The organism is Rhodoplanes sp. P11, assembly GCF_964266735.1.
GTDB lineage: Bacteria > Pseudomonadota > Alphaproteobacteria > Rhizobiales > Xanthobacteraceae > Rhodoplanes > Rhodoplanes serenus.
The window spans coordinates 1-114835 of sequence record NZ_CAXWGY010000012.1; the positions used below are offsets into that span (position 1 = coordinate 1).

Annotated in this window: 95 protein-coding genes, 2 tRNA genes and 1 pseudogene (1 of these 98 cut by a window edge); 51 read left to right on the plus strand and 47 right to left on the minus strand. The window is 70.5% G+C overall.

The window, feature by feature from the left end; all coding sequences use genetic code 11:
* Nucleotides 1-357 precede the first annotated feature (357 nt).
* The 10 genes and pseudogenes from ACFQUV_RS09280 to fdnG all read right to left on the minus strand — a co-directional run bounded on the left by ACFQUV_RS09280 (nt 358) and on the right by fdnG (nt 11294).
* On the minus strand, nt 358-798 hold the full coding sequence (locus ACFQUV_RS09280; protein ID WP_165364183.1) for a glycine cleavage system protein H: 441 nt from the start codon (nt 796-798) through the stop codon (nt 358-360).
* A gap of 110 nt (nt 799-908) precedes the next feature.
* Nucleotides 909-1286 (minus strand): DsrE/DsrF/DrsH-like family protein, encoded by a 378-nt coding sequence (locus ACFQUV_RS09285; RefSeq protein ID WP_111388290.1) that lies wholly within the window; start codon nt 1284-1286, stop codon nt 909-911.
* 26 nt (nt 1287-1312) lie between these two features.
* Nucleotides 1313-1771 carry a hypothetical protein gene (locus ACFQUV_RS09290; RefSeq protein ID WP_129611604.1) on the minus strand — a complete coding sequence of 153 codons (459 nt, stop codon included), beginning with the start codon at nt 1769-1771 and terminating at the stop codon, nt 1313-1315.
* 23 nt (nt 1772-1794) lie between these two features.
* A tRNA-Sec gene (locus ACFQUV_RS09295) sits at nt 1795-1890 on the minus strand.
* Between the two features lie 156 nt (nt 1891-2046).
* A pseudogene (gene selB, locus ACFQUV_RS09300) lies at nt 2047-3879 on the minus strand (selenocysteine-specific translation elongation factor); the annotation flags it as partial.
* Complete coding sequence (selA, locus tag ACFQUV_RS09305; protein ID WP_129611606.1) at nt 3876-5360, minus strand: L-seryl-tRNA(Sec) selenium transferase; 1485 nt, start codon at nt 5358-5360, stop codon at nt 3876-3878. The pseudogene selB and the gene selA, both read right to left, overlap by 4 nt.
* 7 nt (nt 5361-5367) lie before the next feature.
* Entirely contained in the window at nt 5368-6294 is a 927-nt protein-coding gene (fdhE, locus tag ACFQUV_RS09310; protein WP_129611607.1) for a formate dehydrogenase accessory protein FdhE, read from the minus strand.
* 252 nt (nt 6295-6546) lie between these two features.
* On the minus strand, nt 6547-7245 hold the full coding sequence (locus ACFQUV_RS09315; protein ID WP_111387705.1) for a formate dehydrogenase subunit gamma: 699 nt from the start codon (nt 7243-7245) through the stop codon (nt 6547-6549).
* Nucleotides 7242-8201 (minus strand): formate dehydrogenase subunit beta, encoded by a 960-nt coding sequence (gene fdxH / locus ACFQUV_RS09320; RefSeq protein ID WP_111387703.1) that lies wholly within the window; start codon nt 8199-8201, stop codon nt 7242-7244. The genes ACFQUV_RS09315 and fdxH overlap by 4 nt, the downstream gene beginning before the upstream one ends.
* A gap of 12 nt (nt 8202-8213) precedes the next feature.
* Nucleotides 8214-11294 (minus strand): formate dehydrogenase-N subunit alpha, encoded by a 3081-nt coding sequence (gene fdnG, locus ACFQUV_RS09325; protein ID WP_129611608.1) that lies wholly within the window; start codon nt 11292-11294, stop codon nt 8214-8216.
* Between the two features lie 675 nt (nt 11295-11969).
* Here fdnG and ACFQUV_RS09330 point away from each other — a divergent pair.
* Both ACFQUV_RS09330 and selD read left to right on the plus strand, forming a co-directional pair.
* The gene (locus ACFQUV_RS09330; RefSeq protein WP_129611609.1) at nt 11970-12212 is read left to right on the plus strand and encodes a sulfurtransferase TusA family protein; all 243 of its coding nucleotides are present in this window, start codon (nt 11970-11972) and stop codon (nt 12210-12212) included.
* 106 nt (nt 12213-12318) lie between these two features.
* Nucleotides 12319-13368 carry a selenide, water dikinase SelD gene (gene selD / locus ACFQUV_RS09335; RefSeq protein WP_129611610.1) on the plus strand — a complete coding sequence of 350 codons (1050 nt, stop codon included), beginning with the start codon at nt 12319-12321 and terminating at the stop codon, nt 13366-13368.
* Between the two features lie 409 nt (nt 13369-13777).
* Here selD and ACFQUV_RS09340 read toward each other — a convergent pair whose 3' ends face one another.
* The gene (locus tag ACFQUV_RS09340) at nt 13778-14662 is read right to left on the minus strand and encodes a helix-turn-helix domain-containing protein (protein WP_129611611.1); all 885 of its coding nucleotides are present in this window, start codon (nt 14660-14662) and stop codon (nt 13778-13780) included.
* A 386-nt stretch (nt 14663-15048) separates the two neighbouring features.
* On the opposite strand from ACFQUV_RS09340, the gene ACFQUV_RS09345 reads away from it, so the two are divergent.
* The gene (locus ACFQUV_RS09345; RefSeq protein ID WP_129611612.1) at nt 15049-16275 is read left to right on the plus strand and encodes an MFS transporter; all 1227 of its coding nucleotides are present in this window, start codon (nt 15049-15051) and stop codon (nt 16273-16275) included.
* Between the two features lie 298 nt (nt 16276-16573).
* Here the strand turns inward: ACFQUV_RS09345 and ACFQUV_RS09350 are convergent, their stop codons facing one another.
* Nucleotides 16574-16879: a hypothetical protein gene (locus ACFQUV_RS09350; RefSeq protein ID WP_111383719.1), complete on the minus strand. Its 306-nt coding sequence runs from the start codon at nt 16877-16879 to the stop codon at nt 16574-16576.
* A gap of 382 nt (nt 16880-17261) precedes the next feature.
* On the opposite strand from ACFQUV_RS09350, the gene ACFQUV_RS09355 reads away from it, so the two are divergent.
* The 5 genes from ACFQUV_RS09355 to ACFQUV_RS09375 all read left to right on the plus strand — a co-directional run bounded on the left by ACFQUV_RS09355 (nt 17262) and on the right by ACFQUV_RS09375 (nt 22334).
* Nucleotides 17262-18131: a dihydroorotate dehydrogenase electron transfer subunit gene (locus ACFQUV_RS09355; RefSeq protein WP_111383720.1), complete on the plus strand. Its 870-nt coding sequence runs from the start codon at nt 17262-17264 to the stop codon at nt 18129-18131.
* Entirely contained in the window at nt 18125-19147 is a 1023-nt protein-coding gene (locus ACFQUV_RS09360) for a dihydroorotate dehydrogenase (RefSeq protein ID WP_111383721.1), read from the plus strand. The genes ACFQUV_RS09355 and ACFQUV_RS09360 overlap by 7 nt, the downstream gene beginning before the upstream one ends.
* Entirely contained in the window at nt 19144-20427 is a 1284-nt protein-coding gene (locus tag ACFQUV_RS09365; RefSeq protein WP_378394685.1) for a Zn-dependent hydrolase, read from the plus strand. The genes ACFQUV_RS09360 and ACFQUV_RS09365 overlap by 4 nt, the downstream gene beginning before the upstream one ends.
* 307 nt (nt 20428-20734) lie before the next feature.
* Nucleotides 20735-21493 (plus strand): orotate phosphoribosyltransferase, encoded by a 759-nt coding sequence (locus tag ACFQUV_RS09370; RefSeq protein WP_280176742.1) that lies wholly within the window; start codon nt 20735-20737, stop codon nt 21491-21493.
* A 79-nt stretch (nt 21494-21572) separates the two neighbouring features.
* A complete protein-coding gene (locus ACFQUV_RS09375) occupies nt 21573-22334 on the plus strand; it encodes an HAD hydrolase-like protein (protein WP_165363767.1) in 762 nt (253 codons plus the stop codon).
* On the opposite strand, the gene ACFQUV_RS09380 is transcribed toward ACFQUV_RS09375, so the two are convergent.
* Nucleotides 22260-23126, minus strand: coding sequence for a hypothetical protein (locus ACFQUV_RS09380; protein ID WP_129607718.1), 867 nt, complete (start codon nt 23124-23126; stop codon nt 22260-22262). The two genes, ACFQUV_RS09375 and ACFQUV_RS09380, sit on opposite strands and share 75 nt — an antisense overlap.
* Before the next feature lie 410 nt (nt 23127-23536).
* Here ACFQUV_RS09380 and ACFQUV_RS09385 point away from each other — a divergent pair, with 410 nt between their 5' ends.
* On the plus strand, nt 23537-24076 hold the full coding sequence (locus tag ACFQUV_RS09385) for a Spy/CpxP family protein refolding chaperone (RefSeq protein WP_129607719.1): 540 nt from the start codon (nt 23537-23539) through the stop codon (nt 24074-24076).
* Between the two features lie 30 nt (nt 24077-24106).
* Here the strand turns inward: ACFQUV_RS09385 and ACFQUV_RS09390 are convergent, their stop codons facing one another.
* The 13 genes from ACFQUV_RS09390 to ACFQUV_RS09450 form a co-directional block, all read right to left on the minus strand.
* Nucleotides 24107-24400 (minus strand): HlyU family transcriptional regulator, encoded by a 294-nt coding sequence (locus tag ACFQUV_RS09390; RefSeq protein ID WP_129607720.1) that lies wholly within the window; start codon nt 24398-24400, stop codon nt 24107-24109.
* Between the two features lie 161 nt (nt 24401-24561).
* A complete protein-coding gene (locus ACFQUV_RS09395) occupies nt 24562-24804 on the minus strand; it encodes a hypothetical protein (RefSeq protein ID WP_111383728.1) in 243 nt (80 codons plus the stop codon).
* Between the two features lie 189 nt (nt 24805-24993).
* The gene (locus ACFQUV_RS09400; protein WP_129607721.1) at nt 24994-26031 is read right to left on the minus strand and encodes a response regulator; all 1038 of its coding nucleotides are present in this window, start codon (nt 26029-26031) and stop codon (nt 24994-24996) included.
* Between the two features lie 5 nt (nt 26032-26036).
* Nucleotides 26037-26450 (minus strand): response regulator, encoded by a 414-nt coding sequence (locus ACFQUV_RS09405; protein ID WP_111383730.1) that lies wholly within the window; start codon nt 26448-26450, stop codon nt 26037-26039.
* Nucleotides 26437-27984 (minus strand): CHASE3 domain-containing protein, encoded by a 1548-nt coding sequence (locus ACFQUV_RS09410; RefSeq protein WP_129607722.1) that lies wholly within the window; start codon nt 27982-27984, stop codon nt 26437-26439. The genes ACFQUV_RS09405 and ACFQUV_RS09410 overlap by 14 nt, the downstream gene beginning before the upstream one ends.
* A 200-nt stretch (nt 27985-28184) precedes the next feature.
* On the minus strand, nt 28185-29015 hold the full coding sequence (locus ACFQUV_RS09415; protein WP_129607723.1) for a lytic murein transglycosylase: 831 nt from the start codon (nt 29013-29015) through the stop codon (nt 28185-28187).
* A gap of 231 nt (nt 29016-29246) precedes the next feature.
* Entirely contained in the window at nt 29247-29444 is a 198-nt protein-coding gene (locus tag ACFQUV_RS09420) for a type II toxin-antitoxin system HicA family toxin (protein ID WP_129607601.1), read from the minus strand.
* The gene (locus ACFQUV_RS09425; protein ID WP_111383736.1) at nt 29444-29683 is read right to left on the minus strand and encodes a DUF1902 domain-containing protein; all 240 of its coding nucleotides are present in this window, start codon (nt 29681-29683) and stop codon (nt 29444-29446) included. Before ACFQUV_RS09425 ends, ACFQUV_RS09420 begins: the two co-directional genes overlap by 1 nt.
* Before the next feature lie 117 nt (nt 29684-29800).
* Nucleotides 29801-31894 carry an RNA polymerase sigma factor RpoD gene (gene rpoD / locus ACFQUV_RS09430; RefSeq protein ID WP_371851658.1) on the minus strand — a complete coding sequence of 698 codons (2094 nt, stop codon included), beginning with the start codon at nt 31892-31894 and terminating at the stop codon, nt 29801-29803.
* A gap of 398 nt (nt 31895-32292) precedes the next feature.
* Complete coding sequence (gene dnaG, locus ACFQUV_RS09435; protein ID WP_129607605.1) at nt 32293-34278, minus strand: DNA primase; 1986 nt, start codon at nt 34276-34278, stop codon at nt 32293-32295.
* 233 nt (nt 34279-34511) lie between these two features.
* The gene (locus ACFQUV_RS09440; protein WP_244601437.1) at nt 34512-34823 is read right to left on the minus strand and encodes a hypothetical protein; all 312 of its coding nucleotides are present in this window, start codon (nt 34821-34823) and stop codon (nt 34512-34514) included.
* Between the two features lie 2 nt (nt 34824-34825).
* The gene (gene hemG, locus ACFQUV_RS09445; RefSeq protein WP_129607607.1) at nt 34826-35392 is read right to left on the minus strand and encodes a menaquinone-dependent protoporphyrinogen IX dehydrogenase; all 567 of its coding nucleotides are present in this window, start codon (nt 35390-35392) and stop codon (nt 34826-34828) included.
* 102 nt (nt 35393-35494) lie between these two features.
* On the minus strand, nt 35495-35947 hold the full coding sequence (locus ACFQUV_RS09450) for a GatB/YqeY domain-containing protein (RefSeq protein ID WP_129607609.1): 453 nt from the start codon (nt 35945-35947) through the stop codon (nt 35495-35497).
* A gap of 178 nt (nt 35948-36125) precedes the next feature.
* Between ACFQUV_RS09450 and carA the strand changes: the two genes are divergently transcribed.
* The 19 genes from carA to ACFQUV_RS09545 all read left to right on the plus strand — a co-directional run bounded on the left by carA (nt 36126) and on the right by ACFQUV_RS09545 (nt 58107).
* Nucleotides 36126-37310, plus strand: coding sequence for a glutamine-hydrolyzing carbamoyl-phosphate synthase small subunit (carA, locus tag ACFQUV_RS09455; protein ID WP_129607611.1), 1185 nt, complete (start codon nt 36126-36128; stop codon nt 37308-37310).
* A 237-nt stretch (nt 37311-37547) separates the two neighbouring features.
* The gene (locus ACFQUV_RS09460) at nt 37548-37721 is read left to right on the plus strand and encodes a DUF4160 domain-containing protein (RefSeq protein ID WP_165363757.1); all 174 of its coding nucleotides are present in this window, start codon (nt 37548-37550) and stop codon (nt 37719-37721) included.
* Between the two features lie 51 nt (nt 37722-37772).
* Complete coding sequence (locus ACFQUV_RS09465; RefSeq protein WP_129607615.1) at nt 37773-38273, plus strand: hypothetical protein; 501 nt, start codon at nt 37773-37775, stop codon at nt 38271-38273.
* Nucleotides 38274-38387: 114 nt separating this feature from the next.
* Nucleotides 38388-39125: a cation transporter gene (locus tag ACFQUV_RS09470; protein WP_129607617.1), complete on the plus strand. Its 738-nt coding sequence runs from the start codon at nt 38388-38390 to the stop codon at nt 39123-39125.
* Nucleotides 39126-39195: 70 nt separating this feature from the next.
* Nucleotides 39196-39771, plus strand: a complete 576-nt coding sequence (locus ACFQUV_RS09475) for a cupin domain-containing protein (RefSeq protein WP_129607619.1) — start codon at nt 39196-39198, stop codon at nt 39769-39771.
* A gap of 152 nt (nt 39772-39923) precedes the next feature.
* The gene (locus ACFQUV_RS09480) at nt 39924-40994 is read left to right on the plus strand and encodes a glycosyltransferase family 2 protein (RefSeq protein WP_165364123.1); all 1071 of its coding nucleotides are present in this window, start codon (nt 39924-39926) and stop codon (nt 40992-40994) included.
* Nucleotides 40991-42607, plus strand: a complete 1617-nt coding sequence (locus tag ACFQUV_RS09485) for a glycosyltransferase family 39 protein (RefSeq protein WP_129610866.1) — start codon at nt 40991-40993, stop codon at nt 42605-42607. Before ACFQUV_RS09480 ends, ACFQUV_RS09485 begins: the two co-directional genes overlap by 4 nt.
* Nucleotides 42604-43329 carry a class I SAM-dependent methyltransferase gene (locus tag ACFQUV_RS09490; RefSeq protein WP_129610867.1) on the plus strand — a complete coding sequence of 242 codons (726 nt, stop codon included), beginning with the start codon at nt 42604-42606 and terminating at the stop codon, nt 43327-43329. The genes ACFQUV_RS09485 and ACFQUV_RS09490 overlap by 4 nt, the downstream gene beginning before the upstream one ends.
* Before the next feature lie 72 nt (nt 43330-43401).
* On the plus strand, nt 43402-45609 hold the full coding sequence (locus ACFQUV_RS09495; RefSeq protein ID WP_129610868.1) for a S9 family peptidase: 2208 nt from the start codon (nt 43402-43404) through the stop codon (nt 45607-45609).
* A 151-nt stretch (nt 45610-45760) separates the two neighbouring features.
* The gene (locus tag ACFQUV_RS09500; RefSeq protein WP_129610869.1) at nt 45761-46879 is read left to right on the plus strand and encodes a metallophosphoesterase; all 1119 of its coding nucleotides are present in this window, start codon (nt 45761-45763) and stop codon (nt 46877-46879) included.
* An 8-nt stretch (nt 46880-46887) separates the two neighbouring features.
* Nucleotides 46888-49593, plus strand: a complete 2706-nt coding sequence (locus ACFQUV_RS09505; RefSeq protein WP_165364124.1) for an AAA family ATPase — start codon at nt 46888-46890, stop codon at nt 49591-49593.
* A 346-nt stretch (nt 49594-49939) separates the two neighbouring features.
* Entirely contained in the window at nt 49940-50818 is an 879-nt protein-coding gene (locus ACFQUV_RS09510) for a 1-acyl-sn-glycerol-3-phosphate acyltransferase (RefSeq protein WP_165364125.1), read from the plus strand.
* Nucleotides 50805-51482, plus strand: coding sequence for a GNAT family N-acetyltransferase (locus ACFQUV_RS09515; RefSeq protein WP_129610871.1), 678 nt, complete (start codon nt 50805-50807; stop codon nt 51480-51482). Before ACFQUV_RS09510 ends, ACFQUV_RS09515 begins: the two co-directional genes overlap by 14 nt.
* A gap of 164 nt (nt 51483-51646) precedes the next feature.
* Nucleotides 51647-52507, plus strand: coding sequence for a Ku protein (locus tag ACFQUV_RS09520; RefSeq protein ID WP_129610872.1), 861 nt, complete (start codon nt 51647-51649; stop codon nt 52505-52507).
* Between the two features lie 432 nt (nt 52508-52939).
* On the plus strand, nt 52940-53923 hold the full coding sequence (locus tag ACFQUV_RS09525) for a tripartite tricarboxylate transporter substrate binding protein (protein WP_165364126.1): 984 nt from the start codon (nt 52940-52942) through the stop codon (nt 53921-53923).
* An 11-nt stretch (nt 53924-53934) separates the two neighbouring features.
* Nucleotides 53935-54426, plus strand: a complete 492-nt coding sequence (locus tag ACFQUV_RS09530; protein ID WP_129610874.1) for a tripartite tricarboxylate transporter TctB family protein — start codon at nt 53935-53937, stop codon at nt 54424-54426.
* Between the two features lie 9 nt (nt 54427-54435).
* Nucleotides 54436-55941 (plus strand): tripartite tricarboxylate transporter permease, encoded by a 1506-nt coding sequence (locus ACFQUV_RS09535; protein ID WP_129610875.1) that lies wholly within the window; start codon nt 54436-54438, stop codon nt 55939-55941.
* A gap of 141 nt (nt 55942-56082) precedes the next feature.
* Nucleotides 56083-56922, plus strand: a complete 840-nt coding sequence (locus tag ACFQUV_RS09540) for a sulfurtransferase (protein WP_129610876.1) — start codon at nt 56083-56085, stop codon at nt 56920-56922.
* 57 nt (nt 56923-56979) lie between these two features.
* Nucleotides 56980-58107 carry a zinc-binding dehydrogenase gene (locus tag ACFQUV_RS09545; protein WP_129610877.1) on the plus strand — a complete coding sequence of 376 codons (1128 nt, stop codon included), beginning with the start codon at nt 56980-56982 and terminating at the stop codon, nt 58105-58107.
* Between the two features lie 87 nt (nt 58108-58194).
* Here ACFQUV_RS09545 and ACFQUV_RS09550 read toward each other — a convergent pair whose 3' ends face one another.
* The 5 genes from ACFQUV_RS09550 to ACFQUV_RS09570 form a co-directional block, all read right to left on the minus strand.
* The gene (locus tag ACFQUV_RS09550) at nt 58195-59202 is read right to left on the minus strand and encodes a Gfo/Idh/MocA family protein (protein WP_155479818.1); all 1008 of its coding nucleotides are present in this window, start codon (nt 59200-59202) and stop codon (nt 58195-58197) included.
* Between the two features lie 84 nt (nt 59203-59286).
* The gene (locus tag ACFQUV_RS09555; RefSeq protein ID WP_111384861.1) at nt 59287-59739 is read right to left on the minus strand and encodes a heme-binding protein; all 453 of its coding nucleotides are present in this window, start codon (nt 59737-59739) and stop codon (nt 59287-59289) included.
* A 181-nt stretch (nt 59740-59920) separates the two neighbouring features.
* Nucleotides 59921-62749 (minus strand): sulfide/dihydroorotate dehydrogenase-like FAD/NAD-binding protein, encoded by a 2829-nt coding sequence (locus ACFQUV_RS09560; protein ID WP_129610879.1) that lies wholly within the window; start codon nt 62747-62749, stop codon nt 59921-59923.
* Nucleotides 62746-67725 (minus strand): 2-oxoacid:acceptor oxidoreductase family protein, encoded by a 4980-nt coding sequence (locus tag ACFQUV_RS09565; protein ID WP_129610880.1) that lies wholly within the window; start codon nt 67723-67725, stop codon nt 62746-62748. Before ACFQUV_RS09565 ends, ACFQUV_RS09560 begins: the two co-directional genes overlap by 4 nt.
* A 781-nt stretch (nt 67726-68506) precedes the next feature.
* Nucleotides 68507-69712, minus strand: coding sequence for a PHB depolymerase family esterase (locus ACFQUV_RS09570; protein WP_307719473.1), 1206 nt, complete (start codon nt 69710-69712; stop codon nt 68507-68509).
* Nucleotides 69713-69857: 145 nt separating this feature from the next.
* Here ACFQUV_RS09570 and ACFQUV_RS09575 point away from each other — a divergent pair, with 145 nt between their 5' ends.
* Nucleotides 69858-70640 (plus strand): SDR family NAD(P)-dependent oxidoreductase, encoded by a 783-nt coding sequence (locus ACFQUV_RS09575; protein ID WP_129610881.1) that lies wholly within the window; start codon nt 69858-69860, stop codon nt 70638-70640.
* 24 nt (nt 70641-70664) lie between these two features.
* Here the strand turns inward: ACFQUV_RS09575 and ACFQUV_RS09580 are convergent, their stop codons facing one another.
* Both ACFQUV_RS09580 and ACFQUV_RS09585 read right to left on the minus strand, forming a co-directional pair.
* A complete protein-coding gene (locus ACFQUV_RS09580; RefSeq protein WP_280176767.1) occupies nt 70665-70793 on the minus strand; it encodes a hypothetical protein in 129 nt (42 codons plus the stop codon).
* 135 nt (nt 70794-70928) lie between these two features.
* Nucleotides 70929-71198 (minus strand): hypothetical protein, encoded by a 270-nt coding sequence (locus ACFQUV_RS09585; RefSeq protein ID WP_129610882.1) that lies wholly within the window; start codon nt 71196-71198, stop codon nt 70929-70931.
* A gap of 624 nt (nt 71199-71822) precedes the next feature.
* On the opposite strand from ACFQUV_RS09585, the gene ACFQUV_RS09590 reads away from it, so the two are divergent.
* The 3 genes from ACFQUV_RS09590 to ACFQUV_RS09600 all read left to right on the plus strand — a co-directional run bounded on the left by ACFQUV_RS09590 (nt 71823) and on the right by ACFQUV_RS09600 (nt 76181).
* The gene (locus tag ACFQUV_RS09590) at nt 71823-73862 is read left to right on the plus strand and encodes a c-type cytochrome (RefSeq protein ID WP_378394702.1); all 2040 of its coding nucleotides are present in this window, start codon (nt 71823-71825) and stop codon (nt 73860-73862) included.
* A 99-nt stretch (nt 73863-73961) separates the two neighbouring features.
* Nucleotides 73962-74876 carry an alpha/beta fold hydrolase BchO gene (gene bchO / locus ACFQUV_RS09595; RefSeq protein ID WP_244601709.1) on the plus strand — a complete coding sequence of 305 codons (915 nt, stop codon included), beginning with the start codon at nt 73962-73964 and terminating at the stop codon, nt 74874-74876.
* Between the two features lie 141 nt (nt 74877-75017).
* Nucleotides 75018-76181, plus strand: coding sequence for a DSD1 family PLP-dependent enzyme (locus ACFQUV_RS09600; RefSeq protein WP_129610885.1), 1164 nt, complete (start codon nt 75018-75020; stop codon nt 76179-76181).
* 240 nt (nt 76182-76421) lie between these two features.
* Here the strand turns inward: ACFQUV_RS09600 and ACFQUV_RS09605 are convergent, their stop codons facing one another.
* A complete protein-coding gene (locus tag ACFQUV_RS09605; protein ID WP_129610886.1) occupies nt 76422-78464 on the minus strand; it encodes a methyl-accepting chemotaxis protein in 2043 nt (680 codons plus the stop codon).
* Nucleotides 78465-78944: 480 nt separating this feature from the next.
* Here ACFQUV_RS09605 and ACFQUV_RS09610 point away from each other — a divergent pair, with 480 nt between their 5' ends.
* From ACFQUV_RS09610 to ACFQUV_RS09625, 4 genes are all read left to right on the plus strand, one after another.
* A complete protein-coding gene (locus ACFQUV_RS09610; protein WP_165364127.1) occupies nt 78945-79643 on the plus strand; it encodes a hypothetical protein in 699 nt (232 codons plus the stop codon).
* A 231-nt stretch (nt 79644-79874) separates the two neighbouring features.
* The gene (locus ACFQUV_RS09615) at nt 79875-81041 is read left to right on the plus strand and encodes a mandelate racemase/muconate lactonizing enzyme family protein (protein WP_129610887.1); all 1167 of its coding nucleotides are present in this window, start codon (nt 79875-79877) and stop codon (nt 81039-81041) included.
* Between the two features lie 375 nt (nt 81042-81416).
* The gene (locus ACFQUV_RS09620) at nt 81417-81962 is read left to right on the plus strand and encodes a YaiI/YqxD family protein (RefSeq protein WP_129610888.1); all 546 of its coding nucleotides are present in this window, start codon (nt 81417-81419) and stop codon (nt 81960-81962) included.
* Nucleotide 81963: 1 nt separating this feature from the next.
* The gene (locus ACFQUV_RS09625) at nt 81964-83796 is read left to right on the plus strand and encodes an ABC-F family ATP-binding cassette domain-containing protein (protein WP_129610889.1); all 1833 of its coding nucleotides are present in this window, start codon (nt 81964-81966) and stop codon (nt 83794-83796) included.
* A 370-nt stretch (nt 83797-84166) separates the two neighbouring features.
* Here the strand turns inward: ACFQUV_RS09625 and ACFQUV_RS09630 are convergent, their stop codons facing one another.
* The gene (locus ACFQUV_RS09630; RefSeq protein WP_129610890.1) at nt 84167-87319 is read right to left on the minus strand and encodes an efflux RND transporter permease subunit; all 3153 of its coding nucleotides are present in this window, start codon (nt 87317-87319) and stop codon (nt 84167-84169) included.
* Nucleotides 87320-87322: 3 nt separating this feature from the next.
* Nucleotides 87323-88423 carry an efflux RND transporter periplasmic adaptor subunit gene (locus ACFQUV_RS09635; RefSeq protein WP_129610891.1) on the minus strand — a complete coding sequence of 367 codons (1101 nt, stop codon included), beginning with the start codon at nt 88421-88423 and terminating at the stop codon, nt 87323-87325.
* A gap of 228 nt (nt 88424-88651) precedes the next feature.
* Here ACFQUV_RS09635 and ACFQUV_RS09640 point away from each other — a divergent pair, with 228 nt between their 5' ends.
* From ACFQUV_RS09640 to fabI, 3 genes are all read left to right on the plus strand, one after another.
* Nucleotides 88652-89104 carry a hypothetical protein gene (locus ACFQUV_RS09640; RefSeq protein WP_129610892.1) on the plus strand — a complete coding sequence of 151 codons (453 nt, stop codon included), beginning with the start codon at nt 88652-88654 and terminating at the stop codon, nt 89102-89104.
* A gap of 89 nt (nt 89105-89193) precedes the next feature.
* Nucleotides 89194-91431: a DUF3141 domain-containing protein gene (locus ACFQUV_RS09645; RefSeq protein WP_129610893.1), complete on the plus strand. Its 2238-nt coding sequence runs from the start codon at nt 89194-89196 to the stop codon at nt 91429-91431.
* Between the two features lie 204 nt (nt 91432-91635).
* Nucleotides 91636-92418, plus strand: coding sequence for an enoyl-ACP reductase FabI (gene fabI, locus ACFQUV_RS09650; protein ID WP_129610894.1), 783 nt, complete (start codon nt 91636-91638; stop codon nt 92416-92418).
* Between the two features lie 36 nt (nt 92419-92454).
* Here fabI and ACFQUV_RS09655 read toward each other — a convergent pair whose 3' ends face one another.
* From ACFQUV_RS09655 to prpF, 4 genes are all read right to left on the minus strand, one after another.
* On the minus strand, nt 92455-93279 hold the full coding sequence (locus tag ACFQUV_RS09655) for a polysaccharide deacetylase family protein (RefSeq protein ID WP_165364128.1): 825 nt from the start codon (nt 93277-93279) through the stop codon (nt 92455-92457).
* Between the two features lie 44 nt (nt 93280-93323).
* Complete coding sequence (locus tag ACFQUV_RS09660; RefSeq protein ID WP_165364129.1) at nt 93324-94121, minus strand: alpha/beta fold hydrolase; 798 nt, start codon at nt 94119-94121, stop codon at nt 93324-93326.
* Between the two features lie 89 nt (nt 94122-94210).
* On the minus strand, nt 94211-95203 hold the full coding sequence (locus ACFQUV_RS09665) for a tripartite tricarboxylate transporter substrate binding protein (protein WP_129610897.1): 993 nt from the start codon (nt 95201-95203) through the stop codon (nt 94211-94213).
* Nucleotides 95204-95234: 31 nt separating this feature from the next.
* Nucleotides 95235-96431, minus strand: a complete 1197-nt coding sequence (prpF, locus tag ACFQUV_RS09670; protein WP_129610898.1) for a 2-methylaconitate cis-trans isomerase PrpF — start codon at nt 96429-96431, stop codon at nt 95235-95237.
* A gap of 377 nt (nt 96432-96808) precedes the next feature.
* Here prpF and prpB point away from each other — a divergent pair, with 377 nt between their 5' ends.
* Together prpB and ACFQUV_RS09680 are read left to right on the plus strand one after the other, a co-directional pair.
* On the plus strand, nt 96809-97738 hold the full coding sequence (prpB, locus tag ACFQUV_RS09675) for a methylisocitrate lyase (protein ID WP_129610899.1): 930 nt from the start codon (nt 96809-96811) through the stop codon (nt 97736-97738).
* 154 nt (nt 97739-97892) lie between these two features.
* Nucleotides 97893-98837 (plus strand): IclR family transcriptional regulator, encoded by a 945-nt coding sequence (locus tag ACFQUV_RS09680; protein WP_165364130.1) that lies wholly within the window; start codon nt 97893-97895, stop codon nt 98835-98837.
* A gap of 137 nt (nt 98838-98974) precedes the next feature.
* On the opposite strand, the gene ACFQUV_RS09685 is transcribed toward ACFQUV_RS09680, so the two are convergent.
* Entirely contained in the window at nt 98975-99397 is a 423-nt protein-coding gene (locus tag ACFQUV_RS09685) for a hypothetical protein (protein WP_129610901.1), read from the minus strand.
* 330 nt (nt 99398-99727) lie between these two features.
* Between ACFQUV_RS09685 and ACFQUV_RS09690 the strand changes: the two genes are divergently transcribed.
* The 6 genes from ACFQUV_RS09690 to ACFQUV_RS09715 all read left to right on the plus strand — a co-directional run bounded on the left by ACFQUV_RS09690 (nt 99728) and on the right by ACFQUV_RS09715 (nt 107713).
* Nucleotides 99728-101530 (plus strand): tetratricopeptide repeat protein, encoded by a 1803-nt coding sequence (locus ACFQUV_RS09690; RefSeq protein WP_129610902.1) that lies wholly within the window; start codon nt 99728-99730, stop codon nt 101528-101530.
* A 190-nt stretch (nt 101531-101720) separates the two neighbouring features.
* Nucleotides 101721-102383 carry a DUF1847 domain-containing protein gene (locus ACFQUV_RS09695; protein WP_129610903.1) on the plus strand — a complete coding sequence of 221 codons (663 nt, stop codon included), beginning with the start codon at nt 101721-101723 and terminating at the stop codon, nt 102381-102383.
* A gap of 368 nt (nt 102384-102751) precedes the next feature.
* Nucleotides 102752-104170 carry an amino acid permease gene (locus ACFQUV_RS09700; RefSeq protein ID WP_244601706.1) on the plus strand — a complete coding sequence of 473 codons (1419 nt, stop codon included), beginning with the start codon at nt 102752-102754 and terminating at the stop codon, nt 104168-104170.
* 179 nt (nt 104171-104349) lie between these two features.
* The gene (gene ppa / locus ACFQUV_RS09705) at nt 104350-104895 is read left to right on the plus strand and encodes an inorganic diphosphatase (protein WP_111384585.1); all 546 of its coding nucleotides are present in this window, start codon (nt 104350-104352) and stop codon (nt 104893-104895) included.
* A 316-nt stretch (nt 104896-105211) separates the two neighbouring features.
* Entirely contained in the window at nt 105212-107323 is a 2112-nt protein-coding gene (locus ACFQUV_RS09710) for a DUF4139 domain-containing protein (protein WP_129610904.1), read from the plus strand.
* An 84-nt stretch (nt 107324-107407) separates the two neighbouring features.
* The gene (locus ACFQUV_RS09715) at nt 107408-107713 is read left to right on the plus strand and encodes a monooxygenase (protein ID WP_111383485.1); all 306 of its coding nucleotides are present in this window, start codon (nt 107408-107410) and stop codon (nt 107711-107713) included.
* A gap of 69 nt (nt 107714-107782) precedes the next feature.
* On the opposite strand, the gene ACFQUV_RS09720 is transcribed toward ACFQUV_RS09715, so the two are convergent.
* Nucleotides 107783-107989, minus strand: a complete 207-nt coding sequence (locus ACFQUV_RS09720) for a hypothetical protein (protein WP_111383486.1) — start codon at nt 107987-107989, stop codon at nt 107783-107785.
* 266 nt (nt 107990-108255) lie between these two features.
* On the opposite strand from ACFQUV_RS09720, the gene ACFQUV_RS09725 reads away from it, so the two are divergent.
* Nucleotides 108256-109650, plus strand: coding sequence for a M48 family metalloprotease (locus ACFQUV_RS09725; RefSeq protein WP_129610905.1), 1395 nt, complete (start codon nt 108256-108258; stop codon nt 109648-109650).
* 84 nt (nt 109651-109734) lie between these two features.
* Here the strand turns inward: ACFQUV_RS09725 and ACFQUV_RS09730 are convergent, their stop codons facing one another.
* The gene (locus ACFQUV_RS09730) at nt 109735-109995 is read right to left on the minus strand and encodes a hypothetical protein (protein WP_129610906.1); all 261 of its coding nucleotides are present in this window, start codon (nt 109993-109995) and stop codon (nt 109735-109737) included.
* A gap of 19 nt (nt 109996-110014) precedes the next feature.
* Here ACFQUV_RS09730 and ACFQUV_RS09735 point away from each other — a divergent pair, with 19 nt between their 5' ends.
* Complete coding sequence (locus tag ACFQUV_RS09735; protein ID WP_129610907.1) at nt 110015-110614, plus strand: hypothetical protein; 600 nt, start codon at nt 110015-110017, stop codon at nt 110612-110614.
* Nucleotides 110615-110670: 56 nt separating this feature from the next.
* Here the strand turns inward: ACFQUV_RS09735 and ispG are convergent, their stop codons facing one another.
* The 3 genes from ispG to ACFQUV_RS09750 form a co-directional block, all read right to left on the minus strand.
* Complete coding sequence (gene ispG, locus ACFQUV_RS09740) at nt 110671-111948, minus strand: flavodoxin-dependent (E)-4-hydroxy-3-methylbut-2-enyl-diphosphate synthase (protein ID WP_129610908.1); 1278 nt, start codon at nt 111946-111948, stop codon at nt 110671-110673.
* 125 nt (nt 111949-112073) lie between these two features.
* Nucleotides 112074-112973 carry a DMT family transporter gene (locus ACFQUV_RS09745; protein ID WP_129610909.1) on the minus strand — a complete coding sequence of 300 codons (900 nt, stop codon included), beginning with the start codon at nt 112971-112973 and terminating at the stop codon, nt 112074-112076.
* A 90-nt stretch (nt 112974-113063) separates the two neighbouring features.
* Entirely contained in the window at nt 113064-113543 is a 480-nt protein-coding gene (locus ACFQUV_RS09750; protein ID WP_111383492.1) for a transcriptional repressor, read from the minus strand.
* A 179-nt stretch (nt 113544-113722) separates the two neighbouring features.
* Between ACFQUV_RS09750 and ACFQUV_RS09755 the strand changes: the two genes are divergently transcribed.
* Nucleotides 113723-113798 (plus strand) — tRNA-Thr (locus ACFQUV_RS09755).
* 239 nt (nt 113799-114037) lie between these two features.
* On the plus strand, nt 114038-114532 hold the full coding sequence (locus tag ACFQUV_RS09760) for a hypothetical protein (RefSeq protein ID WP_129610910.1): 495 nt from the start codon (nt 114038-114040) through the stop codon (nt 114530-114532).
* Nucleotides 114533-114542: 10 nt separating this feature from the next.
* On the opposite strand, the gene ACFQUV_RS09765 is transcribed toward ACFQUV_RS09760, so the two are convergent.
* Nucleotides 114543-114835 carry the 3' portion of a recombinase family protein gene (locus ACFQUV_RS09765; RefSeq protein WP_129610950.1) on the minus strand. Its footprint extends 10 nt past the window's final position, so 293 of the gene's 303 nt are visible here — the last part of the coding sequence; the start codon falls outside the window, past its right edge — the gene reads right to left on this strand; its stop codon occupies nt 114543-114545.

A 114835-nucleotide genomic window follows, 5' to 3' on the forward strand; every position in this document is an offset into this window, starting at 1 on the left:
GCCGGCCGCCGTCGAGACGGACTGCGATGTCATGGAACCGGACCTGTATGCGGGCGGCCGGGCGGGCCGGCACCCGTGCGACTGTTCGATCAACGAGCGGAACGGAGACGCCCGAGCCGGAATAGCGGCCACACAGGGCCGGGAATCCAACGAGCGGTCCCCGTCAGCCCGCCACTATGCCAGTGACAGCCGAAAGATACAGGAATCCAGCCGAGCGCTCCGAGTTTGCCGCTGGATTCCGGGCTCGCCGCGGAGCCCGCGCCCGGACGGCGCGGAGCGCCGATCCGGGTGCGGCGCCCCGGAATGATGGCGCACTGATGACCCGAAAACAGTATGAGGAGAGGCCGCCCCGGGCCGTCAGCTCGTCCGCGTCTTGTAGGCGCCGCCGAGGAGCCACGCATCGAAGGCCGCCGTGATGGCGACGCCGGTGACGAGGCCGTCGCGCCAGTCGTCGCGGTCCGGCCGTAGCCGCGCCATCCAGCCCGCACCGAACGCATCGGTGCTCAGCAGCTCCGGATGCTCGACCAGCTCCGCATTGTGGCCCAGCATGATGCCGTCGAACGCGGCGCGCGCCGCGCCGACCCATTTGCCGCCTTCCACCATGGCGAACCAGCGGTCCTTCTCGACCGCCTGCCCGGTCCGCTTCGGCGTGAACACAAGCACGTCGCCCATCAGCGCGGTGGCCCAGGGCGTGAAGCCGGCCCGCACGGCGCCGTCCGCCTCCGGCGCGTACCAGATCTGGTTCTCCATGTCGTAGAACAGATCGTCGGGATAGTCGGCGTCGAGCACCTTCGCCACGGCATCCTCGCGGTTCGATCGAGCCGGTTCCGAAAGATCGGCGCTCGCTCGTGATGTTGCCGGATCGCATTTTCGACGGCGAACCGGCGTCCACTTCGCCGGAAAATGCTCTAGTAGGTCAGCACCCGGCCGTCGCCTTCCATCAGGTCGCGGATCATCGCGGCCGCCCCCATCATGCCGCTGCATTCCGGAATCAGCTCGTCCTCGGTCATGTCGAACAGATCGAGATTGGCCGGGCAGGCCCAGAACCGCGCGCCCTGCTCGTGCGCCTCGCGAATCCAGTCGAGCACCGTCTTCGGATGGCCGGGCTTGATGCGGATCGCCGCGGCGACGCCCTGGCGCATCAGCCGTCCGGCGGTCGCCGTGCAGACGACGTCGACCTCGTAGTCCATCGCGGCCGCCACGGCCGCATGATAGAATGGCGCGCCCAGCTCCTCCGGGTTGCGCGGGTCGGTGTTCATCAGCACGATCAGCAGGCGTCGGGCCACTGTCCGTCTCCGGCCTCCGCGGCGTTTCAGAAATCGACCAGCGGCGTCTCGGGCATGTAGCGGTCGAACAGGCTCCAGAACGGCGTGCCCCGGCTCTCGACATACCAGCCCTCGAAGTCGGCGAGCGCCGCCTGGGGCGAAGGATCGGACTCGTCCTCGCCGGTCAGGCTGCGGAACAGGGCCTGGAGCACCGGCGCGAAGCGCACCGCCACCTCGTCGCGCGCCTCGCTGTCGGTCGCCCAGCCGAGCTTCGCACGCAGCGCCGCAAGGCCGCAGGCCACGGCGACCGGCTCGTCCTCGGCGGCCGCCATCGCGTCGGACAAGGCCCGCACCAGGCCGAGCCGCCGGTACGCGAAGGCACGCTCCTGCTCCAGTGCCGCGATGCGCTGTGCCGCCTCCTGGCGGTACTGCCGTTCCGCCGTCTCGGCGTGGCCGGCGGCGGCTTCGAGGGCGCGCAGCACCGGCAGGGTGTCGACGACGGTCATGGCACGCTCCGGCTCCGGATGGGTGGCGGAAGAGAATGGGAGTCGAACCCACCAGAGACCGGCTCGCGGCCCCTCCCGGATTTGAAGTCCGGACGCCCCACCGGGGACGATTCTCTTCCAGGCTCCGTCTCGCCCGGATCGGACGTGATCCGGCCGGGCGATAGCACATCGGTCATCCTCGCGCCCGACCCGAACAGATCGAGCCGATGCCTGTTCATGCGCCGCAGATCGCCGCGCCGCAAGGTGACGCCGTGACGATCGAAGAACTCCAGGATCTGGATGGCGACCTTGCGGCCGTTGTCGAGACGGTCGCGCAGCTGCGCCGCCGCGAAGGTGCCGTCGGGGCTCGTAGCAGCCACGTCGGCCGCGATGGCGACCATCTCGGCGACGGTCTCCCTCAGGAAGTAGTGGTCGTGGGCGACCTCGTCGACGCGGGCGCTGCGCGCCGACAGCTTGAGGACCCGCCGGACGTCAGGCTCGGGCACCGCCAGCAGGCCGGCGAGATCGCGCACCCGTGGCGGCCGGAACCGCTCGGCGCCGGCGAGCTGCGGCGCAATGCGCTGCCACAGCCGCTCCTCCGCCTCGCTCAGCCGCACCACATGGCCGGGCCGCCGCACCCAGGCGCCATCGAGCGCCACCACGCCGGCCCGCGCGAGGCCCTGGAGCAGCGCCCGGAACGCCGGCGCCGGCAGCCGCGGCTCGACCTGCATGCGCAGCCGCTCCAGCCCGAGGCCCGGCAGGTCGGGATTGTCGGCGTGAAAGCCGTCGAGGATCGCGCCGAGGCTCCGCGTCAGCGCCGCGGCGGTGTCGGGCGCCAGCCCGATCTCGCGGTCGCGGTCGGCGATGCGAACGAGGGCGAGATCGGCGGCGAGGCGGTCGCGCTCGTCCGCCGACAGCGCGTGATCGCGCCCGAACGCCGTCAGGTCGACGAGCCAGGGGGCGCGGCCGACGAGGGCGGCGAGCGCCGCGGCCGGGCTCGGCAGCGCCAGCGCGTCGAGCTGGGCGAGCCGCTCGGGCGTGCGCCGCTTGCGGGCCGGCGCCCGCAGATCGAGGAAGCGACCGCCCCCGAGGGTGCGGCTCGCCGAGACGTCGCGCAGCACGAAGCGGTCACCGGCCGCGGCGGCGATCGGCCGCTCCAGCACGAGCTGGACGCGACCCTCGCGGCCTGGTGAGAGCGGCGCGTCGTCGAGGAGCACGATGCGGGCCCCGACCTCGGTGGCGGCGTGATGGAGCCGCACCGGCAGCCATTGGGACACGGCGCGGGTCTCGCTCGGCAGCAGGCGAAGCCGCGCGTCGATGCGGTCGGCGGGCGCATGGAGCGCCGGGTCGAGCACCACGTCGCCACGATGGATGGCGTCCTTGGCGATCGCCTCGCCGGTCAGCGCCAGAGCGCAGCGGTCGCCGGCCCGCCCCGCCTCGGCCGGCCGGTTCTGGGCATGGATCGAGCGCACCCGGGCGGCCAGCCCGCTCGGGCTCACGGTGAAGCGGTCGCCGACCGCGACGCGGCCGGACAGCACCGTGCCGGTCACCACCGTGCCGGTGCCGGCGAGCGTGAAGGAGCGGTCGACGGCGAGCCGGAAGGCGCCGGCATCGGCGCGGCGGCCGAAGTCGCGGGCCGCGGCGAACAGCCGAGCGCGGAGATCGTCGATTCCCTCGCCGGTCACCGACGACACCGGCACGACCGGCAGCCCGGCGAGCCCGGTGGGAGCGAGCGCCTCGGCGATCTCCGCGGTCGCCTCGGCGCGGCGCTCCGCCGTCACCAGGTCGGCCTTGGTGAGGGCGACGACACCGTGGCGGATGCCGATCAGATCCACGATGGCGAGGTGCTCGCGGGTCTGCGGCATCACCCCGTCGTCGGCGGCGACCACCAGGAGCACGACGTCGATGCCGGTCGCCCCCGCCACCATGGTGTGGACGAAGCGCTCGTGCCCCGGCACGTCGACGAAGCCGAGCACGCCGCCGTCCGGCGCCGGCAGATAGGCGAAGCCGAGCGCGATGGAGATGCCGCGGGCCTTCTCCTCCTTCAGCCGGTCGGTGTCGACGCCAGTCAGCGCCCGCACCAGCGCGGTCTTGCCGTGGTCGATGTGGCCGGCGGTGCCGATGATCACCGGGCGGGCTCCGTGGTGGTGCCGGGGGTCGGCAGTGCCGCGAGCGCGCCGACCAGCGCCGCGTCGTCGTCGAGGCAGCGCAGGTCGAGCACCAGCGCCCCGTCGGCGACGCGGCCGATCACCGGCACCGGCAGGGCGCGGAGCGCCGCCGCGAGGTCGCTCAGCACCCGGCCGCCACCGCGAGCGCCCCGCGGCACGGCCTGCGGGCGGACCGCGAGGCCGGCGCTCGGCACCGTCGCGGTCGGCAGCGCGCCGGAGCCGATCTGGCTCGCGCATTCGACCGCCTCCACCGCGACGGCGGGACCGAACGCGGCGGCGACGGCGGGCGCGAGGCGCCGCGCCTGCGCCAGGATGTCGGACTGCGACCGGGCGAGGTGGCGCACCGTCGGCAGCCGCTCGGCGAGGCGGTCGGGATCGCGGTAGAGCGCCAGCGTCGCCTCCAGCGCCGCGAGGCGGATCTTGTCGATCCGCAGCGCCCGCTTGAGCGGATTGCGGTTGAGACGGGCGATCAGCTCCTTGCGCCCGACGACGAGGCCGGCCTGCGGGCCGCCCAAGAGCTTGTCGCCCGAGAAGGTGACGAGATCGGCCCCGGCCGCGACCGCCTCGGCGACCGTCGGCTCCGGCGCCAAGCCGAAGCGGGCGAGGTCGATCAGGCTGCCGGAGCCGAGATCGTCGACCAGCGGCACGCCTCTCTCGCGCGCCAGCGGGGCCAGCTCACGCGCCGGCACCGCCGCCGTGAAGCCCTCGATGCGGTAGTTCGAGGTGTGGACCTTGAGGATCAGCCCGGTGCGCGGCCCGATCGCCTCGGCATAGTCGCGCAGGTGGGTGCGGTTGGTGGTGCCGACCTCGACCAGCCGGGCGCCGGCCCGCGCCATGATATCGGGCATCCGGAAGGCACCGCCGATCTCGATCAGCTCGCCACGCGACACGATGGCGTCGCGCCCCTTGGCGACGGTGTTGAGCACCAACAGCACGGCGGCGGCGTTGTTGTTGACGACGGTGGCGTCCTCGGCGCCGGTCAGCTCGCGCAGCAGGCCGCGGACGTGGTCGTCGCGCTCGCCGCGCCGGCCGGTCGTAAGATCGAACTCCAGCGCGATCGCGCCCCGCATGGCGGCGGCCGCCGCCGCGACGGCCGCCTCGGCCAGCACGGCGCGGCCCAGATTGGTGTGCAGCACCACGCCGGTGAGGTTGAGCACCGGACGGACGGCAGGGCGCGCCGCCGCGGCGAGCCGCGCCAGCGCCGCCAGCGCGATGCTCTCGGGGCCGGCGCTCTCGGGGCCGGCGGCCGCTTCGGCGCTCCACGCGGGCGCGCCGGCTCCCGGGCCGGCCCGCAGCGCTGTCCGGATCTCGTCGAGCGTCGCTCGTACCACGGCCACCGTCGCCGTGCGGCCATGGGCCGCCACCGCCGCCTCGGCCGCGGCGGTGCGCAAGACCTCGTCGACCGAGGGCAGACGGCGGAGCAGGCCGGTGGCGGCCGTCATGACGCCCTCAATAGCCGAGCATGAACGGATCGGTGCTGCCGCGGGCGAGCCCCGTCTCGCGCACCAGGAGATCGAGCCCGAGGCTGGCCACGTCGTCGGCCACCGGATCGAGCGCCGGGTCCTTGTGCTGGTGGAGGATCTTCACATACCGGCGACACTCGGCGCAGGTCTCCACCTTCACGGTGCCGGGACCGCCCTCGATCTCCTGGAGCGAGATGCCCTTGGTGGAGCCGCACATCACGCATTTGATGCGGACGTGATGCCACTGGGTGCTGCACAGGGAGCAGACGCAGTAGCGGGTGCCGTGGGCGCCCTGCCGGCCGGTGATCAGCGACACCCCCGGACGGCTGCCGCAGGCCGGGCACACGCCGTCGCCGATCGGATGCAGCGCGGCGGGATCGATGAGCGCGGCGCGGCGCGCGAAGTCCACCTGGAGGGCGGCGGCGACCAGCACATGGCCGGCGATCGCCTCCACCGGAATCTGATCGGCCAGCACGGCGCGCATCATCACGGTGCGGCTGTCGGCATCGGCCTCGACGAGGTGGCGCAGCGCCGCCCGGGCCGGGTCCGGCATGTCGCAGTCGGCGAACAGGACGAGCAAGCGATCGAGGGTCGCGGTGCAGGTGACATCCGGCTCGAAGCCGGTGCGATCGATCGGCGGCATGCTGTGCATGCGCGCCCTCGCCAGCATGGCGGGGTCGGGCGCCGCCGCCGGCGGCAGCTCCTGCTGCACCCAATGCTGGGCACTCGACAGGTCGGCCAGGAAGATCAGGTACGGCTTGAGCGGATGCTCGTCCGCCAGCGCCCGGAAGCGGTCGCTGCGGCGCAGGAACAGGGTTTCGGGGTCGGGGCGCACCGCGAAAGCGGGGGCCGAGATCTCGCCGAGCACCCCGAAGGCCCCGCTCGATCCCCCGGACGATCCGACATCACTCATCACTCACCTCACGAACCGCACGGGCCACGTGACACGCGGGCTTCCACGATCGATCGGGCGCCGGCCGGCGACGGCCTCCACTCTACGACCCGGCGGCGCGCCCGTCCAAGCCCGCCCTCGCCGGCGACGACGGGCCACACGGCCGACCGCGACCGGGCGCTCGCGGCCGGTTGTTGCGGCCAGCCCCGCGGCGCGTCGGCGATACCGAAGTGGCGTGGCGCCGGCCGCACGCGGCCGGCGCCGCCGAGACGGTCACTCGGCCGGGGTCGCGGTCCCGCGGTTGGCCTTCGGATCGGCGGCCAGCTCGCGCAGCCACTTGCGATGGTGCCGCCACGCCCAGCCGCCGGTGACCCGGCCCTTGATCATCGCCGTCATGGTGCCGCGCGCCCACAGGGCGCCGTACACGTGCACGATGACGATGCAGATCATCACGATGGCGGCGACGGAATGGATCAGCACCGCCCACCGCTTCTGGTCGACCGTGGTGTAGGCCGCGAAATACTGCTCCCAGATGACCAGGCCGCTGGCGATGGAGATCATGATTAGGATTCCCATCCACCAGAACACCGCCTTCTGGGCGAAGTTGTAGCGGCCGACCTCCGGCATGTCCTCCTCGTGGCCGATCAGGAAGACATGCAGCTTCTTGAGCCAGGTGCCGTCCGTCGGGGTCCACAGGTTGACCTTCCAGAAGCGGAAGAACAGGCCCATGTAGCCGAGGAACAGGAACAGCCCGATCCACGGATGGATGGCCCGCGTGTTGGAGCCACCGCCGAACAATCCGGTGAGGAAGTAGAGCGCCGGATGGAACAGCGCGAGCCCCGACAGGGCGAGCAGCACCAGGCTCGCCGCGGTCATCCAGTGATTGAAGCGGGCGGCCGTCGAGTAGCGGTCGATGACCACCGGATCGCCCGGGTGGAGGGCGTCGCCCTCCACGATCTCGTCGCGTCTCATGGTGACGCCCTTTCCTTGGTTTCCTCCTCGCGGGCGAGCCGCTGGGCGTTGGTCTCGTCCTCGCGGGAGACCTCGCTACGCCCGGCCACCAGGCGGTGCAGCACACTGCCGACCGCCAGCGCGCCGATGGCCGCGAAGCCGGCATACTTGGCGACGCCCTTCCACAGCTCGACCAGCGGGCTGATCTTCGGGTTGTTGGGCAGGCCGGCATAGATCTCCGGCTTGTCGGCGTGATGCAGCACGTACATCACATGGGTGCCGCCGACGCCCGGCGGATCGTAGAGGCCGGCGTTCTTGTAGCCGCGCGACTTGAGATCCGTGATGCGCCCGTCGGCGTGCTTCTTCATCTCCTCCTTGGTGCCGAACACGATCGCCTGGGTGGGGCAGGCTTTCGCGCAGGCCGGCCCCTGCCCGACCGCGACGCGATCGGAGCACAGCGAGCACTTGTACGCCTTCTCGTCGACGCGGGAGATGCGCGGGATGTTGAACGGGCATCCCTTCACGCAGTAGCCGCAGCCGATGCAGTTCTCCTTCACGAAATCGACGATTCCGTTGGAGTACTGGACGATGGCGCCGGGGGCCGGGCACGCCTTCAGGCAGCCCGGGTCCTCGCAGTGCATGCAGCCGTCCTTGCGGATCAGCCATTCGAGGTTCTGGGTCTCCGGGTTCACCCATTCGGTGAACCGCATGAGAGTCCAGCTCGCCGGCGTCAGGTCGTGCGGGTTGTCGTAGACGCCGGTGTTGACGCCGACCTCCTCGTGCTGGTCGTTCCACTCCAGGCAGGCCGACTGGCACGCCTTGCAGCCGATGCACTTGGAGACATCGATCAGCTTCGCCACCTCGGTCTGACGCTGGGCCGGCGGCGTCACGGTGGAGGCCGAGCGGCGGATCAGATCCTTGTCGCCGAAGCGGGCGGGGCCGGGCGCCGTGGACGGGTTCGGAAGCGGGGGAAACATGGCCTGTCCTCCCTACGCGACCGGCCCGGCGACGGGCTCGATGTCGACCAGAAACGCCTTGTACTCCGGCGTCTCGATGTTGGCGTCGCCGACGAAGGGCGTCAGCGAGTTCGGCCCGAAGCCCTTGCGGGCGGCGCCGGTGAATCCCCAATGCAGCGGGATGCCGACGATATGGACGGTCTTGCCGTCGCAGACGAGCGGCCGGATGCGCTTGGTGACCACCGCCTTGGCGGTCACCGAGCCGCGTTTCGACCACACCCGCACGGTGCCGCCCGGCTTGATGCCCTTCTCCTTGGCGAGCTGCTCGCTGATCTCGACGAAGAACTCGGGCTGGAGCACCGCATTGGCGTGGGCGTGCTTGGTCCAGAAGTGGAAGTGCTCGGTGAGCCGGTAGGAGGTCGCCGCGTACGGGAACTCCTTGGCGTCGCCGAACTGCTCCATGTCGTTGCGGAACACCCGGGCGACCGGATTGCCCCGCACCTTGGGCGCGACCACGTTGACCACCGGCGACTCGAACGGCTCGTAATGCACCGGGAACGGGCCGTCCCGCATCATGCCGCGGGTGAACAGCCGCGACACGCCTTCCGGATTCATGATGAACGGCCCGACCTCCTCGGGCTTGGCGGTGGGCGCGATGTCCGGCACGTCGTAGCCGGTCCACTTGGTGCCGTCCCATTCGAGCAGCTTGCGGCTCGGGTCCCACGGCTTGCCGGAGCGATCGGCCGAGGCGCGGTTGTAGAGGATACGGCGATTGGCCGGCCACGACCATGCCCACTTGGAGTAGGCGCCGGTCTCGTCCGGATCGGTGGTGTCGCGCCGCGCCATCTGGTTGCCGGCCTCGGTGAAGCTGCCGGAATAGATCCAGCAACCGCACGCGGTCGATCCGTCGTCGCGCAGAGCCGCGAAGCCCGGCACCTGCTTGCCCTTGGCGATGACCACCTTGGTGGGATCGTTGGGATCGGTCAGGTCGGCGGTGGTGTAGCCGTTCAGCTCCTTGGCCAGTTCCTCCGGGCTCGGCTCGTTCGGGTCCTTGTAGCGCCAGTCCAGATTGAGGATCGGCTCGGGAACCGGGCCGCCCTCCTTGCGGTACAGCTCCTTCAGCCGCAGGTGGATCTGCGCCATGATCCAGGTGTCGTGCTTGGCCTCGCCGGGCGGCGTGCCGCCCGCCCAGTGCCATTGCAGCCAGCGTCCCGAGTTGACGAGAGAGCCCTCGTCCTCGGCGAAGCAGGTGGTCGGCAGCTCGATCACCTCGGTCTGGATCGCGGCCGGGCTCACATCGTTGTTGGCGCCGTGATTCTCCCAGAAGCGCGCCGTCTCGGTCTGCAACGGGTCCATCACCACCAGGAACTTCAGCTTCGACAGCGCGGTGGTGATCTTCTTGCGGTTCGGGAACGACAGCAGGGGGTTGAAGCCCTGGCAGAAGTACCCGTTCATCTTGCCCTGATGCATCAGCTCGAAGGCCCGCAGCACGTCGTAGGCGGGCACGTCGAGCTTGGGCAGCCAGTCGTACGCGAAGGCGTTGTCGGCGGTCGCCGCCTCGCCCCACATCGCCTTCTGGAAGCTGACGAAGAACTTCCGGTAGTTCTGCCAGTAGCTCATCTGGCCGGGCCGCAGGGGCTTGAAGCCGCGCGTCGCCATGTAGGCGTCGAAGCTCGGCTCCCGCTCGGTCGGGATCGTCAGGTATCCGGGGATCAGGTTCGACATCAGGCCGATGTCGGTGAGCCCCTGGATGTTGGAGTGCCCGCGCAGCGCGTTCATGCCGCCGCCGCGCACCCCGATATTGCCGAGGATGAGCTGGAGCATCGCCATCGCCCGGATGTTCTGCGACCCCTTGGAGTGCTGGGTCCAGCCGAGCGCGTACATCGACGTCATCGTGCGGGTCGGCGACGCGCACTCGGCGATCATCCGGGCGATCTGGACGAACTTGTCCTTCGGGGTGCCGCAGATGCGCTCGACCATCTCGGGCGTGTAGGTGGCGACATGCTGCTTCAGCAGGTTCCACACACAGCGCGGGTTCTGGAGCGTCTCGTCGACCACCGCATAGCCGTCCGGGCCGATCTCGTAGTCCCAGGTCGAGCGGTTGTAGTCACGCCGGCTCTCGTCGTAGCCGGTGAACAGCCCGTCCTGATAGGCGAAGCCCTCCTTGACCACATAGGCCGCGTTAGTGAAGGCGCGGACGTAGTCCCACTGCACCTTGTCGGTCTGCATGCAGTGATTGATGACGCCGAGCAGGAACGCGATGTCGGTGCCCTGGCGGATCGGCGCATAGACGTCGGCGACCGACGCCGTGCGGGTGAAGCGCGGGTCGACCACGATCAGCTTGGCGCCACGGTTGGCCTTCGCCTCCGTGACCCACTTGAAGCCGCAGGGATGCGCCTCGGCGGCATTGCCGCCCATGACGACGACGAGGTCGGTGTTCTTGATGTCGGTCCAAGAATTCGTCATCGCACCACGGCCGAACGTCGGGGCCAGACTGGCCACCGTCGGGCCGTGTCAGACACGGGCTTGGTTGTCGAACACCACCATTCCGGTGCTGCGCACCACCTTGTAGGTCGCCCACGCCGTCTCGTTGGTCGTGGCGGAGGCGGCCAGGAAGCCGGTCGTCGTCCACCTGTTCACGGTGACGCCGTCGGCGTTCTTGAGAACGAGGTTGCGGTCGCGGTCGTCCTTCATCAGCCGGGCGATGCGGTCGAGCGCCTGCTCCCAGCTCACACGCTCGAACTTGTCGGAGCCCGCCTTGCGGATCTGCGGATAGAGCGTCCGCGTCTTCGAATGCACCACGTCGAGCAGCGCCGAGCCCTTCGGGCACAGGGTGCCGCGATTGGTCGGATGGTCGGCGTCGCCCTCGATGTGGATGATCTCGGCCTTCTCGCCCTTCTTCAGGTCACCCTTGGAGTACAGGATGATGCCGCAGGCGACCGAGCAGTAGGTGCAGGTGTTGCGGGCTTCCGCCGTGTTGGCGAGCTTGAACGGCCGGATCGACGCCGCATGCGCCGCTTCGACATCGCCGAAGCCGAAGGCGCCGAGCGTCGTGCCGGCCACTCCCGCGCCGGCGCCGGCCAGAAAGCCGCGCCGCGAGAGCTCCATGTTCATGGACATTCCCTCCTGTTTGAGTTGGTCGCCGCGTTGCGCTGGACCTGCGGGGACGTTGGACGACAGCAGCCTCGCGGCGCTCTCGGATCAGCGAGTCAGATGGTCGGCAAAAAGGCTATTTTGGAGACATCCCAAAGTCAAAACGATTCGAGATCGAGGCGAGCCGAGACCCACGATTCGAAGAGGAAGCACAGGTATTTTCGTGCACCCGTCTCTATTGCGACGCACCATGAGATAGACGGACCGTCGTGGCGGCTTGACAGTCACAGAAGCTAATACCGACTTTAGGAGAATAGATCGGATCACGGTTGACCGCAGGGCACGCGGGCCGGCACACTGCCGGGGTGATCTCGACGACGGCTCCCGAGGCTCGGGGCAACTCCTTTCGCTCGCTCGTACGACCCGGATGGTCATGCCGCGGCGTCTTCCGCACGCGGTGCTCGGCTGTGGTCTCGACAGCCGGAGACCCGCCGTGCGAGCACGCGGTGCAGTGCGAGCCGACGCAGTGCGGCGGCCGCCAGAGTGGCCGCAGGACGCGCGGAGCAGGTCGGCCCCGCTTTGCCGCGACGCTCCGTCACACCCGGGCAAAGCGCGCACGGGACCGCGAAACGTGCCGCATCGGCGTGCCGTTCATCGCGCCGTCCGCCGCGCCCTCGACGGGAGAGTGCCGTCCGCATGACATCGGACTCGACCATGGAGACGGTGCTGGATCTGCGCGGGCTGCTGTGCCCGCAGCCGGTGCTGCGTGCCAAGAAGGCGCTGCGCGCCGTGCCGATCGGCGGCTCTCTGGTGCTCGAATGCACCGATCCGCTGACCGTGATCGACGTTCCGCATTTCGTCACGCAGACCGGCCACCGCCTCGTGGCGCAGGAGCGCGTCGCCGATCTCTACGTGTTCCGGATCGTCAAGCAGCGCTGAGAGCCCGTTTGGACCCTCGGACGCGGCCCGATCCCTGTCCCGCCCGCCCCGTTCGCCGCGTGCTCGACGCGGCCGGCGTGGCGGCGCGATCGCCCGGAGCTTCGCCATGACGATTCACGACGTCCGCCTCACCAGCCTCGCGCATGGCGGCGGCTGCGGCTGCAAGCTCGCCCCGGCGGTGCTTCAGAAACTCCTCGCCGGGCAGGCGGCCGGCGGACCGTTCGAGCGCCTGCTGGTCGGCACCGAGACCGGCGACGACGCCGCCGTCTGGCAGCTCGATGCCGACACCTGCGTGATCGCCACCACCGACTTCTTCATGCCGATGGTGGACGATCCGTTCGACTTCGGCCGCATCGCCGCCACCAACGCCATCTCGGACGTCTACGCCATGGGCGGCCGACCGATCATGGCGCTCGCCATTCTGGGCATGCCGATCGACAAGCTGGCGGCCGACGCGATCCGGCAGATCCTGGCGGGCGGCGCCGCCATCTGTGCCGAGGCCGGCATCCCGGTCGCCGGCGGCCACTCGATCGATTCGCCCGAGCCGATCTACGGCCTCGCGGTGATCGGCACCTGCCGGCCCGAGCAGGTGCGGCGCAATGCCGACGTGCGGCCGGGCGACGATCTCATCCTCACCAAGCCGCTCGGCGTCGGCATCTACTCGGCGGCGATCAAGAAGGGGCAGCTTCCGGCCACCGCCTATGCCGAGATGATCGCGTCGACGACGCGGCTCAACCGCATCGGCGCCGAGATCGGTCGCGATCCCGCCGTGCATGCCGTGACCGACGTGACCGGCTTCGGCCTGCTCGGGCACGCGCTGGAGATGGCGCGCGGCTCCGGCGTGACGCTGACGGCATCGCTCCAGGCGGTGCCGCTGTTCGCCGAGGCGGCGCAGCTCGTGCAGGCCGGCTGCGTCACCGGGGCCTCGCACCGCAACTGGGCGAGCTATGGCGACGCCGTGATGTTGCCGGACGAGCTTCCCGACTGGCGGCGCCACCTCCTCACCGACCCGCAGACCTCGGGCGGACTGCTGATCGCCTGCGCGCCGGAGCGCACCGACGATCTGCTGCGCACCGTGATCGCGGCCGGCTATCCGGGAGCGAGCCGCATCGGCCATGCCGAGATGGGACCGGCGGCGATCCGGGTGGTGACCTGAGCGGCCCTGCGGCTCCCTCGCCCCGCGGAGCGAGGAGAGGTGAGCCAGAGCGGGCGCTGGTCCGACCGGATCAGCTTCGGGTCCGGACGTTCTGTGGGATCGTATTGTCTCCGACGAGCCGGACTTTAAGGCGAACCCGGACGTCCGCGCGCCGGCGCTTCCCCTCCCTCGCCCCGCGGAGCGGGGAGAGGGTGGCGAGGACCGAAGGTCCGAGCCAGGTGAGGGGCCGCAGCGGTTGCGGCCACACTCGGTGTCGCGATGGGTGGTGACGCCCCCTCACCCGGATCGCAGGTCTTCGACCTACGATCCGACCTCTCCCCGCAAGCGGGGAGAGGTGAGGCAGTGCGGACGCCGCGCTCCCTCGCCCCGTGGAGCGGGGAGAGGTGAGCCAGTGCAGACAAGCGGCGCGTCACTGCGGCATGCGGGCCAGCAGGGTTTCCAGCATGCGGGCGCCCGCCTCGCCCTTGTGGGCGCGGCTCCACTGCTCCGTGATGGTCGACTTGAACAGGCGCACCGCCTCCGGGGTCGCGGTCACCATGGCGATGCCCGACGTGATGTTGGGATGATCGCCGAGCCGATAGGGGCTGAGGGTGACGGCGACGCTGTCCTTCGCCTCGAACACCTGGAAGGTCTGCGACGGCGCCTGATCCTCGACGATGCCGATCTGCACCCCGATCGGCGGATGCACCAGCAGGGCGGCCAGCCGCTCCACCTCGCGCGCGGCCGCGCGGCGGCGCTCGCGCACCACCTCGGCCGGCAGGTCGAAACGCCCGACCAGGCCCGAATGCAGGAAGCGCTCGACATCCGGGCCGCTGACGATGCTCAGCACCGGCGTGTGCCGCCTCGCCGCCACCCGGCGGCGGGCCTCCAGGATCGCCATCACGCCGTCGATCACCGCCCGCACCGCGGCCGGATCGCGATGAGTGGCGGCGATGCCCTCCATCAGCATGGTGCGCAGGTGGCCGAGATACTCGTCCGACAGCAGCAGGAACGAGAACGGCGAGAAGTTGCCGAGGACGTGAACGGCGTTCTCCTCGAGCTGGCGCATGCGCTCGAAGAACGATATCGCGCTGGCGTAGTACTCGACCCCGACCCCCATCAGCGAGGGCAGCGAGATCTCCAGGAGATCGGAGATCTTCTCCAGGGTCTCGATCTTGACGAGCTCGCCGCGCTCGAGCCGGTACACCGCCGCGCGCGACACGCCGATCTGCTCGGCGATCCGGCTCACCGTCAGATTTTTGCCGAGCCGGTAGGCGCGCAGCCTCCGCCCGATCTCGGCCAGATGGTCCCCCATCGCGTCCTTCCCCCGATCGGCTAGGCGTCCTGCCGGACCTTTCGGCAACGCGCACCGCCGACCTGCGGTTGTTCTTGTCTCATTTTTTGTATGCAGCGCAACAGGAAACCGGACCACGCGGCGATCCGCTCCGAGATTTCCACCACATCGCGTGGTGGGCGCGACAGCTCGAACCCACCGAATCGGACTATGGCGCGAAAATTGTCCACTACCGAGGGGTGAACTGCTGATCCGGGCGGGCTCACCCGCGCCGGGTTCTCCCCTGCCATTCGCAGAAATTCTGCGCGCCTGAATTGTCAGAAGTGTCTCAATAATGATACAGGAACCTGGGGGGCCTCCCGCACGGGGTGGCCGTTCAGTCTCGTCACCGCATTCAGGAGAGGACCATGTCGGCTGTCTCGGACTCCGCCCTGTCGGCGGGAGAACAGGAAAGCTACGCGAGGAAGGCTCTGTGGGGCTCGGCCATCGGCTATGCCATGGACGGCTTCGATCTGCTCATCCTCGGCTTCATGCTGTCGGCGATCGCCGCCGAGCTGCACTTCACGCCGGCGCAGTCCGGTTCGCTGGTCACCTGGACGCTGGTCGGCGCGGTGATCGGCGGCGTCGTGTTCGGCATGCTCAGCGACATCTACGGCCGGGTGCGGGTGCTGACCTGGACCATCCTGCTGTTCGCAATCTTCACCGGCCTGTGCGCCTTCGCCCAGGGCTATTGGGATCTGCTCGCCTACCGCACCATCGCCGGGCTCGGCCTCGGTGGCGAGTTCGGCATCGGCATGGCGCTCGCCGCCGAGGCGTGGCCGGCCGAGAAGCGCGCCCGCGTCTCGTCCTATGTGGGCCTCGGCTGGCAGGCCGGCGTGCTGCTCGCCGCCTTCGTCACGCCGCTGCTGCTGCCGATCATCGGCTGGCGCGGCATGTTCGCGGTCGGCATCCTGCCGGCGGTGGTCGCGTTCATCGTTCGCCGCACCATCGGCGAGCCGCCGATCTTCGTCGAGAAGTCGAAGGAGCGGAAGGTGCTGCCGCTCGGCCTGCTGGTCAAGGACGTTGAGACGACCAAGATCAGCCTCGGCATGTTCATCCTCTGCTCGGTGCAGAACTTCGGCTACTACGGCGTGATGATCTGGCTGCCGAACTATCTCGCCAATCGGTTCGGCTACACGCTGACCAAGTCGGCGGTGTGGACCTCGGTGACGATCATCGGCATGGCGTTCGGCATCTGGCTGTTCGGCCAGCTCGCCGACCGTTTCGGCCGCCGGCCGATCTTCTTCCTCTATCAGGCGGGCGCCGCCATCTCGGTGATCGCCTACTCGCAGCTCACCGACCCGATGCACCTGCTGATTGGCGGCGCCATCATGGGCATGTTCGTCAACGGCATGCTGGGCGGCTACGGCGCGCTGATGTCGGAGCTGTATCCGACCGAGGCGCGGGCGACGGCGCAGAACGTGCTGTTCAATCTCGGGCGCGGCGTCGGCGGCTTCGGCCCGCTGGTGGTCGGGGCGCTCGCGGCGCAGTACTCGTTCGCGGTGGCCATCGGCCTGCTGTCGATCCTCTACGTGGTCGACATCATCGCCACCGCCCTGCTGATCCCGGAGCGCAAGGGCGCCCCGCTGACCTGAGGCGGGCCGCATGAGGTGGCCCCTCCGGCGCGGCACGCCGCGCCGGTCTGGTCCGGACCTCGACGAGCCCGCCCGAGGGGCGCACTCGCCGCCGAAACCCGCCAGGTAGGCCGGGTGCGCCCCTCGGACTGCCCGATCCCGACACGGATCGCGCCACGATCGCCGATCCGCCACGACGGTGCCAGAACGCAAAAGAGTGCCCCACGGGGCACTCTTTTTTTGTGCACGTCGTGTGGTGCCGACGGCGAGCGAGAGCGGGCACGCGGCGCCCCGGACGGAGGCGCGCGGCGGATGCCGCTCAGCCGAGATCGGCGGCCGCGATGGCGTTGAGGGTGGCGAGCTGCTCGGCCGCCGGCGCGCGCAGCGACGCGGTGGCCCGCTCGGTGAACGCGATGAGGTGGTCGAACGCCTGGTCGGCGACGTCGCCGGTCAGCGGATGCTCCTCGTAGGAATCGATGAAGCGGCCGACCAGCAGGCCGAGGATCTGATAGAGCGCCACATGCTCGCGGTCGGTGGTCGCGAGGTGGAGCACCCGCTGCTGGAAGTCCTTGTAGGTCCGAAGGCCGTTGTGCTGCGACTTCAGCCAGGTGAGCAGTTCGTCCAAGAGCGTTCCCTCCCTCATGCGGCATGGACGGCCGGAGCGCGTCGCCCGGGCAACATCCACGGAGAAGAAACTACCGTTAGTACCACAGCAAGCGGAAAAAAAAAGAGAATTGATGAGATGGAAAGACCCTGGAGAAATCCGGGAAACAACTGGCCCGGCTCTGCACACTGTCATGAGAGCGTTGTTCCGGCGGTATAAATTTGAAGGTTCCCGCGCCCCGCCATTGACAAGACGGCGCCCACCTGCGAATGTCTCAAAAAAGAGACGGTCGCGGCCGCCCGCACTCGATGATGTCCATCGGAGCCCGGCGGCCGGATTCGATTCGAGCGCGGGGCCGACCCGGCAGGGTCGGGTCGCCCGCGCCCCGGTCAGAAAGGGCGCCATGGGCCAGACGATCAGCCTGCAAACGGTCAGCCCCGACGATGCGCCGAGCCCGGCCGCAGCCGTCCTCCCCGCTCCGGCCGCCGACGTGCTCGGCGTCGTCGTCTCGCATGTGTGGCTGAACGACGAGTACCGTCACCTCGTGCTCGAGGCACCGGAGCCGGCGCCGCTCGCCCGCGCCGGCCAGTTCTTCAATCTCGAATGCCCGCATACCGCGGAGGACAAGCCGTATCTGCGCCGGCCCATGAGCCTCTATCGGGCCGATCCGGCGAACGGCATCGTCGAGTTCCTCTACAAGGTGACCGGCGTCGGCACCCGCGGGCTCGCCTCCATCAAGGTCGGCCGCACCATGCGGCTGCTCGGCCCGCTCGGCGTCGGTTTCTCGATCGATCCGGCGGCGCGCAGCATTGTGGTGCTCGGGCGCGGCGTCGGTCTGGCGACGCTCGCACCGCTGGCCGAGCTGGCGGCGAGCCGCGGCGTCGCCGTCACGGCGATCCTCAGCGCCCGCACGCCCGCCACCGTCATGTCGGTCGACCGTTTCGCGGCGATCGGCGCCCGCATCGAGATCGTGCTGGACTCCGACGGCAGCAGCGATCCCGCCAATGTCGAGCGCATCCTGCGCGCCTGCGCGGCGGAGGGTCGCGCCGACGCCTTCTATACCTGCGGCTCCAACCGGCTGATGCTGCTGATGCAGCGCCTCGGCCGCGAGCTGTCGATCCCGGGCGAGGTGGCGCTCGAGCAGCAGATGGCCTGCGGTCTCGGCATGTGCTTCTGCTGCGTGCGCAACTTCTCGGTCGGCGGCGACATCGAGGCGCGGCGGGTGTGCAGCGAAGGCCCCGTGTTCCGGCTCGACGAGGCGATGCCATGGTAGACGCCCGCACCGACTCCCATGTCCCGGCGCTCGGCGGCGGTGGCGATGCCGCCGCGGTCGACAGCCGCGTCCGCATCGGCGACCTCGTCCTGAGGAATCCGGTGATGCCGGCCTCCGGCACCTTCGCCGAGGGGCTCGCCCCCGTGGTGCCGTTCGAGCGCCTCGGCGCGCTCGTCACCAAGACGGTCACGCCGGAGCTGCGCGGCGGCAACCCGACCCCGCGCGTCTGCGAGGTCGGCCAGGGCATGCTCAACTCGATCGGCATCCCCAGCAAGGGCCTCGACTACTTCGTCGCCCACACGGTGCCGTTCTATCGACAGTTCTCGACCCCGCTGGTGGCGAGCATCTCGGCCCCGTCGGCCGATGCCTTCGCGGCCGGCGTCGAAAAGCTCGCGGTGCCGGGCGTCGCCGTCATCGAGGCCAACATCTCCTGTCCGAACATCGAGGAGGACGGCAAGGCGTTCGCCATGGACCCGCGGCCGACCGCCCAGGTCGTCGCCCGGATGCGCCGCGCCACCACGCTGCCGCTGTGGGTGAAGCTGTCGCCCAACACCGGCGATATCGCCAGCGTGGCGCGGGCCGCCGCCGATGCCGGCGCCGATGCGCTGGTGGTCGGCAACACCATCCTGGCGATGTCGATCGACATCGAGACGTTCCGGCCGCGCCTCGGCAACGTGATGGGCGGGCTCTCCGGTCCCGGCCTCAAGCCGATCCTGGTGCGGATGACCTATCAGTGCGCCCGCGCCGTCTCGATCCCGATCATCGGTTGCGGCGGCATCGCCACCGCGGCCGACGCCATCGAGTACATGCTGGCCGGCGCCAGCGCCGTGCAGGTCGGCACCGCCACCTTCGTGCGGCCGACCGCCATGCTGTCGGTCATCGACGGCCTCGCCGCCTTCTGCGCCCGCAAGGGCATCGCCCGCGTCGCCGATCTCACCGGCGCGCTGCACGACACCGACATGAAGGTCGAGGCCCACGACCACGATCACGACCATATGAGCGAGGCCGTGTCATGAGCGACGCCGCCGTCGTCCGCCTGCCCGAGCCGCTGCGCCTGCGCGACATCGCCGCCGACCTGTTCGACGCTCTGCGCGAGCGCAGCTTCGACGGCACCGGCATCACCCGCGAATGCTACGACGAGGGCGAGAACGCCGCCATCGCGCTGTTCCGCGAGACCGCCGAGCGGCACGGGCTGGAGGTGCGCTTCGACGCCGCCGCCAACATGATCGTGTCGCTGCCCGGCGACACCGGCAGCAAGCCGGGCCTGCTGCTCGCCTCGCATGCCGACTCGGTGCCCCAGGGCGGCAACTTCGACGGCGCCGCCGGCATCGTGGCGGGGCTGCTGACGCTGATCCGCCTCGCCGCCGACGGCACCCGCCCGCCCTGCCCGGTGCGCGTCATGGTGCTGCGCGGCGAGGAGAGCGCCTTCTACGGGCGGGCCAATATCGGCTCGCGCATCCTGTTCGGCCAGATCGATCCGCGCGACCTCGCCGCCAAGCGCCGCGGCAGCGGCCGCACGCTGCGCGAGGCGCTGACCGCCACCGGCATCGACGCCGACGCCGTGGCGGCGGGGCGCCGCATGATCGATCCGGCGACCGTCAAGGCGTATCTGGAGCTGCACATCGAGCAGGGCCCGGTGATGGTGGCGCGCAAGTTTCCCACCGCGGTCGTCACCGGCATCCGCGGCAACCTGCGCCATCGCGCCATCGTGTGCCGCGGCGAGGCCGGCCACTCCGGCACGGTGCCGCGCTGGCTGCGCCGCGACGCGGTGTTCGCGGTGTCGGATCTCCTAATCCGTCTCGACGAGCATTGGATGCGGCTCCTGGAGCGCGGCCTCGACCTCGTCGTCACCACGGGCGTGATCGGCACCGATCCCGACCAGCAGGCGATCAGCCGCATTCCCGGCGAGGTGACCTTCTCGTTCGAGGTGCGCAGCCAGAGCTACGAGACGCTGGAGGCGTTCTACGAGCTGTTCCGCTCGGAGTGCCGCGCGGTCTCCGACATGCGGCACGTCAAGTTCGAGTTCGACGATCGCGTCTATACCGAGCCGGCCCGCATGGACGAGGCGATCGTCCGCAAGCTGGTGGCGCTGTCGGAGCGCCTCGGCCTGCCGAGCGAGACGCTCGCCTCGGGCGCCGGTCACGATGCGGCGGTGTTCTCCAACGGCGGTATCCCGTCCGGCATGATCTTCGTGCGCAATGCCAACGGCTCGCACAATCCGGCCGAGGCCATGGACCTCGACGACTTCATGCGCGGCGTCGAGCTGATGCACGCCTTCGCGGTGGACGGGCCGTGAGGCCGGGCGCCGCACGCGCCGCGGGTATCCCGCAGCGTGGCGGCGCCGTTTCTCCTTTCCCGTCGCGCCCGACGCACTCCGGGCAGCCGGTTACGACGTCGCGGCTCGCCGCTTTCGGCGGAGCCTGCCGCGCGAAGCTGGGGACACGTATTTTCGCCAACCCTGTGAGTCGGTTGACTGGTTGTTCGCCGGGCGCGATAAGAGCCGAGTCGCGCTCAGGTACGAGAGATGTCTCGGCGTCGGGGAGCTTGGCTCGTCGGCGTGTTTTCGCGCGCGGCTCATGTCGGTGCCAGAGACGGAGGACCCCGTGAGCACGTTTTCCCCCCCGACCGAGAAGCGCGTGATCGCCCATCAGACCGCGCGGATGCTGCTGGAGATCAAGGCGATCCAGTTCAACGCCAGCCAGCCTTTCGTGTTCACCTCGGGTTGGGCGAGCCCCGTCTATGTCGACTGCCGCAAGATCATCTCGTATCCGCGGCTGCGCTCGGCCCTGATGGACTTCGCCGCCTCCACCATCCTGACCGAGGTCGGCTACGAGTCGATCGACAACATCGCGGGCGGTGAGACCGCCGGCATCCCGTTCGCCGCCTGGATCGCCGACAAGCTGATGCTGCCGATGCAGTACATCCGCAAGAAGGCAAAGGGCTTCGGCCGCAACGCCCAGATCGAGGGCGAGGTGGTGGTCGGCTCCCGCACTCTGCTGGTCGAGGATCTGGCCACCGACGGGCGCTCGAAGGTCAACTTCTGCAACGCGCTGCGCAAGGCCGGCGCCCGCGTCGACCACTGCTTCGTGCTGTTCTATTACGACATCTTCCCGATGGTGTCGGGCAACATGCGCGACCTCGGCGTCGAGCTGCATCATCTCACCACCTGGCGCGACGTGCTCGAGGTGGCGGAAGCGAGCGGCCATTTCGATGCCGGCGTGCTGGCCGAGGTGAAGGCATTCCTCAACGCGCCGTCGCAATGGTCGGCCGCGCACGGCGGCATCTCGTCGTTCGACGGCACGCCGGAGAGCGTCGGCACCGGCGCCGGCGGCCCCAAGGGCGACGCGAGCGCGGCGGCCTGAGCGGCATGAACAGCCCGATGGTCGCCGGCCGGGCTGCGGGGCGATGCCCTTGGAAGCGATACCCGTGGAGGCGATGCCCGTGACGGCAGCGCGCGTCACCCTGCGTCGCCGCATCGTGCTGATGGATCTCGACGGAACCATCAGCGATCCGGCCGACGGCGTCTTCGCCGCGTTCCGTCATGCGGTCGCCGCGATGGGCCGGCCGTGGCCCGATGGTCAGCCGCTCGACTGGGTGATCGGTCCGCCGTTGCGCGAGAGCTTCGCCCGCGTGCTCGGCGACGAGACGGCCGCGACAGCGGCGCTGGAGCACTACCGCGTCCATTACGCGGCCGGCTCGATGTTCGACAACCAGCTCTATCCGGGCATCGTCGACGCGATCGGCGGACTGTGCGACGACGGCGCCCGCCTCTATGTCGCGACCTCCAAGCTGAACACTTTCGCAGCCGCCATCATGGCGCGATTCGGCCTCGCCGGTCGCTTCGCCGGCATCTACGGCTCGACTCCCGATTGCCGCGTCGAGACCAAGGCCGACGTCATCGCGAGCTGCCTCGCCGCCGAGGGGCTCGATCCCGCCGATTGCCTGATGGTGGGCGACCGCGAGCACGACGTGCTCGGGGCGCGCGATCACGGCATCGGCTGCATCGGCGTCACCTGGGGCTATGGCAGCGCCGACGAGCTGGCCGGCTCCGGTGCGGTGGCGCTGTGCGATCGTCCCGCTATGCTGCCGGTCCTGGTGGCGGATGTCTTCGCCGCACGGTCGCCCGCCTCAGCCGACGGCCCGGCCGGCTTGCGGGGCGATATGGCGCTGGACGGAGCCTCGCCCGACCGCCGGACGTCCTGACGGCGCCAGCGACGGCGCCCGGGTCGGCAGCAGCAACGACCGCTCCGGCGTCACGGCCGGCTGTGCCGGCAGCGGTTGCACCGGCGCCGACGGTGTCGTCCCGACGTCCGATGTGATCGTGCGCGACGTGACCGGCATCGGCGCGAGCGTCTCCGCCTTCGCGGCCGCCACCATCGCCTCCAGGCGCTCCGGGGGGAAGCCGCCGGCCAGCATCAGGCGGCGGTCCGTCGCCCGCATCGCGAGCACATCGAGCGGCATCGCCGGCCGTCCATCCATCACCGCCGCCCGCGCCAGCAGGCTGGTGGCGGCACGCGCCGCGAAACGCTCCTTCTCCTTGGCGAAGGCCAGCATGTAGGTGCGATAGCTCATGTCGTCGAGCCGGCGGCCGAGGATCTGGATGCCACGCCGGCTGTACTGGGTCAGCGGCGCGTAGACGGTGGGCTCGCACGAGCAGGCGAACCGGCTGAGCAGCACCATCAGCGACGCGGTGGTGATTCGCGCCTGCACGGCCTGGAAGTTGAGCTCGTCGACCAGCGCATAGGCATCGGCCGACGGCGACAGCACGCCACACAGCAGCGGACGCGCGGTGTCTTCCAAGAAGGCGCGGACCTGCTCGCGCTGGCCGCGCCGCAAACGGTCGGTCAGATCCCAGTCGGCGAGCCAGCGGTCGAGCATCGGCAGGGTCAGCACCGTCGTCGACGTCATCCGCGCCGCGAAGGCTGCCTCGCCGGATCGCCATCGCGCCAGCGCCGCATCGATCGACAGGTCGTCGAGATACCGATGATCACGCATGTTCTCATTCCTGTTGGACGCCTTGCGGGAAAGCGCGCAGCATCGCCCGCACCCATCGAGACGGATGCGGAAGCGGCAGCGAAAGCGTCGAGCGTGCGGGCGAAACCCGGCGGGAGAGCGCGGGAGGCAGGCCCGCTGCGACGACAACGCATGAGAGCCCGATCGGTTCACTCGAACCGGCCAGATTTTTAAGTTTTAACAAGGATGTAAATCAGTACCGCAAGGACGCGATCGAGGCTTCGGCGCCGCTCTTGACCCAGGTCAACGTGCGGCGTCAGGGTCCGGCGACACTCGAATCGGACGCGTCACGGTCTATCGGGCGGCAGCGTCGAGGCATCCCACAAGGTATCCCGACGAGGCATGACTTGGCCCGGCATGCCGCGCGCAAGACGATCAGCAGGAGACTTGTCATGTCGAGACCACGATCCCTGAGCATCGCCACGGTGGCGGTCACCGCTCTCGGGCTGTTCGGGTCTGCGACCATCGCGGCCGCCCAGTCGGTGCCGGCTGGGGCGTCGGCGCCGGCCGAGGCCGCACGCAGCACCCGCGCCATGGTGCTGCTGCCGGGCGTGATGACCGGACCCGGCACGCTCGGCACCGGCGGCATGCGCCGGCTGTGCGATCCGCGCTCGGTCGGGCTCACGCAGTGGCGGGTGAGCTGGATCGAGCGGGTGGTGCAGCCCAAGGACGCCCAGATCAAGGCGCTCGACGATCTCAAGGCCGCCTCCGCCAAGGCGGTCGAGCTGTTCGCCACCGCCTGCCCGCGCCGGGCGCCGCGGCTCCAGACCGCGACCGCCCAGCTCGAGATGATGGAGAAGCGTCTCGATACCGCCATTCAGGCGGTGCGCATGGTGCGCCCGGCCTTCGAAGCGTTCTACGCGAGCCTCGATGCCACCCAGAAGGCCAAGGTGGACGAGCTCGGCCCCAAGCGCAGCGGCTGGCTGTGGTGAGCCGCATCGCGTCGGTCGATATCGCGGCGATCAGTCGAAGATGCGGTCGCCCTGGAGGTCGACGATCTGCCGTGCCTTGGCCACCGTGAACGTCGTGGCCTCCTCCAACGAGGCATGGCTGTCGGCGCGGATGAACCGATGCTCCTTGCGGACGCCGTCGACGTCCTTCTCGATGCTGCCGGCGGTCTGGTACTGGCCGCCGTCATTGCGGAACGGCGCCGGGCGGATCACATAGCCGTTGTACTCGACCGGCTCGCCTTGCGGGGCCGCAGCCGCGTGGGATGAGGCGGGTCCCCCGCCGAACAGCGTCTTCCAGAACGACATCACCGATCACCTGGTCTCGCGATTCACCTGATCTCGCGATCGAGAGCGCTCACGCCACGGCACGCATGCGTCACGCCACGCATGCGCCACGCCACCACCAACCGGGCGAGACCCGGCGCGGTGGCGCGGCCATCGCTTTATAGCAGCGGTCTCGCCGACCGTCACACCGGCCGGCGGCGCGGCTCGGCGGCCGATGCCCGATCGCGCTTCGAGGTGTCGCGCAGCGTGCCGTCCATGGCCAGGATGGTCATGATCCAGGAGGTGACGAAGTTGCCGAAGAACAACGTGAGAAAGACGAGGAGCCCCATCCCCTGCGAGACCGACCGCTCCACATAGGAGCCGACCAGCGCCGCCAGCACAGCACCGATCACGACGAACAGGGTGTAGAGAACCAACGCCTTCATGCAGTCACCTCCAATCCGGGACGTCTTCGAACAACGCGGACCCTGGCGTGTTCGCACCGCGACGGCGCCGTGACGCGACGCCGCGCCACCCGTACGCGATACGACGCTCCTGCACACGCACGTCGCTGTTGTGGCTCAGGGTTCGCGACGCGCTCGCGATGCAATGCGCCGGCGATCAGCCGGCCGGCCTTACACCTGGAATTCGAGGCTGACGCAGCAGCCGCGCTGCGCCGGATAGGCGATCTCCGAGCCGAGGCCGCGCGCCATGGCGGCGACGATGCGGCTGCCCATGCCGGTGCCTTTCGCGGGTCCCTCGCCGCGCCAGCCCACGCCGTCATCCTCCACCCGCAGGGTCACCTTGCCGTCGGCGATCTCGTTGAAGCGGACCCGGATCTCGCCGCCGCCGCCGTCCGCCGGATAGGCGTACTTGAAGGCGTTGGTGACCAGCTCGGTGACGACGACGCCGATCGACACCGCCTTGTCGGTGGGCACCCGCACCCGCTCGGCGGCGAGCCGCAGGGTGGCGGCATGGCCCGAAGCCCGCATGGTCGCTTCGAGATCACCCAAGAGGCTCGCCAGGTATTCGGAGATCTCGACCGAGCGCACGTCGTCGGAGTTGTAGAGCCGGCGATGCACGCCGGCGATCGCCATGATGCGCGCCTGCATCTCGCGCAGCGCGTTCTGGGCCGCCGGATCGCTCACCTCCTTGGCCTGCATGTGGACCAGCGCGGCGATCAGCGCGAGGCTGTTGGCGACGCGATGGTTGACCTCGTGCAGCAGCACCTCGGCCCGCTCCTTCGCCTCGCGCACCTCGCGCTCGGCGCGGTCGCGCTCGGCGGCGAGCCGCGCCTTCTCCAGCGCCTGGTCGATGGCGCTTTCGAGCAGGGTCAAAAACTCCTCGCCGACCGTCTTGGAGACGTAGTCGGCGGCCCCGGCCTTGAGGGCGGCCACCGCCACGGACGCCTCCCCCGACGCGGTCACGTAGACGACCGGCGGCGGTGCCGGCCGCTGACGCAGCACTGCCAGCATGTCGAGCCCGGTGCCGGTCGGCAGGAAGTGGTCGAGCACGATCACGTCGATGCCGTCGCGCTCCAGGCGTGCCAATCCCTCCTCGGCGGTGCTCACCCGCTCCACCACATAGCCGCGCCGCCCGAGCGCCCGCTGCACGAGCCGCGCCAGGCCGGGATCGTCGTCGACGTGGAGGATGGTGACGGGTTGGTGGGGCATGGGGATCAATCGGCTTCGGGAACCTGCATGACGGCGAAGAACAGCCCGAGCTGACGGATGGCGTGGGCGAAGCCCTCGTAGTTCACCGGCTTGGTGATGTAGACATTGGCGCCGAGATCGTAGCAGCGCTGGATTTCGCGGGCGTCGTCCGTGGTGGTGAGCACCACGACGGGAGCCCGGCGGGTGTGCGGGTTCGACTTGAGGCGCTCCAGAATGTCGATGCCGGTCATGTCGGGCAGGTTGAGATCGAGCAGGACCAGGAGCTGACGCCCCGAGCTGACCTCGCCGGAACCGTCGGGGCCGAGCAGATAGGCGAGCGCCTCCGTGCCGTTGGCGAACGGCAGGATCTCGTTGTTCACGCCGGCGCGGCGAATGTTCTTCTCGATCAGCCGAGCATGCCCCTCGTCATCCTCGATCATCACGATTTTGACTGGTCTCGCGTGCTGGTTCACGGGCGTTCACTCCGGCTGATCTGAGGGATTTGCGCAGGTCGCGGGGGAGATCGACCTTCATCGTGGTTCCTCGGCCGAGCTGCGACGCGAGGGTGATGTCGCCGCCGAGATTGCGCACCATGGCGCGCACATGGGCGAGGCCGATGCCTTCTCCGGGCTGGTCCTGGGTGCCGGACCGGCGGAACAGGTCGAAGACGCGATCGTGATCGTGTGCCGCGATACCGCGCCCGTTGTCCTCGACCTCAACGACGAGGCGCTGGCCGGGTTCCGACCGAGCCCCTACCCGGATGCGGATCGGCCGCTCGGGAGAGCGGTATTTCACGGCGTTATCGAGAAGATTGCCGAACACCTGCTCGAGCGCCAGCCGGTCGGACACCACCGTCGGCAGCCCCGGCGCGATCTCGATCTCGCCGCCCGCCTCGACCACCTGATGGCGGATGCTGTCGGCCGCCGCTTCGAGGAGAGCCCCGAGGTCGATCCGCTCCGGCCGCAGCGTCCGACGCCCTTCGCGCGACAGCTTGAGGATGGCGTTGATCAGGCCGTCCATCTTGCGGGTGGACGAGCGGATGAAGCCGAGCGCCTCGGGCGCGTCCTCCACGGCGGCGAGCCGGGCATCCTCGGCGATCGGATCATCGGCCGGGACACCGGCCTTGTCGAACCAGGCGCGGATCGACGCGAGGCTCGCCTCCAGCTCGCTGGTGAAGCCCATGATGTTGACCAGGGGCGCCCGCAGATCGTGGGTGACGATGTAGGCGAAGCGCTGGATCTCCTCGTTGGCGCGGCCGAGATCGGCGGTGCGCTCGCGCACCCGCTCCTCCAGGCCGGCCGCGAGCGCCTCGACCTCGCGTTGCGCGGCGACGAGCTGGCGGGTGTAGACCACCGCCATCCAGGTCGCCCCCGCCACCACGGCGACGATGACGAGGGCGCCGAGCAGCGTCACCCAGTAGAGCCATTTGATGGTGGCCTGCTGGCGTGCCACGCTGTCGGCGATGCGCTGCTCGGCATTGGCCACCATGCTCTCGAACAGCCGGCGCGCCTCCTCCATCAGGACACGGCCGCGATCGGTGCGCACGATCGCCAGGGCCTCGTCGCGTCGGCCGGCCTGCATGAGCTCGATGGTCTGCTGCATCTCGGTGAGCTTGCCCGAGATGATCTCGACCACCCGCGCGACCGCGGCGGCGTCCTCCGGCACGCCGGCGAGCCGCGTCCGCACCAGCTCGATCTGCGCCGCCAAGCGCCGGCGCGCCTCGTCGTAGGGCGCCAGATAGGTCTCCTCGCCGGTGAGCAGGAAGCCGCGCTGCCCACTCTCGGTGTCCTGGAGGAGAATGCGCAGATCCACCAGCGCGGCGCGCTGCAAGCGGATCGCCATCGAGAGGCGCGTGTAGGTCCCCGTCTCGGACACCAGCCAGAACGTGGTGGCCACGATGGCACCGAGCGCCGCGAGGCCGATCAGGAAGGCGGCGATGGTGGAGCGGATGACGGCGAGCTTGGAGATGGGCATTGCGACTTTCGGGGGCGGCGACGGACGGCCGCAACATAGGCATTCCGATCCGCTGCGGACAGCCCGGCTCGCCCGGAACAGGGCTTGTACCCCGGAAGATTTGCGCGCCGACTACCTCGTTACCGGCTTCTGTTCAAACGTGAACACAAGGGCTTGGCCGATCGGCCGTCGCAGATCGGCTCGACGGATCGGCGCGACGCTCACTCGGTCAGCCGCTCGGCGAACAACGCCATGGTCTTGCGGTAGATCACCGAGCGATTCCACTCGCGCATCACCTCGAAGTTCGGCGTGCCCTCGCCGAACGGCGCGCCCGGCTGCCAACCGTTCACCTTGAGCAGATTGGCGGTCGAGGCGAGCACGTCGGGGATGGAGTGGCGCAGGTCGACATGGCCGTTGCCGTCGTAGTCGACGCCGTACTTGATGTAGGAGGACGGCAGGAACTGGGTCTGCCCGAGCTCGCCCGCATAGGCGCCGATGAGATCGCGCAGCGGCAGGTCGCCGCGCTGGACGATCTGGAGTGCGGCTATCAGCTCGCGCTGGAACAGCTCGGTGCGGCGGCAGTCGTGAGCGAGCGTCGCGATGGTGCGCACCACCGGCAGCTTGCCCATGTCGCCGGTGCCGTTGTCGCTCTCCAGCGTCCAGATCGCCATCAGCAGCTCCTTCGGCACGCCGAACTGCCGCTCGACGCGGCCGAGCAGCGCCGTGTGCTTCTGCATCAGCGTGCGGGCGCGCTTGATGCGGGCCGGGACCACGCGGGTCGCGGCATACTCCTCGAAGGTCTTGCGGAAGGTGCCGCGCTGGCGGCGATCGAAGGCGAGCACGGCGGGATCGGCGGTGACACCGGCAAAGGCTTGGTCGATCACGGCTCGCGACACGCCCTGCGCCTGCGCCTCGCGACCGATGGCAGCCAGGAACGTGCCGAAGTCGCCACCGCACTGGGCCGCCACCGCCGGGCCGGCGCCGATGCCGACCGACACGGCCAATGCCGCGGCGAGAGGGCGCAGCCGAGCCGCGGCGGCGCGAATCATCATTCCGATCCCCATGCGAAGCGATCCCTGTGCGAGCGAACAGCGGCCGGAGATTGGCACCGGGGTGCGGCAGCGACAAGGCGGGGGCTCGGGTGGGCGGGCCGGCGGGCGCTCTCGCCCACAGCTCGACGATGCCGAAGCCGACATAGAGCCTCGCCTTGCGGCCGAGATCGATCGTCGCTCCCGGGCTTCGCTGCGCTCAGAGCCCAGGCTACAACTGGAAACACCTCGACGTCAGAATGCCTTCGGCAGCCCGGCCTGACGCAGGATGGCGTTGGCCGTGTAGCGGCTGGGGATGCCGATCGGTACGGCGAAGTTTCGCTTCGTGATAGGGCTGTACCAGATCTCGTAGCTGCCGCGCCCCTGACGAACGAGCCTGCACTCCGCCGCTTTCAGAAGCTCGCGCAAGGCACGGTCGAACTGCGGCGCCATCAGGCCGCCGCCAGCGGCTCGGCCTCGCGCAGTGCCGTGATCTGTACGAACACCGAGGCCGGATCGATGCCGGGATGGTTGTCGGGCAGCAGGTCGAGAGCCATCGCGGAGATCTTGGCCATCAGTTCGTCGAGCGTCGGCGCGTCGGCAGCGGCCGGGATATCGTCGCAGTGGCCGCTCCACACTGCGGCCTCGGCGTCCCACACGGCCGAGATGGTGAAGATCACGGGCCTGGTCATTCGATCTGCCCTCCCGTGGGTGACCCGCGCGAAAGCGTACTCACCATCACTATAATCTACCGCGACCGCGTGGGCACGGCGCTTCGCGCCTTTGCCCACCCGACCCGATCGTCCCGATCAGTTGTCCAAAAAGCTCCGCAGCTTGCGCGACCGCGACGGGTGCTTGAGCTTGCGCAGCGCCTTGGCCTCGATCTGACGAATGCGCTCGCGCGTCACCGAGAACTGCTGACCGACCTCTTCCAGCGTGTGGTCGGTGTTCATGCCGATGCCGAAGCGCATGCGCAGCACGCGCTCTTCACGCGGCGTCAGCGAGGCGAGAACCCGCGTCGTGGTCTCGCGCAGATTGCTCTGGATCGCCGCGTCGATCGGCAGGATGGCGTTCTTGTCCTCGATGAAATCGCCGAGATGCGAATCCTCCTCGTCGCCGATCGGCGTCTCGAGCGAGATCGGCTCCTTGGCGATCTTGAGGACCTTGCGCACCTTCTCCAGCGGCATGCCGAGCTTCTCGGCCAGCTCCTCCGGGGTCGGCTCGCGGCCGATCTCGTGCAGCATCTGGCGCGAGGTGCGGACGATCTTGTTGATCGTCTCGATCATGTGCACCGGGATGCGGATGGTGCGGGCCTGATCGGCGATCGACCGGGTGATCGCCTGCCTGATCCACCAGGTCGCGTAGGTCGAGAACTTGTAGCCGCGGCGGTACTCGAACTTGTCGACCGCCTTCATCAGGCCGATATTGCCCTCCTGGATCAGATCCAGGAATTGCAGGCCGCGGTTGGTGTACTTCTTGGCGATCGAGATGACGAGGCGCAGATTGGCCTCCACCATCTCCTTCTTGGCCTGGCGCGCCTCGCGCTCGCCCTTCTGCACCATCTGGACGATGCGGCGGAACTCGAGGATCTCGAGCCCGGTCTCGGCGGCCAGCGCCTGGATGTCGCCGCGGATCTCCTTGATGCGGTCCTTCTCGCGGGCGACGAAGTTCTTCCAGCCGCGCGCCGACAGCTTCGACACGCGGTTGAGCCAGCGCGGATCGAGCTCGGAGCCCTGGTAGTTGCGCAGGAACTCGTCGCGGGTCACGCCGTGGCTCTCGGCGAGGCGCATCAGGCGCCCCTCGTAGCCGACCAGCCGCTTGTTGATGTCGTAGAGCTGCTCGACCAGCGAATCGATGCGCGCCTGGTTGAGCCGCAGCGACTTCACCTCGGCGATCAGCTCTTCCTTGAGCTTCTTGTACTTGCGCTCCTGGGCCGGCGACAGCGACTCGTTCTTGAGCTTGGACTCGACGTTCTGGTCCTGGAGGCGGCGCAGCTTCTTGTAGGTGTCGGCGACGATGTCGAAGGTCTCGAGCACCTTGGGCTTCAGCTCGGCCTCGATGGCGGCGAGCGACATGGAGCCTTCCATGTCGTCCTCGTCCATCTCGCCGTCCGGCATCGGGCCGTCGGCGGCCTCGTCGTCGCCGTCACGCGCCGGCGCGCCCCCGCGCACCGCCGGCTTGCCGCCGGTCGGCTTGGCGGCCGGCGCCACCGGCGGGGCCTCGACGGCGTCGTCGCCGTCGCCCGCCGCGGCCGCTCCGCCCTTCGCCTCCGGCCCCGCATAGGTGGCTTCGAGGTCGATGATGTCGCGCAGGAACACCTTGCCGGCGTTCAGCTCGTCGCGCCAGATGATGATGGCCTGGAAGGTCAGCGGGCTCTCGCAGAGGCCGGCGATCATCGCCTCGCGGCCGGCCTCGATGCGCTTGGCGATGGCGATCTCGCCCTCGCGCGACAACAGCTCCACCGAGCCCATCTCGCGCAGATACATGCGCACGGGATCGTCGGTCCGCTCGCCGGGCTCGGAGCGCTCGGTCTTGGCCGGGGTCGCGCGGGTGACCTCGACCAGCTCGCCCTCGCTCTCCTCCTCCTCCTCATGGCTGTCGTCGGAGGCTTCCTCGGCGTCGTGCTCCTCCTGCTCGACCACATTGATGCCCATCTCGTTGAGCATCGCGAAGATGTCCTCGATCTGGTCGGAGGTGACCTCCTCGGAGGGCAGCACGGCATTGATCTGGTCGTGGGTGACGTAGCCGCGCTTTTTGGCGAGCTTGATCATCTTGCGGACGGCGGCGTCCGTAAGGTCGAGCAGCGGCAGCGGAGTATCCGGAGTGTCCGGAGTGTCCTTCTCGGTCGTTTCGTCCTTCTTGTCCTTCACGACCTTGTCCTTGCCGGCCGCCTTGGTCCTGATGATCGCCATGAGTTCTCCTGAAACCGCGCTCGCGCCCCGACCGCCGATCCGGGCGACCATCCCTCGCCGTCCGTGCCTTCGCCGTCCGTGGTGAACGTCGGCGCCGCCCGCGCCGTGTGCACCCTGCGGGCAGCCCCTCACGGCCCACCACCTGTCCTCATCCGATGCGGGCCGTCCCCCGACCGCCCCACCGAGGAGGTCGCAACCGGACCCGCCCGCCGTCACCACCCCGTCGCCTGTAATCGCGCCCAGGCCGGACCGGGGGGAGATATCGCCCCTCGAAATCCCCTCTCGATGGCGGCTTGGCCGCCCGCCCCGGCACCTGTCCCGGCGCGGGCCGGACACCCGATCTTGCCCGAATCTGCCCCCCGGCCGACGCGAGCCGCCGCCACGGCGTGTCAAAACCCCCTTGCCGGGCGCCCCGACAGGGCGCCGAAGCCCTCGATCGAGGCTTCCGTACCCTCGACCGCGGCGAGCCGCCCCTGAACGTCGCGCAACCATGCATAATTACGCTCGCTGGGCTCCTCGCCCAGCGCGCGCTCGGCCTCTTTGAGTTCCTTATTTAGCGTCCGGTTCTTATGATGCAAGGTGAGAACATGATGCCACCAGGGGCGGACATCCTCCGGGGCCGCGTCCGGGCGGGCCGGCCAGTCCGCCACATGGGTCAACGCGGCCTCGATCCGCCCGATGAGGCCGGCGAGCCCCTGCGCCGCCACGGCCTCGCGCAGCCCCTCCCCGGTGATCTCTCGATGCGCCGCCTCCTCGGCCGCGACGGTGTCCAGGACGGCCCGGCGCAGCCGATCGGCGTCCGGGTGGACGAGGTCGAGAGCGGCGAACACCTCCGCCGCGCCGTCGAGCAGCCAGGGATGGTTGAGGACGGACAGCACGATCAGCGCCTCGCGGGCCGGCAGCACCGCGCGGGCGCCGCGCACCAGCGGGCTGGCGGAGAGCCGCGGGCTCACCACGGTGGGGAACGGCTCGCGCCCGGCGCCGCCGCGGCCGCCGAAGCGGCCCCCCTTGCCGAAGCGGCCGCTTCCCTTGCCGAATCCGGCGCTGCCGCCGGAGCGATCGTGGCCCCCGGCCCGGCTCGGAAACCGGCCGGTCGCGCCGCCGGCCGGCGCCATCAGGCTGCGTAGCCGCTCGGCCAGGTCGGCTCGGTAGTATTTTCGCACCGATTCGTGGCCGATGCCGGCCAAGAGCCCGTCGAGCCGCGCCTCCAGGCCGGCCCGCCGCTCCGGCGTGTCGAAGCGGCCCGCCTCGGTCTCGCGCAGCCACAGGATGTCGGCGAGCGGCTGGGCCGCCGCCAGCACGTCCGCCATCGCACCTTGGCCGCCGGTGCGGATCAGGTCGTCGGGATCGTGGCCCTGCGGCAGGGTGGCGAAGTACAGGCTCTTGCCGGGCTGAAGCAGCGGCAGCGCCAGATCGACGGCCCGGAAGGCGGCGCGGCGGCCGGCGGCGTCGCCGTCGAAGCAGAGCACCGGCTCGTCGGCGATCTTCCACATCAGGGCGAGCTGGTCGGCGGTCAGCGAGGTGCCGAGCGGCGCCACGGTGCCGGCAAAGCCGGCCGTCACCATGGCGATGACGTCGATGTAGCCCTCGACCGCGATCAGCGGCGCGCCCTGGTGGGCGGCGGCCCGGGCGCGCGCCCCATTGTACAGCAGGCCGCCCTTGTGAAACAGCGAAGTCTCCGGCGAATTCAAGTACTTGGCGGGCGCATCCTTGTCCAGCGCGCGGCCCCCGAAGGCGACGATGCGGCCGCGCAGGTCGGTGATCGGGAACATCACCCGGTCGCGGAAGCGGTCATAGGGAACCGGGATGTCGTCGCCGGCGACCAGCAGGCCGGCCTCGACCATGTCGTCGACCGAGACTCCCTGGGCGCCGAGATGCTCCTTGAGGGCGAAGCGGTCGGGGGGCGCGTAGCCGATCCGGAAGGCGAGCTGGGTCGACGGGTCGAGGCCGCGATCGGCCAAATAGCCGCGGGCCCGGGCACCGGCCCGGGCCGCCAGCGTCGCCTCGAAGAAGGCGGCGGCGAGCTCGACCACGTCGAGCAGGGTGCGGCTGTGGCGAGCCTGGCGGGCCGCCTCGGGCGACGCCTTGGGCACCGGCATGCCGGCCGCCTGCGCCAGCCGCTCCACCGCCTCGGGGAACGACAGGCCCTCGGTCGCCATCAGGAAGTCGAACACATTGCCGTTGCGGCCGGACGAGAAGTCGAACCACATCCCCTTGGAGTCGTTGACGAAAAACGACGGGGTCTTCTCCTGGCTGAAGGGCGACAAGCCCTTCCACTCGCGCCCCGCCTTCTTCAGCTTGACGCGCCGGCCCACCACCTCCGAGACCGGCAGGCGGGCGCGCAGCTCGTCGAGGAATTCGGGCGGGAACCGCATGGTGATTCGCTGGTGATGACGGCTGCCCCGAATATAGGGTGCCGGCCCCCCGGCGTGACCCGCGAAGGCGGCGGAGCCGCGTTGTCCCGGATTTCCACAGGACGAGGGTGAACGCGCGAGGAAGACCGCGCGGGGCGGATGGCGACCCGGGATTATAGGGCAGCGATTAGGAAGTCGTGAATGGCCGGTCGCGCCGCTCCACCGGCGGGCCGCCCGCCGGTTCGTCCTTCCGGTTAGCCGCGCGGCAGGCTGACGAGGCGCTCCCGGCCGCTGTCGTCGTAATGGGCCCCGTCGGGCGCCGGCGCGCAGCCCTCCAGATCGTACTCGTCGAAGACGTGCTCGGGCACCGCATAGGGCGGCCCCTCGTACCAGCTCGGATCGTGATCGAGATCGAGGCGGATCGCCGTGACGGTGCGGGTGCCGATATCGGTGCAGCGCCAGCGGCCCGTGGCGGTGAGGAACTCGCACCCGATGCTGAAGTCCGACAGCGCCATGCCGACACGCTCGGTGGTGGTCGTGCCGCGGTCCATGCATGCAGTCGCCATGATCACGCCTCCTCGTCGCCTGTCTGGGGCGCGGCGACCTCTGCCGCGACCGCGGCGATCTGCGCCGCGAAGGCATCGACCTTGTCCCATGAGGTGTACTCGACCACCGCGGTCGGGTCGGTGGGGCCGCTGGTGATCAGCATGATGAAGCGGATCGCCAGCCGGTCGAAGAAGCCGTAGCGGGGGTAGTCGAGCCGGCCCGCGAAGGCGGTGGCGAGCACCGGGGCGAGCCCGTTGCGGGCGATCAGCTTGCGCAGATAGACGTTGCCCTCGGCGGTGTCCTTGCCGGGCTTGCGCGCCGTGAGGTTGACCGAGGCGAGCACCAGCGGCGGCGGCGCCGCGAGGCTCTTGAAGGTCTCGACGAAACGCAGGCCCTCCGGCAGATGCTTGCCGTAGCGGATCGACATGATGGCGACGACCAACGGCGAACCGGCCAGATCGGCGGCCGAGGGCGTCGCCTCGGCCAGGTCGGTCGGCGTCGCCGCGATCCCGCGGGCGGCGAGACGGCCGGCGATGTGGGTTGCGATCTTGCGGGACTGCCCGTCGCGCGAGGCGAAATAGATCTGCATGGAACGGCTCGAACAATCAAAGAGTGTCAATGGCCGGCCGCGGCGGCGGCTCGGCCTACGGCTTCTCCTCCGCGGCGGCGACCGCGTCGACGAGGCGGATCGTCACTGGAGCAGACCCTTCACGATCGCGCTCGCCTTGGCCATGTCGAGCTGCCCGGCGTGGCGCTCGCGCAGGCGGGCCACCACCTTGCCCATGTCCTTCATGCCGGCGGCACCCGTCTCGGCGATCGCCGCGCGAGCGGCCGCCTCGGTCTCGGCCTCCGACATCTGCTGCGGCATATAGGCCGAGATGACGGCGATCTCGTCACGCTCCTGGGCGGCCAGCTCGGGGCGGCCGCCCTTCTCGTACAGCTCGACCGACTCCTGGCGCTGCTTGACCATCTTCTGGAGGGTGCCCACCACCTCGGCATCGCCGAGCGGCGGCTTGCCCTGGCCGCGCGCCTCGATATCGGCGTTCTTGAGGGCCGAGACGACGAGCCGCAGGGTCGACACCCGGCGGGCGTCGTGGGCCTTCATGGCCTCCTTCAAGGCCGCACTGATGTCGTCACGCAGCATCGCCTGCCCTTTCACGCCGAGGCGGAACCTTGCCTCGGCGCCTTTTATACGCAAATAAGGCGGGACGACCAGAGCGAGCCGGCCGCCACGGCCCGAGGCGCCACCCGGGTGGGCTTCGGCCGTTTCGGCACGCCAGGCCGCAGACCCGCATTCGGAACACACCCGGAACCCGCGCCCCATGTCGAACGACACCTCCGCCTGGGCGGACCCCACCCCCACCGCCCTGCTGGTGCTGGCCGACGGCACCGTGATCGAAGGCTTCGGTCTCGGCGCCACCGGACACGCGGTCGGCGAGGTGTGCTTCAACACTGCCATGACGGGCTACCAGGAGATCCTCACCGATCCATCCTATGCGGGCCAGATCATCACCTTCACGTTCCCCCACATCGGCAATGTGGGGACCAACGAGGAGGACATCGAAACCCTCAACATGGCGGCGACGCCAGGCGCCTGCGGGGTGATCCTGCATTCGGCGGTGACGTCGCCGTCGAACTACCGGGCCACCCGCCATCTCGACCAGTGGCTGAAGGCCCGCCGGGTGATCGGCCTCGGCGGCATCGACACCCGGGCGCTGACCAGCCTGATCCGCACCAAGGGCATGCCCAACGCGGTGATCGCGCATGCGCCGGACGGCCGCTTCGACCTCGATGCCCTGAAGCGCGAGGCCGCCGCCTGGCCGGGGCTCGTCGGCATGGATCTGGTGCCGCAGGTCACCTCCGGCCAGCGCTTCACCTGGGACGAGACCCCGTGGGAATGGGGCAAGGGCTACGGCCGCCAGGAGAGCCCCGATCTCCATGTCGTCGCCATCGACTACGGCATCAAGCGCAACATCCTGCGGCTGCTCGCCGGGGTGGGCGCCAGGGTGACGGTGGTGCCGGCGACGACCCCGGCCGACGACATCCTGGCGCTGAAGCCGGACGGCGTGTTCCTCTCCAACGGCCCCGGCGATCCGGCGGCGACCGGCGCCTATGCGGTGCCGGTGATCCGCGCCGTGGTCGACTCCGGGCTGCCCACCTTCGGCATCTGCCTCGGCCACCAGATGCTGGGCATCGCGCTCGGCGGCACCACGCGGAAGATGCACCAGGGCCACCATGGCGCCAATCACCCGGTCAAGGACTTGGACACCGGCAAGGTCGAGATCACCTCGATGAATCACGGCTTTGCGGTCGACCGCGACAGCCTGCCGGCGAGCGTCCGCGAGACCCATGTGTCGCTGTTCGACGGCTCGAACTGCGGCCTCGCCCTGACCGACCGCCCGGTGTTCTCGGTGCAGTACCACCCGGAGGCGTCGCCCGGCCCGCGCGACAGCCATTACCTGTTCCAGCGCTTCGCCGGCGCCATGCGGGACCACAAGCGAGCCTGAGCCGGCCGTCGCTCCGTCCTGGACCTGTGGTCCGGGACCTGGGGTTCCGGGACCGGAGGCGAGGCCGAGGCCCCGCATTAAAGGGGCACCGGAAAACCGCTCGCAATAGTTGCATCAATCGCGATATTCAATATTCTGCTCGAGCATTCGCCTGGCGCCCTCGTGCGCAGTCATTGCACATTTTCCTTGACGATGCGCAACCATTGCACTATATCGACTGTTATCGGGTAGATGGCGATGCCGGAGATCGTGCGGCTCAGCCAATGCAGGATCTGCATCTATCCCGGCGACCATCTGCCTCCGCACTTTCATGTGCGAGGGCCGGGTTGGACTGCGGCGGTTCAGATCGGATCGCTGCGGGTCATGAAGGGAGGAGGTCCGCGGAGTGCCCTGGAGGAGGCGATCCGGTGAGCCGGTTGCCCGAGCAACAGCTATCGATTTCGTACGAGTGGAGACGGCTCAATGAGCGAGACCGACATCCTCGACACGGGCGTTCTCGATACGGGCGTTCCGATGGCCCGGATCGCGGCGGCTCGCGTGGTCGGTCCGTCGCACCTGGAGATCACCTGGGCGGCCGGCAACCGCGGCGGACGCACCGAGACGGTCGACGTCGCCCCACTGATCGGCAGCTACAAGGTCTATCGCCCGCTGCGCGGCGACGCCGCGCTGTTCGCCACCGCGCGGCTGATCGACGAGGGCGACGCGATCGCATGGGACGGCCCCGACCTGGAGATGTCCGCCGACCTGATCGAGACGATCGCCGAGCAGGAGATGGACAGCGCCGAGTTCGCGCGGTTTCTCAAGCGCAACAAGCTGACCCAGGAGGCCGCGGCGGCGCTGCTCGGCCGCAGCCGCCGCCAGATCGGCTACTACCTCAACCCGGGGCCGGTGCCGCGCATCGTCGCGCTGGCCTGCTTCGGCTACGAGGCGCTGGCCGCCAGGCGGCGCTCCGACGCCGCATGAGGACACGCCGCGTCGTCGCCATCGCCCGTCACATCGCCGCCCGCAACACTATAGCGTCGTCGATAGTATAACCGGGGCGATCCACCTAGATTCACCGCGACGAGGAGGTGGATCATGGGTGTCGGCTGCTGCGGTCACGAGGCGCGATTCGACGGGCTGTCGCCCGACTACCGGCGACGACTGTGGCTCGTCATCGCCATCAACGCCGCCATGTTCGTGACCGAGATGACGGCCGGCGCGCTCGCCGGCTCGCAGGCGCTCCAGGCCGATGCGCTCGACTTCCTCGGCGACACCCTCACCTACGGCATCAGCCTGGCGGTGATCGGCGCCGCGCTGCGCACCCGCGCGCTGGCGGCGCTCGCCAAGGGGCTCAGCCTCGCCGCCATGGGCCTGTGGGTGCTCGGCTCGACCGCCTGGCATGTGGTCGTCGCCGGCGTGCCGCGGGCCGAGATCATGGGCGGCATCGGGGCGCTGGCGCTCGCCGCCAATGTGGCGAGCGTCATGATCCTCGCCCGCTACAAGGACGGCGACGCCAATGTCCGCTCGGTCTGGCTGTGCTCGCGCAACGACGCCATCGGCAACGTGGTGGTGATGCTCGCCGCTCTCGGCGTGTGGGGCACCGCGACCGGCTGGCCGGACCTGATCGTCGCCGGCCTGATGGCGAGCCTGTTCCTGTGGTCGTCGTGGCAGATCGTCGCCCAGGCGGCGGCCGAGCTACGGGCCACCCGGGCCGGCCCGACACCCGCGGGTCACAAGCACGGGGCGCACGAGCACGCGGCCCATGCGCATGGCCCGTCGGGCTGCTGCGGCAGCCCGACGGCCGACCGGCGCGAATTGGAACATCTCGCTTAAGTGCACCTTAAACCGAGGCCCGCACACTCCGGCGAGAAGACCGCCGGCACAGGGCGGCCGAGGTGAAAGCATGCAACGAGACGAGTCTGCCTGGAGCACCCCCGAGACCTTCCGGTTCGCCGACGACGGGATCATTCCGAACAACCCGGCGCTCTCCCTGGCGGTGTTCCGCGACGCCATCGACCTGAAGGGCTCTCCCGATCCCGAGCACCTGATCGAGAAGACCTTCAGGCGGCATGGCTGGGTCGGCGTCTGGCGCAACGGCATCTACCCTTACGCGCACTACCATTCCCGCATTCACGAGGTGATGAGCATCGCGCGCGGCCGCGCCTGCGTGCGCTTCGGTGGCCCCCACGGCACCGAGATCGATCTCAAGGCCGGAGACGTGGTGGTGCTGCCGGCCGGCACCGCCCATCAGAAGGTGCGGGCGACCGCCGATCTGGTGGTGATCGGCGCCTACCCGCCGAGCGGCACCTACGATCTCTGCCGCGGCAGCCGGGCCGAGCACGCCAAGGCGCTGATGTCGATTCCGGAGGTGCCGCTGCCCTCCACCGATCCGGTGCGCGGCAAGTCCGGCCCGCTGGTGAAGCTGTGGGCCGCCGAGACCCTGGCGGCTGCCGCGCAGCGGGCCGAGAACGCGGCCTGAGCCTGTCCCAGCGCGGCGGCTCCGCCCCGCTCCCTCCCCCCTCCCCAATCCTGTCCGCCCCAAGACGGCACCGCCTCGCCGGCGGCGCCGTCTTGATTCTTCAGGCCGAGTGTGCCCTGAACGGCGCCGGCGCGGACAGCCGGGAGAACCAGGTGGCGGTCGGATCGGAACGGCGGACGGGAGAGCAGGGACCGCTCCTCTCGATCGTGCTGCCCGCCTTCAACGAGGCCGGCAATGTCGGCCCCATGGCGGCGCGTCTCGGCGAGGTCGCCGGTGCGCTCGGCCGCATCGAGATCATCTTCGTCGACGACTGCTCGCGCGACGGCACGCTGGCCGCGCTGCGCCGGCTGGCCGCCGCCGACCCGCGCATCCGCTACGTCTCCTTTACCCGCAATTTCGGCCACCAGTCGGCGCTGCGGGCCGGGCTGCGCCACGCCACCGGCGATGCCGTGGTGCTGATGGACTGCGACTTCGAGCACCCGCCCGAGCTGATCCCCGAGATGGTGGCGCGCTGGCGCGAGGGCGCCCGCATCGTCGCCGCCCAGCGCGAGAGCGCGCCCGGTGACGTGTCGCTGTTCAAGCGGCTGACTTCGCGGCTCTACTACCGGGTGCTCGACGCCATCGGCGACGTCCGCATCGAGCCGGGCAGCGCCGACTTCCTGCTGCTCGACCGCGCCGTGGTCGACACCATCAACGGCTTCGAGCACCACGACCTGTTCCTGCGCGGCCTGGTGCGCTGGCTCGGCTATCCGCTGGTCACCGTGCCGTACCGCCAGGGCGTTCGCAGCGAAGGCGAGTCGTCCTACACGCTGCGCCGGATGGTCGATCTCGCCGTCACCGGCATCATCGCCCACAGCGTGCGGCCGCTGCGCATCGCCATCCACCTGGCGCTCGCCTTCGCGCTGATCGGCGTGCTGCTGCTCGTCTACTCCGTCGTCAGCTTCCTGGCGATCGGCCACACCGTGGCGGGCTGGACCTCGATCATGTCGGCGATCGCCATCCTGGGCGCCGGCCAGTTCCTGGTGCTCGGCATCATCGGCGAGTATGTCGGCCGGGTGCTGCGCGAGACGCGGCGCTGGCCCGCCTTCCTGATCGCCGAGACCGAGGCGTCGCCACCCGGCGCGGCCGGGAATGCGCCGCGCGAGGAGGTGCCGCGCCAAGAAGGACCGCACCAAGAAGCACCGCACCAAGAGACGCCGCGCCGGGCGTCGGCCGGCTCATGAGCGCTCCGGCGGCCCCGGCGCCGAGCTCGGCGGCGCGCCGCGCTATCGGGGCGTTCCTCGACCATGCCGACGACGGTCGCGCCACGCTGATCCTGCTGGCGCTGTTCGTCGCAGCCTGGACGGCGTTTCAGACCATCTCCTACGCCTCGCTCGACCTGCATCCCGATCTCGTCGAGGTCTATGCCTGGAGCCGGCATCCGAGCCCCGGCTACTACAAGCATCCGCCGCTCGGCGCCCTGATGGCGGCGGCATGGTTCTCGGTGTTCCCGATCGCCGACTGGGCGTTCCACCTGCTCGCCATGGTGAACGCCGCGCTCTCGCTGCTGATCGTCGACCGCATCGCGTCCCGCTACGTGTCCGGCGACAAGCGTGTGCTGGTGCTGCTCCTGCTGCTGATGACGCCGTTCTATCAGTTCCACGGCCAGCGCTTCGCCTCCAACCAGACGCTGCTGCTCACCTGGCCGCTGGCGACGTGGTGCTTCCTGCGTGCCTTCGAGACCCGTACGCTCCTGTGGTCGGCGGCGGCCGGCGCCGCCTGCGCGCTCGCCATGCTGGGCAAGTACTACTCGATCTATCTGGTGGCCAGCCTGCCGCTCGCGGCGCTGCTGCATCCGGCGCGCTGGGCCTATCTCAAGTCGCCGTCGCCCTGGGTGTCGATCGTGGCCGGCCTCGCGGTGCTGGCCCCGCATCTGTGGTGGCTCGTCGACACCGGCTTCCAGCCCTTCGGCTACGCCTATGCGGTGCATGGCGGCGCCACCCAGGCGGCGATCCTGTGGAAGGCGGTCCAGTATCTGGTCGGCGCCCTCGCCTATGTGGCGGTGCCGATCGTGGTGTGGATCGCGGTCGCCCGACCCGACAGGCGCGCCGTCGCGGCGGCCCTGTGGCCGAGCGATCCCGACCGTCGCCTGCTGGTGCATCTCCTGGCGCTGCCGCTGCTGATCCCGGCCGTCACGGCGCCCTTCGTCGGAGTCGAGCTGACCTCGCTGTGGACCATGCAGGCGTGGTTCCTGCTGCCGGTCGTGCTGCTCGCGCCGGCCGAGGTGACGGTGCCGCGGCCGGCCGCTATCGTCGTCACCGCGGCGGTCGCCATCGTGACGCTGGCGATCGTGGCGGCGGCACCGGCGCTCGCCCTGCTGCGCCACTGGCAGGGTAACAAGGAGGGACGCGCCTACTACGCCCCGCTCGCCGAGGCGGTCGGGCGCGAGTGGAGCGGCGCCACCGGCCGCCGCCTCTCGGTGGTGATCGGCGATCCGGATCTCGGCGCCGCCATCGCGTTCTATCACCCCGACCATCCGGACTCGGTGCCGGGCTTCACCCTGGCGCCGACGCCGTGGCTCGATCCGGACCGCCTGGTGCGCGACGGCTACGTCGTCGTCTGCCGTCTCGACGATCGCTTCTGCCGCGACGCCCTGCGAGCGCATGCCGAGCGCGAGCCCGATGCCCGCGTCGTCGATCTCACCGTCACCCGCACCTTCTTCGGCGACACCAACCGGCCGGCGCCCTATCGCATCCTCATCGTGCCGCCGCAGTCCGGGCCGCGCAGCGCCGGCCGCGCGCCCGCCCTCGCCGCGCATCCCCGCGAAGCCCCCTCTCCGGACAGGACATCGTCATGACCACCATCCGCGACTGGGTCGGCTTCTGGGACAATCCGCACTCGATCTACGTCAACGCGCGGCACGCCGACGTGCATTACCGCGATGTCGCCGAGGCGATCGTCCGCCTGCTGCCCGGCCCCGACGCGCGGGTGCTCGACTTCGGCTGCGGCGAGGCGCTGCATGCCGATCTGGTCGCCGCCGCGGCTCGCACGCTGGTGCTCTCCGACGCGGCGCCGAGTGTGCGCCGGAATCTCGCGGCGCGCTTCGCCGCCGTGCCCAACATCGCGGTGGCGAGCCCGGAGGAGCTGCGCGGCGAGCCCGACGGCTCGTTCGACCTGATCGTCGCCAACTCGGTGGTGCAGTATCTGTCGCGCGCCGATCTCGATGCGCTGCTCGCCCAATGGCGACGGCTCATATCGCCGAGCGGCGCGCTGATCGTCGCCGACGTGATCCCGCCCGACGTCGGTGCGGTGAGCGACCTCGTCGCGCTGCTGCGCTACGCCGCCGCCAACGGCTTCCTGATCGCTGCCGGCATCGGCGTCGCCCGCACCGCCTTCTCGTCCTATCGCAAGCTGCGCGCCGAGCTGGGCATCGCCAAGTACACCGAGGCGGAGTTTCGCGGCATACTGGCGGCCGCCGGATTCACGGCCGAGCGTCTGCCCGCGAACATCGAGCACAATCCGGCCCGCATCAGCTTCCGGGCGAGACGCACCGATGCGCCGGCACGCGCAGGATCGTGATTTCGCCGGCGGCGGCCCTGCCGCCATGATCCCGGTGCCCCGAGCTCCGGGGTGCAATGGCGACGGTGACCGATGCGGCGATCTCTCGGCCTGGTTCTGATCGGACTGTCGCTGCTCGGCGCGGCTCTGGTCGCTGCGACCGCGATCCCTCTCCGGGCGGCGGACGGCCCCGGCACCGCCGCGGCAACGCCGGTCCTGCGCCCGCCGGTGGCGCCGAAGATCCCCACCATCATCCGCGAGCCCGGCGGCGAGCGCACCGATCCCTACCACTGGCTGGCCAATCGCGACGATCCGGCGGTGCTGGCCCATCTCGCCGCCGAGAACACTTATGCGGAAAGCCGGCTCGACCCGATCCGCCCGCTGATCGACGAGATCGCCGGCGAGATGACGGCGCGCCGCGCCCCGCGCGAGACCAGCGTGCCCTATCGGGACGGCGGCTTCCTGTATTCCCGCCGCTTCGCCGAGGGCGCCCAGTATCCGGTGATCGTGCGCCGGCCCGACACGCCCGAGGGCGCCGCCGGTGCCGAGCCGCCCGAGGAGATCGTGCTCGACGTGCCGGCGCTCGCCGCCGGCCACGCCATGTACCGGCTCGGCCGCTGGCAGCCGAGCCCGGACGGCCGCCGCGTCGCCTTCATGGTCGACTTTTCCGGCGACCGTCAGAACCGCCTCTTCATCCGCGACATCGCCACCGGCGCGGTGACCGAGCAGGGCATCACCGACGGCGCCGAGAGCTTCGCGTTCGCGGCCGATTCGACCACGCTGTTCCACGTGCGGCGCGAGCCGGTGACGCTGCGCGGCTTCCAGGTCTGGCGCCACCGCGTCGGGGCGCCCTCCGATCACGACGTGCTGGTCTACGAGGAGCGCGATCCCACCTTCAGCGTCGCGGTCCGCCGCACCAAGTCGCGCCGCTACATCCTGATCGAGAGCGAGCACGAGGAGGCGAGCGAGATCCGCTATCTGGCGGCCAATGATCCGGACGGCACCTTCCGGGTGGTCGAGCCGCGCCGGCCGAGCCTGCGCTACGACATCGATCACGTCGGCGACACGTTCTTCATCCGCACCGATCTCGACGCGCCGGACTTCCGGGTGATGACGGCACCGGAGGCGACGCCCGGCGCCGCCCACTGGCGCGAGCTGATCACCGAGCGGCCCGGCCATGTGCTCCATCGCGTCGAGCCGTTCCGCGACTTCGTCGCCGTCGACGAGGAGCACGAGGGCGGCATCCGCATTCGCGTGCTGCGCCTCGCCGACCGTCGCGAGATCACGGTGCCGCTGCCGGCCGGCATCGGGGTCGCCACCACCGGCTTCTTCTTCGGCGGCTTCGGCGGCAATCGCGAGCCCGACTCGAGCGTCCTGCGCTTCCGCTTCAGCGGCCCGCTCCAGCCCGAGCGCATCTACGACTTCGACATGGCGACGGGCGCGCTGACGTTGCGGCGGGACGAGCCGGCGCCGTGGCTGCGGCCACAGGACTATCGGGTGGAGCGCATCGCCGCGACGGCGCCGGACGGCGAGACGGTGCCGGTCACGCTCGTCTACAAGCCGGCGCTGCGGCGCCCCGGCGGCAACCCGACCCTCGTGGTCGGCTACGGCGCCTACGGCTACAGCCAGCGCCCGGTGTTCAACGAGACCGCTTTCAGCCTGATCGACCGCGGCTTCGTGCATGTGCTCGCGCATGTGCGCGGCGGCCACGAGAAGGGCGAGCGCTGGCACCGCGACGGCCGCGGGCTCGCCAAGAAGAACAGCTTCACCGACCTGATCGCGATCGGCGAGACGCTGATCGCGCGCGGCATCGCCGATCGGCGCGCCATGTTCGCGCGCGGCGGCTCGGCCGGTGGGCTCCTGGTCGGCGCCGTCGCCAACATGCGGCCGGATCTGTTCGCCGGCATCGTCGCCGAGGTGCCGTTCGTCGACGTGCTCACCACCACGTCGGACCCCAGCGTGCCGCTGACGACGCTGGAATGGGTCGAGTGGGGCAACCCGCAGGACCCGGTGCAGCGCGCCTACATCGCCTCCTACTCGCCCTACGACAACATCGAGGCGAAGGCGTATCCGGCCATGTTCGTCACCTCGGGCTTCCACGACAGCCAGGTGCGCTATGTCGAGCCGGCCAAATGGGTGGCGCGGCTGCGCGAGCGGCGCACCGATACCCGCGAGCTCCTGTTCAAGACCGACATGGGCGCCGGCCATGCCGGCCGCTCCGGCCGGCTCGGCACGGTGCGCGAGAGCGCCGAGATCGCTGCCTGGCTGGTGACGCGGGCCGGCGCGGCGGAGCCGCGGTAGCAGGCCGCTACCGCGCCGACCGGCTGTGGATGCGGCGTGGCCCCACCAGCGAACAAACCGCGAATCCGCTAGACTCAAGGCGCGCGAATCGGTGCGCCGAGGGCTGCACGGCCGCGCCGCGTTTCGCTTCGTGTCGCGTCACAGGTGCCCCATGCGTCTCGTCCATACCGCCGACTGGCAGATCGGCAAGCCGTTCGTCCGCTTCGGCGACAAGGCCGAGGCGCTGCGCCGGGCGCGGCTCGACGCCGTCGAGGCGGTCGGCCGGCTCGCCGTCGCCGAGGGCGCCGCCCACGTGCTGGTCGCCGGCGACATCTACGACAGCGACACCCCCGCGAACGTCACGCTGCGGGCGCCGATCGAGCGCATGCGCGGCTTCTCCACGGTGACCTGGCACCTGCTGCCCGGCAATCACGACGCTCATCGGCCGGGCGGCCCGTGGGAGCGCCTCGCCGGGCTGGGGCTGCCCGCCAATGTCCGCGTCCATCTCGGCGCCGAGCCGGTGGCGCTGGCACCCGACGCCGTGCTGCTGCCCGCCCCGCTGACCAGCCGGGCCGAGACCCGCGACCTCACCGCCCGCATGGACGACACGACGACCCCGCCCGGCGCCCTGCGGATCGGCCTCGCCCATGGCGCCGTCACCCGCTTCGGCGTCGCCGCCGACGAGGGCGAGGCGACCAACCAGATCGATCCCGGCCGCGCCGAGAAGGCCGGCCTCGACTATCTGGCGCTCGGCGACTGGCACCGCACCCGCGAGATCGGCCCGCGCACCTGGTACGCCGGCACGCCGGAGCCCGACCGCCACGACAGCCAGCCGGTCGGCACCGCGCTTCTCGTCGACCTGCCGCGGGCCGGCGCCCAGCCGGTGGTCACGCCGCATGCGGTTGGCACCTTCCGGTGGGCGAGCGAGGCGGTGGAGCTGGCCGACGCGATGCCGCTGGCTGGCCACGAGGCCGCCCTTCTCCGGACCCATGCGCCGCTCTCCCGGCTGGTGCTCAAGCTCGCGGTCGGCGGCATGCTGTCGATCGCGGCGCGCCGCGCGCTCGACGAATGGCTGGAGCGGCTCCAGGCTGCCGTGTTCCATCTCGATGCGGCGCTCACGCTCGCGGTGCGGCCCGATCCCGCCGATCTCGAAGCCATCGACTTCGACGGCGTGCTGCGCCGCGTCGCCGAGAGCCTGAAGGAACGCGCCGCCGATCCGGCGCTGTCGGCCGCCGAACGGCAGGTCGCCGAGGACGCGCTGCTCACCCTCTATCTCGACGCGACGGCGTGAGGACCGCGATGATCATCACCCATCTCGCCGTCGAGGGCGTCGGCCGCTTTCGCGCCCGCCATGTGGTGCAGGGGCTCGGCCCCGGCCTCAACCTGCTCTGCGCCCCCAACGAGGCCGGCAAGTCGACGCTGTTCCGCGCCCTCCAGCACGCGCTGTTCGCCCGCCACGGCAGCAAGCACAAGGACATCGGCGCCCTCGCCTGCCTTGGGGCCGAGCTGCCCGCGGTGGTCGAGGTCGGGTTTCGCCGCGGCAGCGACGACTACCTGATCCGCAAGTCCTTCCTGCGCAGCACCGGCGCCAAGTTCTTCCGCGCCGGCACGCTGGTGGCCGACGGCCGTGCCGCCGACGAGGCGGTGTGGGCGACGCTCGAGCTGACGCCCGGCACCACGGCGGCGGACGAATCGGCCTTTGGCCTCCTGTGGGTGCCGCAGGGCCAGTCGTTCCGGCCGATCGAGCCGACCGAGGACACCCGGGCGCTGCTGTCGCGCATCATCGAGGCCGAGGTCGGCGAGGTGCTGGGGGGGGAGCGCGGCGAGCGGGTGTGGCGGCGCGTCACCGAGCGGCTCGCCGAGGAGGAGACCGCCCGCGGCCCCAAGGCCGGCGGCACCTGGAAGGCGGCGCTCGACCGCCGCGCCGCCGCTCAGGCCGAGCTCGCCGAGCTGCGCCGCACCCTGGAGGCGCTGGAGGCCGACCGTGCCGCCCTCCTGGACCGGCTGCGGGAGCGCGACGCCCTCGGCGATCCGGCGGGCGCCGCCCGGCTGCGCACCGACCTCGCCGCCGCCGAGGCGGAGGTCGCCGCCGCCATGCGGGCCGACCAGGCGGCCCAGCAGGCCGAGACCGAGCAGGCGCAGCGCGAGCTGATGCTCGACCGCGCCCGCAAGCGGCACGAGGACCTGCTGGCGCTCGACCAGCGGATCGCCCGGGCGCGCGAGCGGATCGCCGCCGAGGAGCGGCGGGCCGCCGAGGAGCGCGACGCCGCGACCGCCCAGGCGACCGCACTGGCGGCGCGCGAGAGGGATCTGGGCGAGGTGGCGACGCGGCTCGCCGAGACCGAGCGGGCCGTCGACACGGCGCGCCGCCGGGAAACCGCGGCGCGCGACGCCGAGCGGGTGGCCGAGCTGTCGGCCCGGCTCGACCGGGCCAGGCGGCTGCGCGACGAGGAGGCGCGGCTGCGCCAGGCGATCGCCCGGCTCGCGGTGCCGGCCGAGGCGGTGCGCCGCATCGAGAGCGCCCATGGGGCGCTCGACGCCGCCCGCGCTCGCCTGGAGGCCAAGGCGCCGCGGGTGCGCGTGCGGCTCGGCCCGGCGGGGGCCGGCCGGGTCACCTGCGGCGGCGAGCCGATCGCCGACGGCGGCGAGCTGGTGGCGACGAGCCCGCTCGCCGTCGCGGTCGCCGACCTCGCCACCATCGAGATCGTGCCGGCCGCGAGCGAGGACGCCGGCGCCGTCGCGGCCGCCCGCGACACCCTGGCCCGGGTGCTGCGCGAGGCCGGCGTGGCATCGCTGGCCGAGGTGCACGAACGGCGGACCCAGGCCGTGGATCTCGACAGCGAGCGGCGCGCCGTCATGGCCGAGCTGGCCGCGCTCGCGCCCTCGCCCACGACAGCGGCACGCCCGCCGTCCGGCGGCAAGCCGGGCGCCGGGTCGGACGACGGCCTCGCGGCGCTGGAGCGGGCGCTGGCCGAGGCCCGGGCCGGCCTGGATGCGCTGGGAGCCGCCCCCGGCGAGGACCTGCCGGACCGCGCCGCTCTCGCCCGCGCCCGCGAGGCGGCCGAGCAGCAGCGCGACGCGCTCCGCCGCGCCCATGCCGATGCCCAGGCCGGGGTGGCGGCGGCCCGTCAGCAGGCGGCCGCCGAGACGGTTCGGCTCGACACCCTGGTGGCCGGCATCGACGAGCAGAAGCGCCAGCTCGCCACCGATCTCGCCGCCAGCCCGGACGACCGCCGCGCCGGCGCCCTGGTGGCGCTTGCGGCCGAGGCCGCCGAGGCCCGCGCCGCCTTCGAGGCCGCTGCCCGGCAGGCCGCGGACCGGCGTGCCGCGGTGCCGGGACCGGACGAGCGCGAGGCCGTGGCGGCCCGCGTCCGCCGGCTCGCCGAGGCGATCCGCACCCGCGATGCGCGGCTGAACGCGGCCGAGCAGGAGATCGCCCGCCTCCAGGGCCGCATCGCCACCCGCGGCGGCGAGGGCTTGGGCGAGCGCGAGGCCGCCGCCGTCGAGGCGCTGGCGCTGGCCGAGACCGAGGTCGCCGCCATCGAGCGCCGGCTGGCGGCGCTGCGGCTGTTGCGCGACACCCTGGAGGCCGGCCGCCGAGCCGCCCAGGACAGCTTCGTGGGCCCCGTGAAGGCCGCCCTGCGGCCCTATCTGCACGCCCTGTTCCCGGGCGCCGACGCGGCGCTGGCCGACCTCTTCGCGGTCGACGGCCTCACCCGGGCGGGCAGCGCGGAGCCGTTCCTGTCGCTGTCCGACGGCACCCGCGAGCAGATCGCCATCATCGTGCGGCTCGGTCTCGGTCGGCTGCTCGCCGAGCGCGGCCGCCCGGTGCCGGTGGTGCTCGACGACTCGCTCGTCTTCTCGGACGACGATCGCATCGAGCGCATGTTCGACGTGCTGACGCGCGCCGCCGAGAAGCAGCAGGTGATCGTGCTCACCTGCCGCAGCCGGGCCTTCCTGTCGTGCGGCGGCCGCACCCTGTCGATTGTACGGCAGGACGGCTGATACGCGCTCCGGGAGATCGGATCGGGGCGTGGTTAGTGGCACGGCTTCCACCTCTCCCCGATGGGGAGAGGTCGACGCGCGAAGCGCGTCGGGTGAGGGCGTTGAACACCATTCTTCGATGCTTATGCCCTCACCCCGGCTCGCTGTGCTCGCCGACCCTCTCCCCACGGGAGAGGGTCGGATTTCGAGCCGATCGAACGACGCCATCCCGGGCACAACCGGCACGTCATGCGGCCGTCACCGCTCCCTCATCGGGACGCAACAGGAATCGACGACCGTCGGCGAATGATCGGTGGAGCGGTGTCGTCGCAGCGGGCGGCGGCCTTCGCCGGCACCGCGACGGCCGATGCCGCTCACCGCCGACCCGTCCGCCGACCCCACCGCCCGGCCCGCCGACTGGGTCCCCGCCGTCTGGGCGCCCGCCGGCGCCGGCGAGATCCTCTGCTGGCCGCTGCCCGGCCTCGGCCTCGCCGATCGCTGGCTGCTGCGGGCCGTGGCCCTCGCGGCCTCGACCCGGGTGAGCGCGATCACCGGCCTGGAGCACGTCAGGCCCGCCGCCGATCCGTTCGTCCTCATCCTCAATCACTCGACCCGCAGCGAGGCGCTGCTGGTGCCGGCGCTGCTGACGCTCCTTCGCGGCGGTCCGCTGATCCACTTCATGGCCGACTGGAACTTTGCGCTGATCCCGGGCGTCGGCTTCCTCTACCGCAAGGCCGAGGTCCTCGCCGTGACGGCGAAGCCGGCGCGCCCACGGGTGCTCGACCGGCTGCGGCCGCTCTACCGCGCCGACACCTCGGTGCTCGACCGCGCCCGCGACGCGCTGCGGTGCGGCCGCTCGGTCGGCATCTTCCCGGAAGCCACCGTCAATCGTGATCCGCACCGGCTGCGGCCGGGCCGGCGCAGCGCCGCCCTGCTGTCGCTGACCACGGGCGTGCCGGTGGTGCCGGCCGGCATCCGCTTTCCCGACGCCTCCCCCGACCGGCCGATCCGCGATCGCGATCGCATGGAGCTGCGCATCGGCCCACCGCTGCGGCCACCGCTCCCCAGCGAGCGCCCGGCGCCCGCCGATCTGCGCGCCTGGCACGCCACCGTGATGACCGCGGTCGCCGCGCTGTCCGGCAAGTCGTGGTCCGACACGGCGCCGGCGGCGCCGGCGGCCCCGGCGGCGCCCACCGCCGGTTCCGCTCCCCCCACCAGCACGGAGGCTCGCCATGCGACTGGATGACCGGGTGACCGCCGACCGGGTGACCGACGAGGCCGGACGTCAGCAGGTGCTCGCCGTGCTGCGCGCAACCTACCTGCGCGAGAAGCGGTGGGTGAACGATCCCGAGACGCAGTTTCCGCCCGAGGATCTGGGCCGCGACGACGTCTCGTGGTTCGTGGTGGCGGTCCGCACGCGGCCGATCGGCGTCCGGGTGCGGCCGGCCGGCGTGGTGCGGGTCGTCTACGATCCGCCGCTCGCCGCCTATGCGAGCTACGGCTTCGCGGCGCTCGACCCGTCGCTGCGCATCGAGGAGATGATCCGCGACAACCGCATCGCCGAGATCGGCCGCTTCGCCGTGGTGCCGCGCTTCCGCCGCCGCCTGGTGGTCGCCGCCGCGCTGATGCGCGCCGCCGCCGCCGAGACCGTCGCGCGCGGCTACACTCATTATCTCACCGACGTGTTCGAGGACGATCCCCACAGCCCCTATGGTTTTCATACCAGGGTCATGGGCTTCCACCCGGTCGCCACCCACGATGTCGGCGAGCTGAACTGCCGCAGCCGCCGCATCACCCTGGTGCTCGACCTCAAGGCCGCCTACCAGCGTCTGAAGGCGCGCGGCAATTGGCTGTTCCGCTACCTGACGGGCCATTGGGACGACGCGCTGCACCGGCGCCTGGTCGCCTGACATAGAACCGCGGCCGCGGCCACGCGCCGCCTGCCACGAGCCATCAGGGCCGAACGAACCGTGAATCGGCCGGTACGTCGACCCGTCGAACATGGCGGTGGCATCGACTCGGAACGACGCCGGCGGGGCGGCGTTGAGTCGTCGTTTGTGCCGGAGTACGCCGCATGGCCCCGCGTGCGAACTGGAAAGGCCATCTGCGCCTTTCGCTCGTCTCCTGTCCGATCGCGCTCTACCCGGCGACCACGGACCGCGAGAAGATTCGCCTCAACCTCCTCGACAAGTCGACCGGCCACCGCATCCGCATGCAGAAGGTCGACGCCGACACCGGCGAGCCGGTCGATCCCGGCGACATCGTCCGCGGCTACAAGACCGCCGAGGGCTATGTCGAGATCACCGAGGAGGACCTGGACGCGATCGAGATCGAGAGCACCCGCACCCTCGACATCACCCGTTTCGTTCCCCGCGACGAGATCGACGACCTCTATAACGTCCGTCCGTATTACGTGGTCCCGGACGGCGATGCCGGCCGCCAGGCCTTCGCGGTGATCCGCGAGGCGATCCGCGCCCGCGGCATGGTGGCGCTCGGCCGCGTGGTGATTGCAACCCGCGAGCACATCGTGGCGCTGGAGCCGCGCGGCAAGGGCCTGCTGGCGACCCTGCTGCGCTACCCCTACGAGGTGCGCGACGAGGCCGAGTACTTCGACGATATTCCCGACGAGCCGATCCCCCAGGACATGATCGACCTCGCCACCCACATCATCGACACCATGAAGGGCGCCTTCGAGCCCGACAGCTTCGAGGACCGCTACGAGACCGCGCTGCGCGAGCTGATCGCCCGCAAGGAGGCCGGCGACACCACACTGCCGGCCCGCCCCAAGGCGCCCACCAAGGTGGTGAACCTCATGGACGCGCTGCGCCGCAGCGTCGAGGCCCAGGGCGGCCCGCCGGCCCGCAAGAGCCCGCCGCGCCGCAGCGCGGCCAAGAAGCCGCGCCGCGCCGGCCCGGCCCGGCGAAAGGCGAGCTGACCGGCGCGGCCGACGGCAGACCGCCCGGGGCTGTTTCGCTGACCATGATGCCTGGCGGTCGTGATCACGACGCCGGCCGCCCCGCCGCCGTAACGCCCCTCCCTCCGCCACACCGGCCTGCGCGCCGCCGGCCCCACACTGCCGCGCCCAGCCCCGTCGCCGGACACGCCTCGAGCCCGTGGGTCCCGTTCGCTTACGCAGAATGCCGGATGAGACTGTGAGCCGGCGCGGGCTGCGCCGCTGCGCGTGCGCCGCAAGATCCCGTGCTACGGCCGCTTATTGCACTGCGGCAGTGAAACTGACCGTCCTGTTGCGCCTGTAATGCGCGCCGCGCGGGGCAGGCCGCCGGGAGCCGTTGCTTTTCCCTGGATCGCGGATGGGGCAGCATTCGGCGCGGCGACCATGCAGGCGCCAGCCGGAAGGGAGACCCCGATGAGCTCGATTCGGAGCACAGCGACGCCTCTGCGTCTGTTCGGTTCCGCGGCGGCCGCCGCTCTTCTGATCGCCGTGCCACTCGGCACGGCACGCGCCGAATTCCCCGACAAGACCATCGAGATGACCACGCTGTTCGGCGGTCCCGCCCAGACCACCAGCCAGGTGCTGGCCGATCTGATGTCGAAGAACATCGGGCAGCCCGTCATCACCGTCAGCCGGCCCGGCGGCGGCGGCGCCATCGGCTACACCTACGTGCAGAGCGCGCCGGCCGACGGCTACAGCATCGTGTTCAGCTCGAACTCGATCTCGACCGTCTACTATCAGGGCAACCTGCCGTTCAACTACACGGCGCTCGCGCCCATCGCGCATATCGGCATGGAGGTCCCGGTTCTCGCGGTACGCGCCGACGCCGGCTGGAAGGATCTCAAGAGCATGCAGGCCGCCGCCAAGGCGAGCGGCAAGAAGCTGCGCGTCGGCGTCTCCGGCCTCGGCACCTTCACGCATCTCGCCTCGGCCGCGCTGTTCAACCGCCTCGGCCTCCAGGTCGTGTACATCCCGTACGGCGAAGGACGCGCCCCCGCCGAGCTGCTGGGCGGCCGTGTCGACGCGGCGTTGCAGTGGTCGAGCCAGTTCGCGCCGCACGTCAAGGCCGGCACCATCAGCGTGCTGTGCATGACCAGCAAGGACAAGGTCGAGCTGGCGGTCGACACCGTGACCTGCGACTCGGCCGGCGCCACCGGCCTCGATCTGACCATCTGGCGCGGCATCCACGCCCCCAAGGACACGCCGCCCGCCGCCATCGCCAAGCTCGAAGCCTCGATCAAGCAGGCGGTCGAGTCGGCCGAGTTCAAGAAGGCCGGCGAGAACCTCGGCTTCACCCCGCTGTTCAAGTCCGCCAAGGATTTCGGCAAGCTCGTCGCCGACAACGACAAGGAGATCGGCGAGCTGATGACCGAGCTCGGCATCAACAAGAAGAAATAGCGAGACCGCACATGACCGGGACCGTACGCACCCGTGACCTGCTCACCGGGTCTCTTCTCCTCGTCGTCGCGCTGGTGTGGATCGGTCTCATCCTGACCACCATTCCGGACGCCGAGGGCATGCCGAGCAGCGCCCGCACCTTCCCGCTGGCGTCCGGGATCGGCCTCGCCGTCCTATCCGCCATCGTGATCGCCGGCGCGTTGTTCGGAAACACCGCCGGCGCCGACCAGAAGCGCGCCGGGCCGGGCCTCGACGCGCTCGAATGGCGAGGCATCGCCGCCACATTCGGGTTCCTGGTCGGCTATATCGCGCTGCTCTGGGCGGTCGGCTTCATCCTCGCCACCGTGGTGGCGCTCGCCGCCTATCTGTTCTTGATGCTCGGCAAGCGTTCGCCGGCGCTGCTGATCGGCTATCCGGTCGGCTTCGCACTCGCGGTGTGGCTCATCCTCGGCAAGCTGCTGGCGGTCTATCTGCCGCGCGGCGTCCTGTTCAACCTGTTCTGAGATTCCGCCATGGACGCCCTCCTCACGGCTCTCGCAGCCTCCCTGAGCTGGCAGTCGGTGCTGGCGACCTTCTTCGGCTCACTGGTGGGGCTGATCTTCGGCGCCATTCCGGGCCTGACCTACTCCATGGCGCTCGCCATGGTGCTGCCGATCACCTTCACCATGGGCCATACGCCCGCCATCGCCATGCTGCTCGGCACCTATATCGGCGGCATGACGGGCGGTGCCGTCTCGGCCATCCTGATCGGCGTGCCGGGCACGCCGTCGGCCGCCGCCACGGTGCTGGACGGCGAGATCATGGGCAAGCAGGGCAAGGCCAGCCTCGCCATCGGCATCGCCACCATCGCGGGCTGCATCGGCGGCATCCTCAGCCTGATCGTGATGCTGGTGAGCGTCGACGCGCTCGCTCGCGTCGCCATCTCGTTCGGCCCGGCGGAGATCACGGCGCTCGTCGTGTTCGGCCTGTCGACCATCTGTGGGCTGGCCGGCGGCTCCCTCGTCAAGGGGCTGATCGGCGGCGTCATCGGCCTGATGCTGATGAACATCGGCCAGGACCCGATCGACGGCGTGCCGCGCTTCACGTTCGGCTCGACCGCCATGCTCCAGGGCGTCGACCTCCTAGTGGCGATGATCGGCCTGTTCGCGGTGCCGCACGTGGTGACGGTCTTCGCCACCTACTGGCGTGGCAAGGAGATGAAGATCGATCCCGGCCATGTCCGCACCGAGCTGCCTTCGTGGCGGATGCTGCTGGCGCAGCGCTGGAACTTCCTTCGCTCCGCCGCCATCGGCACGGTGGTCGGCGCCATCCCGGGCACCGGCGGGCCGATCGCGGCCTTCCTCGCCTATGATCAGGCCAAGCGGTGGTCCGGACATCCGGAGACCTTCGGCAAGGGCGAGATCTCCGGCGTGGTCGCGCCCGAGGCGTCCAACCACGCGGTCACCGGCGGCGCCATGATCCCGCTGATCGGCCTCGGCATCCCGGGGGATCCGGCGACCGCGATCATTCTCGGCGGCCTGCTGATCCACGGCATCCAGCCCGGCCCGCTGCTGTTCATGGAGAAGCCCGACGTTATTTCGTCGATCTATCTCCTGTTCGTGCTGTCCTACATCATCACAGCACTGATCCAGCTGTTCGGCGTCCGGCTGTTCGTCAAGGCGCTGCGCGTGCCGCCGCACCTGATGGCGCTCGGCATCCTGGTGATGTGCGTGATCGGCTCGTTCGCCATCCGCAACTCGCTGTTCGACGTCGGCGTCATGAGCCTCGTCGGCTTCCTGGCCTATTGGCTGATCAAGGGCGGCATCCCGGTGACGCCGATCCTGCTCGGTCTGGTGCTCGGCCCGACGCTGGAGCGTGAGGCGCGCACCGCGCTGATCATGTCCGAAGGCTCGCCGACCGTCTTCGTGGAGTCCTATACGGCGCTGCTGTTCTGGGGGCTCGCTCTGGTCATCCTGCTCAGCCAGGTCGTCACCATGGTGCGGGAGCGAAACGGGAAGGCCAGCAAGGCGACCACCTGATCCCGCCGCCCATCGCAGCCGGCGCCGCTCAGCCGGCAGCGCCTCTGCGGTGGCCCATGACGGCGCGTCCGGACCAGCCGGGCCGCCCGGTTCGCCCTTCCGAGGCCGCCGTCGCGGCCCCCGCGTTTCAAGGATCGTTCCATGGACTCACCCGTCGTCTCTCCAGCCTGGCTCGAGCAGCATCTCGGCGATCCCGCTGTCCGCGTGCTGGAGATTTCCAACGTCACCGAGCCGACCGCGTATTGCGAGGGCCATGTGCCCGGCGCCGCGTGGCTGTACTGGAAGTCTGCCTGCTGGCACGAGACCGACCGCGAGTTCGTGAGCCCGGCCGCGCTGGCGAAGCTGTTCGGCCGGCTCGGCATCGGACCCGATACCACGGTGGTGCTCTACGGCGAGCCCGTGCAGTACGGCACCTATGCGTACTGGGCCTTCGCCATGGCGGGCCACCGCAACCTCAAGGTGCTCGATGGCGGCCGCAAGAAGTGGTGGGCCGAGAAGCGCCCGCTCTCCCGCACGATGCCGGCCTTCGCGCCGGTGGATTATCCGGTGCCGATGCCCGACGCCTCCATGCGGGTCGGCCGCGACGAGGTGAAGGCGCATCTCCATCACGGCCATCGGCTGCTGCTCGACGTCCGCTCGCCCGAAGAGTACGCCGGCAAGCGCGTCGCCGAGTACACCATGGCGTTCGACCACGGGGCCGAGCGCACCGGCCGCATCCCGGGGGCGCGCCACTTCTACTTCCGCGAGGTGCTCAACGACGACGATTCCTTCAAGTCGCCGGAGGCGATCCGCGCCGCGCTCGCGGCCTACGGTCTCGCGCCGGAACGGCACGACGACGTCGTCTGCTACTGCCGGCTCAGCCATCGCGCGACGCTCGTCTGGGTCGCGCTCGCCGGCCTCGCCGGGTACGGGAACGTCAAGATCTACGACGGCTCGTGGACCGAGTGGGGCAGCATCGTCGGCTTCCCCATCGAGAAGTGACGACGCACCCCGCCGATGCCTCGGCGAGCTGCGCGACACGGAGAGATCATAAGGACCATGACCAGCTCGAACGACACCGTCCGGTTCGACATCCCCGAGACCATGAAGGCGTGGGTGCTGGACGATCCCGGCCAGCTCCGACTGACCCAGAAGCCGGTGCCGCAGCCCGGCCACTCCGAGGTGCTGATCCGCATCGACGCCATCGCGTTCTGCGCCGGCGACATCAGCATCATCACCAAGGGGCCGCCGGCGCTGATCGAGGGTGGCAAGCCCTTCAACAAGAACTTCACGCCCGGCCACGAGTACATGGGCACGGTGGTGAAGCTCGGCGCCGGCGTCGACGAGTTCGCGATCGGCGACCGCGTGGTGGTCGAGGTGCATTACGGCTGCGGCCGTTGCGAACGCTGCCGCGCCGGCATGTACACGGCCTGCCTGAACTACGGCATGAACTATCCGGGCCACGACAAGGGCCACCGCGCCAACGGCTTCACCACCGACGGCGGCTTCTGCGAATACGCCGTCAATCACGTCAGCACCCTCGTGCACGTTCCCGAAGGCGTGGGCGACGAGGAAGCCACCCTGATCGTCACCGCCGGCACGGCGATGTACGCCCTCGACACCCTCGGCGGCCTGATCGCCGGCGAGAGCGTGGTGGTGCTCGGCCCCGGCGCCATCGGCCTGATGGTCACGGCGGTCGCGAAGGCGCTCGGCGCCGATCCGGTCATCCTCACCGGCACCCGCGATGCGCGCCTCGCCCTCGGCCGCAAGCTGGGCGCCGATCACGTCGTCAACATCCGCAACGAAGACCCGCTCGAAGCGGTGAGGCGCATCACCGGCGGCAAGGGCGTCAATTACGTGATCGAGGCATCGGGCGATCCGAACAGCCTCAACGTCGCCACCGACATGCTCAAGCGTGGCGGCAAGGTGTGCCTGGTCGGCTTCCCGGAGGAGAAGGCGTCGGTCGATCTCGCCAAGCTGATCCGGCAGCACATCTCGGTGTTCGGCATCCGCGGCGAGGGCCGCAGCGCCACCCACCGGGTCGCCGCCCTGGTGGCGCAGAAGCGCTTCGATCCGAAGCTCATCCACACCCACACCTTCCCGCTCGACGAGGTGCCGACCGCGTTCCGCTACTCGCGCGACCGCGTCGAGGACGCCATCAAGGTGGTGGTGAAGATGCGGAGCTGACCACTCCGGCTTTCGTCATGCTCGGCGCTCGCACTCCCTCTCCCCGCCTTGCGGGGAGAGGTAAGGCCGCGGCTTGCGGCCGTTTGTTCAGTCCTTCTCCAGCATCTCGGCGACCGTCACGCGGCGGCCTTCGCGCGCCGAAACCGTGCCGGCCCGCACCACCGCGAGCGAGGTGTAGCCGTGCTCGCCGTCGGTCTCCGGCTTGCCGCCGCCCCGCACCACCGCGGCGAACTCCTCCAGCTCGTCCCGGATCGCGTCGTTCTTCTCGAAGGGGACCGCCTCGACCTTGTCGGAGTGGCGCTTCTGCAACCGCAGGCCACCGTGCAGGTCGTAGTAGGCGGTCGCCTCCTTGCCGTAGATGTTCATCAGATAGTATTCGCCGGCCGACGCATAGGAGGCATTGACGGTGGAGAGCGCGCCGTTCTCGTGCTCCAGGATCATGCTGGCGACGTCGGGGTTGTCGCCCGGCAGGACGAGCTGGGTCGCGCGTCCTGTGACCGCCACGACCGGCCCCATGATGTAGCTGAGCACATCGATGTAGTGGATGCCGATCTGCAACATCACGCCGCCCGGCATGCCCTCGGCGGTGTGGCGCCAGTGATGGGCATCGAACTTGCCGAGCCGATCACGGCTGATATTCGACTCGGCATTGACCAGCTTGCCGAACACGCCGGCATCGACCTGCTGCTTGATCCAGCGGAACTGGTTCTCGCGCCGCCGCTGGTAGCCGAGCTGAAGGATCACGCCGCCCTTGCGGCACACCTCTGCGATGGCGCGCCCGGTCGAGACATTGTTGGCGATCGGCTTGTCGAGAAAAACGTGCTTGCCGGCGGCGGCCGCTTGCGCGGTGGTCTCCAGGTGCACGTTGTTGGGCGTGGTATTGACGATCCCCTCGATCGACGGATCGGCCAGCATCTCCTCGTAGGTCGCCACCGGCTTGCAGCCGTACTTCGCGGCGAACGCCTTTCGCTTGTCCTCGGTCCGCGAGAAGCAGCTGACGATCTCGATCTTGTCCGACCGCTTGATCGCATCGGCGAGAACGTCGGACCACCAGCCCATGCCGATGCAGCCGACCCGGACGGGTTTGTTGCTCATTGGTTCTTCCGCCTCTTCTGTGTCGAGAGATCGCGCGCGCACCGGCGGCCGTGCCGTCGCACGGAGCCGCCGGTCCGGCATGCCTCACTTGCCGTCGATGCTGATGGCCGCGCCGATCGACTTCACCGCCTCTTCGGCGATGCGCGCATCGATCTCCCAGCTGCCGCCGCTGACGCCGACGCCGCCGACGCATTCGCCGTCGAAGATGATCGGGCAGCCGCCTTCCATGGCGGTCCAGCGGTGGGGACCGGCGGCGAGCGCCAGACCGATCGCGTGGGCCACATCGAGCGGCTGCGCCACGGCGCCCTTGGAGGTCGTCGGGCGCTTGTTGGAGGCGGCACAGACCGCCTTGGTGGTGGACGAATGGACGAGATGGAACCGTGCGGTGTCCATGCGTTCGAGCAGCAGCATATTGCCGCCGCCGTCGACGATCGCGACGGCGACCTGGATGCCGGCCTCGCGGGCCTGGGCGAAAGCAGATTCGAGGATCTTGCGTGCGCCCTCGTTGGTCAGTCGCTTGCTCGTGGCGGTGTACATGTGGGGATGTCGGTGGACCTGTGTTGCGGGAGCCGCATTGTCGGCCGCACCCTCCCGCGGCGCAAGGCCGCCTCCGGTCCCAGCGCATGGCTCTCGCATCTGCGAATGCAAAAGGAGCAGGGCTCGCGCCCTGCTCCTGGCTGCTGTTCCGAACGAGGGAACGCGGCGTCCCCTCACCCTGTCAGGCGAGGCCGTGCGCCGCCTTGCTGCGCTGCTCCTGCGCCTTGAATGTGTTGAACCGGGGCAGGAACTTGTCCCAGTCGATGAGGTGTGCGTCGAGCTCCGGGCCGTCGATGCAGGCGTGCTTGCGCACCATCTTGCCATCCACCGTGATCGGCACCATGCAGGCGCCGCACATGCCGGTGGCATCGACCATGATCGAGTTGAGGCTCGCCACCGTCTTGACGCCGTAGGGCTTGGTGAGATCGGACACCACCCGCATCATGATCGGCGGGCCGATGGTGATCACCTCGGCGATCTTGCGGCCCTTCGAGGTCTTGTCGTTCTTCAGCATCTCTTCGAGGGGCGTCGTGACGAAGCCCTTGATCCCGAAGGTGCCGTCGTTGGTGGCATAGATCACGTCGAGCTGGTCGCCATACTTCGCCTGGAGCTTGCCGACACGCTCGTCCTCGCCGGTCCAGAACAGGAACTCCTTGGAGCGGAAGCCGGCGATCAGGGTGACGTGGTTGCCCATCTCGAGATGCGCGCGGGCGATCGGATAGACGGGCGGCAGGCCGACGCCGCCGGCGGTGAACACCACGGTCTGATCGGGGCCGTAGTGATGCAGCTCGCTGGCGCGGCCGAGCGGCCCGGCGATGCCGGCGAAGGCGTCGCCGATCGCCATCCGGTTCATCAGCAGAGTCGAGGTGCCCATGCCCTGGATGACCAGGTCGATGGTGCCCTCCTCGGCGTCCCAGTCGGCCAGCGTCAGCGGGATCAGCTCGCCGTCGTCCCAGCCCAGCACGCGGACGAACTGCCCGGCCTTGGCGGAGCGCGCCACCATCGGGGCCCGCACCTTGAACTCGACGATGCCGCCGGCGAGCGGGATCTTCTCGACGATGGTCTGCGCCACCTGGCCGAGCTCGGTGTAGCGCGCCGCCTTGGCGACCCGCTCCTTGATCTCCTCGGCGGTGAACGGGATGTCGCCGACGATCTCGCGCGCCGCCGCCTGGCCGTCGCCGGCCGCCCGGATGGCGGTGGAGCCGCCGCGGGCCGCGTCGCCGCCCGAATAGACGTCCGCGATGGATGTCTTCTGCGATCCGTCACCGACCTCGATGGTGCCCCACTTGGAGGTCTTCAGGCCGGGCTCGGCCTCCTTCATGATGGGGTTGGCCGTGTTACCGAGCGCCATGATGACGAGGTCGACCGGCACCCGCTCGGTCTCGCCGGTCGGCACCGGGGCGCGACGGCCCGACTTGTCGGGCGGGCCGAGCGCGTTGACGGCGAGCACGGCGTGGCTGACGAAGTGGGTCTTCTCGTCGCCGATGAACTCGATCGGAGCGCGCAGCACCTTGAGGTTGATGCCCTCCTCGAGGGCGTGATGCAGCTCCTCGACGCGGGCCGGCATCTCGCTCTTGGTGCGGCGATAGACGATCGTGACGTTGGCGCCGAGCCGGCGCGCCGTGCGGGCGGCATCCATGGCGGTATTGCCACCACCGATGACGAACACCTCCTTGCCCTTGGTCTCCGGCAGCGGCGTCTCGTACTTGTCGTCGAGTGCCCGCATCAGGTTGACGCGGGTGAGGAACTCGTTGGCCGACATGACGCCGAGGAAATGCTCGCCCGGCACGTTCATGAAGGTCGGCAGGCCGGCGCCGGTGCCGACGAAGATCTTCCAGAAGCCGTTGGCCTTGAGGTCTTCCAGGGTCGCCGTCTTGCCGACCACGAAGTTCCTCACGAAGCGGCCGCCCAAGAGGGTGATCTTCTCGACCACGTCGTCGATCAGCGTGTTCGGCAGCCGAAACTCCGGGATGCCGTAGCGCAGCACGCCGCCGAGATCGTGGAACGCCTCGAACACCGTCACCGGGAAGCCCTCGGCGGCGAGCAGATAGGCGTTGATCAATCCCGACGGGCCGGAGCCGACCACTGCGATCGGCGGCTTCTCGGCGCGCGCCCACGGGCTGACGACACCGGCAAAGCGCTCGGCCGGCTTGAGGCCGACCAGCTTCTCGCGCTCGGGCAGGTACCATTCGAGCTGGCCGATCTCGATCGGCCGGCGCGTATGGGTGCACACGCCCTGGCACTGGAGCTCCTGCGGGCAGACGCGGCCGGTCACGTTCGGCAGCGGGTTGCAGCTCTCGATCAGCTCGAGCGCCTGGCGGAACTTGCCGTGGCCGAGCAGGTCCAGCATCTCGGGAATGTGGATCTTCACCGGGCAGCCGCCCTTCGGCTCCTTCTTGCCGTGAATCAGCACGCCCAGCTCGCACGGCTTGTCCTGGCACTGCTTGTCGCGCAGCACCTCCAGCCATACGAACATCTCGACCTCGCGCTGGGTGTAGCCGAGCGCCATGTAGCCGAGATAGCCAGTGTTCACGAGCTCGAAGTCGTGGGTGCGCTCCTCCGGCGGGCGGATGTAGGGCGGGATGAACACCTCGGCCGGCCAACCGTCCGACAGGCCCTTGAACATCGGGTACTTGTCGGACAGGTGATCGTCGATCGCCTTGATGAACTTGCGCTTGAACCGCAGCGGCATCGCCCAGATGAAGCGCAGCAGCACCGTGCTCATCTCGTCGTCGCGCAGCAGCAGGCCCCACAGCGTGCGCGTGAAGGCGGCGCCCAGCTCCTCCTGCTGGAACTCCCAGGCGATCGCCTGTACGCCGTCCGCCACGAACATGCTGCGCAGCGACTTGGGATCGCCCAAGAGGCGCCGCTTGAGGAGATCGAGCTGCTTCTGGAACAGCTCGACCGCCTCCGACTGCTCCAGCTCTTCGAGCTGGCTGCGAGTCTGCTCCAGCGTGCGCGACGTCTGGGCGTAGCGCTGGAGCTGCTCCTGGGGATTCACCGTCGTCATCGAATGATCTCCGCGTCGCAGTTGGCGGCCGCGCGTGCCACCCGGGCCTTCAGCTCGGGCGTCACCTGGAGGGTGTCGAGAACGCCCGGGATGGTGTGGGCGACCTCCTTGGGGGCGCCGTCCACGACGATCTTGGTCTTCTCGAACAGCTCCGGCACCTGCTGGTAGCAGGTCTTGCAGTTGGTGCAGGACGCCACGTCCTCGTCGTGGATGTAGGGCACCGCGGCGCCGTTGGCCTTGGCGGCCGCGGCAGCCGGGGCGGCCGCCGCCCCCGGCACGGCGCCGAACGGCGCCAGGGCGTCGGCGAGACCGGCCGCCTGCGCCGGGGCGCTCGACGCGGCGGCGAGCTCGCTCATCGCGCGCGCGATGGTGTCGAGCGTCGATTCCTGCGTCTTCACCGCCTCGTCGTAACGCTGCTTCAGCGCATCGAGCTCGACCTTGTGATCGGCATCGAGCTTCTCGATCTGCCGCCCCGCGAGGTATTGCAGCGTCCGCCAGTAGCGGCGCCGCTCCTCGACCAGATGCACGATGGTGTCGGACACTTCGAGCCGCACAAGCCGCTTGTCGTGGTCGGTCGCCCACACGAAGGTCCGCTTGCCGGTACGCTGCTCGGCGGTGAGCGCCACGTATTCGTCCACCGGGATCGCCTCGACGTCGGCGGCGAGCTTGCGGAAGTGCTTCTTGAAGCGGGTCTCCTCCTGGGCGAAGTAGGCCGGCGTCAGCGGCACGTCCATCAGCTTGGTGGCGCCGTCCTCGACATACTCGATGGTGGTCGTGGTCCAGTCCTTGTCGAGGTCCGGGTTGCCGTCGAGCGAGAACCACCCCTTGCGGGTCGGGTTGGCGCCCGGATCGTGGACGAACACCGGGTTCATGCGGCTCTCGACCGCCAGACGCGCCCGCCGGCTGGCGGCCGCGTCGGCGATGCCGTGCTCGGCCTGGCACGGCGTGTAGACGTCGAGCACCGCCGGCGACGCCGTGTGGTTCAGGTAGCGGGTGACGTTCTGGAGGAAGTGCTGCTGGAGCGCCGTCGAGGTCTGCACCACGAAGACGTTGGGGTGGAACGCGGCGATCAGGCCGAGCTCCTTGCGGTCCTCCTGCTTGCCCTGATGGGCTGAGCCGAAGCGGGCGAGATCGGAGTCCTGTCCGGTGAGGCTCGCGGTCGACGCCTGGCCGCCGGTGTTGGAGTAGACGCCGGTGTTCAGCACCACCACCTTCACGGGCGTGTTGGTGGCCAAGAGCCGCGACAGCGCGCCGAAGCCGATGTCGTAGGTGGCGCCGTCACCGCCCATGCTGATCACGGTCGGCAGCAGCGACAGCTCCTCGGGCGTGAACTGCGGCCACGCGAAGGTGCGGAACAGCTTGTCGTGCACGGCCGGATCGTAGGCGTCGTCCAGCTCCAGCCGGGCGATGCGCAACGCCTTGACGTCGTCGACCGCCGACGCCGTCAGCCCCTCGAACATGCCCTTGGCGACCGCCGGGGTGTCCTGGAACAGGCTGTTGACCCACGGATCGTTGTAGGGATTGAACGGGAAGGTCGAGGCGTAGACGCTCGAGCAGCCGGTGGCGTTGGCGATCACCGCCGAGGCCGGGCCGTTGCCGGTGGGGCCACTCTCCAGCAGATAGAGACGCTTTTCGAGGACAGTCAGCACGCCGGCGATGCGCTCGCGCCGCGCGGCGTCGTCCTGCACCGCAGGCAGCTTCGCCTGGAGATCGGCGATCAGCGTCTCCAGCTCGCGCAGGTGCTCCTTGCGCCGCTTGGCCTGGATGGCGTTGTTGGTCGAGGTCACCAGGCGGATCGCCGTCACCTCGCCGCAGCCGCGGCAGGCGCCGTGGCCGCCCGTGGTGGCGTAGTAGTTGTTGCGGTCGAGCATCAGCCGCTTGGTGTCGCCGTCCGCCGTCAAGGCCGCTTCGGTGAAGCGGGCCGGCGTGTTCGCCGTCTTGCTGAGAAACTCGAAGCGCGCCTGAAGGGTCTCGAGCAGCGCCGCATCCTGCTCGCGCGCCTTGAGGGCGCCCGGGCCGCACACGTCGATGCATTCGAGGCAGCCGGAGCATTTCCACGGGTCGATGGCGACCGAGTAGAGGCCGCCGGTGCCGGGCCGCTCCTTCTCCATGGCGTCGAAGAACGGCCGCGTGCGGGCGACCGGGAAGCTCGCCAGCACCTCGGCGAGCTTGCCGAGATTGCGTTCGAGCGTCGGATTGTCGAGGCCGAGCCCGGCCACCGCGGCGACGACGACGTCGGCGAGCGGCTTCGTCTCCTTGCCGGACCGATACGCCTCGCGCACCGCCTCCGAGAGCGCGTAGACCTGGCCGCGCACCGCCTCGCGCTGCGCCTCGATCAGATCGAGATGCTTGATGCCGGTGAGCAGCAGATCGTGAATGTCGTGCACCGTGTTGGGGATCGCCGCATCCGGGCAGACCAGGGTGCATTCCATGCAGCCGGTGCACAGATCCGGAACGAACTCCGGCACGTCGCGACGGAACAGGCCCTTGTCCTTCCAGGCCGCACTGCCGGCCGGCATGAACAGCCCGGTGCCGGGCAGCACCGGCGCCTCGGCGATGGTGCCGTCGCGGAACGGCGCCGCCATCATCTCCTCGTAGTACTCGCGATCGAAGACGCCTTCGCTCGGAGCATTGCCGGCGACACGGCACATCTCGGCCGAGATGGCGACGCTGCGCAGCGCCTTGACGCCCGCCTCGGTCTCCGCCTCGACGAATTCGGGCTGGGTGTAGTCGAGCGCCTGGGTGGCCTCCAGGCCCTCGCGGATCACCGCCATGTTGCCTTCGACGACGGCGGCGCCCTTGGCACCGAACTTCTTGGCGATCTGCTGCCGGATCTTGGTGACCATGGCGTCGCGCGAGGCATCGGCGACGATGCGGTCGACATGGCCGCAGACGGCTCCGATGAAGGCGATGCCCATCATCCGGGTCTCCAGCTCGGGCGTCGGCGCGTGGCGCTTGGCCACCGCGAAGCCGTCGACCACGAACACCTTGATCTTCTTGTCGCGGATGGTCTTGCGGGCGCGTTTCGGCAGCTCCTTCCACACCTCCAGCGGCGACAGGTTCGATTGCAGCACGAAGGTGCCGCCCTCGACCAGGCCACGCAGCGGATTGGTGTGGCTGAACACCTTGTGGTCCGGCGAGACGACGATCTCGACGTCCTCCAGCTCGGCATTGGTGATCTTCACCAGCTCGGGGCTGAGCGTGATGTAGTAGTTGGTCGGCGCCCCGCTCTTCTCGGAGCCGTACTTGGGCGACGCCTTGGAGTGCATGTCGAGCACCCCGGCGAGAATGTCGGTGAGCAGCTTGCCGGTCGCGATGGTGCCGTAGCCGCCGACCGAGTGGAAGCGCACCCGGAAGGCCGAGGGCGGCAGCAGGGTCGGGTTCGGCTCCGTCTCGAGCGCCATCAGCTCGGTCTCGGGATAGGCGGCGCGCAGCCGCTCCTGAAGCGCGGCGAGCCGCGGCGACGGGTCCTTAGCGAAGAACTGCGAGCCGAGATAGACGAACGGCGCGTTGGCGGTCTCCATGTTCTTGAACGCGGCGATCAGATGGCGCGGCTGGAGATCGTGGGCACCGAGCCCGAAGATCGCGGTGGTCATCTTGGGCAGGCGGTCGATGGCGGCGATGCCGGGATGCCGCGGACCGGCCGCGTTCTCGACGGCCTTGAACAGCGCCTGGGTGACGAGGCTGGTCAGCGCGGTGACGTCCGACCGCTCGAGCACCGTCACGGCGGTCTTGCCCTTCAGCGCCTCGACCAGCTCGGCCTCCGGGAACGGCTGGAGCAGCTTCACCGAGACGACGCCGACCTTCTTGCCCTGGCGGCGCAGATGCTCCACCACGGCTTCGACGTCGTCGGTGACCGAGCCGAGGCCGACCATCACATACTCGGCGTCGTCGCACATGTAGGTCTTCACCGGCTTGTACTCGCGGCCGGTCAGCGCCGAGTACTCGGCCATCGCCTCGCGGACGAAGCGCGGCACGTCGCGAACGAAATGGGTGCGGTGGTCGACCGAGCCGGCCTGGAAGTCGGGCTGGTTCTGCACGCCGCCGGTGAGGCCGGGATTGTGCACGTCGACGAGCGCCGGCACGAGCTGACGGGTGCCCTTCTCGAAGGCGTTGAGCCACTGGCGGCGGAAGCGCGCGCGCAGCTCGTCGGGCACATGGGCGGCCGCAGTCTCGACGAGAGCGCCGGCATTGTCGGTCTCCACCGCATCGGCGTTGGCGTCGAGCCAATCACGCAGGGCGGTGAGCTGAGCGGGCGCGACGTCGGTCTCGTGGCGGGCGAGCCACTGGCGGATCTGCTGGACGCGGCCCTTGGCGCCGAACAGAATCTCCTGCGCCACCGTCGGGCATTTGATGCGCCCCGCCGGATCGCCGAGGAACTCGCGCAGCAGCTCGGGCTCCGGCATCAGCGCCTCGCTCATCATGTGCGAGGTGGCGAACCCGTCCATCGCGTTGGCGACCGGAATCAGCGAGGTGGCACTGACCTTGTAGGAGATCGCGGCGAGATCGGCCGCTTCCTGCGGGTTGGAGCCGAACAGGATGGTGTAGCCGGACGGCAGCAGAGCATAGACGTCGTCGTGGCCGGCCATCACGTTGAGCGAGTGCTTCGACACCACGCGGGCGGCGACCTGGAGCACGAAGCCGCCGACCTTCTTGCCGACGGTCACGTAATGGGACTCCAGCCCGTACAGGATGCCCTGGCTGGACGATGCGTTGGAGACGAACTTGCCGCCGGTGAGGGCCGCGCCGAGCGCGCCCGACTGAGCCGAATGCTCTCCCTCCGGCTCGAAGAAGAACGGATGCTTGCCCCAGACATTGCAGCCGCCGGCCGAGCGGAACGCCTCGTAGATCTCGGAAATTTCGGTCGACGGAGTGATCGGGTAGCCGATGACGCCTCCGCAGACGTGGCCCATCACCTGAGCGACGGCACCGTTGCCGTTGATGACTGTCGAAATGCCGGGAAACTTCGCGTTCATCTGTTGCGTCCGTCTGGTCCGTGAACACATTCGAGCGAAAGCCCGCGCCCGCGTGACGGCCGGGGCGGCCGGGCGCGCTCGAACTCTTTGGGAATCAGCGCTCCGCCCCTGTGTCCTTCTTCGCAGCACGCCGCGCACGCGACGCGGACACTGTGCCACCTTGACTGGCTTCCTCTTACGCCTCGCCCAGCCCACCTTCTCTGACTATTGTCAAAAGCAGCCGGAGCCGCCCGGTCTGGTCGACGCAGTGCTGCGATCGAAACATGAGTTGATCCAACCGTGGCGATGCGCGCGAAACGCGGTGGCGACCTCACGCTGCGCCGCCGCGAAGACGGTCGTTCGGACGCGCTCGTCGCGACGCGACAAGTCCGCGCTCCGCAGGGGTTTCCTAAAGCTTCTGGGCAGCCGGACCGAGCGCCGCGGCGGTGCTGCATATGCGAACGTCACCGCTGCGGCACAGCCGTTTCGGCCCGCGAACTCGGCGGCCGCGCGCGGGTCGCAGACCCGCCATGTGAAATATCAAGTGATCTTCCGCGTGAGCTGCACAAGCGCCATGCTGGGGCGGAGCATCTGGCCTGCGGCCGATGCACGTCATCAAACTAAAAAAGGCGATAGCAGAGAATTCGTGCCGCGACTCACGCCGCGAGGGGGTCGTCGGAGCGCCTCGTTCGGGCCGGCGGGCCGGCAGCGCGCGCCGGCGGCGGACCGCGCAGGCGCACCGGCAGCCGACGGGCGGCCCGGCGGCGCACCAACGGCCGCCGGACGAGCGGGAAGCCGCCCCTCAGCGCCGCCGCATCAGCCCGGCGGCCGTCAACGCCTTTCGGATGGAGCCTTCGACCATGCCGGCGAGCCCGCCGCGACCGTCGCGGCCGGCACCCGCATCGCCGCCGGACGGGAGGGCGCCCCCCGTCGAGCCGCCCTCGAGGTCGGCCTGTTGGCGCGGCATGGTAGCGGCCGGCGCTCGGGGCGGACGCACCGCGTCACGGCGCGTGTCGACGAGCCCCCAGAAGCGGGCGATGTGATAGGAGGACGAGATGCCGACCTCGATCAGATACTCGCCCGGCACGCCGTAGCTCTCCCCCGCATGGGCGTCCGCGGCCGCGATCGGCGTGCCGTGCGCCATCAGCGGGATCATGTAGGATTCGATCACCTCCTCGCCGCGCCCATCGAGCCAGACGTGACGCGGATAGCCGTCTACGGTCTCGGTCCGATCCGGCCGGGTCGAGAGGCCATGCACGTCGGTCCACTGCTTCAGCAGCTCCTCGGCGTTCTTCGGCCGCACGACGCGGTCGGCGCCGCCTTGCCAGATCGACACCTTCGGCCACGGCCCGCGATGCGGCGAGGCGGCGCGGACGAGATCGCCCCATTCGGCCGGCGTGCGCACCCGCACCTGGAACATGCTCTCCAGCGCCTGCCGCACGCTGGTGGCGCTGCGATAGGGCAGGCCCGCGATGATGGCGCCGCCGGCGAACACCTCCGGATAGGTGGCGAGCATCACGGCCGCCATGGCGCCGCCGGCCGACAGGCCGGTGATGAAGATCCGCCTCGGATCGATATCGTGGTCGGCCGCCATCCGGGTGATCATCTGGCGGATCGAGGCGGCCTCGCCACCGCCGCGGACGATGTCGCTCTCGCGGAACCAATTGAAGCAGGTCTTCGGATTGTTCTCGCGCCGCTGCTCCGGCAGCAGCAGCAGGAACCCGTAGCGATCGGCGAGCGTCGACCAGCCGGCGCCGAGATCGTAGCTCGCCGCCGTCTGGGTGCAGCCGTGCAGCACCACCACGAGGCTGCGGCGCGGCTTGCGCGGCACGTACTTGAACATCCGAAGCTGGCCCGGGTTAGCCCCGAACTCCGGCACCTCGACGAGCCGGCTCGGTCCGGGCGGCTGCTCGCGGGCGGCGGGCCCGCCCGGCATGATGCGCAAGAAGTTCTCCCACTGCTTGCGCTGGCGCGCCAGCGCCGCGATGGTCGATTCCAGTCCAGTCACGCGCGTCATCCTCTCGGTCGTGCCACGGCCGCGTCCGGCCGCGGTCGTCGGCGACGCGGGCCGGCATCGTTGTCGATCTCGGGCCTTGTGTTGCGGGGGGATCACGGCTGTCCTATGGCGGCGGGATGACAGGAGAACACGCGCCATGGACCTCGCGCTCGCCGGCAAGGCCGCCATCGTCACCGGCGCGACGGGCGGAATCGGCCGGGCCACCGCGCTCCGGCTGGCGCGCGAAGGCATGGACGTCGCACTGACCGGACGATCCGCGGAAAGGCTGGCGGCGTTGCACGACGAGATCATCGCCGGCGGCGGCCGCGCCGTGGCGATCGCGGCCGACCTGCGCAAGCCGGAGGCGGCCGGCGGCGTCGTCGCCACCGCGGTGGCGGCGCTCGGCCGTCTCGATCTTCTGGTCAACTGCGCCGGCGCCACCAAGCGCGGCGACGTGCTCGCCCTCGACGAAGCCGACTGGACGGACGGCTTCGCGCTCAAGTTCTTCGGAACGGTACGGATGGTGCGCGCGGCGTGGCCGCATCTGCGTGAGGCCGCCGGCGGCATCGTCACCGTGGCGGGCAATGGCGGGCGCACGGGTGATCGCGACTTCGCCATCGGGGGCAGCGTCAACGCGGCGCTCGGCCTTCTCACCAAGGCGCTGGCCGATCGTGGCATCGCCGACGGCGTGCGGGTCAACACCGTCAATCCGGGCATTGTCGAGACCGACCGCTACCGCGTCCGCCTCGCCCGGCTGATGACGGAGACCGGCCTGTCGGAGCAGGACGCCGCCGCGCGGATGCGGGCGACACACCGCGTCGCGCGCTTCGCCCGGCCCGAGGAGGTCGCCGACCTGATCGCCGTGATGGCGTCGCCGCGCCTCGCCCACCTTAACGGCGCCATCGTGGATCTCGATGGTGGCGAGACGCGAGCGCTGTGAATCACGGCGTCGCAAGCGGGTGGATCAACCGCGCTGTTGCGGCTCGCTCGGGCGCGGCGACCGCTGGAGGCCGCGGCGCACACTGTCGCCGACCTGCTGGACGGCGCCGCCCATGACGATCAGCAGGAAGGTCGCGAGATGGGACATCTTCATGAGGCACTCCGGGACGTCTGTGGAGATGGGCTTCCGGCGGCACCGCGAGAGATCCGCGAGACGACGCGCCCGACCGTGACGGTCGGGCGGTCGCGGACGGACCAGGATGCAGGGTGGGTCGGGGCCTGACGTGGATCAGCGCGCCGCGCCAGTGATCAGCTTGATGAACTCCAGCACCACCAAAGCCACCAGCCCAACCGCGACGATCGCCAGCGGCACCACCGCCATGCGGGTCGGCTCGGTGCCGGCGCCGAACACGGTCGACACCACGAGCGTCACGAAGATGACGGCGAGCATCGCCCAGATCAGCACGCTCATGCGTTCGTTGTAGCTGCTGCGATCGGTCCGCCGCGTGGCGACATCCAGGGCGGCGGTACGGTAGCGGCTGGTCGAGGGTTGGGTCATCGTCGTCTCGTCGGTTCGGGGGCGGCGACGCGGAACGAAGCGAGCAGGACGGCGTGCCGTTCGGGCCGTGCTGCGTCTACTGCGGCTCCGTCGTCGACAGCATCGACGCGGTGGTCTCACGCTCCGCAGTGTAAGAACCTGGAGTGTAGAGATCCGTTCCGCGCACCGACAAGCGAAATGACCCACGGACAGCGCTGCCGCGCGACTTCAGATCACATTGCGTCGGTTGTCACGACGAGCTGACAACGGCGTGCGTCAGCCGCGGTCGCGCGACGTGTCGACTGCCGTACCCAACCGGCCGCACCATCCCTGAAACTGTCTGCGCGGCGTGACGCATGATGACGACGGCTGTCTTGTCCGACTGACACACGCGACCGCATCTGATCACGATCTCAGAATCATGCATGGCGCGCCGTGGCGGCGTGGAACTCGTCGCTCCGGTCCGATTTGGCTTGGCAGACATCGGAGCCTCGCGAGGCCCCCGAGGCGTCGCGACCTGCCGGCCCGGGACACCGACGTCTCCGTGACCGACGACGCGCATAGCCCCGGCGCCTCCGTCGCCTCGCCCGATCTCCACAGAACCGCTCGGAGAGCCACCGGACCATGACGGCCGCCGAACCAGCCGTGCCCGTCGCACCGGAGAGTGCGAGCCTCGGTACGCGGCGGCTGCTGCGCTGGAGCCTCGCGGCGTGCAGCCTCCTGCTGGCCCTCGATCTCGCCCGCTCGCTGATCGGCCATTTGGGCTATGCCTCGCCCGTCTCGATGTGGCAGCCCGAGGCGGACCGCTACGCCGACATCGTGTGGCCGCCCGCCGCGAGCGTGCCGCCCGGCGCAGCGCGCGGGCAGCGCGTCTTCCTGGAGAACTGCGCCATCTGTCACGGTCCCGAAGGCCGCGGCAACGGTGCCGCCGCGCCCTCGCTGGCGCCGCGGCCGCGCGATCTGACCGCCACGGCGTTCAAGTACAAGACGACGCCGGCGGGCGCACCGCCGCATGTCGACGACATCCGCCGCGTGGTGCGCGACGGGCTCGCAGCGAGCGCCATGCCGGGCTTCGGCGACATCCTCACTCCCACCGACCTGAACGCGGTCGTCGCCTTCGTGCGCGATCTCGGCGCGCCGGCCGCTACGGCGAGTCCGACGGACACCGCACCCGTGGTCGTGCCGACACGTCCGCCGGCGACGGCCGCAAGCGTCTCACGCGGGGCGGCGCTCTATTCCGAGCAGGGCTGCGCCGGCTGCCACGGTGACGATCTGCGCGGCGGACAAGTGATGGCCGAAGCGGCCGACAGCTCCGTCACCAGCCGAGACCTGACGGCGCCGTGGACGTTCCGCGGCGGCGCCGCGCCCGCCGACGTCTTCCTGCGCCTCACCACCGGGCTCGCGCCCGCCCCCATGCCGGCCTACGCGCATCTGCCGGAGGCCGACCGCTGGGCGCTGGTCGACTTCATCGAGTCGCGCCGCCGCCCCGCCCCCGGCGAGCCGGGCGCCGTGCTGGCGAGCCCCGGCCAATCGGCCGACCCGCTGGTGCGCGGCCGCTATCTGGTGCGCGCCGGCCTGTGCGGCCTGTGCCACACCGAGGTCAGCCGCATCGGCATCTACCGCGACGACCGCTATCTGGCCGGCGGCATCCGCGTCACCGCGCATCCGCAGGGCGTGTTCGTCAGCCGCAACCTCACGCCCGACGACGAGACTGGCCTCGGCCGCTGGAGCGAGGCCGAGATCGCCCGCGCCATCCGCGACGGCCGCACCGCCAACGGCCTGCTCAATCCGTGGAGCATGCCGTGGCTGTTCCTGCACGGCCTGTCTGACCCCGACGCGATGGCGATCGCCCGCTATCTGAAGACGCTGCCGCCGGTGCACAACGCGGTGCCCGAGCCGCTCGGCTACGGCGCCGTCGAGACGGTGCTGACCAAGCTGTGGAGCGGCGATCCGTGGCTCGGCCGACCCGAGACGATCACCTATGTGGCCGGCAACTTCGCCGGGCGCAGCGGGCCGAGCCTCGCCCGCGTGCAGACGCTGATGACCATCGCTCAGGCGGTGGTGCTCCTGCTCTGGCTCGCCCTGCTGGCGCGGGCGATCCCGGCACGGCTGTGGCTGCCGCTCGGCCGGCGGAGCTGGCGTGGCGCCCTCGCCGGCACGGCGGCGGTCGCCGTCTACGCGGCCCCGATGCTCGGCCTCGTCCCGGCCGGCCTGGTGGCGGACGCGGCGCTGCGCGACGTGCCACAGCCGACGACCGACGGGCTCGCCCCCGAGCAGGCCGCCCTGATTGACCGCGGCCGCTATCTCTTCACCCATGCGTCCTGCGTGTTCTGCCACCGCGCCGACGGCAGCGGCGGGCTCAAGCTGAGCGGCCTGCCGGGCACCCTCTACACCGCCAACATCTCGTCCGATCCGAGCGCCGGCATCGGCGCCTGGAGCGATGCCGAGATCGCCCGCGCGGTGCGCTCCGGCGTCGGCCGCCGCGGCCGCCCGCTCTACTGGCAGGCGATGCCGTGGGACCACTTCTCCAACCTCGACGAGGAGGACGTGATGGCGCTCACCGCCTATCTGCGGCGGCTGCCGCCGGTGGCCACGGCGGTGCCGGCCTATCGGCCGCCCTCGGTCGACGATTGCCGCGACTACACGGTGTGGACGGTGCCCAGCACCACACCCGGATGCCGCTGACCCCGTTTCACCCCCGACCGTCAGGAGTCCCCCGTGCGTCGTCCCGTTTCCCGTCCGCAGCACTCGCCCGCCTCCCCATCGGCGTCTCCGCATCCCCCGCTGTCGTGGGAGCGCGACGGCCACGATTGGCCCAATCGACAGGCCAGCCACTTTGTCGAGGCCGCCGGCCTGCGCTGGCACGTCCAGGAGATGGGACGCGGGCCGGTGCTGCTGCTGATCCACGGCACCGGCTCGGCCACCCATTCGTGGCGTGATCTCATGCCGCTGCTGGCCCGCCACTTCACCGTGGTGGCGCCCGATCTCCCGGGCCACGGCTTCACCGAGATGCCGGCCCGCGAGCGCCTGTCGCTCGACGGCATGGCGGAGGACCTGCATGCGCTGCTCCAGGCGCTCGGCCGCTTCCCCGCCGTGGTGGCGGGGCACTCGGCGGGCGCCGCGGTGCTGGCCCGCATGTGCCTCGACGGGCGGATCGGGCCGCGGGCGCTCGTCGGCCTCAACGGCGCCATGCTGCCGATCGGCGGCATGGCCGGCCGCCTGCTGACGCCGTTTGCACGCCTCCTGGCGGCGAGCGCCATGGTGCCGCGCCTGTTCGCCCGCTTCGCCGCCAACGATGGCTTCGTCGAGCGGATGATCCGCGACACCGGCTCGACCCTCGACCCCGCCGGCATCGCCTTCTACCGGCGGCTCACCTGCCATCCCGGCCACGTCGCCGCCGCGGTGCGGATGATGGCCAATTGGCGGCTGCCGCCGCTCGCCCGCGAGCTGCCGCATCTGCGCACCCGGCTGGTGCTGGTGACCGGCGGCAACGACAAGACCATCGCGCCCGACGACGCCGCGCGCGTCCGCGTGCTGCTGCCGGATGCGACGCTGGTGCCACTGCCGGGGCTCGGCCATCTCGCCCACGAGGAGCGCCCGGACGAGGTGGCGGCCCTGATGGTGCAGGTGGGGCGCGAGGCCGGCGTGCTGCCGGCGCTCCATCTGGTGGAGCAGGAGGTGGCGGTCGCGGCGGAGTGATCCGCCCGTAACGGCGCCTCCATCCGGTTCGCCGTCGAAACCGCGACCATGAAAGACGTCATGGAGCGGAATCCGATTCAGTTGAATCGGGTTCCGCTTTATGAAGGGCCTCGACCCCAACCGGAAAAACGAGGCCCGCCCGTGCGCCTGGACGACGTCGTAACCCCCGCCGCAGTGATCGACCACGCCGCGATGATGCGCAACATCGCGCGCATGCAGACCCGCATGGACACGCTCGGCGTGCGGCTGCGCCCGCACGTCAAGACGTCGAAATGTATCGCCGTGGGCACCCTGCAACGCGACGCCGGCGCGCCGGGCATCACCGTCTCGACCCTGAAGGAGGCGGAGGAGTTCTTTTCCGCCGGCTTCGACGACATCCTCTATGCGGTCGGCATCGCGCCGCAGAAGCTCGACCGCGTGCTGGCGCTGCGCCGCGCCGGCTGCCGGCTCGCCGTACTGGTCGATTCGGTCACCGGGGCCGACGCCGTGGTGGCGCGCGGCCGCGCCGAGGGACACGCCTTCGACGTCGTCATCGAGATCGACACCGACGGCCACCGTGCCGGCGTCGATCCGGAGAGCACGACGCTGATCGACATCGGACGGCGCCTCGCCGACGGCGGCGCCACGCTCCAGGGCGTGCTGGCGCATGCCGGCAGCTCCTACGGGCTGAGCACCCCCGAGGCGTTGGCCCAGATCGCCGAGCAGGAGCGCCGCCGCACCGTGCGGGCGGCCGAGCGCCTGCGCGCCGCTGGCCTGCCCTGCCCGCAAGTCAGCATCGGCTCGACCCCGACGGCGCTGTCGGCGCAGAACCTGGAGGGCGTCACCGAGGTGCGCGCCGGCGTCTACGTGTTCTTCGACCTGGTGATGGCCAATGTCGGCGTCTGCCGGCCGGACGAGATCGCGCTCTCGGTGCTGACCACGGTGATCGGCCACCAGGTCGAGAAAGGCTGGGCGATCGTCGATGCCGGCTGGATGGCGATGAGCCGCGACCGCGGCACCCAATCGCAGGCGATCGATTACGGCTACGGCGCGGTGTGCGATGCCGACGGGCGACTGGTCGATGGCTGGATCATGCTCGGCGCCAACCAGGAGCACGGCATCCTGGGGCGGCGGGCGGACGGCGCCGAGCGCGCGGGCGAGGGCGAGGGCGAGGGCGACGACGACGTGGCCCGCCGCTTCCCGATCGGCACCCGGCTGCGCATCCTGCCCAACCACGCCTGCGCCACGGCGGCGCAGTTCTCCGCCTATCAGGTCGTGGACACGGCCGGCGACGTCGCGGTGTGGCCGCGGTTCAACGGCTGGTGAACAGGCACCTGGGCCGTGACGTGACGGGTGGCGGTCGCCATGCGCGATCCGCCATCCGGCCTCATACGAGATCCGGCTGATCCATTCGGTGTCATTCCGGGGCGGCGTGCAACGCCGCACCCGGAATCCAGCCGAGAGCTCCGAGTTTGCCGTTGGATTCCGGGCTCGCGGCTTCGCCGCGCCCCGGAATGACGGTCAACTGATCACCCGGAACAGGATCACGAACCACCGCGCACGCGCTCAGGCGGCCCGGCTCGCCGCGCCCCGACGATCGGCACGGCGCTCGGGACCCGTGAAGCTCGGATCGTCGGTCTCGCGACGGTCGAGCGGCCCGGTGCGCACGTTGAGCAGGAAGCGCCGCACCTCGTCCTTCAGCTTGCCGCCCTCGGCGGCCAGCAGAACGGCGGAGTTGCGCACCTGCTCGGATGCGGTCTCGGTGGCGCTCGCACCGTGGCTCACCTCACCGATGGTGCGGGCGACATCCTGGGTGCTCTGCGACACCTGCTGAATGTTGCGCGCGACCTCCGACGTGGTGGCGCCCTGCTGCTCGACCGCCGCCGCGATCGCCGCGGCGATCTCGGCGATGCGGCCGATGGTGCCGCCGATCTCCTTGATGGCGACCACCGACTCGTGGGTGGCCTGCTGCATGCCGGCGATCTGGGCCCCGATCTCGCCGGTCGCCTTGCCGGTCTGGGCGGCGAGCGCCTTCACCTCCTGGGCGACGACCGCGAAGCCCTTGCCGGCCTCGCCGGCGCGCGCGGCCTCGATGGTGGCGTTGAGGGCGAGCAGGTTGGTCTGCTCGGCGATGGCGGTGATGAGCTTCACCACGTCGCCGATGCGGCTCGCCGCCTGTGACAGCTCGCCGATGCGGCTGTCGGTCTTCTCGGCCTGGCGGACGGCGTCGGCGGCGATGCGGGTCGATTCCTGCACCTGGCGGGCGATCTCGCTCACCGAGGCGGTCATCTCGGTGGTGGCCGAGGCGACGCTCTCGACATTGGCGGATGCCTGCTGCGACGCCGATGCCACGCTGATGGACAGATGCTGCGTGGTCTCGGCCGTCTGGGTCAAGCTGCCCGACGCCGCCTCCAGCTCGGACGCCGCGGTCGACACCTGGTCGACGATGGCGCCGATCGCGGTCTCGAAGCTGTCGGCGATGCGGTGAACGGCCTCCTGCCGTTCGTGGGCGGCCCGCTCGTCGGCGGCGCGCTGCTCCGCCTCGAGCGTCGCCAGCCGCTCCAGATTGTCGCGGAACGCCTGGGCGGCGCGGGCATTGTCGCCGACCTCGTCGCGGCGGCTCACATAGGGGATCTCCACCGACTTGTCGCCGTCGGCGAGCGCCCTGAGCACGATTCCGACACGCCGGATCGGGCGCGCGATGGAGAGCTCGCCGAACACCGCCGAGCCGATCAGCACCAGCAGCACGAAGCCGCCGGCCGCGGCGTTGATCAAAGTCGAGTCGGAGATGCGCGACGCGGTTGCCGCCATCTCCCGCTCGGCCGCCTGGTTGGCCGTCTCGGTGATGCCGTCGAGCTGCGCGCCGATCTGCGCCACGATCGGCTTCAGCCGGTCGCCCAGCAGGACGTCCTGCTCGCCGCTGGTGGTGATGATCTTGTTGGCGGTCTCGGCGGTCGACGCGACGATGGCGGCGAGGCCGTCGAGCGCGGCCGTCACCTCGGCCTGGTCGGGCGCCGCGGTGCGGGCGCGCGCCAGCAGGGTGCGGGCCTCGGCGGCGGCACGGCCCACCTCGGCCCCGCGATCAGGGCCGCGCTCGCCATCCGACGCGAAGGAGGCGACCCGCAGCAGGTCGACCGCCGTGGCGGTGTCGCGCAGGCGCGCCTCCACGGCGCGCATGTCGCCCGCCTGGGCGGCGATGAGGTCGAGAACGCGGCCGAACGTGGCGTCCCATTCGGCGCCGAGGCGGCGGCGCTCCGACCACAGGGCGACCAGCGCCCGCTGGCTTTCGACCAACTCGGCGGCGCCGGTGAGATAGTCGGCATACAGCTCCTTGGCCTTGTCGAGCGTCTGGCCGACGGCCGGGTCCTTGTTGCGCTCGATCAGCGCATCCAGCAGCGCGAAGCCGTCACCGGAGCTCTTCTCCAGATCGTGCAGCGCGGTATCGACCTCCGGCTCGGTGCGCGCCAGGCGGGCGTCCCGGGTGAAGGTCTGCATGCTCTGGAAGTGGTGGTCGACCCGCACCGCGTCCTGGGCGGCGCGCTGGCGCTCGTTGGCGACGCCGGTCATGGTCTGGATCGACCGGCCGTTGAGCCCCGTGTTGACGATCATTCCGACAACGAACAGCACTCCGATGGCTGCCGAAACAGCGAGCTTGGTTCCAATCCGACGAGCAACTCTGATCATGATATCGGCAATATGAGGCGCGTTGAGGGAAGCTCCCGACCCATCACGGCAGACTCGCGCGGATCGAGCCGCCGATCTCGTCCAGACCGAAGCCGGACGACGGGTTGAAAGCCAGCATGCGCGACAAAGCGCCCAAACGCGCGGGGCCGCGGGCACCTTCAACTCGAACGATCTCGTCCGCTCACTCTTCGGCGGATCTCTTGAGATCGGGTTAACCCCCAAGCTGGTTAAGCCGAATTTTGCGCAGTTCGCACTTCCGGCGAGTTTTTGCTACACCTCCACGGGGAGCGGCAGGGTCCGCCCGCCGCCACCGCCCGTTCTCGTCCACAGGGTTCTGCGTCACACGCGATGGGTGCGCCCTCGATCCGGCCTGCCGCCACCCGCCCGCAGCATCGGGGAGCCCCCGTGCGGCGGGAGCCGGCGCCGTGGAGCGGGCGGATCGACCGGGCGCCGCAGCGCCGGCCATTCGCCTGGCGGACGCTGGCGATGCCGCTCGGTGCGCTGGCGGTCGCGCTCGGGATCGCGGCGGTCCTCTCGGTCGTCATGAGCCGCCCGGGCCGGGGGCCGGCGCCGCCGCCCGAGCCGAGCGCCGCCGAGGCCGTCCGCCAGCGCTTCCCGGCCGAATGGACCGCCACGGCGTCGACCGAGATGCCCGCCGCCGGTCCCGCCCTGCGCACCGATTTCTCCGACCGCTTCGGCAGCCCCGCCCCGCCGGCCGAGACCGCTGCGGTTCCGCCCGGCGGCGGGATCACCGCCTATGCGCCGGCGCCGGCGTGGCCGACCCCGGCACCGCCGGCCGAGACGGCGCGCCCCCGCCCGTCCAACGCGCTTCTCAACGACGCCCAGATCGCCTCGATCAAGGGCCGCCTCAAACTCACCGCCGACCAGGAGAAGCTGTGGCCGCCGGTGGAGGCCGCGCTGCGCGGCGTGGTGTGGCGGCGCGCCGCCGATCGCCGCGGATCGGCCACCCTCGACGTCGCGAGCATCGAGCGCCTCAAGGCGGCGGCCGGCCCCCTGATGGGTCGCCTGCGCGAGGACCAGAAGCGCGAGGTCCGCAGCCTGTCGCACGTCATGGGTCTCGGCGACATCGCCGAGAAGCTCTGAGCCTCGCTCCGCACCACCGTCCGGCACGCCACCGTCCGGCGCACCACCGTCCGGATGTCCTCCCGGCTGCCGGCCGCCCTGCGCTCGCGTGCGACGCGCCATGCCGGATCGCGCGTTGCCGCGGCGACCCGCCGCGGACTACACGACTGCGACGACCGGGCCATTCGCGCCGCGCCCGCTCCCCCTCCGCCTCTCCGCCTATCCGCCTATCCGCCGAAAAGGATCATTCCGGTGCGCATCGTCGACATCCGCGAGAAGACCTTCCCGATCGCCTCCGCCATCCGCAACGCCTACATCGACTTCTCGACGATGACGTGCAGCCTGGTCGCCGTCGTCACCGACGTGGTGCGCGACGGCCGCCGCGTCGTCGGCTACGGCTTCAACTCCAACGGCCGCTACAGCCCCGGCGCGCTGCTGCACGACCGCTTCCTGCCGCGCCTGCGCGACGCCGCGCCGGAGACGCTGATCACCGACGACGGCAACAATCTCGACCCGTTCAAGATCTGGCGCACGCTGATGACCAACGAGAAGCCGGGCGGCCATGGCGAGCGCTCGGTCGCGGTCGGCGTCGTCGACATGGCGGTGTGGGACGCGGTCGCCAAGATCGAGGGCAAGCCGCTGTGGCGCCTGCTGGCCGACCGCTACCGCGGCGGCGAGGCGGACGACCGGGTCTTCGTCTACGCGGCCGGCGGGTACTACTATCCGGGCAAGGACGACGAGAAGCTCAAGGACGAGATGCGGAGCTACCGCGACCGCGGCTATCGCGTCGTCAAGATGAAGATCGGCGGCGCGCCGCTCCCCGAGGATCTGCGCCGCATCGAGGCGGTGCTGTCGGTCGTCGGCGACGGCGCCAACCTCGCGGTCGACGTCAACGGCCGCTTCGATTTGGAGACCGCCATCGCGTATGCCAAGGCGCTCGAGCCCTATGGACTGTTCTGGTACGAGGAGATCGGCGACCCGCTCGACTTCGGCCTCCAGGCCGCCATGGCGCAGGTCTACAAGCACCCGATGGCGACCGGCGAGAACCTGTTCTCCATGCAGGACGCCCGCAACCTGATCCGCCACGGCGGGATGCGGCCCGATCGAGACTGGCTCCAGTTCGATTGCGCGCTCAGCTACGGCCTGGTGGAGTATCTGCGCACCCTCGCGATGCTGAAGGATCACGGCTGGTCGTGGCGGCGCTGCGTTCCGCATGGCGGCCATCAGCTCTCGCTCAATATCGCGGCCGGTCTCGGCCTCGGCGGCAACGAGTCCTATCCGGACCTGTTCAAGCCGTTCGGCGGCTTCGCCGACGGCTATGCGGTCGAGGACTCGTGGGTGCGGCTGCCCGATACGCCCGGCATCGGCTTCGAGGCCAAGGCCGACGTGCTGACGGTGATGCGCGAGCTGGCCGAGTAGACGGGCCACCTCTTCCCGTGCGCGGGAAGAGGTGGGGAGAGCATCGCGGCGAGGGTCTTCCCATCCGCTGCGCCGCACCCTACATGCCGGGCATCGTCAACAACCGAAAGGAGGTGATCCAGTGTCTCATTGTCATTCGCCGTGGTCTCCGGCTGCGACCTGGATCCTCGCCTCTCGCGAGGTCCGCGCCGCCTGATGCGGCGCCGGCGCCGCCCTGCGGTGCCAGCGTCGCGCAAAGCGGCGTCCGCGGTCCTCGCCGGACCCGGTTCGACAATGGAAGGGCTGCCCTCGCGGGCAGCCCTTCGCATGTGAAGGGACGCGCCGGACCGCCCTCTCGCGGTGGCGCGGATCGGAAAAACCCGCTATCGCGACCCGATGTCCATACCGTCCGCACCCGAACCATCCGCTCCCGCAGCGCCTGCGCCTCATCGTCCACGCATTCTCGTCGACGCCGACGCCTGTCCGGTGAAGGACGAGATCTACCGCGTCGCGGCCCGCCACGGCGTGGCCGTGGTCGTGGTGGCGGCCGGCTTCATCCGGGTGCCGCAGAACCCGCTGATCACCCGCGTGGCGGCCGGCGCCGGCATGGATGCGGCCGACGACCGGATCGCCGGCGAGGCGGGTCCGGGGGACGTGGTGGTGACCGCCGACGTGCCACTCGCCGCCCGCTGCGTGAAGGCCGGCGCCGCCGTCCTGGCGCCGACCGGCAAGGCGTTCACCGAGGCGGACATCGGCATGGCTTTGGCAGTGCGCGACCTGATGACCGACCTGCGCGCCGCCGGCGAGGTGACCGGCGGCCCGCGGCCGTTCGGCCCGCGCGACCGCTCCGCCTTCCTGCAAGCGCTCGAGCAGGCGGTGCGCCGCGCGGCCCGCACCGTGGCGGCCGGGCGCACCGGCCCCGACAGTCGGGCGGAAGGCTGAGATGGCGCCGCCGCTCCTCCAGCTCAAGGACATCGGCCTGACCTTCGGGGGCCGCCCGCTGCTCGACGGCGTCGAGCTGGCGGTGGCGGCCGGCGATCGGCTGTGCCTGGTCGGCCGCAACGGCTCCGGCAAGTCGACGCTGCTCCGCATCGCCGCCGGCCTCGTCGAGCCCGACCGCGGCGACCGCTTCGTGCAGCCCGGCGCCACCGTGCGCTACCTACCGCAGGAGCCCGACTTCGGCGACGCCAGGACGACGCTCGCCCATGTCGAGGCCGGTCTCGGCCCCGGCGACGACCCGTACCGCGCTCGCTATCTGCTGGAGCAGCTCGGCCTCACCGGCGACGAGGAGCCCGCCACGCTCTCCGGCGGCGAGGCGCGCCGCGCCGCGCTCGCCCGCGTGCTCGCCCCCGATCCCGACATCCTGCTGCTCGACGAGCCCACCAACCATCTCGACCTGCCGGTGATCGAGTGGCTGGAGACGACGCTCGCCGGCTCGCGCGCCGCCCTCGTGATGATCAGCCACGATCGCCGCTTCCTCGCCGGCCTGTCGCGGGCCACCGCCTGGCTCGACCGCGGCCGGCTGCGCCGCATCGAGCGCGGCTTCTCGGCCTTCGAGGCATGGCGCGACGAGGTCCTGGCCGAGGAGGAGCGCGAGCAGCACAAGCTCGACCGCAGGATCGTCGCCGAGGAGCACTGGATGCGCTACGGCGTCACCGCCCGGCGCAAGCGCAACATGCGGCGCGTCGAGCTGCTGGCGACGATGCGGCGCGAGCGTCGCGACTACCGCGCCGCCGCCGGCAGCGTGGCGCTGGCGGCGGCCCAGGCCGACACGTCGGGCGCCCTGGTGATCGAGGCCAAGGACGTCGCCAAGGCGTATGACGGCCGGCCGATCGTGACCGGCTTCTCGACCCGCATCCGGCGCGGCGACCGCATCGGCATCGTCGGCCCCAATGGCAGCGGCAAGACCACGCTGCTGTCGCTCATCACCGGAACGCTGGCGCCCGACGCCGGCACGGTGCGGCTCGGCGCCAACCTCGAGGTCGCGATGCTGGAGCAGGATCGCGACAGCCTCGATCCGGCTGCCACCGTCGCCGACACCCTGACGGGCGGTCGCGGCGACAGCGTGATGGTCGCCGGCAAGCCACGCCACGTGGTCGGCTACATGAAGGACTTCCTGTTCGCGCCCGAGCAGGCCCGCACCCCGGTCGGCGTGCTGTCGGGCGGCGAGCGCGGCCGGCTGATGCTCGCCCGCGCGCTCGCCAAGCCGTCGAACCTGCTGGTGCTCGACGAGCCGACCAACGATCTCGATCTCGATACGCTCGACGTGCTCGAGGAGATGCTCGGCGACTATGCCGGCACGGTGCTGCTGATCAGCCACGACCGCGACTTCCTCGACCGCATCGTCAACGCCGTGCTGGTGCCGGAGGGCGACGGCCGCTGGACCGAGTATGCGGGCGGCTACTCCGACATGCTGGCGCAGCGCGGCCGCGACCTCGCCCGTGCGACCGCCGCCCCGACCCCGAAGGACACCGGCGACAAGGGGGGCGACGCCGCTCCGCCGACGCCGCGCGACAGCGAGCCCAAGGCCGGCAAGCGCCGCCTCAGCTTCAACGAGAAGCACGCGCTGGAGACGCTACCGGCCCGGATGGCAGCCTTGCAGGCCCGCATCGCGGCGCTGCACGACACGCTCGCCGATCCGGGCCTGTTCGCACGCGACCGCAAGGCGTTCGAGGAGACCTCCTCGGCGGCGGCCGCCGCCGAGGCCGAGCTGGCCGCCGCGGAGGAGCGCTGGCTGGAGCTGGAGATTCTGCGCGAGGAGATCGAGGGGCGCTAGAGCATTTTCCGGCGAAGTGGGACCCGGTTCGCCGTCGAAAATGCGATCAAATAAGGACTTCCAGAGCGGGGTCGATCCAGTTGGATCGGATACCGCTCTAGGCGGAGCAGACTCCGCCACCTCGTGTCCCGGACGCGGCGCGACGCGCCGTGAGCCGGGACACGCGGCTTCATACGAGATCCGGCTAATCCACTCGGCGGTCATTCCGGAAGCCGCGAAGCGGCTGTCCGGAATCCAGCCGGGAGTCAAAAGTTTGCCGTGAGATGACGTGTGTCGCTGGGTTCCGGGTTCGCTGCGCCCGGCCGGCGCGAAGCGCCGATCCGGGTGCCGCGCCCCGGAACGACGGCGAACCGATCACCCGGAAACAGCATCACTCGACGGCAGCGTCCTGCTTGAGCTCCACCTTCGGCCGCGTGCTCGGGCGCAGCCGCTCGCGCACCGCCTGGAACGCCACGTAGAGCGGCGGAATGACGAAGATGCCGAGGAACGAGGCGAAGATCATGCCGCCGAACACCGGCGTGCCGACGTCGCGGCGGGCGAGCTGCGAGGCCCCCTCCGCCACCACCAGCGGCCACAGCCCGAGGATGAACGCGAACGACGTCATCATCACCGGCCGGAAGCGCAGCCGGGCGCCTTCGGTGGCCGCCTCCAGCAGCGGCACGCCACGCTCGCGCTGCTCCTTGGCGAACTCGACGATCAGGATGCCGTTCTTGGCCGCGAGGCCGATCAGCACCACCATGCCGATCTGGGCATAGAGATCGAGCGTCAGTCCCGCCAGCACGATCGCCACAAATGCGCCGAGGAGACCGACCGTCACCGACAAGAGCACGGGCACCGGAATCGTCCAGCTCTCGTACAGCGCCACCAGGAACAGATAGGCGAACAGCACCGCGAAGCCGAGAATGATGGCGGTTTTGCCCTCCGCCCGCTTCTCCTGGAACGCGGTATCGGTCCACTCGCCGGCGAAGCCGGTCGGCAGCGTCTTGGCGGCGACCCGCTCCATGGCGGCAAGCGCCTGCCCGGACGACACGCCCTCGGCGGGCGCGCCCTGCACCGTCACGGCGCGCCGGTTGTTGTAGCGGATCAGCGACGGCGGTCCGATCGCGATATCGGCCTCGGCGAGGCTGCGCATCGGAATCATCTGGCCGTCCTTGTTGCGCACATTGATGCGGAACAGGTCGTCCACCATGGCGCGGTCCACCGCCTCGCCCTGGAGCTGCACCTTCCAGGTGCGGCCATAGAGATTGAAGTCGTTGACGTAGAGCCCGCCCAGCGTCGCCTGGAGAGCCTGGAACACCGACGACAGCTCGACCCCGAGCACCTGGGCCTTGTCGCGGTCGATGTCGAGCCGGATCGACGGATTGGTAGCCGAGAAGGTGCTGAACACCCGGCTGAGATCCGGGTCCTGATTGGCGGCGATCAAGAGCCCGCGCAGCACTTGGGCCAGCACCTTGGGGTCACCCGCCTGGAGATCCTCCAGCACATAGGTGAAGCCGCCGCCGGTGCCGAGACCGATGATCGGCGGCGGTGCCAGCGGCAGCACCGTGCCGCCCGGGATTTGGCGGAGCTTGGGGGCGAGACGGGCCATCACGGCGCCGGCCCCGAGCGAGCGGTCGGCCCGCTCCTCGAACGGCTTCAGGGTGACGACGATGAAGGCGGCGTTGGCCTGCGAGAAGTTGTCGATGAAGTTGAGCCCGACCACCGTGGTGAAGTCGGCGATGGCCTTCTCGTCGGCCAGGATCGCCTCGGCCTGCTTCACCACCTCGGAGGTGCGCGCCACCGAGGCGCCGCCCGGAAGCTGGGCGACGACGAAGAAGGCACCCTGGTCGTCCTCGGGCAGAAAGCCCGTCGGGGTGATGCGCGCGAAGCCCCAGGTCCCCGCGGCCGCGGCGCCGACCGCCACCAGGCTGACGACGCTGATGCGGACGATGCGGGCCGTCACCGCCCCGTAGGCGTCGCGCACCCGGTCGATCGACCGCATGACGACGCCGATCGGCCCGCGCCGCGGCCCGTGATGCCGCTTCAGCAGCACGGCGCACAGCGCCGGCGACAGCGTCAGCGCATTGATGGCGGACAGGAACATCGACACCGCGACGGTGACGGCGAACTGCCGGAACAGCTCGCCCGAGATGCCGGGGATGAACGCCACCGGCACGAACACCGACAACAGCACCAGCGTGATGGCGACGATCGGCGCAGTGATCTCGGTCATCGCCTTCTTGGTGGCGTCGGCGACCGACAGCTCGGGATGCTCCTCCATCACCCGCTCGACGTTCTCGACCACCACGATGGCGTCGTCCACCACGATGCCGATCGCCAGCACCACCGCGAGCAGCGACACCGAGTTGGCCGAGTAGCCGATGGCGAGCAGCACCACGAAGGTGCCGATGAGGCTGACCGGCACCGCGATGGTGGGAATCAGGGTGGCGCGGAAGCTGCCGAGGAACAGATAGACCACCAGCACGACGAGCACGAAGGCTTCCACCAGCGTCTTCTGCACCTCGTGGATGGTGGCCTTGACGAAGGTGGTCGGGTCGTAGGTGACCTTCCAGGTCAGGTCCTCGGGGAAGCGCTTCTCCAGGTCGCCCATCAGGCGCTTGACGGCGTCGAGCGTGGTGATCGCGTTGGCGCCGGGCGCCTGGTAGATGGCGATGGCGGCGGCCGGGTTGCCGTTCAGCTCGGTGGTGGTGTCGGAGGTGGCGGCGCCGAGCTCGATGCGGGCGACGTCGGAGAGCCGCAGCACCGAGCCGTCCGGATTGGTGCGCACGACGATCTGCTCGAACTCCGCCACCGAGGCGAGGCGGCCCTGGGTCTGGATGTTGAGCTGGAGGCGCTGGTCGTCGGAGATCGGCCGGGCGCCGATGCGGCCCACCGCCGCCTGCACGTTCTGCGACTGGATCGCCTTGACGATGTCGCCGGTGGTGAGGTCGAGCCCGGTGAGGCGGTCGGTCCGCACCCACACCCGCATGGCGTAGTCGAGCGGCCCCCACAACGCGGCATCGCCGACGCCGGGCGTGCTCTTGATCTGGTCCAGGATGTTGATGGTGACGTAGTTGGAGATGAACAGCGGATCGTGCGTCTGCTTCGGCGACGACAGCGCCACGACGCCGAGAATCGCCGACGACTTCTTCTTCACCGTGACGCCCTGCCGGCGGACGTCCTCGGGCAGGCGCGACAGCGCGACCTGCACCCGGTTGTTGACGTTGACGGTGTTGATGTCGGGATCGGTGCCGAGCTCGAAGGAGACCATCAACGTATAGCTGCCGTCGTCGCCCGACACGCTCTTCATGTAGATGGACTTGTCGACGCCGACGATCTGGGCCTCCAGCGGCTGCGCGATGGTGGCTTCGACGACCGCGGCCGAGGCGCCCGGATAGCTGGTGGTGACCTGCACCTGCGGCGGCACGATGTCGGGATATTGGGCGAACGGGATCGCCAGCAGCGAGACGAGGCCCGCGATGGTGGTGACGATCGCGATGACGACCGCGAAGCGCGGCCGGTCGACGAAGATCGAGGACAGCATGGCTCAGCTCCGGCCGACGGGCTGCGTCGGGTTGGCGCGCACCGGCACGCCGGGCCGCACGCCCTGCAAGCCCTGGACAATGACCAGCTCGCCGCCCTTCAGCCCGGTGTCGACGACCACGTCGGGACCGATCGAGGAGGAGACCGTGAGCCGCCGCACCGCCGCCTTGCCGTCCTCGACGACGAACACGTAGACGCCCTGCTGATCGGCGATCAGCGCCGCCTGCGGAACCAGCACCTTCTCCTCGGCAGTGGCGGTCTGGAGCGTCACCCGGACGAACTGGCCGTCGATGAGGCGGCCATCCGGATTGGCGATGGTGGCGCGCGCCAGCACGGTGTCGGTCGAGCGGTTCACCGAGACGTCGATGAAGTTCATCTTGCCGGTCTGGTCGTAGGTCGACCCGTCGGAGAAGCGCAGCGACACGGTCAGCTCCTCGGGCGATCGCTTGCCGCCGCGGTTCGCCGCCTCCAGGAGCTCGCGCTGGCTGATCGGGAAGGTGACGTACATCGGGTCCTGGCTGACGATGGTGGTGAGCACGCCGGTGTCCGGCCCCACCACGTTGCCCTTGGTCAGCGCCGTACGACCGACCTTGCCGTCGATCGGCGAGGTGATCGCGGTGTAGCCGAGATTGATCTTGGCGGTGGCGAGGTTGGCCTCGGCGCTCAGCACGGCGCCCTTGGCCGAGGTCTCCTCGGCGATCGCCTGGTCACGCGCCACCACGGTACCGGAGCTGCGGGCCAGCAGATCCTCGGCGCGCTGGCGTTGCAGGCTGGCGAGCGCCAGCGACGCCTTGGCCCGCTCCAACGCGCCCTGCGCCTGCTCCACGTCGGCCGCGAACAACCCCTTCTCGATCGCGTAGAGCGGATCGCCGGTCTTGATCCGGTCGCCTTCCTTGAACTGCACGGCTTCGAGGAAGCCCTTCACGCGGGCTCGGATCTCGACCTTGTCGATGGCGTCGACGCGACCGACGAAGTCGGCCGACTGGTTGATGGCGCGCCGCTCGGCCGTCGCCACCCCCACCGGGATCGGGTCCGCTCCCGACTGCGCATAAGCTGGAAGTCCTAGTCCGAGAACAATCGCCACCACAAAGACCCATGAACGCATGGTCCGCCCCCTCCTCGATCTCATCGGCCCGCCGGCCGATGCACCGCACGCTTCGCCGACCTCCAGGACGTTTTGACTCCGGTCAAGGTCGGCACCGTCTGCCATGCTCATACTTCCGTTGGAATGGCGCTTTAGCAACGGTCCTGATGAGACGGAGCCGGATTTTCGATCACCGGCTCACGGCGCCCACCCAGCGCGCCGACCCTTCCCAAACCCGCGGAGGCCGCCATGGCCGCAGCGTCCGAGACCATTCTTCCGACCGCCGACGACCTGATGAAGACGATCGCCCTCACCGAGGCCGCGAAGGCCGAGGCCGCAATGCGACTACGGGCCCAGGAGGAAGCCGAGAAGGTGGCTCTCCTGGAGAAGTTCGAGAAGCCCTCGGGAGTGGACGACGCGGAGCGGCTGAAGCGAGCCGCCGCGATCATCAACCGGGCGGTCGCCAACGGGCTCACCGAGATCCAGGTGATCCGTTTCCCCAACGCGCTCTGTACCGATCGCGGCCGTGCGATCAACAACCAGGAGCCCGGCTGGGCGGCCACGCTCACCGGGCTGCCGAAGGAGCTGTACGACTTCTGGGATCGGCACATGAAGCCACGCGGCTATCGCCTCAAGGCCCAGATCGTCTCGTTCCCGAACGGCATGCCGGGCGACATCGGCCTGACCCTGTGTTGGGGCTGATGGCGCTCCAGCACGGCCTGGACCGATCCGGACCACGGCCCGCATCGATCAAACAACCGTGACTATCACCCCCACGCCAGGAGCCGATCATGGCTGACGAACACATTCCGTCGCCGCAGGCCAGCGCCGTCGTGACGGGCGGCAACGCCGCCGTCGCGGCCATCTCCTACCTGATCGACTATGCCCAGCGCACTATCCTGTTCTGGGACGTGATGCGCCAGCGCGGTAACGGCTATCGCGACCACATGGCGATGGCGGTGCCCCACGTGCTCGACTATGCGGCCGAGCTGGTGGTCGATGGCCGCACCCTGGAGCGGCCGGTCAATTACGGTCTCGTCCGCATCGTGCCGCCGGAGGGCGTCGAGATCGATCCGAAGCGGCGCCCCTTCGTGGTGGTCGACCCGCGCGCCGGCCACGGCCCCGGCATCGGCGGCTTCAAGGCGGACAGCGAGATCGGCGTCGCGCTCGCCGCCGGGCATCCGTGCTACTTCGTCGGCTTCCTGCCCGATCCGATGCCGGGCCAGACCATCGAGGACATCGCCCGCGCCGAGGCGGTGTTTCTCCAGGCCGTCATCGACCGCCACCCGGAGGCGGACGGCAAGCCGTGCGTCGTCGGCAACTGCCAGGCCGGCTGGGCCGTGATGATGCTGGCCGCCGTCGCGCCCGAGCTGTTCGGCCCGATCATCGTGGCCGGCTCGCCGTTGTCCTACTGGACGGGACAGAGCGGCCTCAACCCGATGCGCTACACCGGCGGGCTGCTCGGCGGCAGCTGGCTCACCGCCTTCACCAGCGATCTCGGCCACGGCCGCTTCGATGGCGCCTGGCTGGTGCAGAACTTCGAGAACCTGAATCCCGCCAACACCGTCTGGAAGAAGCCCTACAATCTCTATGCCAATGTCGACGACGAGGCGCCGAAATATCTCGGCTTCGAGCGGTGGTGGGGCGGTCACGTCAACCTGAACGCCGACGAGATGCAGTTCATTGTCGACGAGCTGTTCGTCGGCAACAAGCTGGCGGCCGGCGAGGTGCGCTCCTCGACCGGCACCGCCATCGACCTGCGCAACATCCGCTCGCCCATCGTGGTGTTCTGCTCCAAGGGCGACAACATCACGCCACCCCAGCAGGCGCTCGGCTGGATTCTCCAGCTCTACGACGACGTCGACGAGATCCGATCCTACGGCCAGACCATCGTCTACGCGGTGCACGAGTCGGTCGGCCATCTCGGCATCTTCGTGTCGGGCGGCGTCGCCCGCAAGGAGCACGGCGAGTTCGCCAGCAACATCGATCTCGTCGACGTGCTGCCGCCCGGGCTGTACGAGGCCGTGTTCGTTCCCAAGACGGGCGACACCCTCAATCCGGATCTCGCTCATGGCGACTGGGTGATGCGCTGCGAGGCCCGCACCCTCGACGACATCCGGCGGCTCGGCGGCAACACGGCGGACGACGACCGCCGCTTCGCCACCGTGGCGCGGATGTCCGAGGTCAATCTCGCGCTCTACAAGACCTTCGCGCAGCCGATGGTGCGCGCCATGGTCACCGCCCCGATGGCGGAGGCGATGTACCGGCTGCATCCGCTGCGGCTGCAATACGAGCTGGTGTCGGATGCCAATCCGTTCGCCGCGCCGCTCGCCGCCGCGGCCGACTGGGTCCGCCAGCACCGCCGGCCGGCCGATCCGGACAACCCGTTCCTGGCCTGGCAGGACAGGGTGTCGGAGCAGATCGTCGCCGGCCTCGACGCCTGGCGGGACTGGCGCGACGGCGCCAGCGAGGCGGTGTTCCAGGCCGTCTTCGGCTCACCCTTCGTCCAGGCGTTCTACGGCGTCGACCCGCAATCGGAGGCGCCGCTGCGCCGGGCCGGCAAGAGCGCGCTGCACCGCGAGCTGGTGGAGCGGCGGATCGCCGAGCTGCACGACAAGATCCCGGTCGGCGGGCTGCGCGAGGCGGTGGTCCGCGCCATCGTCTATGTCGGCCTGCCGCGCGCCTCGGTCGACGAGCGCGGCTTCGAGATGGTCCGTCGCATCCGCAGCGCCAGCGAGAAGACCCGGGCGGTGCCGCTGGCGGAGTTCAAGGCGCTGCTGCGCGAGCAATTCTTCATGCTGCTGATCGACCCGGAAGCGGCCGTGGCGGCCATCCCGTCGCTGCTGCCGGACGATCCGGCTGCCCGCGCCGAGGGGCTGGCGATCATCCGCCAGGCGCTCTCCGCCTGCGGCGAGCCGACCGGCGAGATGGAGACGCGGTTGCGCCGGGTCGTTCGGATGTTCGGCGGCGAGGCCGGGCCGAGCCTCACGGTGGTGCCGCGCGAGGCGACCGTCCGCGAGGCGTCGTAGCGTGCCGGCGCCGCGCGGCCGCTCGTCCCGCGCGGCGCTCCCCCTGCTGGGCCGCACGAGGGGCTGGACGCGCTCGCCCGACCCGCCCGCGCCCGGCGGTCCATCCTTGGCCTCACCTCCGTCGTTGTTCCGTCGTTCTCCCTCCGCCATCGTCGCACCGGGATGTCGCCGAAGGCGGCGCCACCCACAGCAGAGAGACAGCGCATGATTCCCGCCTACAAGGCCCGCATCCACGAGGGCAAGCGTGGCCTGATCGTCGGCATCGCCAACGACCAGTCGATCGCCTGGGGCTGCGCCCGGGCGTTCCGCGCGCTCGGCGCCGAGCTCGCCGTCACCTACCTCAACGAAAAGGCGCGGCCGCATGTCGAGCCGCTCGCGCAGGAGCTCGAAGCCGACATCGTCATGCCGCTCGATGTCCGCGAGCCCGGCCAGATGGAGGCGGTGTTCGAGCGCATCACAAAGACCTGGGGGCGCCTCGACTTCGTCGTCCACTCGATCGCCTTCGCGCCGCGGGAGGCGTTGTCGGGCCGCGTCATCGACGTCGACCGCGACGGCTTCCTCACCACCATGGACGTGTCGTGCTGGTCGTTCATCCGCATGGCGCACCTGGCCGAGCCGCTGATGACCGAAGGCGGCGCGCTTTTCACCATGACGTATTACGGCAGCCAGATGGTGGTGCAGAACTACAACATCATGGGCGTCGCCAAGGCGGCGCTGGAGAGCGCGGTGCGCTATCTCGCGGCCGAGCTGGGGCCGAAGGGCATCCGGGTGCATGCCATCTCGCCCGGCCCGCTGGCGACGCGGGCCGCCTCCGGCATCCCGGAATTCGACGAGCTGTTGGAGAAGGCACGGGGCAAGGCGCCGACCCACGCGCTGGTCAGCATCGACGATGTCGGCCTGACCACCGCTTTCCTGGCGCACGACGCGGCGCGCTCGATCACCGGCTCGACCCTCTACGTCGACGGCGGCTATCACATCGTCGACTGACGGTGCGCATCGCCGGGCGGCGGCCGCTCGCCGCTGCTACGGGCCGAGGCGGTCGACCGCCTCGGCGGCCGCCTCGGCCACGGTCAGGAACACGACGCCGGCCTCGATCAGCGTGTCCAGCACGTCGCCGAGGGCCCGCAGGCCGGCGCCGCGGCCGATCACCGCCGGGTCCAGCGCCAGGGTGAGCACGCCCCAGTCGAGGCTGTCGCGCATGAACAGGGCTTCGTCGAGCAGGGTCTGAAGGGCGAGGCGGGGCGCCTCCAGCACCAGCGCCGAGGCCGGGACCGGGTGCGCGCCGTCAACGCCGGCGCGAAGCACCGGCGGCCAGCCGATCGGCATCTCGATCAAGCCGGCGGCCGTCGCGTCGTCGCCCGTCGCACCTGCACCCGGCGCGGCAGGGCGGCGCGGCAGCCGCCAGGGCCAGAGATGCCCGCTGCGGAGCGACGAGTCGTAAGTGAAGCGCTGCGCGTCGAGCCGCGCCAGGGTGGCGTCGTCCAGCGCCGCGCCGGCCGCCCGAAAACCGCGCGGGGACTGTCCGCCAAGCCCCCGGATCGCCGCGATGCCACGGCTCAGATCGGCGTCCGCGGACGACAGCCCCGCGGGCGCTGCGCCCACACCGAGCAGGCCGATCTCGTGCCCGGCGAAGACCGCCCGCTCGCACAGCTCCGGATGCGCCGCGATGGCCTCCGTCGCCATGAACCAGGTGGCCGGCAGCCCGCGCCGCCCGAGCAGATCCATGAGGCGGGCGGCACCGACCGACGCGAATGGCGTCGCCGGCTGCCCGGCCGTTTCCGCACCCTCCGCCGCGCCATGCGGCGGGGCGGCGAGATCGATGGTGAGGCAGACGATGGAACGCGGCACGGTCCGGGTCTCCCGCGCGAAGGTCGTGCTCGGTGCCGATCCGCTCACCGGCCCTCCAGGAACGGCAGCACGGCGGCGAGAAAGTCCTCGGGCGCGGTCTGCGAGCAGGCGTGGCCGCCCCACGGCAGACGCGCCAGCCGCGCGTCCGGGATGCCGGCGGCCAACTCCTCCGACAGATGGGGCGGCGTCAGGATGTCGTCCTCGGCGCAGACCACGAGAGTCGGCGCGCGGATCGCGCCGAGCCGAGCCCGCCGGTCGAAGGCGACGATCATGTCGATGCGCGCCGCGATCGCCTCGGCGGGCGGCGGCGCCGCGTCGGCGTCGGCGATGATCTTGGCGACCCTGTCGCGGTGGCGCGCGATCCAGCGCGGCGGATAGAGGAACAGCGGCCCCATCTCGTTGTAGGCCGGCACGCCGCGCTCGATCAGTGCCCGGCGGCGGATCTCGAAGCAGTAGGAGAAGTGCGGGTCGGGTCCGGCCCAGCCGGCGTAGAGCACCAGCCGGCCGAGCCGGTCGCGATGGTCGAGCGCCATCACCTGCCCGACCGCGGCGCCGGTCGAGTGGCCGATCATGTGGCAGCGGTCGCAGCCGAGATGATCGAGAAGCGCGGCGAGGTCGGCGGCCAGCGCCTCGACGCTGTGGGTGGTGCGACGCGCGCGGGCGCGCGACGCGCCGGTCGGGATCTGATCGTGCAGGATCACCGAGAAGGAGCGCGACAGCACCGGCACGAGATTCGTCCAGTAGGCCGCCACCCCGCCCAGGCCGGTGACCAAAGCGAGCGGCGGGCCTTCGCCGACCACCTCGTAGGCCAGATCTCCATCGGGGCGGGCGAGCGTCGGCATGGTGTCTCTCGTCGTCTCGTCTCTCGGTCGCAGGGTTGAGGCGCCCGCGCGGCCGCCCCCGGCAGCCGACGCGAGGACGCGGCCAGGGGCTATTCGGGCTTGATGCCGGCGGCGCGGATCACCTCGCCCCATTTCGCCGTCTCGCTCCGGATGAAGGCGGCGAACTCCTCCGGCGTGCCGCCGGCCGGGTCGCTCGCCTGCGACACGATGCTGTCGCGCACGTCGGGCATCTGGAGGATGGCGTTCAGCTCCTTGTTGAGCCGGGCGACGATCTCGGGCGGCGTCCCCTTCGGCATCACGACGCCCTGCCAGTTGTAGGACTCGAAGCCGGGCAGCCCCGCCTCCGCCATGGTGGGCACGTCGGGAAGCTGTGCCAGGCGGTGATTGGCGGTGACCGCCAGCGCCTTGATCTTGCCCGCCTCGATCGACGGCAGCGCCGCATAGCCCATCTCGAACATCATGGAGATATGGCCGGCGAGCAGATCGTTGGCGGCGGCGCCGCCGCCCTTGTAGGGCACATGGACGATGTCGATGCCGGCCTGGCGGCCGAACATCACGCCAGAGAGGTGGTGCGCGCCGCCGATGCCGGAGGAGCCGTAGTTGATCCGCCCCGGCGCCGCCTTCGCCCGCGCAATGATATCGGCGACGCCGGCGAGCCCCTGCCCGGGCGCCGCGGTGAGAACCAGCGGCGAGCGCTCGATCAGGATCACCGGCACCAGGTCGGTGGCGGGATCGTAGGGCAGCTTGCCCATCAGCGAGACGTTGACGGCGAGCGGCGCCAGATTGCCCATGCCGATCACCGAGCCGTCGGCCGGCGCCTTGGCGACGGCGGCGGTGCCGAGCACGCCGCCGGCGCCCGCCTTGTTGTCGATGATCACGGTGGCGCCCAGTGCCTTGCCGAGCTTCTCGGCGATCTTACGGGCGCGGATGTCGGCGAAGCCGCCGGCCGCGTAGGGAATCACCCAGGTGATCTGGCGCGCCGGATAGTCTGGCGCCGCCGGCGTCTGGGCGCGGGCGGCGGGGGGCACGGCGAGCTGGCCCACCACGAGGACCGCGAGGGCGGCGGCGAGAAGGCGGAGCATGGTGCAGGTCTCCCGATGACGAGCGCCGCCCTCAGGCGGCGCGAGAGGAGGACGCGAGGACGGCGGCCGGCACATGCACGACCCCCTCCATCAGACGGCGGGCGGTGCGGCTGAGCACCGCCTTGTCGATCACCACGGCGCCGTCGCGGACCGACGTCTCGGCGCCGACCGGCAGCACCCCGGAGGCGTGGCCGAAGCGGACCAGCCGGCCGCCCGCGGCGCCGCGCGCCGCGCCGGTGCCGCAGTCGACGAGGTCCGCCACCAGGGTGCCGGGCAGCGCCGCCGCGACCGCCAGCGCCACCGCGCCGGTGCCGGTCAAGGCGTGGTGCATCTTGCCCATGGAGATCATGCGGGCGACGACGTCGACAGCCTCCGGCGCGATCGCCCGGCCGCCGGCCGCGACATACGCGGCTGGCGGGCCGACCAGCGCCAGCTTGGGGGTGGCGGGACGCTTGGCGGTCGCCTCCGCAGCGGAAGCGGCGAGGCCCATGGCGACGGCGCCGGCGGCCCGCACCGCCTCGCAGCGGGTCACGAACGCCGCATCGGCGTCCGCCTCGGCGGGCCGCACCGTCGCCGAAACGCCGAGCGCCGTGGCCGCGACGATCACGGTCGGGTTGCCGGCGTCCACCAGGCTCGCGGCGACCGGCCCGAGGCCGGGCACGTCGAGCGTGTCGCATGGCCGCCCGGTCGGCAGCACGCCGGCGGCGCCGCCGCCCGGATCGAGGAACTCGAGCCGGATCTCGGCCGCCGGAAAGGCGACGCCGTCGAGCTCGAACGCCCCCTCCTCGACGACCTCGCCGTTCCGCACCGGCACGTGGGCGACGATGCGCTTGCCGAGATTGGCCTGCCACAGCCGCACGACGCGCAGGCCGTCCGGCCCCGCCGGCACCAGCCCCTGCTGGATGGCGAACGGAGCCACCGCAGTGGTGAGATTGCCGCAATTGCCCGACCAGTCGATCAGCGGCTCGGCGATGGAGACTTGCCCGAACAGATACGCGACGTCGCAATCGGGCCGCGGCGAGCGCTGCACCAGCACCACCTTGCTGGTGCTGGAGGTGGCGGCGCCCAGGCCGTCGATCTGCTTGCCGTAAGGATCGGGGCTGCCGATCACCCGCAGCAGCACAGCGTCGCGCCGTGCCGGATCGTCCGGCAGGTCGCCGGCATGGAAGAAGACACCCTTGCTGGTGCCGCCGCGCATGTACACGGCGGGGATGCGAAGCCCACTCATCGGCGGTCCTCTCGCGTCAACATAGCGGGGCGACGGCACGTGTCCAGGGACGGGTGATGACGGGCGGGCGGGGAATCGCGGCGGACGCCGCGCCCGACCATGACGCCGCGGCGGCACCACCGCAAGCGTGCGACCACCCGCATGCCGGGGCGCGTCGACAGCCGCCGAGGAGCGCGGTAAGCGTGGTCCGACGCGCTCACCCCGTCCTCCACTCGCGCCCGCGACAGCGGGAAACCAGAGCCACCCATCAAGCCGCCGGTCGAACAATCCCTGTCCTCGCCGTCGCGGGGACGAACGGACCTCGAGGTGAGCGCCGCGCGGCCGGACGATTCCCCCGAACAGCGACCATGCGGCCACCGCGGCCGCGGGAGACAGCCATGACCTACCTGATCTCCTCCGATTGCCCTGCGGCTCCCGCCGGGCAGCGCCTGCGCGCCCTGCTCCAGCGCCCCGGCATCCTGCCGATGCCGGGCGCCCACAACGGTCTCGCCGCCCTCCAGGCGAAGGCCGCCGGCTTCGAGGCGCTGTATCTCTCGGGCGCCGCCATGACGGCCTCCATGGGCCTGCCCGATCTCGGCATCGTCACGGTCGACGAGGTGGCGTTCTTCGTCCGCCAGGTGGCGCGCGCCGCCGGCCTGCCGGTGCTGGTCGACGGCGACACCGGCTATGGCGAGGCGCTCAACGTCATGCACATGGTGCGCTGCTTCGAGGAGGCGGGCGCCGCCGCGGTCCATATCGAGGACCAGCTCCTGCCGAAGAAGTGCGGCCACCTCAACGACAAGAAGCTCGCCGACCCGGCCGACATGGCGGCCAAGATCCAGGCCGCCGTGCGGGCACGCCGCGATCTCGTGATCGTCGCCCGCACCGACGCGGCGGCGAGCGAGGGGCTCGACGGCGCGCTCGCCCGCGCGAAACGCTACGTCGAGGCCGGAGCGGACGTCATCTTCCCGGAGGCGCTGACCACACCCGAGATGTTCCGCGCGTTCGCCCACCGCCTGCCCGGCGTGCCGCTGCTCGCCAACATGACCGAGTTCGGCCGCACGCCGTTCCTCACCGCGGCGGAGTTCGCGGCGCTCGGCTACAAGATCGTCATCTGGCCGGTGAGCGCGCTGCGCTGCGCCGCCCGGGCACAGGCCGATCTCTACGCGACGCTCGCCCGCGACGGCAGCACCGAGGCGATGCTGCCGCGCATGCAGACGCGCGCCGAGCTGTACGCCACCATCGGCTATGCCGACTACGAGGCGCTGGACTCCTCCATCGTCGCCACCGTGGTGCCCGAGATGCCGGCCCGCGGGACGGCCGGCTGAGGCCGGCGCGCACCGGCCGACATCCTCGTCGCGGGTCGCGGGCGCCCCTGCCCTATCGTGGCGGGACGCGGCGCCACGCCGCGGGCCGGCGGCTTGCCGACGGGCGATAGGGGATTAATCTGGTTGCGTGTTGCGGATGATACCGGGGGTCCGCGTGCGCGACGGGTCGGGTGCGGGCGACGAGCAGGCCGACAGCTTGCGGGCGGACAGCCTGCGGGCCGCCTCCTTGCGAGCCGACCGCCTGGAAGCCGACCGCCAGCCGGCCGAAGAACGAGCCGGCGACGAGCGGGCTAGCAGTCAGCAAACCAGCAGCAAGCAAGCCAGCGACGAGCGGGCCGGCGCCGGGGTCCGCTCGGTCCACCTCGCTCTCGACGTGCTCGAGGCGATCGCCTTGTCGGGCGACGAGCTCGGCGTCACCCAGATCGCCGATCGCCTGGCGGTCACCAAGGGCGCGGTTCACCGCCACCTGCACACGCTGGTCGAACGCGGCTACCTGACCCGCAACCCGACGACCGCCCGCTACGCCATCGGCCCCAAGAGCCGGCTGCTCGCCCGCTTCTCGCCGCAGACCGATCTCGTGCAGGCGGCCGACGGCCCCATGCGCGAGCTGCGCGACCGGCTCGGCCACACGGCGGTGCTGTCGGCGATGACGCCGCGCGGCGCGCTGGTGCTGGCGACGGTCGCCGGCGCGTCGACCATCGAGATCGGCGTGCGGCCCGGCAGCGAGCTGCCGTTCCATGCCTCGGCCCAGGGCAAGGTGCTGCTCGCCTTCGCGCCGCCCCCCGTGAAGGAGCGTGTGCTGGCGCGTCCGCTCGAAGCCTTCACGGCGCGGACCGTGGTCGACCGGGCGCGGGTCGAGGCCGAACTCGCCCGCATCGTCCAGCAGGGCTATGCCACCGCACCCGAAGAGGTGGTAGTCGGCATCAATGTGATGGCGGCGCCGGTCTTCGATGCGCGGGACGGGTGCATCGGCGCCCTGGCGGTGGTCGGCTCGATCCGGGTCCTTCCCGAGGAACCGAACCCCGACACGGTGACGAGCCTCCAGGGCTACGCACGGCAATTGTCGCGGCGGCTGGTCCAGCCTCGTCGCGTGCCGTAGCGCGGCGCGAGCGTCACATCCCGGTCATGGATTTTCGGGGTCGCGGAGTCCCGCGGTCACGAAGTCCCGGTCGCCGACGAGGCGTCCACCAGAAGGGGGCCGCACCGGCGATCACGTTCCGGACGAACGACTGGACCTCACGCCTCGCCGGCGCAGCGCCGGCGACGCAAGGAGTCGGGCCGCAGGCGGTTGCGATCCCGCCAGCCGCGCCGGACCACCCCCGGCTCGTCGCGGTCGATCTCCGCCATGACGGCGCGGAGCCTGCGCCCGAACGGCAACCCGTCGGGCTCGGCCGCATCCACCACGGCGACGATCCGCTCCAGATCGACCAGGATGCGGTTGTAGTCCCGCCGCAGATGCGCCAGCAGCGCGCGACGCCGCTCGACTGATTCGCCTGCCGCCGACAACTCTCCGACGAGCTGCTCCAGGCAGGTCGCGTAGACGTCGAGCACGCTTCGCAGTCGCGGCAAGTCTGCCCGCAGCACGCTTGCCAGGGCGCTGTCCGCACCACTGACAACGCCGTTTCCCATATTCTGGGAGTTGTGGCAGTAGTTATCCATTCTCGCCATTCCTGTGAGGATTCGGCCCGTCTCTCTCTTGTCGAACGCTACCGTCTGATCCAATCCTTACCGAAATTCTGCGAATATGGGGGACTTGGCTGTCAGTTGACAGTCATACGACGGACCGCCACACGACGGACGGCCTGTCGTGTCCCAACTCGCACGCGAATTTGGAATACGCTGATGTTCGAGATCTGCGGGCGCTCGTTAGGACCGTGACCGCGTCGGCATGCCGCCGCGACACCGATCGCGCTCTCGGCCTCGGTCAGCGGCATCGCGAATCCAGTCGGCACTGATCTCGGCGGTCGCCGAGCAACCGGAACCTCGCCCGTGCTGCGTTCGGACGGCACTCTCGAACTCTCCGAGACCGAGATCAGGGCAGCCCTGACTCGCGTCCTCGCCAGCCCGCGCTTTCGGGATTCGCCTCAGATCAGCGCCTTCCTGTCCTATGTGGTGGACCGGACGCTCGCCGGGCGAAGCGACCAGATCAAGGGCTACACCATCGCGGTCGAGGCCCTCGGGCGCGACGCCAGCTTCGATCCCAACTCCCAGTCGATCGTCCGCACCGAGGCGGCGCGCCTGCGCCAGGAGCTGGCGCGCTACTACGCCGATGCGGGCCGCGACGACGCGGTCCGCATCACGCTGCCGCGCGGCCGCTACGTTCCCGTGTTCGAGTGCGGGCAACCGGCCGTCCCCCCCGAGACCGCCGAGATGCCGACCGTCGACGCCGCTGCGCCGACGCCAGCTGCGACCGCCCCACTCGCTCCCGACATTCGCACCGCCCCGGCGCCGGCGGGCGGCGACCGTCGCGGGCGGATCGGCGCCGCCTGGCTGCCGGTCGCCGCGGTGGTGATCGGCGCCCTGGTGGCCTATGGGCTGGTCAATACCCTGGTGCTGCGTGCCCAGAGGAGCCGAACGCCGGCCGTCGAGCAGGCCGACGACCCGGTCCGCGCGTCCGCCTACGCCGCCCGCCATGGCGAGCCACGCATCGCCGTGGCGCCGATCACGACGACCGGCGCGGTCCGGGAGGGCCGCGTCGATCCGGCCGCCGTCCACACCATCCTGGTCAACGCACTGTCGCGGTTCGAGGACATCGTCGTCGTCCTGGCGCGGCCCGGCAACGACCGGCCCGGCACAGTGCCGGCCGACTATCTGCTCACGCCCATCCTGGTCTATGGCAACGAGAGCGACCCAGTGCTGACGCTGCGGCTGACCACGCTGCCCGACCAGGCGGTGATCTGGCACGCCGACTTCGAGACGGCGCGTCCCGGCGAGACACGCGAGGTGGCGCGCCGGAGGATGGCGCTGGAGGCATTGAGCATCCTGCTGGAGCCGTTCGGCATCGTCGCCGCCGCGGAACGCCGCAAGCAGGAGCAGCAGCCGCCGCCGCGCTACGGATGCGCCCTCCTGGCCGCCAAGGTGGCGCGCTACTACGATCCCGGGCGACACAACCAGACGCGAGAGTGCCTCGAAAGGGCGATCGCCGACGATCCCGGCTTCGTCCTCGCCCATGTGCTGCTGGCCCGCCTGCACGTCCGCGACTACCTGCACGGCCTGAGCGCGTCGGGCGATCTGTCGACCGCGGTGACGCTGGCCCATCGCGCCGTCGAGCTCGGCCCCAATAGCGCGCGCGCCCACTACACCCTCATGCAGATCGAGCTCGCCCGCGGCCGCGTCGAGCGCGCCCGCGAGCTGGCCCGCAAGGCCCTGGCGCTCAACCCCTACGACGTGCGCGTGCTGATGCAGGTCGGCGGCTTCATGGTGGCGACCGGCGACGTCGACGGCGGCCTGGCGCTGCTCCAGCAGGCCCGCCGCCATCTCTCCACCAACCCGCATCCGCTCGCCTGGAGCCTGTTCCTCGCCCACTATCTCCGCGACGAGATGACCGAGGCCGCGGCCGACATCGCAGAGATGCCCGGCGAGTACGACATCAACCTGGTCGCGCGCGCGCTCCTGTCGGCCCGCACCGGCGACCCCGAAGGCGCTCGCGCGGCGCTCGCCGTGCTGCACGCCCGCCAGCGGGCGTGGATCGAGGGGGCGCAGGAGCGGCTGTCGCGCCTGGTGGCGGCGCCATGGATTCGCGATCGCCTCGAGGCCGACTTGAAGGCCATCGGCGGCGCCGACACACACTGATCGGTGATCCGAATGGCCGCCGCCGCGCAGTCCGGCCGGCTGCCGTGCCGGTCGCGCGCTCGCCCGAGCGGCCGATCGTGCCCGTATTTGCCCCGGCTGCTCGGCACGGCGCGCTGCGCTACCATCCCGGACGGCGAGCCCGCGTCCCCCGCGCTGCCCGCCCCGTCGCGACGTCCGTGTGGAACCCTTCATGACCAAGCCTGCCGAACCGACCTGCTCCGAATGCGGACAGCTCGACTGCTATCACCAGCGCGGTAACCCGCCCGCCTTCTGCGTCGGCAAGCAGACCGCCCCGGAGGTGGTGGAGGAGGTGGCGGAGCGCTATCGCGGCGAGGGCCCGGATGCGGTTCTGGCGCGCGCCTCCGCCGAGGTCGAGGGCACCTATTACGGCAAGCTCAACCGGGTGGAGGAGACGCTCGCCTTCGCGCGCCGCATCGGCGCCCACCGGATCGGCATCGCCACCTGCGTCGGCCTGATCGAGGAGGCGCGGCTGTTCGCCACCATCCTGCGCCGCGGCGGCTTCGACCCGCAGACCGTGCTGTGCAAGATCGGCGGCCTCGACAAGACCGAGATCGGCGTGCCCGACGCCCACAAGATCAAGCCGGGCGGCTTCGAGGCGTGCTGCAACCCGGTGCTCCAGGCGGTCGCCCTCAACGCCAAGAAGACCGACCTCAACGTGCTGATCGGCCTGTGCGTCGGTCACGATGCCCTGTTCTACAAGCACTCCGACGCGCCGGTGACCACCCTGATCACCAAGGACCGGGTGCTCGGCCACAATCCCGCCGCCGCCCTCTACACCGCCAAGAGCTACGGCAAGCGGGTGCTCGACGAGGATCGCCTGAAGGACCTTTAGTCCTGTTTCCGGAGATCATTTCGCCGTCGTTCCGGGGCGCGGCACCCGAATCGGCGCGTCGCGCCGTCCGGGCGCCGCGAACCTGGAACCTAGCGAAAAACCGCCGAATGGATTAGCCGGTCTCGCACAAGACCATTCCCGGCGACGCGGGAGCCGGCTCGCCGTCGGGACTGAGATCGATCAAGGACGGCCGGAGCGGATTCCTGCTTCACATCGCGGCGACCCGCCACGGGGCCCGATCGGCCGCCGTCGTGTCACCGTCTCCACCGCACGGCGCCGTCGCGACGGTGTCCCGCATCGCACCGATGTTCCGCGTCCCGCATCGCGACGACGGCGCCCGCGCCACGCTCGCCCGACCAGAGAGCCGCATGCCGATGTTTCGAGCCGATCAGATGTTCCGGACCAAGCAGATCGCCACGGTGAGCGACGACATCGGCAAGACCGGCCTCCGCCGCTCGCTCGGCGCCTTCGACATGGTCATGCTGGGCATCGGCGCCGCCGTCGGCACCGGCATCTTCGTGCTCACCGGGGTCGCCGCGGCCCGCTACGCGGGTCCCGGCATCATGCTCTCCTTCGTGCTGTCGTCGGTGGTCTGCGGGCTCGTGTGCCTCGCCTATTCGGAGCTCGCCTCGTCGATCCCGGCGGCCGGCAGCGCCTACACCTATTCCTACGTGGCAGCCGGCGAGTTCGTCGCCTGGCTGGTCGGCTGGAACCTGATTCTCGAATACTCGGTCGGCGCCTGCGCGGTCGCCGGCGGCTGGTCGGCCTATTTGGTCGGGATCCTCAAGTCGGCCGGCATCGAGCTGCCCAAGGCGATCACCGCGGTGCCGCACGACGGCGGCGTCGTCAACCTGCCCGCCATGCTGATCATCGCCTTCGTCACGGTGCTGCTGGTGCGCGGCATCCGCGAGAGCGCCGCGGTCAACCGCACCCTCGTGGGCCTCAAGCTCGGCACCATCTTCCTGTTCCTGCTGCTCGCCGGGCCGCGCGTCGACGTCACCAACTGGACGCCGTTCCTGCCCTTCGGCTGGGCGGGCATCTCGGCCGGCGCCGCCATCATCTTCTTCGCCTATCTGGGCGTCGACTCGCTCACCACCGCGGCCGAGGAGACGCGCAACCCGCGCCGCGACGTGCCGATCGGCATCATCGTGTCGCTCGCCATCTGCACCCTGCTGTATGTGGCGGTCGCCGCGGTCCTCACCGGGGTCGTGCCCTTCGCCCGGCTCGACACGGCCGAGCCGGTCACCTACGCGCTGCGGACGCTCGGCTACAATTTCGGCTCGGCACTCGTCGGGGTCGGCGCCATCTCGGGTCTCACCACCGTCTGCCTGGTGATGATCTACGCCCAGACCCGCGCCTTCTTCGCCATGGCCCGCGACGGGCTGATCCCGCCGGCGCTGTGCCGCGTGCATCCGCGCTACGGAACGCCACACGTCGCCACCATCCTGGTCGGCAGCGTGGTGGCCGTGATGGCCGGCTTCACCCCGATCGGCCTCGTCGCCGAGATGTGCAACATCGGCACGCTGTTCGCGTTCGTGGTCGTCAGCGCCTGCGTGCTGGTGCTCCGCCGCACCCAGCCCGATCTGCCGCGGCCGTTCCGCTGCCCGGCCGCCGTCGTGGTGGTGCCGCTGGCGATCGCGTCGTCGCTCTACATCATGATGAGCCTGTCGGGCGCCACCTGGGTGCGCTTCGTGGTGTGGACCGCCGTCGGGATCGTCGTCTATGCGGGGTATGGGGCGCGCCACAGCCGGCTGAACCAGCCGACCGCCGTGGCGGCGGTCGCCTGACGGTTGCGGCGACGTCCGTCGCGGCGACGTCCGTCGCATCGCCGCTTGGCCGCGGCGTCCGGCGGCGGCCCGGCATGGTTGAATTCTGTTGTGGCGGGGCGGCCCGGCGCAGTAATCAGGCAGCGTTGGTGGAGCCTTCGACGGCCCGCCGAGACCTGTCCGTTGCCACTGGAGCTCCGATGAACCTCTCCGAAATCTCGCCCGGCCGCAATCCGCCCAAGGACATTCACGTCGTGATCGAGATCCCGCTCGGCGGCGAGCCGGTCAAGTACGAGATCGACAAGAAGTCGGGCGCCCTGTTCGTCGATCGCTTCCTGCACACGGCGATGTACTATCCCGGCAACTACGGCTTCATCCCGCACACGCTGTCGCCGGACGGCGACCCGATCGACGTGATGGTGGTGAACCGGGTGCCGGTGTTCCCGGGCTCGGTGGTCCGCTGCCGGCCGGTCGGTGCGCTGCTGATGGAGGACGAGTCGGGCGGCGACGAGAAGATCCTCGCGGTGCCGGTCGACAATCTGCATCCCTACTACACCGACATGCAGAACTACACCGACCTGCCCTTGATCGTGCGCGACCAGATCGCCCACTTCTTCCAGCACTACAAGGACCTGGAGAAGGGCAAGTGGGTCACCATCGCGAAATGGCTCGACACCGCCGGGGCCGAGGACCTGATCATGAAGGCGATCGCCCGCGCGGCCGAGAAGGCGGCGCAGGAGGGCTGAGGCCGACGGGCGACGTCGACCTCGGCCGCCTGGTGGCGCACCACCCGCAACACTCCGTCGCCGGACCGCCGGAATACGGCCGTCCGGCGACTGCGTTTCGGCCCTGACTTCGCCGCGGTCGGGGACTGACATACCGCCGCCACTGCGGAGCCGTCGCCGGTCCGCCGCGGCGGGGCGCGCGAGATCGGCCGGTCCGGGTCGAACGGCGCGAGGCCGCGCCGCGACCAACCTGCGCCATCGGCACTGCACGGCTCGGTTCCGCACGGTCCGGTTCCGCACGACCCCGAGCTGCCGCCACGCCAACCACGAGGCCCCCATGTTCGCGCCGACGCCGCCATCGCGGAGCAACCGCCCGACGCTGTCCCTGCCTTTCACGGCCCGCCCGTCGCGACGCGCCCGCCTCGCCGGCGGCCTCGCGGCGGCCGCGCTCCTCGCCGGGACGACGGCCGGCGCCGCCGAGCTGCCGCTCGTCCGCGTCGTGCTGTCGAGCGCCGGCCTCGCCCAGTTCCTGCACGCCGGCCCGGTCACCGGCGGCGGCAGCATCGAGCTGCCGGTGCGGCTCGACCAGGTCGACGACGTGCTCAAGAGCCTCACCGTGTTCGACCGCGAGGGCGGCGTCGGCGCCGTCGGCCTGCCCGGCAAGCAGCCGCTCGCCGAGCTCTACCGCGACCTGCCGTTCGGTCCGGACGCGCTCGCCTCGCCGACCGCGCTGCTCAACGCGCTCGTCGGCACCGAGGTGGAGATCGCCGGCCCGGTCACCGCCACCGGCCGGGTGTTCCGGGTCGAGCCCGAGGAGATCACGCTGCCGAACGGCGGCGGCACCGTCACCCGTCACCGCCTGTCGCTGATGACCGGGCGCGGCCTCGTCCAGGCCGTGCTGGAGGACCTGACGACGCTGCGCTTCACCGATCCGGAGACCCGCGCCCAGATCGAGCGGGCGCTCGCCGGCCAGACCCGCAACCGCGCCAAGGACCGCCGCACCGTCTCGGTCGGCTTCCTCGGCGACGGCACCCGGCGGGTCGCGCTCGGCTACGTGGTGGCGGCGCCGGTGTGGAAGACCTCCTATCGGCTGGTGCTGCCCAAGGAGGGCGGCACGGCGCGTCTGCAAGGCTGGGCCGTGGTCGAGAACCTCACCGGCGGCGACTGGACCGATGTCGAGCTGGTGCTGGTCTCGGGTAACCCGGTGGCGCTCCGCCAGGCGCTCTACACCGCCTTCTACACCGATCGCCCCGAGGTTCCGGTGACCACCGCCACGCGGGTGATGCCGCGCAGCGACGACGCCGATGCGGCCGAGCCGCGGCCCAAGATGTACGAGGGGGCGGCGCCCCGCCGGATGCCGGCCCCGCAGGTGGGGCAGATGCAGCGCATGGCCCCGGCCCTGGCGGCGCCGGCCGCGATGCCGCCGCCGGCGCCCGAGGCCGAGAGCATGGCGAACCTGGCCCGCGCCAGCGAGGCCGAGGAGGCGGCGACCCAGCTCCTCTACCGCTTCCCCGCCAAGGTGACGGTGGCGACCGGCCATACCGCCATGGTGCCGTTCGTCGATCGCGACGTGCAGGCGACCCGCACCTGGCTGTACCAGCCGGAGACCTCGGCGCGGCGGCCGCTCGCCGCGGTGCGCATCAAGAACGACGGCGACACCAGCCTGCCGCCCGGCATCGTCACCGCCTTCGACGGCGCCGACGGCACCGCCGCCTTCGTGGGCGATGCCCAGTTGCCGCTGCTGGCGCGCGGCACCTTCCGGTACGTCACCTTCGCGCTCGACGCCAAGACCGACATCCGCCGCGAGGACCTGGGCATCCGCCGCACCACGCTCGGCAAGGCGGTGGACGGCGAGCTGACCCTGACGACGAAATCGCGCCGCACCCTCGCCTACGAGATCACCCCGCCGGCCGACGAGGACCGCGAGATCGTCATCGAGGAGGCGCGCACCGACGGCTTCGCGCCGGCGCCGGACCAGAAGGGCGTCGAGGAGACGCCGACCCGCTTCCGCGCCACCGTCGCGGCGCCGCGCGGAAAGACCACCAAGGCGTCGCTGGTGCTGGAGCGCACCGACCGCCAGACCGTGATCCTCACCGATCTCGCGCCCGAGGAGATCCTCGCCCGCATCCGTGGCTTGGAGAACGAGACGCCTGCCGTGAAGGACACGGCCGCGAAGCTCGGCGCACTCGTCGGCGACATCAACCGGGCGCGCGGCGAGCGGGGCCGGCTCGACGCCGAGCGCAAGCGCATCGGCGACGACCAGGCGCGGCTGCGCCAGAACCTCGGCGCCGTCGGCTCCGGCACCGATCTCGGCCGCCGCTACATCGACACGCTGAAGACCCAGGAGGATCGCCTCGCCGAGATCGGCCGCGCCGACCAGGCGCTGGAGGCCGACATCGCCGCCAAGCGCCAGGCCGCCGTGCAGCTCGCCCGCCAGCTCAAGCTGTAGGGCGAGACTGGCCGCGCCGGCGCCGTCGATCTGCTATCGATGCCCTCGGCACGGTGTCGCCGTGCCCCGTGACGAGGACATGCGATGAGCCCGACCCTGTTGCAGTTCGATTTTCCTTATGACGGCCCGTTCGGCGCCGCGATGACGGCCGCCTTCGACGGGCTCGCTCGCGACATCGCGGCCGAAGACGGGCTGATCTGGAAGATCTGGACCGAGAATGCCGAGACGCGCCGCGCCGGCGGCGTCTACCTGTTCCGCGATGCCGAGGCGGCGGAGCGCTACCGCGCCAAGCACGCGGCCCGGCTGGCGGCGTTCGGCGTCACCGGCATCGTGGCGCACGCCTTCGACGTCAACGGACCGCTGTCGGCGATCACCCGAGCGCCGCTCTGATCCGCTCGCAGCATCGCGCGGCGCGGCTCAACCGCGCGGCGCGGTGCGGGATCAGGTGTACGGCGCGGCTCAGCCGCGCGAGACGGTCAGCGACTGGATCTTCTTGGCGATGACGAGCGCGGCCGGAATGGCGGCCAGAAAGCCGGCCGCCGCGGCGATCGGGATCAGGCTCATGCCCTGCGCATAGAGCGACGGCACCGTGACGATGACGACGACCAGAACCCCGGCGAGGGTGATGCCGACGATCATCCAGACGAGAACGGCGATCTTCAGCATCGTGCTTCTCCGAACTGGTTCGAGCCGGCCCGACTTATAGGCAACGGGCCACGACCCCGGCTTGACCTGCATCAACATGCGGATATGTGCATGCGAGAGGAGCACCCAGGCCGGGCGGGCAGCCGACCGCCGCGGCGGTGGCGGTTTCCGCCTCCGTCTCCGCTCGAGGTGGCGCTATGACAAGGTGGTGACTTGACTACTTCAACCTTGACGAGCGTTTAGATCGAGCACTCAATCTCCTCCTGATTGCAGAGGAGGATTTTTCCATGGTCAACCCGTGCCCGAGCGCCCATTGCAGCGGAATTCAGGGCTCCGTGAACGAGATCTGCAAGGCAACCGGCTGGGGAGTGAACCACCCGGTCATCGTCCAGGGGCCGGACGGCAGCATCTGCTACTGCACCTGCTCGTGCCTGGCGTTCGGCACCCCGGTGGCGACCGACACCGGCTATCGGGCGATCGAGACCTTCGTGGTCGGCGACACCGTACGGGCGTGCGGCCTCGATCTCGACTGGCAGTCCCACACGGTGGCGTTCAGCAACGGCACCCCCGGCGCCTCGAAGCAGAAATACGCGGTTCTGGTGGTCTATGCCGACACCGCCATCGCGGTGACCAGCGATCACCTGTTCCTGATGTCCGACAAGACGCTGCGGCGCGCCGACCGGCTGGCCCCCGGCGACGAGCTGGTCACGCCCGCCGGCCAGCCGGTGCCGATCGCGTCGGTCCACATCGGCGACTACTACGCCGGGTTCCACCACATCGCGACCAAGCAGGAGGAGCCGCCAGCCGACCTCGCCGGGCACCTCATCGACACCAACGGCGTGGTGAGTGCCGACTACGCGGTGCAGCTCTATGCGCGCGACACCGAGTTCCGCAACCAGTTCAGCCTGACGGCCGGGCACGACGAGCGGCCGATCGTCGGCTCGCCCGAGCATGTCCGCCGCTATGGCGCCGGCAGCCGTCAGGCGCCGGACAGTGCCAGCTTCGCCAACCGGGCGGCAGCCCCGGCCATGACGGTGTCCCGCCATCAGGCCCGCGACCTCAAGGGGCCGGTGTTCGTTCCGGCCGAGGCCACCGTGGTGCCGATCCCGCCCGGTGCCGCGAGCTTCATCTCGGACGAGGAGGCCGCCGCCAAGGCGGCCGATCCGATGCGGGCCTGGAACGATCCGCTGTCGCGCCAGTGGACCCAGTATCTGCTCGACCAGCACGCCGCCTTCTATCCGCAGGTGACCTATCAGTTCGACTGGGCCGACGACACCGTCAACGCCTATGCCTGGGTCGACGGCAGCGGCATCCGCCACATCGCCATCAAGGGCGGGCTGGTGCGTTATGTGGCGCTCCAGATGGAGGGCATCGCGCTGGTGATCGCGCACGAGCTCGGCCACCACTACGGCGGCCCGCCCACCTTCCCGGGCGGCCTGTCGTGCGAGGGCCAGGCCGACTACGCGGCCGTGCGCGACGTGATGCGCAAGGTGTGGTTCGGCGAGCAGTACGCGACCTTCGCGCTCGCCGGCATCGCCCAGATGGCGGCGTTCTTCGGCGTGCCGAACGATCCCACCGCCCCCGGCGGGTCGTCGGGATGCAGCCATCCGCCGGGCGCCTGCCGGATCGCCACCTATTACGGAGCCTTGCGGCTGAGTGGGAAGCCCGGCTGCGCCTCGTGAAGTGACGGACGCGGCGCGCGCAGCCTCGCGGACGGTGGCCCCTGGCCCCGTCCGTCGTCGCGACCGTCGAGACCGACGGTGGCGTCAGTCACCGTCTCCGGTGATCACGAACCGCTTGGCCACGACTCCCCTGTTGGGAAGCGTGTCCACCTCGTAGGGAAGAACGGCGCCGCGATAGATGCGCTGCGTATCGACATCGGCGAGCGCCAGAAATCGCCCGTCGACCCCTTCGACCCGCGACACGCGATCGACCACCTGGCCGGCGGCATCCAGCACGTCCCAGGACGGGCAGGGCTCCACCAGGCAGCGGAGCCCGTTGTCCCGCAACCAAAATGGTCCCGACATGCCATTGCCCGATGCGCCCATGGCCTCACCTCCCGACACCGGCATCAGCCCCCCGAGCACCATCGACCAGCACCCCGTCGCCGAGGCTCCTGGATCCGAGACCCGAGCGATGGACGAGGACGCCACCCTGGCGGCGGTCGCGCAGCGTCTGGCGGATCTGCTCGATCTCGACCATCCGCCGCCCGAACGGGTCGCCGCGGCGGTGCTGGCCGATCCGCTCTATGCCCACCATCTGATGACCTGCAAGGCGAGCCCGGCGTTCCTGCGGGTGCTGCTCGCCAACCCACCGGAGATGGACACGGCGCCGCTGCACGGCAATGGGCGGCTCGTCGCCTCCGCCGCCAAGACGCTGTTCCGCTGGGCCAAGGCAGGGTTCGCGCTGGTCGACGACGGCACCTTCACGACCCGGCTCGCGGTGTGCCGGGCCTGCCCGGACCTCGTCGCACCCGACGGCCGGCTCGCCTATCAAATCCTGGAGCGGGTGGCGCCGTCCGACGACGAGCGCATCTGCCGGCTGTGCGGCTGCGTCGCCGCCAAGAAGGCGCGCCTGCCGACCGAGAATTGCCCGGCCCCCGACGCCGCCGATCCGGCCGTCAGCCGCTGGGGCGAGCCGATGTGAGGCGCGGCGCACGTCCGCGCTGATCGGGCGCGGCCGAGCGTGACGGCCGCCGTCACCTACTCGGCCGCCGTGCGTCCCTGGTTGCCGCCGGTGACGCTGGTGGCGCCGGTGCCGTAGCGACGCTCGATGTAGTCCATCACCATGGCCTTGAACTCGGTGGCGAGCGTCGGGCCGCGCAGGGTGGCGACCTTCTTGCCGTCGACGAACACCGGCGCGGTCGGCTGCTCGCCGGTGCCGGGCAGCGAGATGCCGATGTCGGCGTGCTTCGACTCGCCCGGCCCGTTGACGATGCAGCCCATCACCGCGACGTTGAGGGCCTCCACGCCCGGATAGCGCGTCTTCCACTCCGGCATCGAGGCGTGGATGAAGCCTTGGATCTCCTGGGCCAGCTCCTGGAACGTCGTCGAGGTGGTGCGTCCGCACCCCGGGCACGCCGCGACGAGCGGCACGAACACCCGGAACCCCATGGTCTGCAACAGCTCCTGGGCGACCTTCACCTCCAGGGTGCGGTCGCCGCCGGGCTCCGGCGTCAGCGAGATGCGGATGGTGTCGCCGATGCCCTGCTGGAGCAGGATGCCGAGCGCCGCCGACGAGGCGACGATGCCCTTGGAGCCCATGCCGGCCTCGGTGAGGCCGAGATGGATGGCATAGTCGGAGCGTGCCGCGAGGTCCTGGTACACGGCGATCAGGTCCTGCACGGCCGACACCTTGGCGGACAGGATGATGCGGTTCCGCGGCAGGCCGATCTCCTCGGCCCGGGCGGCCGACAGCAGCGCCGACTGCACCATCGCCTCGCGGGTGACGGCGCGCACGTCCTTCGGAGCCGGCAGCCGGGCGTTCTCGTCCATCAGGTGGGTCAGCAGCTCCTGATCGAGCGAGCCCCAGTTGGCGCCGATGCGCACCGGCTTGCCGTGGCGGATCGCCATTTCGACAATGGCGCCGAACTGCCGGTCCCTCTTCTCCTTGAAGCCGACATTGCCGGGGTTGATCCGGTACTTGTCGAGCGCCTCGGCGCACGCCGGATGGTCGGCGAGCAGCTTGTGGCCGATATAGTGGAAGTCGCCGACGATCGGCACGGTGACGCCGGTCTTGAGCAGCTGCTCCTTGATGTGCGGCACGGCGGCGGCCGCCTCGTCGCGGTCGACCGTGATGCGGACGATCTCGGAGCCCTGGCGGGCGAGTACCGTGACCTGAGCGACCGTCGCCTGCACGTCGGCCGTATCGGTGTTGGTCATCGACTGCACGACGATCGGCGCGCCGCCGCCCACCGTGACGTTGCCGACCTTCACGGCCACCGTCCTGCGGCGCGGGGCCGGCCCTGCCAGATCACTCATCGCACTCTCCTCCGGCCTGTGCGGCCCGTCCGTGGAGCCCGCGGCCCGCCTGCGGAGTGCCAGACCCGCAGGCCGCCGTCAACGCGGGCGGCAGTCCGCCAGCGACGCGGGGCGGCAGGCCGCCGTCAACGCGGGCGGTTGACCAGCACGAGCCCGGCCACCACCAGGGCGGCCGCCACCGCGAACGGCCAGTCGATCGCCTCCCCCAGCACCACATGGCCGGCCGCCACCCCGAACAGCGGGGTGAGAAACGTGAAGGCGGACAGGCGGCTGGCCGAATAGTGCTTCACCAGGGCGAACCACAGCCCATAGGTGATTCCGACCACCCAGACGGTTTGATAGGCGAGCCAGCCGATCGCCCCGGGGCGCGGGGCCGCCGTCAGGCTCTCCCCGAACACCATCGCGGCGACCGCGAGCACCGGGATCGACACCGCGAGCTGGTAGCCGAGGGTCTTCTCCGGGGCGGCATAGACCAGCCGGGTGCCCTTGATCACCAGGGTGGTGGCGGCCCAGCCGACGCCGGCGACCAGCAGCAGCGCGTCGCCGGCGAGGGTCGAGCCCGCCGGGGTGGTGGCCGAGGCTTGAGGAGCCCCGAACGCCACCACGACCCCCGCGAAGGCGAGCCCGAGCCCGAGCCACTGCGACGGCCCGAGCCGCTCGCCGGGCAGCACCCGCGAGCCGATCAGGGCGACGAACAGCGGCGCCGTGTAAAGGAAGATGGTGGCGCGGCTCGCGGTGGTGAGCGGCAGGCCGCGATACACCATGACGAACTCGACCCCGAACAAGAGGCCGGCGGCGAGCCCGGGCAGCAGGCTGCCGTCGCGGGAGAACAGCCGCACGCCGCGCGCCCACGACCAGGCGAACAGCATCAGCAGGGCACCGGAGGAGCGGATCACACCCTGGACGAGCGGCGGAATGTCCGGCAGCGCCGCCTTGATGGCCACCTGGTTGAGGCCCCAGCTCAGGCTGAGGGCCACCACCGTGACGGTCGCGAGGGTGTCGAGCGGGCGGGCATGGGGGGACATGGAGGGCTCGGCGATGGAGTCCGGAAGGGGCGCGGCGCCTCGGCGGCGCGTCCAGGGGTTCGGGTTCGTCAGGAGGCGCGGCCGGCCGGGTCAGGCATCCCGGCAATGGGCGCACAGGCCGGTCACCTCGATGACCGAGATTTTGGGCGAGAAGCCCATGGCGGCGGCGGCCGATCCGATCGCCTCGGAGATGGCGGTCGCCGGCGCCTCGCCCACCGTGCCGCAGCGATCGCAGATCAGGAACGCCACCAGGGCGCCGCTGGCATGACGGTGGGCACAGGCCAGGAAGGCGTTGCGGCTCTCGATGCGGTGCACCAGGCCCTGCGCCATCAGGAAGTCGAGCGCCCGGTAGACGGTGATCGGCGCCGGGCGCGGTCCGTCCGGGGCGGCCAGCTCCATGATCTCGTAGGCGCCGAGCGGCTTGTGGCTGTCGGCCAGGATGGTCAGCACCTGCCGCCGCATCGGCGTCAGCCGCTCGTGGCGCTCCTTGCACACCGCCTCGGCGTGCGCCAGGACGGCGGCCGAGCAGCGGGCGTGGTCGTGGTCGGGGGTCGGGAAGGTCGCGGCCATGGGGTCTATTTATCGGCTCCGCCGAGGTTTTTCAAAGCCGGCCGGCCCTGACGCCGGGCGGGCGGGCGGAACCGCCAGGGCGCGCCCCTGTTGGGGGCGGAGAGCGCGCCGGAGGGCCGCCGGCGGCGCCGCCGCATCACTTGCCAACCGCGCCGCCGCCCAGTATCAGGGAGCCCGACGCCGCAATAGCTCAGCCGGTAGAGCACATCATTCGTAATGATGGGGTCGGGGGTTCGAATCCCTCTTGCGGCACCACCACACCCAATGCAACAATTATTGCAGATTTTTCAGTCGCTAAGGGGCAAGCAGATTCTTTGCTCAGGTGCAACTTTCAGGTACAGGTCGCGTCTCTAGCTGCCGCCGACTGCCCCCTGTCGCAAACGTCGACTGCCGGTCAGCGGGCTTTCGCATGTGTCGAATGGGCCGCGCTGACCTTCATTGAAGCTTCCCGGCGAGAGGTGTGCTAATCTACGCGCTAGCGTAGGATTCGCCCGATGAGCGAAGGGTTTTTCCTCGGGCTTGGATTAGCCCTGATCCTCAGGTTTATCCAGTGGGCAGTTCCAGCCATGCCTAAATCTGTAGGCTGGTCTGGAATCATCGCCGGAATCATTGTGGTGCTCGCTGAGTTCTTGGAGCCAAGCATGAAGCCGCCTCTGAGTTCGGTTATCCTTTTCCTCATCGCGGCAATCTGCCTCGGGGGCTCTTTTCACTTCTACGTCCAACGCAGCGCTAAGGCTCAGACCATGCCAGATACGCAGGATCGCTCACACATCGTTGGAATGAAGATCGAGGGGCAGCACCAGGGCGGTGCAGCAGCAGAAATAGTGAACTCTGGGCCCAATCCCGCGCTCGACATAAATGCCGTTGGTGCTCCCGGTCAGAGCGTCACAGGTTTGTCGGTGACGCAAACAGGGCCGGGAACCGGGCTGAGAATCATCCAAACTGGTCCCGGAACGGGTGTTCGCGTGACCGTTGGCAATAAGCCTTAACCCTATGCATTTAGGAACGCGATCCGTGCGAACACGCGGCCCTCCGCGTTATTGGTCCCCGACTTCCTCTGCAAGCGTGCCCATTTATCCGAGCCGCTACCTTCTGGCGAGCACATTGCGCACAGTCATTGCGTGCCACTGCCCTCCACGCGCTGTCGGAGCCCTTCCCGGTCTCCACCTCCACGAACACACGGACGAGTTCGAAGCCCTCGGCCTCGGCGAAGCGCTCCATGGCCCCCCGCTGAGCCTCGATCCCCAGACCGGAGCGTCCCTGCTGAGCGGTGCTCACCCGCACGTACCCAA

What these genes read in the sequence shown, in the direction of transcription:
- ACFQUV_RS09470 (WP_129607617.1), top strand. Translation starts at nt 38,388, where the DNA reads ATGGGTGTCGGCTGCTGCGGTCACGAGGCGCGATTCGACGGGCTGTCG.
- ACFQUV_RS09525 (WP_165364126.1), top strand. Translation starts at nt 52,940, where the DNA reads ATGAGCTCGATTCGGAGCACAGCGACGCCTCTGCGTCTGTTCGGTTCC.
- dnaG (WP_129607605.1), bottom strand. Translation starts at nt 34,278, where the DNA reads ATGCGGTTCCCGCCCGAATTCCTCGACGAGCTGCGCGCCCGCCTGCCG.
- ACFQUV_RS09365 (WP_378394685.1), top strand. Translation starts at nt 19,144, where the DNA reads ATGAGCGACGCCGCCGTCGTCCGCCTGCCCGAGCCGCTGCGCCTGCGC.
- ACFQUV_RS09460 (WP_165363757.1), top strand. Translation starts at nt 37,548, where the DNA reads ATGCCGGAGATCGTGCGGCTCAGCCAATGCAGGATCTGCATCTATCCC.
- ispG (WP_129610908.1), bottom strand. Translation starts at nt 111,948, where the DNA reads ATGAGTGATCTGGCAGGGCCGGCCCCGCGCCGCAGGACGGTGGCCGTG.
- ACFQUV_RS09575 (WP_129610881.1), top strand. Translation starts at nt 69,858, where the DNA reads ATGGACCTCGCGCTCGCCGGCAAGGCCGCCATCGTCACCGGCGCGACG.
- ACFQUV_RS09515 (WP_129610871.1), top strand. Translation starts at nt 50,805, where the DNA reads ATGCGACTGGATGACCGGGTGACCGCCGACCGGGTGACCGACGAGGCC.
- ACFQUV_RS09735 (WP_129610907.1), top strand. Translation starts at nt 110,015, where the DNA reads ATGGCCTCACCTCCCGACACCGGCATCAGCCCCCCGAGCACCATCGAC.
- ACFQUV_RS09495 (WP_129610868.1), top strand. Translation starts at nt 43,402, where the DNA reads ATGCGGCGATCTCTCGGCCTGGTTCTGATCGGACTGTCGCTGCTCGGC.
- fdhE (WP_129611607.1), bottom strand. Translation starts at nt 6,294, where the DNA reads ATGAGTGATGTCGGATCGTCCGGGGGATCGAGCGGGGCCTTCGGGGTG.
- ACFQUV_RS09730 (WP_129610906.1), bottom strand. Translation starts at nt 109,995, where the DNA reads ATGTCGGGACCATTTTGGTTGCGGGACAACGGGCTCCGCTGCCTGGTG.
- ACFQUV_RS09725 (WP_129610905.1), top strand. Translation starts at nt 108,256, where the DNA reads ATGGTCAACCCGTGCCCGAGCGCCCATTGCAGCGGAATTCAGGGCTCC.
- ACFQUV_RS09385 (WP_129607719.1), top strand. Translation starts at nt 23,537, where the DNA reads ATGTCGAGACCACGATCCCTGAGCATCGCCACGGTGGCGGTCACCGCT.
- ACFQUV_RS09340 (WP_129611611.1), bottom strand. Translation starts at nt 14,662, where the DNA reads ATGGGGGACCATCTGGCCGAGATCGGGCGGAGGCTGCGCGCCTACCGG.
- ACFQUV_RS09420 (WP_129607601.1), bottom strand. Translation starts at nt 29,444, where the DNA reads ATGGCGCCGCAGTTCGACCGTGCCTTGCGCGAGCTTCTGAAAGCGGCG.
- ACFQUV_RS09415 (WP_129607723.1), bottom strand. Translation starts at nt 29,015, where the DNA reads ATGATGATTCGCGCCGCCGCGGCTCGGCTGCGCCCTCTCGCCGCGGCA.
- ACFQUV_RS09490 (WP_129610867.1), top strand. Translation starts at nt 42,604, where the DNA reads ATGACCACCATCCGCGACTGGGTCGGCTTCTGGGACAATCCGCACTCG.
- ACFQUV_RS09710 (WP_129610904.1), top strand. Translation starts at nt 105,212, where the DNA reads ATGTTCGCGCCGACGCCGCCATCGCGGAGCAACCGCCCGACGCTGTCC.
- ACFQUV_RS09620 (WP_129610888.1), top strand. Translation starts at nt 81,417, where the DNA reads ATGTCCATACCGTCCGCACCCGAACCATCCGCTCCCGCAGCGCCTGCG.
- ACFQUV_RS09565 (WP_129610880.1), bottom strand. Translation starts at nt 67,725, where the DNA reads ATGAACGCGAAGTTTCCCGGCATTTCGACAGTCATCAACGGCAACGGT.
- ACFQUV_RS09665 (WP_129610897.1), bottom strand. Translation starts at nt 95,203, where the DNA reads ATGCTCCGCCTTCTCGCCGCCGCCCTCGCGGTCCTCGTGGTGGGCCAG.
- ACFQUV_RS09520 (WP_129610872.1), top strand. Translation starts at nt 51,647, where the DNA reads ATGGCCCCGCGTGCGAACTGGAAAGGCCATCTGCGCCTTTCGCTCGTC.
- ACFQUV_RS09500 (WP_129610869.1), top strand. Translation starts at nt 45,761, where the DNA reads ATGCGTCTCGTCCATACCGCCGACTGGCAGATCGGCAAGCCGTTCGTC.
- ACFQUV_RS09410 (WP_129607722.1), bottom strand. Translation starts at nt 27,984, where the DNA reads ATGCCCATCTCCAAGCTCGCCGTCATCCGCTCCACCATCGCCGCCTTC.
- ACFQUV_RS09745 (WP_129610909.1), bottom strand. Translation starts at nt 112,973, where the DNA reads ATGTCCCCCCATGCCCGCCCGCTCGACACCCTCGCGACCGTCACGGTG.
- fdxH (WP_111387703.1), bottom strand. Translation starts at nt 8,201, where the DNA reads ATGTTTCCCCCGCTTCCGAACCCGTCCACGGCGCCCGGCCCCGCCCGC.
- ACFQUV_RS09625 (WP_129610889.1), top strand. Translation starts at nt 81,964, where the DNA reads ATGGCGCCGCCGCTCCTCCAGCTCAAGGACATCGGCCTGACCTTCGGG.
- ACFQUV_RS09715 (WP_111383485.1), top strand. Translation starts at nt 107,408, where the DNA reads ATGAGCCCGACCCTGTTGCAGTTCGATTTTCCTTATGACGGCCCGTTC.
- ACFQUV_RS09700 (WP_244601706.1), top strand. Translation starts at nt 102,752, where the DNA reads ATGCCGATGTTTCGAGCCGATCAGATGTTCCGGACCAAGCAGATCGCC.
- ACFQUV_RS09425 (WP_111383736.1), bottom strand. Translation starts at nt 29,683, where the DNA reads ATGACCAGGCCCGTGATCTTCACCATCTCGGCCGTGTGGGACGCCGAG.
- ACFQUV_RS09465 (WP_129607615.1), top strand. Translation starts at nt 37,773, where the DNA reads ATGAGCGAGACCGACATCCTCGACACGGGCGTTCTCGATACGGGCGTT.
- hemG (WP_129607607.1), bottom strand. Translation starts at nt 35,392, where the DNA reads ATGCAGATCTATTTCGCCTCGCGCGACGGGCAGTCCCGCAAGATCGCA.
- ACFQUV_RS09720 (WP_111383486.1), bottom strand. Translation starts at nt 107,989, where the DNA reads ATGCTGAAGATCGCCGTTCTCGTCTGGATGATCGTCGGCATCACCCTC.
- ACFQUV_RS09555 (WP_111384861.1), bottom strand. Translation starts at nt 59,739, where the DNA reads ATGTACACCGCCACGAGCAAGCGACTGACCAACGAGGGCGCACGCAAG.
- ACFQUV_RS09530 (WP_129610874.1), top strand. Translation starts at nt 53,935, where the DNA reads ATGACCGGGACCGTACGCACCCGTGACCTGCTCACCGGGTCTCTTCTC.
- ACFQUV_RS09360 (WP_111383721.1), top strand. Translation starts at nt 18,125, where the DNA reads ATGGTAGACGCCCGCACCGACTCCCATGTCCCGGCGCTCGGCGGCGGT.
- ACFQUV_RS09330 (WP_129611609.1), top strand. Translation starts at nt 11,970, where the DNA reads ATGACATCGGACTCGACCATGGAGACGGTGCTGGATCTGCGCGGGCTG.
- prpB (WP_129610899.1), top strand. Translation starts at nt 96,809, where the DNA reads ATGACCTACCTGATCTCCTCCGATTGCCCTGCGGCTCCCGCCGGGCAG.
- ACFQUV_RS09560 (WP_129610879.1), bottom strand. Translation starts at nt 62,749, where the DNA reads ATGACGACGGTGAATCCCCAGGAGCAGCTCCAGCGCTACGCCCAGACG.
- ACFQUV_RS09545 (WP_129610877.1), top strand. Translation starts at nt 56,980, where the DNA reads ATGACCAGCTCGAACGACACCGTCCGGTTCGACATCCCCGAGACCATG.
- ACFQUV_RS09395 (WP_111383728.1), bottom strand. Translation starts at nt 24,804, where the DNA reads ATGAAGGCGTTGGTTCTCTACACCCTGTTCGTCGTGATCGGTGCTGTG.
- ACFQUV_RS09405 (WP_111383730.1), bottom strand. Translation starts at nt 26,450, where the DNA reads ATGATCGAGGATGACGAGGGGCATGCTCGGCTGATCGAGAAGAACATT.
- ACFQUV_RS09450 (WP_129607609.1), bottom strand. Translation starts at nt 35,947, where the DNA reads ATGCTGCGTGACGACATCAGTGCGGCCTTGAAGGAGGCCATGAAGGCC.
- ACFQUV_RS09660 (WP_165364129.1), bottom strand. Translation starts at nt 94,121, where the DNA reads ATGCCGACGCTCGCCCGCCCCGATGGAGATCTGGCCTACGAGGTGGTC.
- ACFQUV_RS09760 (WP_129610910.1), top strand. Translation starts at nt 114,038, where the DNA reads ATGAGCGAAGGGTTTTTCCTCGGGCTTGGATTAGCCCTGATCCTCAGG.
- ACFQUV_RS09315 (WP_111387705.1), bottom strand. Translation starts at nt 7,245, where the DNA reads ATGAGACGCGACGAGATCGTGGAGGGCGACGCCCTCCACCCGGGCGAT.
- ACFQUV_RS09695 (WP_129610903.1), top strand. Translation starts at nt 101,721, where the DNA reads ATGACCAAGCCTGCCGAACCGACCTGCTCCGAATGCGGACAGCTCGAC.
- ACFQUV_RS09380 (WP_129607718.1), bottom strand. Translation starts at nt 23,126, where the DNA reads ATGCGTGATCATCGGTATCTCGACGACCTGTCGATCGATGCGGCGCTG.
- ACFQUV_RS09685 (WP_129610901.1), bottom strand. Translation starts at nt 99,397, where the DNA reads ATGGATAACTACTGCCACAACTCCCAGAATATGGGAAACGGCGTTGTC.
- ACFQUV_RS09585 (WP_129610882.1), bottom strand. Translation starts at nt 71,198, where the DNA reads ATGACCCAACCCTCGACCAGCCGCTACCGTACCGCCGCCCTGGATGTC.
- ACFQUV_RS09550 (WP_155479818.1), bottom strand. Translation starts at nt 59,202, where the DNA reads ATGAGCAACAAACCCGTCCGGGTCGGCTGCATCGGCATGGGCTGGTGG.
- ACFQUV_RS09635 (WP_129610891.1), bottom strand. Translation starts at nt 88,423, where the DNA reads ATGCGTTCATGGGTCTTTGTGGTGGCGATTGTTCTCGGACTAGGACTT.
- ACFQUV_RS09605 (WP_129610886.1), bottom strand. Translation starts at nt 78,464, where the DNA reads ATGATCGTCAACACGGGGCTCAACGGCCGGTCGATCCAGACCATGACC.
- ACFQUV_RS09505 (WP_165364124.1), top strand. Translation starts at nt 46,888, where the DNA reads ATGATCATCACCCATCTCGCCGTCGAGGGCGTCGGCCGCTTTCGCGCC.
- ACFQUV_RS09750 (WP_111383492.1), bottom strand. Translation starts at nt 113,543, where the DNA reads ATGGCCGCGACCTTCCCGACCCCCGACCACGACCACGCCCGCTGCTCG.
- ACFQUV_RS09345 (WP_129611612.1), top strand. Translation starts at nt 15,049, where the DNA reads ATGTCGGCTGTCTCGGACTCCGCCCTGTCGGCGGGAGAACAGGAAAGC.
- ACFQUV_RS09540 (WP_129610876.1), top strand. Translation starts at nt 56,083, where the DNA reads ATGGACTCACCCGTCGTCTCTCCAGCCTGGCTCGAGCAGCATCTCGGC.
- ppa (WP_111384585.1), top strand. Translation starts at nt 104,350, where the DNA reads ATGAACCTCTCCGAAATCTCGCCCGGCCGCAATCCGCCCAAGGACATT.
- carA (WP_129607611.1), top strand. Translation starts at nt 36,126, where the DNA reads ATGTCGAACGACACCTCCGCCTGGGCGGACCCCACCCCCACCGCCCTG.
- ACFQUV_RS09630 (WP_129610890.1), bottom strand. Translation starts at nt 87,319, where the DNA reads ATGCTGTCCTCGATCTTCGTCGACCGGCCGCGCTTCGCGGTCGTCATC.
- ACFQUV_RS09535 (WP_129610875.1), top strand. Translation starts at nt 54,436, where the DNA reads ATGGACGCCCTCCTCACGGCTCTCGCAGCCTCCCTGAGCTGGCAGTCG.
- ACFQUV_RS09485 (WP_129610866.1), top strand. Translation starts at nt 40,991, where the DNA reads ATGAGCGCTCCGGCGGCCCCGGCGCCGAGCTCGGCGGCGCGCCGCGCT.
- ACFQUV_RS09640 (WP_129610892.1), top strand. Translation starts at nt 88,652, where the DNA reads ATGGCCGCAGCGTCCGAGACCATTCTTCCGACCGCCGACGACCTGATG.
- selA (WP_129611606.1), bottom strand. Translation starts at nt 5,360, where the DNA reads ATGACGGCCGCCACCGGCCTGCTCCGCCGTCTGCCCTCGGTCGACGAG.
- ACFQUV_RS09645 (WP_129610893.1), top strand. Translation starts at nt 89,194, where the DNA reads ATGGCTGACGAACACATTCCGTCGCCGCAGGCCAGCGCCGTCGTGACG.
- ACFQUV_RS09390 (WP_129607720.1), bottom strand. Translation starts at nt 24,400, where the DNA reads ATGTCGTTCTGGAAGACGCTGTTCGGCGGGGGACCCGCCTCATCCCAC.
- fabI (WP_129610894.1), top strand. Translation starts at nt 91,636, where the DNA reads ATGATTCCCGCCTACAAGGCCCGCATCCACGAGGGCAAGCGTGGCCTG.
- ACFQUV_RS09580 (WP_280176767.1), bottom strand. Translation starts at nt 70,793, where the DNA reads ATGAAGATGTCCCATCTCGCGACCTTCCTGCTGATCGTCATGGGCGGC.
- ACFQUV_RS09290 (WP_129611604.1), bottom strand. Translation starts at nt 1,771, where the DNA reads ATGACCGTCGTCGACACCCTGCCGGTGCTGCGCGCCCTCGAAGCCGCC.
- prpF (WP_129610898.1), bottom strand. Translation starts at nt 96,431, where the DNA reads ATGAGTGGGCTTCGCATCCCCGCCGTGTACATGCGCGGCGGCACCAGC.
- ACFQUV_RS09440 (WP_244601437.1), bottom strand. Translation starts at nt 34,823, where the DNA reads ATGGCGACTGCATGCATGGACCGCGGCACGACCACCACCGAGCGTGTC.
- ACFQUV_RS09355 (WP_111383720.1), top strand. Translation starts at nt 17,262, where the DNA reads ATGGGCCAGACGATCAGCCTGCAAACGGTCAGCCCCGACGATGCGCCG.
- ACFQUV_RS09475 (WP_129607619.1), top strand. Translation starts at nt 39,196, where the DNA reads ATGCAACGAGACGAGTCTGCCTGGAGCACCCCCGAGACCTTCCGGTTC.
- selD (WP_129611610.1), top strand. Translation starts at nt 12,319, where the DNA reads ATGACGATTCACGACGTCCGCCTCACCAGCCTCGCGCATGGCGGCGGC.
- ACFQUV_RS09510 (WP_165364125.1), top strand. Translation starts at nt 49,940, where the DNA reads ATGCCGCTCACCGCCGACCCGTCCGCCGACCCCACCGCCCGGCCCGCC.
- ACFQUV_RS09400 (WP_129607721.1), bottom strand. Translation starts at nt 26,031, where the DNA reads ATGCCCCACCAACCCGTCACCATCCTCCACGTCGACGACGATCCCGGC.